We start from the raw sequence: 113,935 nt of genomic DNA, 5'->3' as shown, positions 1-113,935 counted from the left end.
ACTGGGCGCGGTCGGCGGCAACGGTTATTCCACCCCCGGAACCCGGGACCGGACCACCGGTGCGAGGTGGTCCGCTCCCGAACGGCCAGGTGAGGTTGCCGGGACGGCCTTCCGGACCGGTTCCGGACCGGAACGGCCGGTGCTCACCGCCCTCGTGGCGCCCGGGTTCCGCTGTGCCCGTGTGACAATTCCGGTGCAGTGAGGTGTTCGATCCGGAGTATCACCCACCGGTGGTGTGGCCGGCGCCCGCCAACAGGGCCAGTTCGAGCTCGAGACGTCCCGTCGACTCGGACATCCGTGTCCCGTAGAGGCGCTGAAGCTGACGCACTCGGTAGCGCACGGTCTGCGGGTGGATCGCCAGCCGCACGGCCATTTCGGGGACGTCACCGCGAAGGTCCAGCCAGGCGTGGAGGGTCTCGAGCTGACGGTGTACCTGGCGTTCGGTGAGGTTGCGCATCGGCCGGAGCAGCCGGGTCCGCAAGTAGGCCCCGAGCGCTTGGTCGGCGCGGACGACCAGACCGGGGAGGTGCTCGTCGGCCACGACCACGGGCTCGTCGCGCAGTTCGAGTGCGTGGTAGGTCCAGCGCATCGCGGAACCGAGCAGGTCGAGCGGCACCGCGGGACCGATCGCCAGCCGCGTCCCGGGCAGGGCGGCGAGAATGGTCCGGATCCGTTCGGGGCCGGCTTCGCCCGGGACGACCAGGCGTGGCCGGACGATGTCGAGTTCCGCGAGGATGTCGGACGGTGGCGGAGGTGTGGCAAAGGAGACGTCACCCGTGATCGCGATGGGGGTGGCCACGTCGGGAACGGGCCACGCCGCGCGCGCGGCGAACACGGCGATGATCTCCGGTGGCGTGGACGGCTCGTCGAGCAGCACGCGGAGCAGCCGCCGCCGACGGCTTTCCGGGGACTCACTGGCTTCGCGGTACCCGCCGACGGCCGAGGTCACCAGCTCGTCGGACAGGCTCAGGGTCAGGTCGGCCAGGTGTGCGAACACGGTCGCCGGGAACTCCGCTTGGCGGCCGGCCCGCATGACCCACCGCCAGGCGAAGCGAGTGCCGACCCGGTAAGCGGCCTGCAGGGAGTCGAGCCCGTGCCCGGCCTCGCGCTCGTGGCGACCGATCCGCAGGTGCAGTTCGCAGGCGCGATGGCCGGACACGTCCGGTTCGGTGATGCGGTCGAGGAAGAGCTGGACGGCTTCCTCGGCCGCGTGCCGGATCGCTCGCCCCGTCGGTCCGTCTGCCGGCCCCGAGTAGGCGGGGACGTGGGCGCGGACAGCGTCGGCCAGCTGCCGTGCCAGTTCGGACGCTCCCGGCCGGAGGCGTTCGGCGACGGCCGGCGGGAGCGGCGGTGTTCCGGAGCCCGCCGTGCCGACGGGACCCTGGTCCCGGCCGGGATGGTCGGGTTGCACTTCGGAATGGTCTGGTTCCACCAAGCAATCGTCGTCGCGGGGCGGGCCGCACGGCGACTGGACAGTTTCCAGAATGCGAGCCGGAGAACCGTTGTCGGCCACTAGACCCGTGCCCGGGAAACCGAGGTGAAATGTGCCGCAGCACCGGTTCGGGGTCGACGCCCTGGGACCGCGGGCCGAACGCGCCCGGCCGGGCCGGGCTCCACATCCGCCAGCCGAGGTTCGGAGGGCCGTGTCCTGCTGGGATCCAGGCGCCGACGCGTCACGAACTCGGCAGCCTGATCTTTCCGCGGGCTCGGTCCTCGTGTCGAGACCAACGCCAGAGTGCACTCATCGCCAGAAACGCCCTCGGCGGGTGGCCCAGAGCGTGCGGTCGGGCCGTCCTGGGTCGTAGCGGACGTGAAGCTGGTCTCCGTTGCGCAGCTCAGGATCCCGGGGAAGGTCGGAGAGAAGCGCGCCGGCTTCCTGTCCGGCAGCCGTGATGAACCGGACTTTCACGTTGTAGCCACCGCGGAGCTTGACGACCTCCGTGACTGTGGTCAGCACCAACGGCCGCTGCGCCCAGGCATGCCGGAGTCTGCGTCAGCTCTGCCAGACCGCTCGGCGACGCTTAGTGTTACCTCCGGAACCCGGGCTTCGGTGCCCACGCATGCTCGACCACCCGCGACGCTGAGCGCATCGAACCGAAGGAGCACCACATGGACGAGAACCTGCTTGACGAGCGGGACGCCACGCGGCGGGTGGACGACGTCACCACCGCGCTGGAGCGGCTGGCCGGCACCTTCGAGGAAGAGGCGGAGGAACTGTCCGCGGTGCTGCAGCGCGTGTGCCAGCAGGTCGTGCACGCCGTGCCGGACGCGGAAATGGCCAGCATCACCCTGCTGCGCGACGGCGACCCCTACACGGCCACAGCCACCGGGGACAGCGCGCACCGCATCGACCAAGCCCAGTACAAGACCGGGCAGGGCCCCTGCCTGGACGCCGCCCGGACCGGCGAGCTCCAGCGGGTCGAAGTGGCCGAGGCGGCGCGGCAGTGGCCCGAGTTCGCTGCCGCCGCGGCCGAGTCCGAGGTGCTCGGCTACCTGTCCGCGCCGTTGTTCGTCGACCGCGAGTACCACGGTTCGCTCAACCTCTACGACACCGGCGGCAACAGCTTCAGCGCGCTCGACGCGGCACTGCTGGAGCTGTACACCACTGCCGCCGAAGCCGCGCTGCGCAGCGCCCGACGGCACCAGACCGCCCGCGAGACCACCGCGCAGCTGTCCGAGGCGCTGACCTCCCGGGCCGTGATCGACCAGGCGAAGGGCATTCTGATGGCTCTGCACCGCATCCCGGCCGACGACGCCTTCGCCCTGCTCGTCAAGACATCGCAGGAGCAGAACGTGAAGCTCCGCGAGGTCGCCCAGGACTTCGTCACCACGGCGCTGGCCGCTCCGAGCCGCACCTGAGCGGACTGGTCGCGCGACGACGGCATTCCGCCACACGACAGGACGATCGCCACTGCGTTTCGACCGAAGAGTCCACTGTGGACACGACTCGGCTCGGGTTTCGCACCGGTCGGGCGCGACAGTACTTCTGGAAGTCGGTGCACCGCCGCCGTGTCCCGCGCAGCAGGGCCACTCTCCGAAACCGGTAGGTCACAATCGGGTGCGGTCCGGCGACGAGCCGGGACTCGATCACGGAAACGTCGGTAAAGGCGCGTAGGGTCCGTCGTGGAGAGGTTCAACAGCCAGCTTCTCAGTCCGCCGTATGCGGCGCCGGCCTTGACTCACGGGTCGCCTGCACGGAAATGGCCTGTCCTTCTGGAGCTGACTGCCGTCATGACCTTTTCGTCTTCACCGCCTGCCCCCGGGAACCCCGCGTTCAGCATCGACACCATCGACCGCGGTGAGGTGGTGGTCATCCACGCGCGCGGCGAGCTGGACCTGGCCGCCGACCCGCTGCTCGGCGCGACCCTGGCCTTGGCCGACGCCGCGGCCAAACCCGTGGTGGTCGACCTGACCGAGGTGACGTTCTGCGGTTCGTGCGTGCTCGGGCAACTGCTGGCCGCCGGGCGGCGGATCACCGGCGACGGCCGGCAGATGCTGGTGGCCACCAGCCAGTACATGGTCCTGCGACCGTTGACCCTGCTGCAGCTGGACCGCGACATCACGATCGTGCCGGACGTCGAGACCGCCCTGCGCCGGCTCACCCGGTCACCGATCGCCGCGGTTGATCCGGCAACGGATACGACGGCCTCAGCCGGCTAGGCGGTGGTCTCGGCAGGAGAAGTCTCATGAGACGTGACGATGGCGCCGGCTCGCTGCTGAACCGGCGCCATCACCGAATCTCCGCCAAGCACGGCGGGGGACTCAGAACCGCGAATACCCCGCTCACGCGATCTTGAACACGGATCAACGGTCCGCGCGATTCGCTCTAGGCCATGGGGGTCCAGCGGACGATCACCACACCGATGTCGTCGGGCAGCGCTGAACCGTGGTGGTCCGCGACCGCGTCGGTGATCTTGCGCGCGATCTCCGGGGCCGGTGCGTCCGCATGGCGATCCACCAGCCGCTGGACACCTTCGGTGCCGAACGGGGTCCCGGATGGGTCCTGCGTTTCCAGCGTGCCCCGGCAGCACACGGCGAACAGCTCGCCGGGCCGGAGCCGCACCTGTCCGGTTTCCTGGCCCGCTCTCGGCCTGGGCAGCACACCGCGGTGGACGACGACGGGCGCCCGGCTCCCGGCGGCGAGCCACCGCAGGTCTCCGGTGTGCAGGTCGAGCTCGGCCACGAGCTCATTGACCGCCGGCGTGTCCGGGTGCTCGCCGAGGATCCCGGCGATCGCCGTGTGCTGCGCGGCCAGCGAGGCACCGTCGCGCCGCGCGGAGCGGTACGCGGAGAGCGCGGTGACGACGGCGAGGCTCGGAGCCCCGCCTCGCGCCCCGGTGTCGAACAGGGCCAGTTGCGCCCGGTGCTCGGCCAGGGAGTAGTCGAAGGCCGTGCCGGACAGCTCGTAGGCGGGCCGCATGCTGGCGCCGACGACGACGGCGTCGGTCGCCCCGGTCAACGGCGGCAGGGCGTGCCAGAGCAGCTCGGCCGGCGAACCGCGGTGGTGCCGGCGGCGCTGGACGTCCAGCCCGTCGCCGTACTGCGTCACGCTGGTCACGAGGTGACCGATGAGCGTCGCCAGCCACTGGCACTGCTGGCGCAGCACCGGGTCGTCCGGATCGGTGCCGTCGGTGGACGTGACCTCGAGGACGCCGAGCCGTTCGACGCCGTCGAGCAGAACCGTCCACAGCACAGGCGCGCCTTCGCCGCGAGTCACGGCCGAGCCCGCCCGCCGGAAGACGTCGCCGGCGGTGGTGGTCTCGATGTCGAGGCCGGGCGAGGTGGCCGGCAGGAGCGGGACCAGCACGTTCTGGTCGTAGTCGGCCAGGTGGACCTCGACCCGGAGGTTGAGCGCGCCGGCGGCGGCGGTCACCGCGGCCGGCAGCCGCTCCGGCGGCGCCCGGTGGGCCCCTTCGAGCAGGTCGACAAGAGCCCGAAGCGGACCACGCAGGGGCTTCGCGGGCTGCGTCGGGCGGCTGTAGGGGGCTCGTTTCGGTCCGCTGAGCTCGTCGAGGCGTTCGTTGACGGCGTGCGCCAGCATGTCGCGATCGATGCGGGGCAGCGGCGCCAGACCGTGGAGGTAGGCGTCCACCTCCAGCATGTTCTGGCCGCCACCCAGCGCGAAGTACCGTGCCCACAGCTGCTCGAGCGTCAGCTCGCACCGCCGGAAACAGGCCGTGAGCAGCTCCTGCTGTTCCTGTTCGGGGAGCGGGGTCATCGGCGGAGCTCCTGCGGCTCCGAGCTTGCGGAGAGGATGCCGACGGCGGTGTCGGCCGGCGTCCGCCCCTCGGTCCGCGCGAGCGACAGCAGCCGTTCGGCGGCGGCTTGCTCGCTGAGTGCTTCACGCGCCATGAGGAACCCGCGGGCCATCGTGACGGTGTCCCGTTCGCGCAGCACCCGCTTGAATTCCTCGCTGGAATCGCCGGCTCGGTCGTAGACGCGGGCCTGGGCCACGAGGGCTTCGGCCTTGGTGGCGAGCGTCGTCAGAGCGTGTTCGTCGGACGGGCCGAAGGCGCTGGGCTCGGCGGCGTAGACCTTGACGGCGCCGAGGCAGCCGTCTCCGGTCAGCAGCGGGACAGTGAGCACGGAGTGCAACCCCGCTTCGGCGGCCGCGGCGCACCAGCGGGGCCAGCGCCGGTCGGTGGCGGTGTCGTCGATCCGGACCGGGGCGCCCTCGGCCAACGCCGTGAGGCAGGGGCCCTCCCCGAAGGCGTATTGCCGTTCGTCGGCCTCGTGCACACCGGCGCCGGACGCGGCCGTCGTGGCCGGAGTGCCGTCCTCGGCGAGCAGCGTCACCCCGGCACCCGCCGCCCGCGGGAGGGACGTGCCGGCCAGCGTGACGATCAAGTCGAGCACGGAGTTCACGGTCTCGCGCGAAAGCAGCAGCCCGGACAGACGCGCGGCGACTCCGGCGACTTCGCGGTCGAGCGGCAACGGGGCCGGCACGGTCATTCCCGACATGATCCCGGAATACCACCGATGCGCCTGGGCAAACGTGCCCGGACCTTTGGGTTCGGCGGAAGTGGGTACCCGTGGGTGCTCGCTGGTCATGATCATTGGGGAGGGCCCATGGAACGACCGGACCCGACCCGGACGGTCGCACCGCTGCTGGACGACGTCACCGGGGCGCTGGAGTCGCTGACCGCCATCCTGAGCCGGGAAGACGACTTTCGCGTGGTGCTGAGGCACGTGTGCCTGCAGGTGGTGCACGCGGTCCCGGGCGTCGACGAGGCGAGCGTCACACTTTCGCACGGCACCCGGCCGTACACGTCGGCCTCCACGAGCGAGCGCGTCACGGCCCTTGACGAGGACCAGTACCGGATCGGCACGGGTCCGTGCCTGGACGCGATGCGCAGCGGGAAACTGGTCCGCACGACGGTGTCCGGCGCGGCCGAACGCTGGCCGGACTTCACCCGGGGCGCCTTGGCCGCCGGTTTCGGCAGTTTTCTCGCTGCCCCGCTCGTGGCCGACGAGCAGTTCTCGGGCGCCATCAACTGCTACGGGCAGCAGGACGACGGGTTCGCCGACATCGACGCGCAGCTGCTGGAGCTCTACACCGCGGCGGTGGAGGCGGTGCTGCGCGTCTACCACCGCTACCTGGATGCCCGGGAGACGGCCGGGCACCTGCAGCTGGCCCTCACTTCCCGATCGGTCATCGACCAGGCCAAGGGCATGCTGATGGCGATCCAGAAGGTCGACGCCGAAGCCGCGTTCACCGTGCTCGTCGAGGAGTCGCAGCGGCAGAACGTGAAGCTGCGGGAAGTGGCCGAACAGGTGGTGAAGCGCGTCCTGGGATCGTGACGTTCGTGACCAGTCGTCCGTGAAGTCCACTGTGGACTCGGACGGGCCTGATCGGCGCGGGTCACGAGGACGGCTTCCTGCCGCGTGTAGCCGAGTTCGGCGGCCGCGGCGAAGATCTTTGCTGCTCTTCGGCCAGGATGTCCTCGGCGCGGGCCAGGAAGTCGTCGATCGCGCGTAACCGGGCCGCGGTGCGCCGTTCCGCCTCGGCGGCCCGCTCCCGCACGGCCGCTAAGCCCTCCGATGGCACCACTGTGGAGTGGGGTGGCTCGAGGAACAAGCTCTCGTAGCGATCATCCTGCGCCGTGGGGCGAAGCTGGGGCCGGAATTGCCGGGCGAGAGGATGGCTGAACAGTGAACTGTCCACGTGTGAGCAGCAATGGTCGACAAGACTGCCGCCACGCACCGAGAAGTGCCGGACTCCGATCGGTGTCAGGCAGGCGGAAGACTTGGCCGGCGCCGGGCCTGGAGCGCGCACAGGCAGGTGTCACGACGCGGTCCGGCACCGGCTGCGTGCTGCGTGCCGAGTCGGTCGAACGCCGGGGTTCAGTCCCCGGTGCGGAGTTCGGTGTTGCGGCGCTGGGCTTCGTGGAGCTGGTCTTCGAGGGTGACGATGCGGCACGCGGCGTCGATGGCGGTGCCCTGATCGACCAGTTCCCGCACCCGGGCGGCCAGGCGCAGCTGGCGCTGGGAGTAGCGGCGGTGCCCGCCGGTGGAGCGTTGCGGGGTGATCAGCCCGGCTTCGCCCAGGCTGCGCAGGAAGCCTTGGGTGGTGCCGAGGATGTCGGCGGCCCGGCCCATGGTGTAGGCGGGGTAGTGCTCGTCGTCGAACTTGGCGGCCTCGCTGGGCGTGGCCGGTCCTTCTTGATCAGGAATCATTCCACCTCCACATCACTGCCTCCACATCACAAAGGACCCCGGGTGCCGCGAACGGCACCCGGGGTCCTCAAGGGTTGGTTTCACCATTGTCAACCGGCGCGACCGCCGGCTTCCTGCACCCGCGTCCGGCGGAAAGCCGGATCGTGCGGGGATCGCTTACTCGTGACCGAGCACCACCTCCGAACTCGATGGGACTGCGGCACCCGCGCGGCGCTACACAGCCGCTGCGGGCGATCCAATGATGGTTCCGTTCCCTTCTTTCCTGAGTGTTTCTCTTGCTGGGTACTGCGCCTGCTGCGGACGTCAACGACGGGAACCCTTTCACTGATCGGTCCCGGCACGCTTGACTCCGCTGGTCACTGCCCGGAGCCCCGTTCACCGATCGGCTCCGGCCACCTGACCGGTCCTGCACTTGCTCCAACGACTACTACTGCCGATCTTCGCGAGCGCTACGTCTGCCCGCTGGTCACCAGTCGGAACCTGTCCGTTGATCGGCTCCGTCCTGCCTGACCGTCTTGTCTCACTTCGCGGGTAGTTGCGTCATCTCCCGCGCCTGCTTGACGTTGTCTCTCTCGGTATGAGCAGAACACTACGCACGCCTGCCGTTGAATGTCTACTCCGTCCGGCATAGATTTTCTGGGTGCAGTCGGACGGGTGACGAGAGAAGGGACAGGTGACCGTGAGTGACGAGGTCACGCCGAAGCCTTGACGCGGTTGCTGGAGCGGGGACGGCGGGAGCGGTGTGCGTCGCTCGCCGGCCGGCTCTACGGTCGTCTCGGCGCCTGAGCACCTGACCCGCGCGGATCACACCGACAAAGAATTCGTCACCGCGGCGGAACGTTGCCGTCGGCGTCCCGCGGGTGCCGAGCGCCCGCTCGGTACCTGATCGCTCAGGCGTTCCCGAAACACGGAAGGGATCAAAACGCGTCACGGTCATGGTCCGGTCCCATTCCGGCCGGACCGCCCCGCCGGGAGCGCCCGATCCGAACCGATTTCGCGTTGGTGCTCACCGCTCGCGTACGTCCGGCAGGAGGAAATTTCCGGGGCCTTGTAGACCCGGCAGAACGGATGCCGCGGGCGTAAGGTGCGCAACACCAGGTCGGTGCCGGGGAGGCCGGAAATGACGCCTGAGGGCGATGCGGTCTCCCGGGGCCAGGAAGCCAGAACGGACAGCTGGTGGCGTGCCCAGCTGTCGAATCTTTACGGCATCTTCGCGATTTCGATGATGATGTTCGACGGCCGCGAAGCGGCGGACATCATGCGGCTCGCCGCGACCTCGGTGCCGTCGCTGAGCGGCTGCACGACCGATGCGGCGTACCTCGTCGACGAGGACGGCGCGGTCACTCCGCAGGACGGTGCGGAGGAGGCTCATCCCGACCTCGCCGCGGAAGTCGGCAAGCTCGACGGGCAGAGCGGGCGGATCGAGCTGGCCGACGGCCACTGGCGCTGGTGCTACGCGCTGCGCGGGCTGCGCGGCCTGGCGGGCAACCTCGTGGTCCGGGCCGAGCAACCCCCCTCGCGTGACGAATTCTTCCTGCTCAGCTCGCTCTGCCAGCAGACCGCCGCGGCGCTGACCAACTCCGCGTCGTTCATGCGGGAGCGGCGGCAGGCGGTGGTGCAGCGGGAGCTCAACGACCAGCTGTCCACGTCGGTGGAGCAGCTCAAGCAGCAGACGCTGGTGCACGACGTGCTGTCCACCATCTCGGCTTCCGGGGCCGGTGAGTCGGGCATCGCGCACGCGTTGCACCAGCTGACCGCGCTGCCGGTGGCGATCGAGGACGGGTTCGGCAACCTGCGCGCGTGGGCCGGTCCCGGCCGGCCGGATCCGTACCCGAAGGTCGGCGTGCGCCGGCGTGACGAGCTGATCCGGCACCTCTCGACCCTGCCCGAAGCGGTCCGTGTGAAGGACCGGCTCATCTCGCTGGTGCGGCCACGGCATGACGTGCTCGGCGTGCTCGCCCTGATCGACCCCGCGCGGACCGCCGGCGCGTACGAGGTGTTCGCTCTCGAGTACGGCTCGACCGTGCTGGCGCTGGAACTCTCGCACCAGCGCAGCCTGGCGGAGGCCGAGCTGCGTTTGCGCCGCGACCTCGTGGACGACCTCATCGCCGGAACCGAAGACGGGAGCGTGTACGCCCGCGCCGAGGCGATCGGGCACGATCTGCGCCGACCGCACCACCTGGTCGTGCTGCGGTGGTCCGGCGACTTCGCCGAGGACGTGGTCGTCGAGGCGACGGGACGCGCCGTGACGACGCTCGGGCTCGCCTCGCTCGTGTCGCGCCACTCGGGCGCGGTCGTGCTGCTGGTCGCCGGGCAACTGGACGGTGCGGCGCTGTACGCCTCGCTCTCGGAAAAGCTCGGGGCCGAGGGGGCGATCGGCATCGGCAGCCGCTGCGACACCCCGGGGCGGTTGCCCAAGTCCTACGCGGAAGCGGTGCGTGCGCTCGAGATCCGGCGCAGCTCGCAGACCTCGAGCGGATTCACCAGGTTCGAGCAACTGGGGATCTACCGCATCCTCGACACCGGGCAGAACCACGGCGAAGTCGTCGAGTTCGTCCGGGAGTGGCTCGGGAAACTGCTCGACCACGACACCCAGCGCAACGCCGAGCTGGTCGCCACGCTCGCGCAGTACCTCGAGTGCGGCGGCAACTACGACGACACGGCCGCCGCGCTCACGATCCACCGGAGCACGCTGCGCTACCGGCTCGGCCGGATCCGCGAGATCACGGAGCTCGACCTCAACGATGTGGACAGCAGGCTGAACCTGCACCTCGCCACCCGGATGTGGCAGGTGCTGCGCGGATCGCAGTGACCGGAGGTGGACGATGGACGAGAAGGATCGGACCGATCGCGAGGTGACCCTCGGCGGAGCCGCGCTTGTGCCGGGTGACCACCTCTGCGTCTTCCACCGGGGGAGAGCCGAGCGGGACCGCCTCCTGATCCCGTTCCTCGCCGAGGGCCTGCGAGCGGGGGACGCCGTGCTCTACCTGGCCGCCGAGGGTGAGCGGGAGATCTTCCGCGAACGGCTGGGCCACGCCGGCGACCTCGTGTTGACCGAGCCGGACAGCGGCCACCTCCGAGACGGTGAGTTCGCGCCGGATGCGCTCTTCGCGATGCTGGACGGCTGGTCTCGGCGCAAGCTCGTCACCGGTGACCACCCTTTCGGGCGCATCGTCGGCGACATGAGCTGGGCCGCGCCCCGGCTGAGTTCCGCGCTGATCGACGTGCTCCTCGCCGAAGAGGTCGCGGTCACCGCATGGGGGGAGGACTTCCCGCAGGTGATTCTGTGCTTCTACGATCTGGATTTGTTCGGCGGTGACTTGATCATCCCGATGATCAAGTCGCACCCGAAGGTCTGGATGGCCGGGACGCTCGTCGAAAACCCCTACTACCTCTCAACGACGGAGAACGGGCAGCACCCCGACTCCGAACGGAGGATCCCGTCATGACCGGTTCCCGGAAGTTCGGCACCCCCGGCGTCGTCATCGAGCCGGGGCAGCACATCTGCGCGGTGTACGTGGGCGAGGAAGATCGGGACCGCATCCTCCTGCCCTTCCTGAGCGAAGGCTTGCGTGCCGGCGAAAAGTGCCTGTTCGGCGTGCACGAGGACGAGGTCGCCGGTTTTGTCGACCTGCTCGGCGAGGACGTCGACGACGTCGAGGCGCGCGTCGACTCGGCGCAGCTGGACATCCGGGCCGCGGGGGACGCGCTGCTGTCGCCGGACGACTTCAGCGTGGACCGGATCATCGCGTTCTGGGACGAGGCCGTGTCCGCCGCGATGGCCGCGGGCTACCGGTTCGTCCGGCTCGGCGCGGAGGCGCGCTGGTGGCACCCGCAGCTGCCCGGGTTGACCGAGCTGTTCCGGTACGAGGCCGCGTTGAACGACTTCACCAGCCGCTACCCGCAGGCGATCCTGTGCATGTACGACATTTCGCGGTACCGCGAGAACATCGTGCTCGACCTGCTCAAGACGCACCCGCAGGTGCTGATGTGCGGAGTGCTGTTGGAGAACCCGTACTACTCGCCCCCGGCGACCCTTGTGTAGCCCTCCTTCCGTTGTGTCTCCTGTGAAAGGCGAATCACGATCGGCTTGCTCGGAGTGTAGGCAGGACAGCTCAGGACCGGCACGGCCCGCGTATCCGCCGATCGAGCGGGCCTGCCGTGGCACGCCGGAAGTCCGGCCGTTGCGCGGTATCACCGGCGGTCCGCCGTGGCTACGGTCGGTTCGTGAAGTCATCTGGCAGGTCGCGTCATCGCGGTACCCGTGCTCCGCCGGTTGCGCGTCGAAGACGGTTGTGACGGGTCGTTGTGCCTGTCGGGATCACGATCGAGCTGACCCATCGGCTCGCGAGCACCCTTGTCACCGTGACCGGGGAGCTCGACCTTTCCGGATACGCCTTCCTCCGCGACGGGCTGCTGAAGGTCGCCGCGGACACCCCGCCGTGCCTGATCGCCGACATCAACGGCCTCGTGTTGAGCGAGTACTCGCCGGCGGCGGTGTTCCCGCTGGTCGCGCGGCGCATCGGGGACTGGCCGGGTATCCCGTTCCTCCTGGTCACCCATCAGGGTGTTCAGGTGCGGGCGCTGCACGATCACGGTGTCGACCGGTTCGTGCCGGTCCACCCGGACGTCGAGGCCGCGGAGCGGCAACCCGTGCCGATCCGGCAGTTCGCCCAGCGTGTCCTGTCCCGCTCCGAGGACGCCCCGGTCGTCGCTCGAGCGTTCGTCCGGGAACGAGCGGAGCGGTGGGGAGTACCCGAGCTGGTCTACGACGGCACGCTCGTCGCGACCGAGCTGGTCACCAACGTCATCCAGCACACCACGTTCTGTCCGGAGATCCACCTCGAACTGCGTTCGGGGATGCTGACGATCGCCGTCTCCGACGACAGCCCGCGGCCCGCGGTGCTGCTGGAACGCGCCGGAAGTACCTCGCCAGGGCTCGGTCTGCGCATCGTGGCCGACGCGGCGCGGGTGTGGGGCAGCAGCCCACGCTGGTCCGGAGGCAAGATCGTCTGGGCGGTGCTGGCCACCGGCCGTCGCGACCGGCATGACGGGTAGCTCTCCGGCAGGTTCTCGGGCGCGGCGAGCTGGTGCTTGACCCGGACTTGGTGACCCTGGCCCGCACGGTCGAGATCCGGCAGTGCAACCGTGACTGCTTGCGTGATCACCGGTTGCGCGCGGCGGATTCGCTCCGCACGGGACTCCGAGCCGGGCGGCGGGGGAGGTAGGGCGACAAGGCGAGCATCTCGTGTCGGCTTGCCCCGTCGTGAATGGGCGGACTTGCTCGAAATCCACCTTTCCGTACTGTCGACATCGGCGGTAGGAGGCAGGCGGTGGCTTTCGTGATGAACGTTCGCAGGCACAGCCGCGCGACCACCGAGCTGGACCTGGTGGGCGAGGTACTGGAGGCAGCGTCCGGCCCGCTGCGATCGCAGCTGTCCGACTTGATCGTCGTCGAGGGCGCCGAGGTGCTGCTGATCAGCCTGGCGCAGGTAACCGCGATGAGCAGTGCCGGAGTACATGCGCTGATGTTCGGCTACACCACCGCTGTCGACCACGGCACGTCCTACCGGGTTCGCCACGCTTGTGGCGGAGTCCGTCGCGTGTTGCGGCTTGCCGGCGTACTCGACGTGCTGGCGGACAGCGACGATCTCGGCGCGCTTCTCCTGGCGACGATGGCGCCGCGACCGCGTATCGAGTACTGACGGCGAGACCGCCGGAGCGGTGCAGGGCGGATGCGAGGCGGTGCTCGCGGCTTCCTGCGGACGCGGCTGTCGGCGACCGGTGAGGTGACGGGCGAAGCATGCGTGGCCGGCGAGCGGGACCGGCACGCGGGTGACCGCGCGGTCGCGGACTGGGCGCGGGCGATCCTCGAGGAAGTCCGCGCGGCATGGTCGGCGGCCACGAGGACGTGATCATCGAACCTTGCCGCCGTCGTCCGCTCGGTGCTGGTTTCGTTCTTGGCGTTCCCGTTCACGACGGCTGTAGGTCGCCTTGCGGACGGTCTCCTCGTCCTCGAGGCTCGACCCGAGCGCACCGGCGACGATGCCGACCGAACTGCACAGCCACACCAGGTTCAGGTACGAGCCCATACCGACCGGGTGCCCCAGGGTCTGCGCGAAATAGCCGCTGTCGATCACGACGGCCGCCGCGAGCAGTGCGACCACGTACAGGATCGCGTACATGCACGCCACCCCGATCGCCAGCGTGGCCGCCGTGGACACGTTGTACAGCACGGCCTTGCGTCGCTCGACGCCCACGGAAGGCCGGTCCCACAAGTGGTTGTACACCATCAACCACACCGCCATGATCACCACGGTGACCACCGTGATCCCCGCCAGCCGCAGCGGGGACAGCGCGTCCGCGAGCTTCCAGAACGAACTGGTGATGACGCCGTAGGCGGCGGTGCCGGCCGCCGCCGCGGTGGCGCCCGCCAAGTGCGGGACGAGCTGCCACGGACGGTTGTCCCGCACCATCCCGGCCAGCAGCCGCAGCCGGCCGCGCAGCCCGACCAGAGCCAGGTGGGTCGCGGCGGACTGGTGTTCGCCGGACATCCGCTGCGTCGGGGCCAGCGCCTCACGCAACCGTGCCATCGTCCCTTGGCCGCGCTGGTCCCCGTCGAGCCCGAGCCGCCGCGACACCAGTTGCCGCACCACGCGGACCAGCAACGCCCGGACCCGGCGCCGCACCAGGACGGCGCCGAGCGCGGGCAGCGAGATCATCGCGACGCCGTGCTCCACGTCGACGCCCGCGACGACGGGTTTCGTCCCCGCCCGCCGGGGCAGATCGGTGACCAGGACCAGCACGTCCCAGCCCTGGTCCTGCCGGTGGCGCTCCGACAGCGTGCGCATCGGGATGTCACCGTCTTCGTCCAGCGGCAGCTGGTCCACCTCGTGGTCCACCTGCCACCGCGTCTGTCCGCTGACCCGGGTGGCGAAGATCCCGGGCAGGTCATCGGCGATCGACGCGATCACCTGCGCCGGCAGACCTTCGTCGGCCAGCACTCCTACGACCACCTGGGGTGGGGCGTTCATCTGGCTCACCTCGCTCGTCGAATCTCGTCGGGTTCCCGGGGGGATACCGGCCAAACCACCGGATGGCGTCGAGGGTCAGAGCGGAAGAGCCGGATGCCGGGACGTCGCCACGCGGTAAGCCCGTGCCGGTGGCGTTTCCCGCCGTTCGCGGCGCGCCCGCGCGACCAGCACCAGCAGCCACACCACCCCGATCGCCGCGATCAGGCCCTGGCCCACCCAGGTCAGCGTCGTGTACAGCCCGACCTGGGCGCCGGTCGGCGCGGCCGGCAGGCCACGCACCAGGAGCTCGTACTGCCACGGCTGAGCGGTCAGCAGCAGCGTGAGGTACAGGGAAATCACGGACATCGAGTCCCACAGCGCGTGCAGCAGCGATACGCCCAGGTAGGCGAGTGCGAGCCGGGTGGTGAGGAGGAAGTGGTCGCGGGTGCTCCACGCGAACAGCAGCCCGCCGAGCACGGCGGTCCACAGCCCGTGGCCGACCGGGGCGAGGAGCCCGCGCAGCAGCTCGGTGGTCACCAGGTCCGTCAGGGACAGCCCCTGGGGGGTGAACAGCGCGGTCAGCGCGTACCCGGCCGACTCGAAGGCGGCGAACCCGAACCCGACCGCGGCACCCAGGATCAACCCGTCGCGCAGGGACTTCACGGCCAGGTGCCGGGTCAGCAGGGCGAGCGCGGCCAGCTTGACCGCTTCCTCGATGAGCCCGACGCCGACGTACAGCCACGGCGACGGGTGCAGCAGGTACGTCTCCAGCACCGACGCCCCGAGCACGCCGAGCACCCCGCCGACGACGAACGTGCGGAACACGAGTTCGGTGGTGAGCTCGCCGGAGTCCCGGCGCTCGAACGCCCACGCCACGAACGTCACCGGTACCAGGAAGCTGCCGAGCAGCACCAAGGTGGGGATGAGGTTGGGGTTGCCGGTCAGGTAGGTGACGACCGCGGACAGGATCCACAAGACCAGACCGGCTCCGAACATCCGGAGCCACGTCCGTCGTTTCGGTCGTTCGGTGACCGCCCTCACCGGCGCTTCCCCCATCGCTCGCCGCGGCCGTGGGCGGCCGTGTCGATGAAAGTCCGGTACCGGTCCGCGGACCCGGGCTCCGCGACGTCCTCGAGCCCGTGCGGGCAGCGCAGTGCCGACCACAGCGCGGCCCGCGGTTCCGGGTCGGCGGCGACGGCCCGGTACCACGAAAAGACCTCGGCCAGCAGGGCGTCGTCCATCGCGTACAGCACGGGTGGCGCGAGCCCGGTCAGCTCGAACAGGCCGCCCAGCGCCGTCAGCCGGTCCTCCACCCGGTGCATCAGTGCGAAGAGGCTGTCGTCCACCTGCTCGACCCGGGACAGGTCGACCACCAGGTGCCGCGTGCCGGCGTGGAGCAGTCCGGCGAAGTGCGCGGCCAGGAGGCGGAGTGCCCGCGCGTCGATCGATCCGCCGACCGTGACGACGGTGTGGTGGTCGTCGCGCAAGGTCGAGGTGACCGTGAGATCTGTCGTGGCGCCGGATACACCGCGCGGCTGCCCGGTGAGGCGGTGCAGCTCGGCGAACGCGGCCGCGTACGCCGGCTGATCGAGGTTGAGTGCGAGTCCGTTGACCATGCCTGACGTCCTTCAGAGGAGCAGTTCGAACATCCGGAAGACCTGGTCCCACTCGGCGGAGCCGGGGTTCTCGACGCGCGGGTCGATGATCTTGAACGCGTGGGCGAGCGCCACGCTGAGACCGCCGGCGACGGCGGGGAGCCGGGCCTCGGTTTCTTCGGAGAGGGCGATCCCGAGCGGGGGACGCGCCAGGAGCTGCTCCAGCAGCGGCACCACTTCCAGGTCCTCGTCCAGCTTGCGGAACTCGCGCATGCGCTCCTGCAGCCCCTTGGTGATCGGCAGGTCCCCCGGCTCGATGACGTCCCGCCCGCCGGCCTTGGCCGTGGCCTTGGCGACCACGAAGAAGTCATAGATCTTGCGGTCGAGGAACTCGTCGTACCGTTTCAGGTCGCTCTTGTCGACGTCCAGGCTCGCGGCCGTCCGGAAGAACCGTTCGAACCTCGCCGCACCCATGACCGGCATCAGGCCTCCTGTGAGAGGTGTTCGTGGACGAACCGGACGGCCATGGCGCCTTCCCCGACCGCCGAGGCCACCCGTTTGACCGAGCCGTGGCGTACGTCCCCCACCGCGAACAGACCCGGCCTGCTCGTCTCCAGCACCAGTGGCGGGCGCTGTACCCCGCGCCACACATCGGCGTCCCGGAACCCCTCGGCGTCCGCCCCGGTCAGCACGAACCCGTCCTCGTCGAGGGCGACCATCCCCGAAAGCCAGGCGGTGTGCGGGGAAGCCCCGATGAAGACGAACAGCGCGCGGGCGTCGAGGACGCGGCGCTCGCCGGTGCGGTTGTTCTCGACGAGCAGGGATTCGAGCCGGTCCCCGCCGGCGAGCTCGCGAACTTCGGTGTGCCCGAGCACGGTGATCCGCGGGTGCTGTTCGACCTGCTCGACCAGGTAGCGGGACATGTTCGCGGCGAGATCGCCGCCGCGCACCAGCAGGTGGACCACCGGCGAACCCTCCGCGAGGAACACCGCCGCCTGGCCGGCCGAGTTGCCGCCCCCGACCACGGCCACGGGGGACGCCAGGCAGCGACGCGCTTCGTGCAGCGTCGCCGCGTAGTAGACGCTGGACGCTTCGAACTTCTCGATGCCGGGTACGGCGAGCCGGCGGTAGCGGGCGCCGGTGGCGATCACGACGGTGCGGGAAACGATCTCGATGCCGTCGTCGAAGCCGACGGCGTAGCGGCCGTCGCGTGCTTCGAGGGTGCGCGCCTCGGCCGGGACGGCGACCCGGGCCCCGAACTTGGCCGCCTGGATCACCGATCGCTCGGCCAGCTCCGCCCCGGAGATCCCCGGCGGGAAGCCGAGGTAGTTCTCGATGCGGGACGTCGTCCCGGCCTGGCCGCCCGGGGCCATGGCGTCGAACGCCGACAGCCGCAACCCGTCGGAAGCGCCGTAGACCACCGTGGCCAGGCCGCCGGGCCCGGCGCCGACCACGAGCAGGTCCCGCACCCCGCGTTCCGGTTCCGGCGGCCGCAGCCCGATCCTCCCGGCCAGCTCGGCGGTGCTCGGGTTCCGCAGCACCTCGGTGCCGTTCAGCACGACCACCGGGGTGTCCGCGACGGCGACGCCGAAGCGCTCCAGGAGCGCTTCGGCCTGCTGGTCCTTGTCGACGTCGACCAGCCGGTACGGGAGCCGGTTGCGCGCCGCGAACTCCAGCAGCCGCCTGGTGCCGGGGGAGTAGCAGGAGCCGACGATCCGCAGCCCGTTGCCGGCGCCGATGAGGAGCGTCCGCCGCACGAGGTAGGCCCGCAGGATCAGGTCGCCGAGCACCGGATCGCCGAGCACCAGGTGCCGCACCGTGCTCATCGGGACGGCGAGCACCTCGCCGGGTTCGGCGGCCACGGCGCCGACGAACGCGGGCTGCCCTTCGAGCAGGCCGAGCTCACCCAGGAACCGGTGCGGCCCGTGCACCCGGACGACCTTCGCGTCGTCCCCGGTTCCTTCGGTGACGGCGACCTTGCCGCGCAGGATCACGAAGAACTCGGACGGGCGGCCGCCCTCCGTGTACAGCACCTCACCCGGCTGGACCGGACGGCGTTCACCGCCGCCGCCGAGGGTGCGGATCTGCTCGTCGGTGAGCCGGGGGAACGCTCCGTGCGGGTCCGGGGTCTCGGTCAGCGGCCCGCTGAGGTCGATCCCCGCCAGGGCGGTCATACGAATGTCTGATCGACGTAGCACCAGCGCCAGGTCTCCCCGGGCTCGAACGAGCGCACGATCGGGTGCCCGATGGCGTGCGCGTGCTTGCCGGCGTGCTTCATCGGCGACGAGTCGCAGCAGCCGACGTGCCCGCACGTCAAGCACAGCCGCAGGTGCAGCCACGGCGTGCCGGCGACCAGGCACTCCTCACAACCCTGCGGGGTTCGCGGCACCACGTCTCGCACGAGCGCGAGATGCCGGTCGACGACACTGGTCATCGCACGTCACCTTCCTTGGTCTCGGGGGTGTTCTCCGATCGCGCCAGCGCCTGGTCGAGCCAGTCGCGCAGCACGGGCACGGGCGCGGCGCCCGCTTGCCGCGCGACGACCTCGGCGCCGCGCAGCACCATGAGCGTCGGCACGGCTTTCACGTCGAACCGCCGGGACAGCCCGGGCGCCTTGTCGACGTCGACCTTCACGAGCTTGACCTTCCCGGCCCGCTCCCGGGCCAGCTGGGCCAGCGCGGGGCTGACCTGGCGGCAGGGTCCGCACCAGGTGGCCCAGAGGTCGACCAGCACCGGCATCGTGGCCCGCTCCGCGACTTCCGCGAAGTCGGGGTCGCCGGCGTCGACGATCCAGGGCAGCGGCTCGTGGCAGTTCCCGCACTTCGGCTTGCCCGCGGCGGCCGCCGGGACGCGGTTCTTGTGCCCGCAGTGTTCGCAGACGACCGTGGTGGTGGTTCCGGTGCCGGTGCTCATGCCGCGGACCGCCCTTCGCCCCCGCTGTAGGTGACGACGAGCTCGCCGTCCTTGGCGTCCACGGTGATCACCAGTCCCTCGGTCGGTTCACCGCGCAGGAGCGTGCGGCCGATCTTGGTCTCGACCTCGTGGGAGATGTACCGGCGCAGCGGCCGGGCGCCGTACACCGGGTCGAACCCGTGCCGGGCGATGAGTTTCCGCGCCTCCGCGGTGAGCTCGATCGCGATGCCCTGCTCGGCCAGCCGGTGGCGCAGCTCGTCGAACTGCAGGTCGACGATCCGCTCGATCTCGGCGTGCCCGAGCGGGGTGAACAGCACGATGTCGTCGACGCGGTTGAGGAACTCCGGCCGGAAGTGGTGCCGCAGCTCGGCCAGCACGGCGTCGCGGGCGTCCGGCTTGATTTCGCCGGCGGCGGTGACCCCGTCGAGCAGGTGCTGCGAGCCGATGTTGGAGGTCATGATGATCACCGTGTTGCGGAAGTCGACGGTCCGGCCCTGCGCGTCGGTGATCCGGCCGTCGTCCAGGACCTGGAGCAGGGTGTTGAACACGTCCGGGTGCGCCTTCTCGATCTCGTCGAACAGCACGACCGAGTAGGGCTTGCGCCGCACGGCTTCGGTGAGCTGCCCGCCCTCGTCGTAGCCGACGTAACCCGGGGGAGCGCCCAGCAGCCTCGAGACGGTGTGCCGCTCCTGGTACTCGCTCATGTCGAGCCGGACCATGCTCTCCTCGCTGTCGAACAGGGCCGCCGCCAGGGTCTTGGCGAGTTCGGTCTTCCCGACCCCGGTCGGGCCGAGGAAGATGAACGACCCGATCGGCTTGCGTGGATCGCGGATCCCCGAGCGCGCCCGGATGACCGCGTCGGCGACCAGCCGGACGGCCTCGTCCTGACCGATCACCCGCTCGTGCAGGATTTCGTCGAGCCGCAGCAGCTTTTCCCGTTCGCCTTCCTGCAGCCGGGAAACCGGGATCCCGGTCCACGCGGCGACGATCTCGGCGATCTCGTCCTCGGTGACGACCTCGTGCAGCAGCCGCTTCCGGCCCTGCTTGCCCGCCAGCTGTTCTTCCTCCGCGGCGAGCCGGCGCTCGGCTTCGGTGATCTCGCCGTAGCGCAGCTCGGCCGCGCGGTTCAGGTCGTAGTTCCGTTCCGCTTCCTCGGCTTCGTGGCGCAGCCGTTCCAGTTCGGACCGCAGCTGCTGGACCCGCCGGATGGCCTGACGTTCGGCTTCCCACTGCGCTTTCTTCGAGTCCGCTTCGGCGCGAAGATCGGCGAGTTCCCGGTCGAGGTCGGTCAACCGCGCCTTGCTGGCCGGGTCGGATTCCTTGGACAGTGCGGCTTGCTCGATCTCCAGGCGGGTGACGCGCCGGGTGAGCTCGTCGAGTTCGGCGGGCATGGAGTCGATTTCGGTGCGCAGCCGCGCGCACGCCTCGTCGACCAGGTCGATCGCCTTGTCCGGGAGGAACCGGTCGGTGATGTAGCGGTGGGACAGGGTCGCGGCGGCGACGAGCGCGCCGTCCTGGATCTTGACCCCGTGGAACACCTCGAGCCGCTCCCGCAGCCCGCGCAGGATCGAGACGCTGTCCTCGAGGGTGGGTTCGTCGACGACGATCGTCTGGAACCGGCGCTCCAGCGCGGCGTCCTTCTCGATGTGCTTGCGGTACTCGTCGAGCGTCGTCGCGCCGATCATGTGCAGTTCACCGCGGGCCAGCATCGGCTTGAGCATGTTGCCCGCGTCCATCGCGCCTTCGGCGGCGCCGGCTCCGACGACCGTGTGCAGCTCGTCGACGAAGAGCAGGACGCGTCCCTCTTCGGCTTTGACCTCGGCCAGCACGGCCTTGAGGCGTTCCTCGAACTCGCCGCGGTACTTCGCCCCGGCGACGAGCGCGCCCATGTCGAGCGAGAAGATCGTCTTGTCCCGCAGGCCTTCCGGCACGTCGCCGCGTACGATCCGCTGGGCGAGGCCCTCGACGATCGCCGTCTTGCCGACGCCGGGGTCGCCGATCAGCACGGGGTTGTTCTTCGTCTTCCGCGACAGGATCTGGATCACCCGGCGGATCTCGGCGTCGCGGCCGATGACCGGGTCGAGCTTGCCCGACCGCGCGTCGGTGACCAGGTCCCGGCCGTACTTCTCCAGCGCTTCGTAGGCGCCTTCGGGGGTCGCCGAGGTGACCCGCTGGTTGCCGCGGACCTTGGTCAGCGCCGTCAGGAACGACTCGCGCGTCACGCCGTACCGGGTCAGCAGCCGCCCCGCGGCCGACTTCGCCCCCTCGTCGGCGAGGGCCAGCACGAGGTGTTCGACGGAGACGTATTCGTCCTTGAGCCGCTTGGCTTCCCGTTCGGCGGCGTCCAGCAGGCCGGCGAGGCGCCGGGTGACGTACACCTGCCCGGGGGTGGTGCCGGGGCCGGTCACCTTCGGCCGCCGCGAGAGCTCCGCTTCGACGGCTTCGCGGAGGTCGTCGACGTCCGCGCCCGCCTGGGCGAGCAGCCGGGGCGCGAGGCCGTCGGCCTGGTCGAGCAGGGCGAGCAGCAGGTGCTCACCGTCGGTTTCGGTGTGGCCGTGGCGTTGCGCCACGCTCTGGGCCTCCTGCAGCGCTTCCTGCGACTTCTGGGTCAGCTTGCTCATGTCCATCGCCGGTGGCTCCTGACTTGGGCTTCGAGGACGTCGATGCGGTCCAGCAGGTCGAGCACGAGCCCGATGGCCGCGTAGTTGAGGGAAAGGCCCGCGCGCAGGCGCTGGATGCGCGCGAGGGTGGCGACCGCGGACGGTGCGAGCCACACCCGCCCGCTCGGGTCGGTCGTGCCGTCCACCAGGCTCAGCGCGACGAACCGGCGGATCAGCTCCGGGTGCAGTCCGCTTCGCGCGGCTGCCGTGTCGAGGCTGAGCCGGACGGGACGGGCGAGCAGGTACTGCGCCATCAGGTCCTCCTCGGGTCGAAATCGGACACCGCGGCGAGCTCTTCGAAGAGCTCGCGCTCCCGTTTGCCGAGCTTCTTCGGCACCAGCACGCGGACCTCGGCGTAGAGATCGCCCGGCTTGCCCCTGGGGTTGGGCAGGCCCTCGCCGCGCAGCCGCAGCCGTCGTCCGCTCGACGAGCCGGGCACGACCCGCACCTTCACCTCGCCACCGGGGGTCAGCACGGGAACCGTGGCGCCGAGCGCCGCCTCCCAGGGCGACACCGGCAGCTCGACCGTGAGGTCGCGCCCGGACAGGCGGTAGCGGGGGTGCGGCTTGATCCGGACCACGAGGTAGAGGTCACCGGACGCGGCGTTGCCGGACGCCCGCCCGCCCTGACCGGCGAGCCGGATGCGCTGCCCGTCGAGCACCCCGGCCGGGATGTCGACGTCGTAGCCGCGCTCGCCCGCGCCGGCGATGCTCAAGTGCCGTCGCCCGCCCTGGTAGGCCTCCTCGACCGTCAGCTCGAGCTCGGCCTCCTGGTCGGCGCCCGCGATCGGCCCACCGGCACCCCGGCTCCGGAAGAGGCCGCCCAGCAGGTCCTCGATGTCGACGCCTTCGAAGCCCTCGAAGCCCTCGGACGCGCCGCCGAATCCCGGGCCTGCCCGGCTGTAGCGGACGCGGCCGCCGCCCCGCCCACCGGCACCGGCGTACGCCCGCTCGTCGAAGTCGTCGGGGACCCGGCGGAAGTCCGCGCCGAACCGGTCGTACTTCTTGCGCTGCTCCGGGTCGGACAGCACTTGGTAGGCCTCGCTGACCTCCTTGAAGCGCTCTTCGGCGCCCGGGTCGGAGTTCACGTCGGGGTGGAGCTGCCGCGCCAGTTTCCGGTACGCCCGCTGGATTTCGTCGGTGCTCGCCGTTTTGGCGACCCCGAGCGCCTCGTAGAAGTCGGTGGCCACCCGCGATCACCCCTGGGACTTGGACACCGCGACGGCCGTCGGCCGCAGCTGGTGCCGGTCGGTGCCGTAGCCGGGGCGCACGACGTGGGTCACCGTGTTCGGTTCGGTGGCCGGGTCCTCGACGACGGCGACCACCTCGTGCCGGTTCGGGTCGAACCGGACGCCGGTTTCGTCGTCACGCGGGTACCCCAGCCCGGCGAGCAGCCGGACGGCCTGCTCCCGGGTCGCGCGGACGCCCTGCACGATGGCCGACGGGTCCGCCTCGGCGTGCGCGAGCGCCAGTTCGAGGTTGTCGAGCACCGGGAGCCAGGCCGCCGCGACCCTCGACCGCTCGGCTTCGACTTCCCGTCGCAGTTCGGTGGCCTGGCGCTTGCGCACGTTGTCGAGGTCGGCCACGGCGCGGCGCCACCGGTCCTCGAGCTCGGCGAGCTTCTCTTCCGCCCCGGTCGCCGGGGCCGGCACTTCCCGGGGGCGGGAATCCGTGCCCGCCCCGGCGACCTCCGCGGAGGGTTCTCCCTGCTCCGCGGCCCTTCCTGTGGTGGCCATCGCGCTGCCTCACGCCCGGTCGAAGTCGGCGTCGATCACGTCGTCCTCGTCGGCGGCGTGCCGGGGGCCGCCGCCGTCGCCGTTGCTACCGCCGTCGCTGTTGCCGCCGCTCGCCCGGGGCGCGTTGAGCCCGGCCAGCACCTGCTGCAGCTCCGAGGTCAGCGACCGCACCCGGTCCATCGGAGCGGCGTCCGCCACGGCCTCGCGAGCGTCTTGGACGAGCATTTCCGCCCGCGCCTTCTCGTGCGGTGGAGTGGTGTCCGTGATGGCCCGCTCGACCTGGTAGGCGGCCGAATCGAGCAGGTTGCGCGCATCGATCTTCTCGCGCAGCCGCTGGTCCTCGGACCGGTTGCGTTCGGCTTCGGTGACCATGCGGTCGATCTCCGCCTGGTCGAGGTTCGAGCTCTCGCTGATCGTGATGCCCTGCTCGGTGCCGGTGTCCTTGTCGCGCGCGGTGACGTTGACGATGCCGTTGGCGTCGACGTCGAACGTCACCTCGACCTGGGGTTCGCCCCGCGGCGCCGGCCGGATGTCGGTGAGCTGGAAGCGCCCGAGCACCCGGTTGTCGGCGGCCCGTTCCCGCTCACCCTGGAGCACCACGACGTCGACCGCGGGCTGGTTGTCCTCCGCGGTGGAGAACACCTCGGTCCGCCGCGCCGGGATCGTCGTGTTGCGCTCGACGATCTTCGTCATCACGCCGCCGCGGGTTTCCACGCCGAGCGAGAGGGGGGTGACGTCGAGCAGCAGGACGTCCTTGACCTCGCCCTTGAGCACCCCGGCCTGGACCGCCGCGCCGAGCGCGACGACCTCGTCCGGGTTGACGCTCATGTTCGGGTCCTTGCCCCCGGTGAGCTTGCGGACCAGGTTCTGCACGGCCGGGATCCGGGTCGATCCGCCGACCAGGATGACCTCGTCGATGTCGTTCGCGCTCACCTTCGCGTCGGCCATCGCCTGCTTGACCGGGCCGAGGCACCGGTCGACCAGGTCGGCGGTGATCTGCTCGAACACCGAGCGCATCACGGTCGTCGTGAGGTGCTTCGGGCCGTCCTGGCCCGCGGTGATGAACGGCAGGTTCACGCTCGTCTGGCTGACCGAGCTGAGCTCGACCTTCGCCTTCTCCGCGGCTTCGAAGAGCCGCTGCAGCGCCTGCGGATCCGACCGCAGGTCGATGCCGTTGTCCTGCTTGAACCGATCGGCGAGGTGGTCCACGATCCGGCGGTCGAAGTCGTCTCCGCCGAGGTGGGTGTCCCCGGCGGTCGACCGGACCTCGACCACGCCGTCGCCGACGTCGAGCAGGCTCACGTCGAAGGTGCCGCCGCCGAGGTCGAACACGAGGACCGTCTCGTGGCCCTTCGAGCCGAGCCCGTAGGCCAGCGCGGCGGCGGTCGGCTCGTTGATGATCCGCAGGACCTCGAGGCCGGCGATCCTGCCGGCGTCCTTGGTGGCCTGCCGCTGGGCGTCGTTGAAGTACGCGGGCACGGTGATGACGGCCTCGGTCACCCGCTCGCCGAGGAACTTGCCCGCGTCGTCGGCGAGCTTGCGCAGGATCTGCGCGCTGATCTCCTCCGGCGAGTGGAGCCTGTCGCGGACCTTGAACCGGACGACACCGCCCGCACCCTCGACGACGTCGAATCCGACCGCCTTGGCCTCGTCGTCCACCTCGCCGTACTTCCGGCCGATGAACCTCTTCGCCGAATAGATCGTGCCCTTCGGGTTGAGGATCGTCTGCCGGCGGGCGAGCTGGCCGACCAGCCGCTCACCGCTTTCGGTGAACGCGACCACCGACGGGGTGGTCCGCGCGCCTTCGGAGTTGGCGATGACCGTGGGCTCGCCGCCTTCCCAGACGGCGATCACCGAGTTGGTCGTGCCCAGGTCGATGCCGACTGCCTTGGCCATCACACACCTCCGGTCAGCTTGGCGAGCAGGGTCTTGGCTTCGTCGGCCACCGCGTCGTCGGCGACGACCTCGTAGCGGGTCGGCGTCATCACCCGGACCGAGGCGAAGTCGCGGCGTCCGCGCTGGAGCGCGTGCGCGGCGAGGCCGAAGATCGCGCCGATCACCGCGCCGAACACGAGTCCGTAAACGGCGATGGTGAAGGCCGCCAGCAACGGCGTGAACCAGTTGAAGATCCCGAACAGCCAGCCGATCAGCAGCCCGGTGACGGCGCCCGAGCCGGCCCCCCGCAGTGCGGCGCCGCCGTGGTCGAGGCGCCCGACGACCTGCTCGACCAGCTTGACGTCCGAGCCGATGATGGCGACCCGCTCGACGGGGAAGCCGTTGTCCGACAGGTAGTCGACGGCACGCTCGGCTTCGCTGTAGTTTTCGTAGGTTCCGATCGGACGGCGTTGTTCCGAAGAGTGATGCGGTGATGGCGCCGTGGCGCCCGGCTGCGCGGTCATCGTCCGGCTCCTAGACGTTGGCGGGTTCTTCGCGGGCGGCTTTCGCGGCGATCCGGGGTTTCTCGTCGGTCGTGGTGGCACCGCCGCCGATTTCGACCTTGCGCGGCTTGCTGGCCTCGGCGACCGGGATGCCGAGCATGAGCACCCCGCGGTCGAACTCCGCGGACAGCCGGGTGCTGTCCAGGTTGTCGCCGAGGAAGAACTGGCGGCTGAACTCACCCTGCGGCCGCTCGTCGACCAGCAGCTCGTCCCCCTCCTGGCGCAGCGGGGCGCGGCGGGTGCGCACGGTCACCACATTGCGTTCCACGGTCACGTCGACGTCGCCGGGGTCCACACCCGGCAGGTCCAGCGCGACGACGAACCGGTCGCCGCGGCGAAAGGCCTCCATCGGCATCGCCCGCGGGCCGCGGGTGCCGGCCACGGCCTGCTCGGTCAAGCGTTCGAGATCGCGGAACGGGTCGAAACGCATCAAGGTCATGACTCTCCTCATTCTTCGCCCGGGTACGTGCCGCAAAGAGACCTACCGCGTCAAATCGACTCTGCGACGCGGTTTCCGGGCGGACACGAGTTCTGCGAATACCGGCAGAATCGGGCTGTCGCAGTGACCTTTCGGGACCAGCACACAGTGGCAAGGACGGCCGTCCCGGCGCGTGCGCCTGGCAGGTCGAAATTCGCGCGAACGATCAACCCGGCAGAGCAGGATCAAGCGTGTAGGGTTTTGCCCAATCGGCGGTCGGAGGTCCGGATGACACCCGCGGCGATGGGCGAAACGCACCAATATCCACCAAGGTCGGACAGCTGGTGGCGAGACCAGTTGTCGAATCTGCACGGGGTGTTCGCCGTCTCGTCGATGATGTTCGACGGCCGGGAAGCCGACGACATCGTCCGGCTGGCCGGCACCTCGGTACCGTCGTTGAGCGGCTGCGGTGTCAAGGCGTTGTACCTGATCATCGACGGTGCGCTCAGCCGTCGTGACGGCGCGGAGCCGGACGCGGAACTCGACCGGCAGGTCCGTCTCCTCGGCGGAGACAGCGGCCCGCTGGTCCTGACCGGCGGCGGCTGGTGCTGGGGCTTCGCGCTGGGTGGGCTGAGCGGGCCGAGGGGCTACCTGGTGGTGCACGCGGCGGTGGAGCCGCCGAAGGACGAGTTCTTCCTGCTCGAAGCGCTGGGCCGGCAGACGGCGGGTGCACTGGCGAACGCCTCGCTCCACCTGCGCGAGCGCGAACAGGCGGTCGAACTGCAGGAGGTCAACGGCAGGCTGTCCGCCTCGGTGGCCCGGCTCGAGCAGCAGACCCACGTGCACGAGGTGCTCAGCGACATCTCCGTGTCCGGTGCGGGTGAGCCGGGCATCGCCTATGCGGTGCACCAGCTGACATCGTTGCCGGTCGCGATCGAAGACCGGTTCGGCAACCTGCGGGCGTGGGCCGGCCCCGGCAAGCCCGACCCGTACCCGAAGGCCCAAGCCCACCGGCGCGAGGAGCTGCTCAGGCGCGCCGCGGCGGTTCCCCACCCGGTCCGGGAGAAGGACCGGCTGATCTCGCTGGTCAAGCCGCGGTACGAGGTCCTCGGCGTGGTGGCGCTCGTGGACCCGCGCAAGACCGTGGGAAGCCACGAGATGTTCGCGCTCGAATACGGGACGACGGTGCTGGCACTGGAGCTGTCGCACCTGCGCAACCTCGCCGAGGTCGAGCTGCGCCTGCACCGTGACCTGGTCGACGACCTGATCACCGGCACCGACGACGAGAGCGCCTACGCTCGCGCCGACGCGGTCGGGCACGACCTGCGTGGTCCTCATCGCGTGATCGTCGTGCGGTGGGGCGGGAGGCAGGCCGACGACGCCGTCGCCGAGGCCGCGAGCCGGGCCGTCGCCTCCCTTCAGCTGAGCTCGATGATCTCGCGGCGCTCGGGAGCGGTGGTGCTCCTCGTCGGCGGCCGCCTGGACGGAGACACGCTGTACCACCTGCTTTCGGAGAACCTCGGAAGCGGCGGTGCGCTCGGCGTCGGCGGGCGCTGCGACCGCCCCGGCGACTTTCCGAAATCCTATGCGGAAGCGATGCGGGCTTTGGACATCCGCCGGAAATCAAGGTCGCCGGATGGCGCGACAATCTTCGACCACCTGGGCCTTTATCGTATTTTGGACACCGGAGTGAATCGCGGCGAAATCGTTGCGTTCGTGCGGGAATGGCTGGGCCCGATTCTCGACTACGACGAACACAAGAACACGGACCTGGTCCGGACGCTGTCGCAGTACCTCGAATGCGGCGGGCACTACGACGAAACCGCTTCCGCGCTGGTGATCCACCGCAGCACCCTGCGCTACCGGCTGGGCCGGATCCGGGAGATCACCGACCTCGACCTCAACGACGTGGAAAGCCGGCTCAACCTGCACGTGGCCACCCGGGCCTGGAAGGTGCTGGGGGGCTCGATGTGAGCGTGAGGGGACGGACGAACCGCGGCCAGACCCCTCGTCAGTGTCCTGGCGTCACGGTCGGGACGGGGCTACCGTCATCTGTGCTCGCGTCCAAACAGGACGAAATCCGGCACGCAGGACGACAGCTGAGAAGGAAACTCATGACTGAGGCACCGACTGTAGGGCTGCTCGTGACGATGGAGGCCAAGCCGGGCCGGGAGGGTGACGTCGAGAAGTTCCTCGAGTCGGGCCGGGCGCTCGTCGACGAGGAGCCGGCGACCACCGCCTGGTTCGCGTTCCGTCTCGGTGACACGACGTTCGGGATCTACGACGTGTTCCCCGACGAGCCGGGACGCGAGGCACACCTGAACGGCAAGGTGGCCGAGGCCCTGATGGCCCAGGCGCCCGATCTCTTCGCCGGCACCCCCGACATCCGGAGGGTCGACGTCGTGGCCTCGAAACTGCCCTGAGCGTCACTCGCCGGGCGCCCGGGCGGCACGCGTCGCGCCCATCACATGAGACGGCGCCGGCAGCGGCCCGGCGGCGTCGTCCACGACCGCGGCGTGGCCGTGCCGGTCCGCGACCCGGGTTTGCCGCTCGGCTCCGGTCGCTCCGGCGCGGCAGCGCCGGACCAGCGCATCCGCCATCCTGTCGTCGGCCGCCTCGGCGAGAGCCGGACGTACGTGGCGGACGAGGTCGTCCAGCAGCGTCACGGCCGGGACCCGACGTCCGGCAAGGGGGCGATGCCCGGGCCGTGGATTCAGTAACGGATCTCCGGCGCTCGTGGCACGGGTCGCCGTGTGTGGGCGTCGCCGGCGAGGAACTCCTCCTCGACGCTGACGGTCAGCGGCGAGATCCGTTCAGCGGACGGCGAGGTCATCGATCCCGGCCACGGCTTCGGCGCGTTGTACCAATTCGGGATCCCCACCTTGAAACCCTTCGGCGCCGGCATTCACCAGGCGCAGGGACGTCCGGCCTGCTTCCCAGTGGGCAAGCAACGTCCGGCCGAACTCGGCCTCCACGGCCAGTCCGCACGCCGCGCCGAACAGGACATCGCCCGCGGCGGCCGGGTTCTCCCGGGCGAAGGAGCCGCACAGGTCGTGCGCGGCGATCTGCTCGTGGACCGCGTCGGCCTCGACGTGCTCGTCGTAGAACCGGGTCGCCGTCGGGTCCCCGCCGAGGCGGCGCAACCCGTTGCCGTAGCGGCGGTTCGGCAGCGACGACGTCATCTCGAACGCCGCCAGGTGCCCGAGGGTGGCGCCGAGCCAGCGGCGGTGGAACCCGAACAGGGACATCAGGTTGCTCACCGCGAGGGTCACGGCGGGTACGCGGTCGACGTAGGTGCCGTAGCCGTCGTCCAGGCCGAGGGCCCGCATCGTGGCGCGGAAGAGCTCGGAGTGCATCCGTTCGAGGCGGCCTTGGCCGTACTCGTCGGCCTGGATCTCGATCAGCGCGGCCTTCGCGGCACCGGAAAGCCGGGGGATGGCCCAGCTGTGGGGGTCGGCTTCCTTGAGGTGGTACACCGATCGGTGGGTGACGAATTCGCGGAACTGCGCGTCGGAAGCGCGGCGCTGCAGGAATTTCGCCAGTGGCGGCCCTTCGTCGGCGCGCACCAGATCGGCCAGTGCCCGCGGCACGGCGTCACGCCCACCGCGGTGGGCGTGACGAGGTCGCGGAGGCCGTTGACCCAGCGGTGTTCCAGCTGCCGGCGCAGTCCGGTGATCATCGGTGCGTGCTCCCAGCCGGCGTCGACGTCGTCGAAGCCGCGGTAGCTCAGTTCGTAGCAGATCCACAGGGTCAGCTGGAGGTCTTCGTCGTGCAGCACCGGAAGGCCGGTGGCGGCCGGGACCGGGCCGGCGGTCACGTCATCGGGCGCACAGCGGAGCCGGGCGGTGGCCGCGGAACTCATCGGCCCGCGGGGGCAGGGCAAGCGCATGAATCCTCCTGGAGTGCGGGAATCTCCGGGTACCCACCCGAACTGGCTTCACTCCACAGTCGACGCTCGAGGGTGAGAAACACGTGTTCGGCCCGGATCGGCGCGGCGGACGCCTACGCGGACGCGCAGACCTTGGTTCGCGGCATGGCGGGGCTGCCCGTGGAAGCGTATTCGCTCAGGGACTGACAGATCGGCGGTCCGGATCGAGTTCGTGCGCGCACCAGCGGCAAGGTGTGGCCGGCGCGGAGCCGGTCGACGGCGAGGCCGTCCTCGCTTGAGATCAGGTGGACGTCTGGGCTCCGAGGGCTTCGCCGACCGTGCTGTGCAGGGTGAACAGGGAGCGCACGCCGGCCACGGTCAAGGGTGAGCCGACGGTCTGTTCCGAGCCGACCAGCCGCAGCCCGACGTCGACGCGGTGGAGCTCCGTCGCGATCTGCACGACGATCTGGAGGGCCACCGGGCCGAAGGTGGTCAGGTGGGTCAGGTCGAGGATCAGCAGGTCGAGGGCGTGTGCTCGCTGTCCGTCGATGACGGCCATCAGCTCGATCCCGGTCCGCGCGTGGAAAGGACCGCGTGGACGCAGCAGACGGGCTCCCGGCCTCAGGTGGTCCAGCGGCTCGACCTGCACGGACTCCGTCATCGACGGGCCCGGATCCATCACCTGCACGTTTCTCCCCGCGGTAGTTCTCCCAGCCGCTCCAGTGAAGTGCCCGGCACTGCTCCGGCACAGCCGATTCACGCGGCACACTGTCCGTTACCCGCGTTGGCGTGAGCGTGACGAGACGATTACTGTTCGGCTCGTGACGGGCTTGCCTCAAACGGAGCTGCTGCCCGGGCATCCGGTCGCTCGCGCGATGGACGTCGACGAAGCGCACGAAGCGGTGGCCCGGACGTACCTGCCTCATCGGATCGAAGTCCTGGACGGTGCGATCGACCTGGACATGCGGCTCAACGCGGTCCGGTTGGGCGCGGTGACCGCGGGCTACCTGCGCTACGGGAGCGCCGTCCGGCTCGGCACGGTCGACGCCGGCAACTACCACGTCAACATCCCGGTCACCGGCCGTAGCGAACAGCGCTGCGGTACGGGGGAACCGGTGTTCGCCGGACCCGGGCGGGCCGCCGTGTTCGTGCCGGGTTACCCGGCCGACCTGCGGTGGGGAGCCGCGTGCGCCCAGCTCTGCCTCATGATCGACCGGCACGAGCTGGAACTGGAGCTGGAGCGCCAGCTCGGGCGGCCACCGGGCGAGCGGCTGCGCTTCGCCACCGCGATGGACCTGGACGCCCCGGCGGCGCGGTCGTGGCTCGAGGTGCTGGCTCTGCTGGAGCGTGAGGCGGACCGGCCGGGCGGGATCACGCACCACCCCGCGGCCGCCGCGCACCTGCAGAGCCTGGTGATCGCCGGTCTGCTCCTGGCCCAGCCGAACAACTACAGCGACCACCTGCACGCGTCGGCGGCCCCGGTCCCGCCCCGGGCGTTACGCCGGGCCGTCGAGCTGATCGAAGACGAGCCGGGGCTGCCGTGGACTTCGAGCACCTTGGCCCGTGAAGTCTCGGTCAGCGTCCGCGCACTGCAGGAAGGGTTCCAGCGCTGGTTCGAGCTGCCGCCGATGGCCTACCTGCGGGATGTCCGCCTGACCCGGGTGCACGACGAGCTCACGACGGCCGACCCCGACGGCACGACGATCGCCGCGGTCGCCGCGCGTTGGGGTTTCCTGCACGCCGGCCGGTTCTCGGCCGCCTACCGCCGCAAGTTCGGCGTCCTGCCCTCGGAGACCTTGCACGGCCGTCACCCGGCGAGGGGGACGAACGGGGGCCTGTGAACGGCCGGAGTCGGCGAATCAAGGGCCCGCGGCGTGGACAATCAGCCGAGCACCGTGGATTCGTCGGCGGCCGCGGCGAACTCGGGCCACCGCTGGACCGCCTCGCCTGGTCGATGCGGTGCGCGCTGTCACCGGTCGCCGTCGAGCATCAGCCGGCCGCGTTCACCGAGTGCGCCCGGGGCGGCGGGGTCAGGAACGTAGATCTCGGGCTCGACCAGGCGGCCGGCCGCTGTGCCGACTCTCGGTGGGAGTTCGAGGTGACGCAGCGGACCGGACGCCGGGAACACCGCCGTACTCCTGGCCTGGGATGGGCTCCCGCACGCGGCGCTGGTCGTGGCCGGCACGGTCAAGCCGACGGAGACAAGCAGCGGAGTGACCGATCAGAGCTTGTAGAGCTGCTCCGCGTTGAGGTGCGCGATCTTCTCCCGGTCGGTCGGGCTCAGCGGTGCGGCAGCGAGAAACTCGGCCGTTTCCACGCAGTCGGACCACGGGTAGCAGCGACAGCAGGAGGATGGCGGCGAACACGCGGGTCGTGTCGAGCTGGTTGAGGTCGTCGAGGATCAGCCGGCCGAGGCCGGCGCCCGCCCCCACCCATTCGCTGGTCGTGGCACCGATGACCGACAGCGGGACGGCGACCTTCATCCCGGTGAGCAGGTGCGGGAGCGCCGCGGGCAGGTCGAGTTCGGTGAACCGGCTCCAGCCGCTCCCGCCGAGCACCCGGAACAGCTGCTTGCGGCCGGGGTCCACCGACAGCAGCCCGTCGGCGGTGTCGACGGTGATCGGGAAGAAGCGGTGAGCAGCGCGAGGCGGTAGCCGCCGACGACCTCGACGGCGGTGGTCTGCACGTTGCCGAGCAGGAGGGGAGCGCTCTCGCCGAGCGAAGCGAGAACGGCCGACGGTGCGGGCAGCAGGTAGTCCGGGACCTTCGCGAGGTCGACCACCAGCTTCCACAGCGCCAGCGCGACCACGGCGAGTGCCAGTGGCGCCAGCACACCCGTGCTCCGCAGGAGCACGCGGCGTCCGGTCCTCATCGGACCTCCGTCGCGACCGGGTCGGCGAGGTCGGCCCAGAGCGGCCTCAGCACTTCACCGAATACCTGAAGGTGCTGGCCAAGCGGATGGCGAGGTGCGCTCGCGCGCTCGCCGAAGCCAGGAAGTCCTCGACGAACGACCGATCCGATGTCGAAGCGCGTGGTTCCCTGCTGACCGTGCACGGCGGGTAAAGCCACGCTGGCGGTCGACGGACTGCGGGTCTTCTGCGCGGATGTCACCGAAGCCATGGCGCAGTGGGAGATCGCGCTGCGGCAGGACAAGCGACTGGTGACGGGATTGCTCGAGCGGATCGCCCTGACGCTCGTGGACGACGACCCCGAGGATCTTCTGGGCAAACGAGCCGCCGACGACGCCTTCTGGATCGAGATGGACCAGTTCATGGACGATCTCACGAAGCTCTTGGCGGGGAACGTCCCGGAGTAGGATCTGTGAATATCCGGACGCGCGGCGGAGCGGCTCCCGGTGTAGATCTGAACTCCGGCGACGGGTAACGACGTCGGCGACCGACAATCAGATCGGTGTACCGGCGATGGTGACTACTACGATGCAGGTCACCGGCAACCGGTTCTGGCACAAATAGCGCCCCCGGTGCCCGCTGGCGGCGCCGCCCACGCGTCGAGGTCGTCCCAGGCGGTCAGTCGCCGGCCGCTGGTGAAACGGCGGTGCGCGCCCGTCAGCGGGTCGTCGAAGTCGAGCACCTTCGCCAGCAGCTGCAACGGCTTGGTGAAGTCGTCGAGCGGGGTTTCGACCAGGTCGGGGTAGAAGTCGTCGCCGAGGATCGGGATGCCCAGGCCGCTCAGGTGCACCCGCAGCTGGTGCGTCCGGCCGGTCGACGGCGCGAGCCGGTAGCGGCCCAGGCCGTCGCGGTGCTCGAGCAGCTCGACGTACGTCTCGGCGTTCGGCTCGCCCGGCACCTCCCGCGCGGCGAGCACCCCGCGTTCCTTGAGGATCCGGCTCCGCACGGTCCGCGGCAGCTCCAGCGCGGGATCGTACGGCGCGATCGCCTCGTACTCCTTGTGCACCTTGCGATCCCGGAAGAGCGTCTGGTACTTGCCGCGCATTTCCGGGGTGATCACGAACATCACGAGCCCGGCGGTGACGCGGTCCAGCCGGTGCGCGGGGGACAGCTGCGGCAGGTCGAGGTCGCGGCGCAGGCGTACGAGCGTCGTCTCGAGGACGTGCTTGCCGCGCGGGATGGTGGCCAGGAAGTGCGGCTTGTCGACGACCAGCAGGTGCTCGTCGCGGTGCACGACGTCGATGGTGAACGGCACCGGCACCTCGTCCGGCAGGTCGCGGTGGAACCAGATGAACGAGCCGGGCTCGAACGGCGTGTCGACGCCCAGCGGGCCGTCGAGGCCGTGGATGCGTTCTTCGCGCAGCATCTGCTCGATGCGGTCCGGCGTCTCCCGCGGCAGCCGGTCGACGAGGTGGGCCAGCAGCGTCGGCCACTCGCCCTCGGCGGGCAGTTTCAGCCGGGCGGGGTCGAGCCCGTGGCGGGGCGGGATCGGCGGCCGGAGCTTGCGTCTCATCGTGCCCCGACTGTAGCTAACCGTCCGTCGGGGTCCGGTAGCGCGCGATGTAGCGGGCGGTGGCCTCGGCGTTGGCGGCCGCGGCCGCCTCGGCGCGGGTGCGGCGGCCGGTGTCGTGCGGGAAGCCGTGCCGGCCGAGCCGGTGCTCGATGCTCTCCTCCATGTACGCGCAGGAGTAGAAGTACGCGACCAGCGCCGCCATCAGGACCAGCGAGAGCCGGAGCCCGAGCGGGCCGGGCAGCAGCAGCCAGACGAGGCACAGCGGCACGATGCCGATCGACCGTTGGAGCACGAACCGGGCCCGCCAGTGCTTCGACGTCGCGTCGTGCAGGACCCATTCGCCGTAGCGGTCCGGTAACCGGACGCCGACCGCGTAACCGAACCAGCGGAGCACACCAGGTCGTTCCATGAGACTCAGAGTACACTAATCGTTAGTGCACTAATCATTAGTGCGACCAGCGACACGGTAGGATCGGGGCATGATCGACCTGGGCGAGGACCCGCTGAAGCTCGACCGGCAGGTGTGTTTCGCGCTGTCGGTGGCTTCGCGCAGCGTGATCGCGATCTACCGCCCGCTGCTGGAGCCGCACGGCCTGACCCACCCGCAGTACCTGGTGCTGCTCGCGCTGTGGGAGCGGTCGCCGCGGTCGGTGAAGGACCTCGGCGCGTCGCTCCGCCACGAGCCGGCGACGCTGTCGCCGCTGCTCAAGCGCCTGGAGGCGCTCGGGTACGTCACGCGCGCCCGGAGCCGGTCCGACGAGCGCCGGCTGACGGTCGAGCTGACGGACCAGGGGCGCGCGCTGCGGGCCGAAGCGGAGAAGATCCCGTACCGCGTCGTCGAAAAGCTGGGCATGGACCTCGGTGAGCTGGAGGCGCTGCACGCCGCGCTGGGCCGGGTCATCGCCGCCACGGCCTGAGTTCCGGCGGAATGCCCCCGGCGTCCCGGAGCGTTGTCTTCTTCAGTCGAGCTAGGGGGCAGTCGTGCTGAAGATCAGGCTGGGCGTCGCACCGGCGCAGGGGTCCGGGCCCGCGGAGTTCGCCGGGCTGGCGGAGCGGCTGGAGGCGGCGGGCGTCGACTCGCTGTGGCTGTCGGAGCTGGTCTACTCACCGGAAGTCGACCCGATGGTCGGCATGGCGCACGCGCTGGCGCGGACGTCGAAGCTGAAGGTCGGCACGGGCGTCGCGATCCTGCCTGGTCGCCACCCGGTCCTGGTCGCCAAGCAGCTGCTCACGCTGGCCGGCCTGGCGCCGAAGCGGGTGCTCCCGGTGTTCGGCCTGCGCCCGGCCCGCAAGGCCGAGCACGACCTGTTCCCGGTCCCGGAGGGCCGCCGCGCGGCGGTGTTCGACGAGTCCCTGACGCTGTTGCGACGGCTGCTCGACGAAGACGACGTGACGTTCGAGGGCGAGTTCTTCCAGGTCTCGGGCGTCACCCTCGGCCCGCGCCCGGCGAAGCCCCTGGACGTCTGGCTGGGCGGAACCGCCCCGGCGGCCCTGGCCCGGGCGGGCCGCCTCGCCGACGGCTGGCTGGGCAGCTTCCACACGCCGGCGGAGTCCCTCGCGGCCCGGCTGGCCATCCAGCGGGCGGCATCCGAAGCCGGGCGGGAGATCGAAGAGGACCACTTCGGGTTGAGCTTGGCGGTGGCGGACCGCGGGCTCTCCCCGGAGCTGACCGCGGTGGCGGCGCGCCGTCGTCCGGGAGTACCGGTGACGGACCTGATCGCGACCAGCTGGCCGGAGGCGCGACGGCTGGTGGAGCAGCACATCGAGTCGGGCCTGAGCAAGTTCGTGATCCGGCCGGGGCACGGTGATTTCGACGGGTTCCTGGAGAAGTTCCAGTCCGAACTGGTGCCGCTGCAGAACTAGAACTCCAGCTGCTCCGTCTTCCGCGGCATCAGCAGCAGGGCCACCACCGAAAGCGCCGCCACCACCAGCAGCCCGATGAACACGTAGTGCGTGGCGTCCGCCAGCGCTCCGCGGACGAACCGCGTCACCGGCGTGTCCTCGTGGCTTCCCAGCACCAGGCTCGTCGCGTCCACCGACGGCGGCAGCTTGCCCGCCACGTCCGCCGGCGGGTTCGCGAACCGCGAAGCCAATGTCGCGTTGGCGATTGCGCCGAACACCGCCGCGCCCACCGCGCTGCCCAGCGAGCGGCTGAACAGGTTCGTGCCCGTCACCACCCCGCGCCGGTCCCAGCCGACCACCGACTGGACCGCCACCAGCGTCGGGCTCGACGACAACCCCAGGCCGATGCCCAGGACGAACGCCGCGAACGCCGCCGCCCAGATCGACGACGACGCGTTCAGCATCGCCACCAGGACGCCGCCCGCGATGACGAACACGCTGCCGATCAACGCCGTGTCGCGGAAGCCGATCTTCAGGTAGATCTTGCCCGCCAGGGACGCCGACAGGGGCCAGCCGACCGTCAGCGCCGCCACCGCGAAGCCCGCCACCAGCGCGCCCGCGCCCAGGACGCCCTGGGCGTACGTCGGCAGGTACGACGTCAGGCCCATCAGGACCGCGCCGACGACCACCGCGACCAGGTTGCCGCCCACCAGGACCCGCCGGGTGAACACCCACAGCGGCAGCACCGGCTCGGCGACGCGCTTCTCCACCAGCACGAACGCCACCAGCAGCAGCGCGCCGACCACGAAGATCGCCACGCTCGGCAGCGAGCCCCAGCCCCAGGCGACGCCGCCTTCGAGCAGGCCGAGGATCACCAGCGAACAGCCGACCGTGAGCAGCGCCGCGCCCGTGTAGTCGACCTTGTGCGCCTTGCGCTCGACCCGCTCGGCGAAGTTCCGGTGCAGCATCAGCGCGGCGATCGCGCCGAGCGGCAGGTTGATGAAGAAGATCCAGCGCCAGTCCAGGTACTCCGCGAAGACGCCGCCGAGCGTCGGCCCGACGACCGAGGCGACGCCCCACACGCTGGCGACGTAGCCCTGCACGCGCGCGCGCTCCTCCACCGTGTAGAGGTCGCCGATGACCGTCATCGACATCGGCTGGATCGCGCCGGCGCCGATGCCCTGCACCGCGCGGGCGGTGATCAGCACCGGCATGCTCCACGCGGCCCCGCACAGCACCGAGCCGACGAGGAACGCCGCAATCCCGAAGAACATCACCGGACGGCGGCCGAGCACGTCGGCGAACTTGCCGTAGAGCGGGACGGTGACCGCCTGGGTCAGCAGGTAGACCGAGAACAGCCACGGGAACTGCGAGAACCCGCCCAGGTCGCGCACCACCGAGGGCACCGCGGTCGCGATGATCGTGCTGTCCAGCGCGACCAGCGCCGTGCTGAGCATGACGGCGATCAGCACCGGGCCGCGTTCGGACCGGAAGCCGACCCCTTTCACGCTGGTGGGGGCCGGGGTCGTCATCGGTGGCGTGCTCCTCGGGGTGGCCATGACCGGAGTCAACTGCTTTGCAGTCCTAAGCATTCCATCGCGGTGGTCCGCACCCCAGCGAATTTCCGTCACAGTCCCCGGCGCGGAAGATGGGAGGATGAGCGACTGGATCCGGCCGATCGAGCAGGGATGGGTGGTCCGCGACGCGGTCCCCGGCCCCGACGTCGACGAGTTCGCCGAGCCCGACCAAGTGATCGCCGCGCTGGCCGCTCCCGGCGCCGCGGACACCTTGCTGGCCGTGCAGCACCCGGCCCGCACGCCCGCGGCGCTGGCCCACGGGCTCGACCAGACCGCGGCCGTCCCGATCGCCCGGGCCATGCTCGAACGGCTCCGCAAGCGCTACTACCGGCCGATGCGGCGGTTCGTCGCGCCGTACCGGATCGAGGGCCCGGACGGCGTCGCGTCCGGCCTGCTCTGCCTGGTCGACCCGGCCGCGGTGACCGACGACGGCACCGCGCGGGTGCGCCACACCGAGGACGTCTACCCGGACGTCGTCGCCGAACGGGCCGCAGTGCTGGCCGGGCTGGGCTGCGCGACCAGCGCCGCGCTGCTCGTCCCGGCCGCCGACGGCGACCCGCTGACCGAGCAGGTCGAACGCGCCTGCGCCGGCCTCGGCCTGCCCGATCTGTCCACTTCGGACGCCGCGGGCCGCCGGCACGAGCTGTGGGCGGTGCCCGCCGGGCCGCTGCAGGACCGGCTGCTGGCCGCGGTCGCGGGCGCCGACCTGCTCGTCGCCGACGGCAACCACCGCGTGGCCGCGGCCGCGGCGGCCGGCCACGGCGCACTCCTCGCCCTGGTCACAGCGGGTCCGCAGCTGCGGATCGGCGCGATCAACCGGGTGCTGACGGGCACCGGTTTCGGCCCGGAGGAGCTGGTGTCGCGCTGGTGCGCGGCCGGCCTCGACGTCCGCTTCGACGACCACGCCGTCCCGGTGCCGGGCGAGGTCGTGGTCCACGCGGGTTCGGCGGTGCTGCGGGTCCCGCTGCCGAAGCAGGCCTGGCCGGACCCGGTGATCGACCACGAGATCGTCGAGCGCGTCCTGTTCGCCGACGCGCTCGGCGTCGACCCGGACGGCCCCCACGTCCACCCGCTCCCGGCCGGCCGCCCGGCACCGCACGACGCGGACGCGGTGGTCCTGCTCGCCCCGGTGGCCTACGCCGACGTCCTGGCGGTGCACGCGGCGGGCCGCCAGATGCCCCGCAAGGCCACGTACTTCACACCGAAGCCCCGCAGCGGCCTGGTCCTGGCGGCGCTCTGACGCCGGGGGTCGTGAGTGGTTGGGGCGGTTCTAACCGCCCTAGCCACTCACGACCCGTCCCACCAGGCCAGGACGCGGGTCGCCGACAGGGTCAGCCACTTCGACGGCTCGCCCTCCGGGACGTCGGTCTCGAACCACACCCGGCCCGGGAGGCGGCGGCCCTGGAGCCACGTGCCGTCCGGCTGCCGGGCCGTGCGGATCAGCTCGATCGCCTCCGCCATGCGCGGGTCCGGGCGCGTGCCGTCCAGCCGGGACGCGAGGCGGAAGTACTCGGCCGCGTTGAGCACGTCGTAGTGCCAGCGGAACGGGTACGAAAAGCCGTTCACCCCAGGCAGCACCGGTTCGCCGGTCGACAGGCGGCGGAAGAGGCCGCGCTCCAGGAGGTATTCCTCGCCGCCGCGGCGGGCGGCGTGGGTCGTCGGTGAGCCGCCCGTCGCCGTTTCCCAGGCCAGCAGGCCCTTGAGCGAGTTGAGTGTCGAATGGACGGACGAGCGCGTCGACCCTTCGACCCACTCGCAGTTCCAGCCGCCGTCCGGTAGCCGGTGCTCGACGAACCAGCCGGCGATCCCGGCGACGTCCGCGCCGAGCCAGAGGCCGTTCATGAGAGTCCACGCGTTGATGCAGCAGTCGACCTCGCCGCCCCAGTACGGCAGGTTCTCGTACTCCCACCGGGAGTTCTCCGCGAGCAGCTCGGCCGTCCCGCTCAGGGCCGCGGCGTCCACGCCCCACTCCCGCAGGTCGTTGAGGACCCACGTCGTCGCCGTCCAGGGCTGGCCGTCCGTCTTCATGCTCGCGAAATCGAAGTCCGCCGGGAAGAACGCGCCGCCGGCCCACTGGCCGTCCGGGTCCTGTTTCGCCAGCAGCCGTGCGCCGAAACCTTCGGTCGTCACGCGGGCGCGGGTGGCCTCCCAGACCGTCGGCGGCTCGCCCAGCAGGTCGCGCTCGACCTGCCAGCGCAGGGCCGGATCGGCGTCGCACAGCCAGGCGAGCACGTCCATCAGACGCCCGTGACGCCGTCGATGGCCTCCCGGAGGAAGTCCGCGTGGCCGTTGTGCCGGGCGTACTCGTGCATCATGTGGAGCATCACCAGGCGCAGCGAGACGTCCTCGCCCCAGCGCACCTGGTATCCGGTGACGTCGAGGGACTCGGCGGCCTCTTCGATCTTGCGCGACTGCTCGACCTCGGCCTGCCAGGCTTCGAACGCCTCCGCGCGTGTGGAGGAGCTCGCGTCGTAGGCGGCCTGGAAGTCGCCGTCGGCCGAGTACCGCAGCGGGACGTCCTCGGCGTTGATCACCCGCCGGAACCAGGTGCGCTCGACCTCGGCCATGTGCTGGACGAGACCGAGCAGGGAAAGCGTCGAGGGTGGGCTCGCGGCGCGGCGAAGGTCCTCGTCGGACAGTCCGTCGCACTTCATGGCGAGGGTGGCGCGGTGGAAGTCGAGGAACGTGCGCAGCATTTCGCGCTCGCCCCCGATCGAGGGCGGTTCTGGGCGTTCGGTGGTCACGAGGACGTGTGTATCACGCCCGGCTGTGTCGTTTTCAAAAGAAGTGTCGTACCCGTGATTTAAGCTCGCGCGGTGGACTTGCCCGTGATGCCGCCCGTGCGGCCGATGCTCGCGAAAGCCGTGCACGACGTGCCGCGCACGCCGGGCCTGCTCTACGAGCCCAAGTGGGACGGTTTCCGCTGCATCGTGTTCCGCGACGGCGACGAGATCGAGCTCGGCTCCCGCAACGACCGCCCGCTCACCCGGTACTTCCCGGAGCTGGTGGAGCTGCTGGCCGCCGCGCTGCCGCCGAGGTGCGTGGTCGACGGCGAGATCGTCCTCGTCACCCCGGCCGGCCTGGACTTCGAGGTGCTGCAGCTGCGGTTGCACCCGGCGGCCTCGCGCGTGCGGAAGCTCGCGGAGGAGACGCCGGCCAGCTTCGTCGCCTTCGACCTGCTCGCGCTGGGGGACGCAGACCTCACCGGTTCGCCGTTCCGCGAGCGGCGCCGGCAGCTTGAGAGCGTCCTGCGGACCGACGCCGAAGGGCTGCAGCGCGTCCACCTGACCCCGCTGAGCGAGGACCCGGAACAGGCCGAGGACTGGTTCACCCGGTTCGAGGGCGCGGGCTTCGACGGCGTGATGGCCAAGCCCGCCGACGAGCCGTACGAGCAGGACAAGCGCGTCATGTGGAAGGTCAAGCACGAGCGCACGGCCGACTGCGTGGTGACCGGCTTCCGCTGGCACAAGGACGGCGCCGGCGTCGGCTCGCTGCTACTCGGCCTGTTCGACGACGAAGGCGTGCTGCACCACGTCGGGGTGGCGAGCAGCTTCACGAAGGCGCGGCGGGCCGAGCTGGTCGAGGAGCTGGCGCCGCTGCGGGAAAACGCGCTGGAGGGCCATCCTTGGCGTTCCTGGGCCGAGTACGAGCCCCAGCCGGGCCGGCAACCGGGCGCGAACAGCCGCTGGGCGCCCGGCAAGGATCTCGCTTGGGAGCCGCTGCGCACCGAGTGGGTGGCCGAGGTCCGCTACGAGCACCTGCAGGGCGGCCGCTTCCGCCACGGCGGGCGGCTGGTCCGGTTCCGGCCCGACCGCACCCCGGAGTCCTGCACGTACGCCCAGCTCGACGAGGCACCGCCCGCGGAGCTCGCCAAGCTGTTTGGGGAGGCCAGATGAGCGGCGCGGTGCTGCTGGACGTCGACGGCGTCGAGGTCAGGATCAGCAGCCCGGACAAGGTCTACTTCCCCGAGCGCGGCGAGACGAAGCTCGACCTCGTCGAGTACTACCGCGCGGTCGCCGGGCCGCTGCTGGCCCGGCTCGGCGGGCGCCCGCTGCTGCTGGAGCGCTACCCGGACGGCGCGGGCGGCAAGAACTGGTTCCAGAAACGCGTGCCCCAGGGCGCGCCGCCGTGGTTGTCGACCACGGTGGTGTCGACGCCGAACGGCACCACGAGTGACGCGCTGGTCGCGAAGGACCTGGCGCACATCCTCTGGGCGGTGAACCTCGGCTGCCTCGGCTTCCACGTGTGGCCGTACCGCGCGGACACGCCCGAGGTCGCCGACGAGCTGCGCGTCGACCTCGACCCGTCACCGGGCATCGGCTTCGGCGACCTGTGCGAGGCCGCGCTGCTGACCAGGGAGTTCCTGGGGGAGCACGGCATCGAAGGCCACCTCAAGACGTCCGGCTCGCGGGGCCTGCACCTGTACGTGCTCCTGGAGCCGCGATGGGACAGCTTCCAGGTGCGGGCCGCGGCGGTCGCGCTGGCGCGGGCGCTCGAACGGCGTCACCCGGAGAAGATCACGGCGCAGTGGTGGAAGGAGGAGCGCGGCTCGCGCGTGTTCGTCGACTTCAACCAGAACGCACCGCACAAGACCGTGTTCGGCACGTGGTGCGTGCGCCCGCGCGTCGGCGGCCAGGTGTCCACGCCGATCGCGTGGGACGAGCTGGCCGGCGTCGAGCCCGACACGTTCACGCTGAGCACGGTGCCGGCCCGGCTGGCCGAGCTGGGTGACCCGTGGGCGGGCGCGGGGGAGCGGCCGCAGTCGATCGAGCCGCTGCTGGCGCTGTCGGAGGCCGACATGGCCGGTGGGCTGATGGACGCGCCGTGGCCGCCGGTCTACCCGAAGATGCCGAACGAGCCACCGCGCGTCGCGCCGAGCCGGGCGAAGAAGGCCTGACATTGACGACCGTCGCGGAGTGCGCGGCCGACGACGGACTGCTGATCGCGCTGGTCACGGCGATGACGGCGGAGCTGGTGGTGGTCTACAACCTGCCGGTCGACGCCCAGCCGTCACCCCTGCGGCCGGGAACCCGCTACCTGTTGGCATGGGACGGCGAGCGAGCGATCGGCTGCTGCGCGATCGAGCCGGTGGAGCCGGACGTGTACGAGCTGAAGCGGATGTTCGTGGCCCCGGACGCGCGGGGTTCAGGGGTGTCGGACGCGTTGGTGACCTCGTCCGAACGCCTGGCCCAGGAGGCGGGCGGGGCCCGCATCCGCTTGGAGACGGGCGCCCGCCAGCCCGCGGCGATGCGCCTGTACGAGCGCGCGGGCTTCCGCCGGGTGCCGAACTTCCCACCGCACGAGACCGACCCGGAGTCGGTCTGTTACGAGAAGCCGCTGGTCTAGCGGCCGACGATGGCTCAGCGGCATCCCTTGGTGCGCCCGCCGGGGCCGCGCGCGGAGGGGCTTGAGCGCTGCGGTGACGGCGCGTGTGCCTGATCGGGCCGCCCGGCCACGGGCTTCGCCCGGCGCGGGGCTTGAGTACCGCTGCGCTGACGTGTGTGCCTGGTCTGGCCGCTCGCCTTAGGGCTCTTCGCCCGGCGCAGGGCTTGAGTACCGCTGTGCCGACGTGTTGTGCTTGGCCCGGCCGCTCGCCATGAGGCTTCGCCCGGCGCGGGATCTGAGCGCCGCTATGTTGACGCGTGTACCCGGCCTGATCATTGCGGGGACCGGCGGCATCGGGTGCCGCGGCTGGGCGAGTGGCGGGACTCGGGCGCCGAGGTGCGTGCCTGGTCATCGCGGGTTGGCGGCGAGAACGGGCGCGGGCCGCAGCGACTCGATCACCGCATCTCGCCAGCGGCCGCACCGGCCACCTTCAGCGTGCGAAAGACCCCCGTGGGGCCACCGGTGTCACCGCCGGGCCGCCGCGATGCGGACGGCCTCGGACCTCGAGCGCAGCGACGACCCGCGAGCAACCGGTGCAGCTACATCTCCAGGTCGAGGCTGAGCTGGCCGCGGTTCTCGGTTCCCGGGGCGAGCCGCAAGCCCGCCGGGGGAGCGGGCAGGGTCGCCACGCACTCCGGGCACGGTGTGACCTCGGATGTCGTCAAGTCGACAGGCTTCCAGCTGCGCGACTCTCGCTCACCGCAGGCCGACCGCCGGTAGCGGAGGTCGCCCGAGCGGGTCATCAGGTGCGCTTGCGGGACTTCTTCGGGCAGCACGCCGACCAGGTACCAGCGTGGTGCGCTCACCTCGGTGGTCGTCATGGCCGACAGTCTCTGTCGCGGCCGGCGGGAACCCGCGGTTTTGCCGATCTTCGGCGTGGCGCGGGCTCAGGCTTCGTCGGGCAGGTAGCGGAGGATGTGCAGCATGCCGCGCTCGTCGACGACGTCCGGGTCTTCGGCGAGGCAGCCGCTCAGGTCGGCGCGGACGGAGTCCGTGTCCAGGCCGGCGCCGATCAGCACCAGCTCGGTGCGATGTGGGGCTCCGGGTGGCCAGGCCGAGCGGTCGACCTGCACGAACCCGCCGACCGTGTGCAGCCGGAAGCGCGTCCCCGCGCCGAAGTCGGCCTGGCCCTTCATGCGGTAGAGGCCCGCCGGGCGGCGCTCGAGGAACTCGACGAACGCGCGCGGCGCCAGCGGCGTCTCGGCGGTGAAGGTGACCGTCTCGTACTCGGCGTGCAGGTGCCGGGAATGGTCGTGGTCGTCCTCGCGCAGGTCGTCGAAGGACAGCTGGCCGGCCCGCTCGCCGCGGGGTTCCGGGTCGAAGAACAGCCTCGGGTCGACCCGGCCGTGGGCGGTGACCAGCACCGGGCGGCCCGGCGCCAGCTCCTCGACCGTCGCCGTGACCTTCGCCAGCGCGTCGGCGTCGACGCGGTCGGCCTTGTTCAGCACCACCAGGTCGGCCAGCCGCAGGTGATCGGCCAGTTCGGGGTGGCGTTCGCGGGCGGCCTCGAACTCGGCGGCGTCCACCACCTCGGCCAGCCCGCCGTAGCGGATGTCCGGGTTCTCGCTGGCGATCATCAGCCGGATCAGGTCGCGCGGCTCGGCGATGCCGCTGGCCTCGACGACGATGACGTCCATCCCCGCCTCGGCCGACGACAGCCGCCCCAGCATCGCGTCCAGCCCGCTCGCGTCGACCGCGCAGCACAGGCAGCCGTTGCCCAGCGAGACCATCGTGTCGACCTGCCCGGCCACGGCCAGCGCGTCGACGTTCACGCTGCCGAAGTCGTTGACCACGACGCCGACCCGGGCGCCCTCGCGGTTGGCGAGCAGGTGGTTGAGCAGCGTCGTCTTGCCCGCGCCGAGGAACCCGGCGACGAGGACCACGGGGATCCGGTTCACGCAACGTCCTCCTCTGCCGATCAGGCGACTCTAAACGACGCGCCCGCACGCGTGCTTACACGGGGGACCGGCGCCGGAAAAGGCCGTTCGGCGATTACCCACGAAAAGCCGAAGATCGGCGCACGGGAAAGAATCACGTGGCCTTCGCCGGTAAATGTGATCGATTGACGGGAAATGCGCTGCGACATGTCCGGATAACACGTGGTGACGACTATTTTTCCGACGTTTTCCCAGGCCGTGGCGATATTCCGGGAGACGCGGAACGTACTGGGCATTCGGGGACCGTGTCCCGCGAAACGTGGGGTATCCTGCCCCGCCTGGTCGGAAGCGCCCGTGCTGCAGGCGTTTCCGGCCGACAGTGTTGTCGGCGACCATCGGAGGAACGGTGAACCTTCCCGTCGGGATGCAGATCACGATTTCGGAGAGTGGGGTAGCGCGGTGACTGCTACGTCCGAGCGGGTGACGACCGCGCCGGTACTTTACCACCAACGGGTGTCGGGGGAACAGAACGTCAATTCCGCGGAGGCCGAGGAATTCCTCAACCTCATGTTCGAAGAAGGGGCCGCCGAACAGGGCACGTGGCTCGAGACGCGGCTCGCCGAGGTGCGCGCCGAAATCGCCGAAACCGGCACCTACCGGCACACGCCCGCCGAGCTGGCGTACGGCGCCCGCGTCGCCTGGCGCAACTCGGCCCGCTGCATCGGCCGGCTCTACTGGAACAGCCTCCGCGTCCGGGACCGGCGCCGGGTCACCGACCCCGCCGACATCGCCGGCGAATGCGTCGCCCACCTGCGCCAGGCCACCCGGTCCGGCCGGATCCGCCCGACCATCACCGTCTTCGCCCCGGACACGCCCGAGGGGCCGGGGCCGCGCATCCACAACGAGCAGCTCATCCGCTACGCCGGCTACCGGCTGGAGGACGGCTCGGTGCTCGGCGACCCGCGGTACGCCGGGTTCACCGAGCAGGTGCGGCGGCTCGGCTGGCGGCCACCGGAGCGGAGAGGCTCCTTCGACGTCCTCCCGCTGCTGGTCGAGTCGGATCCCGGCGATCCGCGGCTGTACACGCTGCCCGCGGACGCCGTGCTGGAGGTGCCGCTGAGCCACCCCGACCACCGCTGGTTCGCCGGGCTGGGGCTGCGCTGGCACGCCGTGCCGGCGATCAGCAACATGCCGCTGGAGATCGGGGGCGTCACGTACCCGGCCGCGCCGTTCAACGGCTGGTACCTCGGCACCGAGGTCGGTGCCCGCAACCTGGCCGACGAGGACCGCTACGACCTGCTGCCCGCCATCGCGGAGCTGATGGGCCTGGACACCGGCTCCGAGCGCACGCTGTGGCGCGACCGGGCGCTCGTCGAGCTGACGCTGGCCGTGCAGCACTCGTTCGACGCGGCGGGCGTGACCATGGCCGACCACCACACCGAGTCGCGGCGGTTCCTGACGCACCTGGAGAAGGAGGAACGCGCCGGACGCCGGTGCCCGGCCGACTGGAGCTGGATCGTGCCGCCCGTTTCCGGTGGTCAGACCGCCGTGTTCCGGCGTTACTACGACGAACCCGACCCCGCGACGCGCCCGGCGTTCCTGCCGCCCGGCTGAGGGGAAGCGCCCGTTCGGCGGATCGTGACCGGCCCGCGGCGCCGATTCGAGGACGAAGGCCGACAATGGACCCATGACCGCAGTCCTCGTCGCCCACTCCGGACGACACGGCGGTACCCGGCAGATCGCCGAGGTCATCGCCGCGGAGCTCCGCGAAATCGGCCTGTCCGTGGACGTACGCGACGCGGCCGACGTCGCCACCGTCGACGGGTACGCCGCGGTGGTCGTCGGCAGCGCCCTGTACTACCACCGCTGGCGGCCGGACGCCGTCCGGCTGCTGGAGCACCACGCCCGGGCGCTGGCCGAGCGTCCGGTGTGGCTGTTCCACAGCGGCCCGTGCGGCCCGGGTGCGGCCACCCACCAGGTCGGCCTGCCGGCGAACGTGGCGCTGCTCGCGGCGCGCATCGACGCCGAGCGCACGGCCACCTTCGGCGGCCGCCTCGACCCGTCGACCGTGCGCGGCCTGATCCCGCGGCTGATGGCGTCGGGCCAGCGCGCCGGCGACTTCCGCGACTGGGACCGGATCAAGGCCTGGGCCCGGGACGTCGGCCGCCGGGTGCGCATCGGCGTCCCGCACTGATCACGGCGTCCACTCTTGCCCGCACGGGGTCGTCGGTGCTAGACCAACCCTGAAGTCTTCCGGTGGGGAACCGACGGGACGGGGCAAACGTGACGGATCGGCAGGCGGAACCGGCCCAGGCCAAGAAAGCGCTTACATCGGACCAGCGCAACTCGTTCCTCGCGGCGCTGCTCGGCTGGAGCATGGACTCGTTCGACTACTTCCTCGTGGTCTTCGTGCTGGCGGACATCGCCAAGGACAAGTCGTTCGGCGCGACCGCGACGCAGCTGGCGTTCATCACCACGGCGACGCTGGTGATGCGGCCGGTCGGCGCGCTCCTGTTCGGTCTGTGGGCCGACCGCGTCGGGCGCCGGGTGCCGCTGATCGTGGACGTGCTGGTGTACTCGGTGGCCGGGCTGCTGTGCGCGTTCGCCCCGAACTTCACGGTGCTGCTGATCCTGCGGTTCGTCTACGGCGTCGGCATGGGCGGCGAATGGGGCCTGGGTGCGGCCCTGGCGATGGAGAAGATCCCGGTGGCGCGCCGCGGGTTCTTCTCGGGACTGTTGCAGGTGGGCTATTCGATCGGGTACCTGATGGCCGCGCTCGCGTACCTGCTGTTCCACTCGGCACTGAACCTCGAGTGGCGCTGGATCTTCGTGCTGAGCATCTTCCCGGCGCTGATCAGCCTGCTGATCCGCTCCCGGGTGCGGGAGTCCGAGGTCTGGGAGGCGACGCGGGAGAAGCTGCGCGTGACGCGGACGTCGGTCAAGGACGTGCTGCTCAACCCGAAGGTGATCCGCCGGTTCGGGTACCTGATCCTGCTGATGACGGCGTTCAACTGGATGAGCCACGGCACCCAGGACGTCTACCCGAGTTTCCTGAAGGCGCACGACAACGGCGGCGCCGGCCTGACCGCGACGACGAGCACGTGGATCGCCGTGCTGTACAACGTCGGCGCGATCATCGGCGGCCTGACGTTCGGCACGCTGTCCGAGAAGCTGGGCCGCCGCCGCACGATCGTCACCGCGGCGGTGCTCGGCCTGCCGGTGATCCCGATCTTCGCGTTCGACCACGGCGCGGGGATGCTCGCGCTGGGATCGTTCCTGATGCAGGTGATGGTCCAGGGCGCGTGGGGCGTGATCCCGGCGCACCTGACGGAGATGTCCCCGGACGCGATCCGCGGCTTCTACCCGGGCGTGACGTACCAGCTGGGCAACCTCCTGGCTGCGCTCAATCTCCCGATCCAGCAGGCGATAGCGGAGTCCCACGGGTATTCGTCGGCTCTCTTGTGGACGGTGGTCCCGGGCCTGGTGGCGGTCGCGGTCCTGACGGCGATCGGCAAGGAGGCCAAGGGCATCAAGTTCGGCGACTCGGCGGTGGCGACGGCTCCGGCGGGGACGACGGGCTGAGCCACCGGACGGCCCGGGCCGTGCACTACCGTGGGGGCACGCGGGAGTGAGGGGAAGGCCGTGCGGCGGTTCTGGTGGGTGGCGGTGGCCGGCGTCATCGTGGTCGCGGGTGCGGCGGTTTTGCTGTGGTGGCCCGGGGATGACGACCAGGGACTGCCGCCGGCGCGGGCGCGTGTCTACGCCGACTACTCGGCGTGCCTGCTGACCGGTCCGGCCGGGCTCGCGGCGCCCGGGGTCGCGCCGGTGTGGGCGGGCCTGCAGGACGCGTCGGGCGACACCGGCGCCAAGGTCTCCTACCTCGCCGCGGCGGGCCCGGCCACCGAGGCGAACTACCTGCCGTACCTGAACTCCCTGGCGCAGCGGCGGTGCGACGTCGTCCTGACGGTGGGCGAGCCGGGCACCGCCGTGGCGCTCGCCCAGGCGGGTACCCACCCCGCCATCCGCTTCGTGGCCGTCGGTGCGGCGGGCGGTGCGGCGGCCAACGTCTCCCCCGTGGGGGTGACCGAGCACCTCCGCGCGGACGTCGCCGAGGCGGTCCGCAGGGCCGCGCACGCCGCCGGCCACTGAGAGATTTGGCGCGGTTAGGGCAAATTACGTAGCACAAGTCCGGTTTGTCCTGTGCTCTTGATCTCCGTGATTGGTCGCTTTGCGGGCTGGTGAGACCACCTTCCGCCGTGGTGAACTTTCTCGCCGTTCGTCGGGGATGGTCATCGAGGGGGAGACTCGTGGGTCGTCGTGCTGTCAGGTTCTGTGCTGCCTGGATACTGCTGGCGCTGGCGTTTTCGCTCGGTTCCGGGCAGGCGGACGCCGCTCAGCTCGCGCCGGGTCACCTGCCGGTACCGGAGTTCACGTCGTGGCTCGGTTCGCTGTTCTCCGGTTCGCCGCACTGGGGCGCGACACCCCGGCAGGCCGGCGGCTCGGCCGACGGCGCGCGCCACGACGCGACCACCGCGGAGACCAGCGCGGACGGCGGCGCCGGGAACGCGCCGGGCCGCGCGCCCGGAGAGCTGGCCCCGGAAGCCGCGCACGACCGTAAGGTGACCCCCGGGCCGAGCGGCCCGGCGACGCGTGGCTTCGACGCCGTGACGAGCCACCGCGACGCGACGAAGTCCTCGGCGACGATGAACTTCTTCACCAATGCCGACGGCTCGGTCACCCGCGACTACACCCGGGAGCCGGTCAACTTCGCCGACGGCCCGTGGGGCTGGCGGCCGATCGACACCTCGGTCCGCAGTGGACAGGACGGCCGCTGGCACGAGGCCGCCAACTCCCGGGTCGTCGACTTCGCGGGCAACGCGGCCGACCCGGCGCTGGCCGCCCTCGCCGTCGACGGCGGGCACTCGCTCACGTACGGCCTGCAGGGCGCCGCCCCGGTCGCACCCCGCGTCGACGGCCGGTCCGCGACCTACCCCGGCGTGCTCCGCGACACCGATCTCGCCCTCGAACCGACGGCGACCGGCGTCAAGGAGTCCGTCGTGCTGCGCTCGGCGGCGGCCCCGAGCACCTGGGTGTTCCCGTTGTCCCTCAACGGTTTGACGCCGCGCGCCGAAGCCGACGGCTCGGTGAGCCTGGTCGACGGCGCCGGGGCGGTCCGCGAACGGATCCCGCGCGGCTACGCCTTCGACTCCCGGGTCGACCCGGTTTCCGGCGACCCGGCCACGACGTATGCGGTCGGCTACGCGCTGACGACGTCCGCCGGGGCGCCGGCGCTGAAGGTCACCCTGGACCCGGCGTGGCTGGCCGACCCGGCCCGGGTGTTCCCGGTGACCGTCGACCCGACCTTCACCGACACGCCGTCCTCGACCTACGCCGAGGCCGGCGCGCCCGGTGACCACTCGATGGAGAAGGTCGTCAAGATCGGGTCGTTCAACTCGGGCCCCGACTCGGCGAACACGTTCCTCAAGTTCCCCGCCGACCTCGACGGCTCCCAGGTCACGGTGAGCTCAGCGACGCTGAAGCTGTTCGACACCTGGGCCTCGACGTGCGTCGCCGAACGCTTCGACGTCGCCCCGGTGACGCAGACGTGGACGCCGTCCGGCGTGGCCGCCTACCCGGGGCCGTCCTACGGCGCGAGCATCGGCAACGCCACGCCGTCGGTGCCCACCGCGTGCGCCAACCGCGCGGCCGACCGGACGGTGGGCGATTGGGTGAGCGTGCCGTTGTCGGCGGCGACGTTCACCGGCTGGGCCAACGGGTCGGTGGCGGACAACGGCCTCGCCGTCTACGCGGCCACGAACGACACGCTGCACTGGAAGCAGTTCGACTCGTGGCAGATGAACGCCGGCTTCCAGCCGGTGCTGTCGCTGACCACGAGCGGGAACGTGCCGCCGGTCGTCGACTCCGCGTACCCGGGCGCGGGCGGCGTCACGACCAGCCTCGTCCCGTTCCTGTTCGCCACGGCCCACGACATCGACGCCGGCCCGGGTGCGCTGAAGTACCGCTACCAGGTCGCCGATCAGGCGGGTACGACCATCGCCGATTCCGGCCTGGTCGCCGAGGGGACCTGGCGGGTCCCGGCCGGGAAGCTGAAGTACAACCAGACCTACTACTGGGCCGTGCAGGCCTACGACGGCTCGTCCTACTCGGCCGACCCGCCGTGGAACCCGCTCACCGTCGGGGTGGACCAGCCGCTGGTGACGTCGTCGCTGTCGCAGAACACCGGCGTGCACGGCGTCGAACCGAGCATCGGCAACTACACGACGTCGGCCACCGACGCGGAGGTGCGCAGCGTCGGGCCCGCCCTGTCCGTGGTGCGCGACTACAACTCCCGTGATCCCCGCACGACCGGGGCCTTCGGCGCCGGCTGGTCGAGCGTGGTCGACGCGCGCGCCGCCGAGCAGTACGACTTCGACGGCACCGGCACGGTCGTCAGCGTGCTGGTGACCTACCCGGACGGCTCCGAAGTGGGCTACGGGAAGAACGCCGACGGCACGTTTTCCCCGCCGTCGGGGCGCTTCGCCACCTTCAAGGCGATCACCGGCGGCTACAGCCTCACCGACAAGAACGACACTGTCTACACCTTCACCCAGGCACTCGGTTCGGGCGTCTACCAGCTTTCCTCGATCACGGACGCCAACGGCCGCGCGACGGCCGTGACCACCGCCGGCGGCCGCGCCACCGCGTTGACGTCGGCGGTCTCCGGCCGCGCCCTGCACCTGGCCTGGACCACCCCGGCCGGGGCCACCAGCCCGCACGTCGCCACGGTCTCGACCGACGACCTCACCCCGGGCGCGCCGCTGACCTGGACCTACGGCTACACCGGCGACCAGCTCACCAGCGTCTGCCCGCCGGGCACGACAACCGCCTGCACGCGATACGGCTACCAGGCCGCGTCGCCCTACCGGACCAGCGCGCTCGACCTCGGCCCGCACTCGCTCTGGCCGCTGGCCGAAGCGTCCGGGACGACCGCCGCGAGCGCGGTGCTGACCAACGAAGGCGCCGACAGCGCGACCTACCACGACGTCACGCTCGGCCGGCCCGGCGCGCTGGCGGGCTCGGCGGCGACGTCGGCCGGGTTCAACGGCACCTCGTCGTACGTGCAGCTCCCGCGGGCCGACGCCGCGGCGCCGAACACGATGTCGGTGTCGATGTGGTTCAAGACCGCGGCCACCAACGGAGTCCTGTTCTCCTACAGCACCATGCCGCTGACCGAGGCGACGAGCCCGGCGTCGCAGTACACGCCCGCGCTCTACGTCGGCAACGACGGGAAGCTGATCGGCGAGTACTGGACCGGCGCGACGGACAAGACCGTCACGACCCCGGCTCCGGTCAACGACAACGCCTGGCACCACGTGGTGTTCACGCACTCCTCGACCAGCCAGGGCATGTACCTCGACGGCCAGTTCGTCGGGTCCACGATCGGCGCGGTCGTGCCGATGGGCCCGCAGAACCGCTACATCGGCGCGGGTTTCCTCGGCAACCAGTGGCCCGATCAGGCCAACGCCGGCAAGCCCGGCACCGCGACCTTCTTCAACGGCCAGATCGCCGACGTCGCCGTGTGGGACAAGCCCGTGCCCGGCCAGCGCGAACTGGCGCTCTACCAGAGCGGCAAGCAGCAGTCGAGCCTGCTCACGTCGATCACCCGGCCCTCCGGCGCGGTGCACACGACGGTGTCCTACGACCCGGTTTCCGACGCCGTCACGCAGATCGGTGACGAGAACGGCGGCACCTGGAAATACGCGCCGCTGACCGCGGCCGGCTCCAGCCAGGTCTACCGCGGCGCCGTCCTCGGCTCGCACCCCGAGCTGTACCAGCGATTCGCGGACGCACCGGGCACGGCGGTGCCGGCGGGCGAGGTGAACTACCGGCCGTCGGCCTACACGAACGCGACGCTCGGCGGGCCCGGCCCGTTCACCGACTCGACCGCGGCGAAGTTCCCGGGCACCGTCGCCGGGACGACGCTGCCCGACCACCTCGTCAGCGCGTCGAACACCGCGTCGGTCGAGCTGTGGTTCTCGACGACGTCCACCACGGCCGGCACGCTGTTCTCGACCGGCAACTCGCCGCTCGGCGCCGCGAACCCGTCGGGCGGTGCCATGCCGGTGCTCTACGTCGGCACCGACGGCAAGCTGCACGGGCACTTCTGGGACAACGAGGTCACCGGTATGGCCTCGGCGGGCAAGGTCAACGACGGCAAGTGGCACCACGTCGTGCTCACCGGCGCGAGCACCGCCCAAGTGCTTTACCTCGACGGTCAGCAGATCGGCACGCTGTCCGCCCAGATCTTCAACGTCGACCCGCTGAACTTCGTCGGCGCGGGCGTCTACAACACCGGGGGCTGGCCGGCCGCCCCGACCGGGAACACTTGGAACTACTTCACCGGCTCGATCGGCGAGGTCGCCTTCTACCGCTCGTCGCTCGGCGCCGGGGAGGTCGCCCAGCACTTCCTCGCCGCGGGCAACTCGCAGGGCCTCGCCCCGCTGACGACCGCGACGATCACCGACCCCGCGGGCAAGACGTCGACGCAGCAGTACGACCCGGCCGCCGGGAACCACAAGATCGCCGAGACGGACACGGCCGGGCACCGCACCACCTACGGCTACGACACGGCCGGCTTCCTGCACACCAGCACCGACCCCAACGGCAACGTGGTCACCGTCGGCCACGACGTGCGCGGCAACACCGTCTCCCAGACCACCTGCCAGGACCAGGCCGCCGAGAAGTGCTCGACGTCGTACTCGACGTACTTCCCGGACGACACCACGGCGCAGCTGACGACGGCCGACGCGCGCAACGACCTGATGCTCACCTCGCGGGACCCGCGTTCCTCGGGGGCGACCGACCCCGCGTACCTGACGTCGTTCGGCTACGACACCGCCGGCAACCGCACCTCGGTGACGACCCCGCCGGTGCCGGGCTTCGCGGGCGGGCGGACCACCGCGATCACCTACAGCGACGGCACCGCGGCCTTCCCCGCGACGGACTCGGGGAACGTGCCGGCCGGGCTGCCGGTGAAGACGACCTCGCCGGGCGGCGCCGTCAACCAGGTGGCCTACCTGCACAACGGGGACGTCGCGAGCACGACCAACGCCGACGGCCTGGTCACCCGCTTCACCTACGACCCGCTCGGCCGCCTCCTGTCGAAGACGGCCGTGTCCGACAGCTACCCGGCGGGCCTGGCCACCACCTACGCCTACGACGGCAGCGACCAGGTCGTCTCGCAGACCGACCCGGCGGTCACCGACCGGGTGACCGGCGCCGTCCACAACGCCGTCACCACCAGTGTCTACAACGCCGACGGCAGCCTCACCTCGCAGACCGTCGCCGACGGCACCGGCGGCGACGCCGCCCGGACGTCGGGCTCGACCTACAACGACAAGGACCAGGTCGCCTCCAGCACGGACGCGAACGGCAACATCACCACCTACACCTACGACGTCTACGGCAACAAGAAGAGCGAGACCGACGCCAACGGCACCGAGACCGGCTGGACCTACGACGGCGAAGGCCGGCTGCTCACCCAGGGCGTCTGGTACACCGGCAACCCCGCCGACCCGCGGCCCGCGACGTTCCTCGTCCAGAAGTCGAACGCCTACGACCCGGCCGGGCGCCTCGCGTCCGAAACGGACTCGATGGGCGACACCACGTACTACACCTACACCGACAACGGGCTGACCGCGACCGTCACGCGCAAGGACCCCGCCGGGCAGCAGGCGTTCGTCACCGAGTCGAACACCTACGACGCGGCCGGCAACCAGATCGGCACGGTCACCGGCAACGGCGCGAACACCTCGGCGTCCACAGTGGACGCCGCCGGGCGGGTCTCGCGGACCGTCGACGACCCGGCGGGCGCGGCCCGCACGACGTCGGTGTCCTACACCCCGGACGACCAGGTCGCGACCACCACGCAGGCCGACCCGTCGGGACGCAGCCGCACGGTCAGCACCACCTACGACCCGATGGGCGTGCTCACCTCCCGCTCGGTCGCCGCGGACGGCGCCGGGCACCCGGTGGGCTGGTGGAAGCTGAACCAGCCGTCGGGCACCACGGTCACCGACTCCTCCGGCACCGGGAACACCGCGGCCGCCTCGGCCGTCACCTGGTCCGACGGCGCCGCGAACCTCGACGGCACCAGCTCGCAGATCGCCACCAACGGCCCGGTGCTCGACACCACGGCGGCCTACACGGTGTCGGCCTGGGTCAAACCGGCGACGCTCGGCTCGGCGTTCCAGACCTTCGTCGTGCAGAAGGGGACCGTGATGAGCGGTCTCTACCTCGAGTACGACGGCAGCAGCCACAAGTGGTCCTTCTCCCGGTTCGGCACCGACGCCACCAACGCCACCGGCTACCGCGCGGAGTCCGCGGCCGACGCGCAGGCCGGGACGTGGACGCACCTGGCGGGTGTGTACAACCCGGGTACCGGCGCGATGACGCTGTACGTCAACGGCGCGCTGGCCGGCACCACCACCGACCCGACGCCGATGGCGAGCACCGGCCCGCTGGTGCTCGGGCACGGCTGGTACCTCGGCGCCAACGGCAACTACGCCACCGGCCAGGTGGCCGGCGTCCAGGCGTACACCCGCGCGCTGTCCGCGGCGGAGGTCACGACGATCTTCGGCGGCGGCCGCAACGGCGGCACGACGGCGTCTTCGGCGGCCGAGACGACGAGCTGGACCGTCGACCAGCGCGGCCTGCCGACGTCGATGACCGACGCGAACGGCAACGTCACGACCTACGCCGGCGACGAAGCCGGGAACCCGGCGGTGACCACCGCGCCGACCGTCACCACGGAGACGAACGGCGGTCCGGCCACCGCCGTGCACCCGGTCACCACGACCGGGTACAACACCTTCGGCGAGCCGGTCGAGGCCGTCGACCCCGACGGCAACCAGCTGACCACCGTCTACGACGCGGCCGGCCAGCCGGTGTCGGTCACCAACCCGGCGTACACCCCGCCCGGCGGCGGCGCCCCGATCACCGCGACCACCGTGCGCACCTACGACAAGATCGGGCAGGTCCTCACCGAGAAGGATCCGCTGAGCCACGTCACCACCATGAGCTACGACCAGCTCGGTGACGTCGCCCAGGTGACCCGGCCCTCCGGCGCCAAGACGACGTCGACCTACGACACCAACGGCGACCGGCTGTCGGTGACCGACGCGAACGGCGTCCGCACCGAGGCGACCTACGACTTCCTGTCACGGCCGCTGACCTCGACGGTGTTCGAGCGGTACCCGAGCACGCTCACCGCGACCACGACGAACTCCTACACCGCGTCGGCCGGCAACCCCGGCGGCGCGCGCCTGGCCTCGACCACGACCCCCGCCGGCGCCGTCACCTCCTACGGGTACGACGGTCTCGGGCAGACCACCGCGGTCACCGACGCGGCCGGGAACACCACCCGGTACGGGTACAGCTACCTCGGGGAGAAGACGTCGGTCACCGCCGCCGACAACACCGCGACGCTGACCGACTACGACCAGTCGAGCCGCCCGGTGCGCGTCACCGGCAAGGACGCGACCGGCGCGGTACTGCGGCAGACGTCGGCGGCCTACGACGCCGGCGGTCGTCTAACGTCCACTGTGGATGGCCGGGGGACCGCGCGGACCTTCACCTACGACAGCGGGAACCGCCTCACCGGGGAGATCCAGCCGGTGTCGGCGACGGCGTCCGTCACGACGTCGTTCGGTTACGACGCGGCGGGCAACCGGACGCGGTCCACCGACGGCCGGGGCAACGCGACGATCACCCGCTACAACGCGTGGAACCAGCCCGAAGCGGTCGTCGAGCCGGCCACCACGGCCTACACCTCGGCCGCGGACCGGACCTTCACCTCGGTCTACGACGCGGCGACCCGGCCGGTCACGCAGACCCAGCCGGGCGGGGTGACCGTCACGGCGGGCTACGACGACGACGGGAACCTGGTCAGCCAGAGCGGCGGCGGCGCCGAAGCCGCGACGGCCACCCGGACGTTCGGCTACGACCCCGGCGGCCGGATGACTTCGGTGGCCACGACCGAAGCCGGCGTCGCCGGGCACTCGGACCACCAGGCGGCGAGCAGCGAGACGTTCGGCTACAACGACCGCGGTGCGCTGCTCACGGCGAGCGGTTCGGCCGGGTCGTCGTCGTTCGCCTACAACACCGACGGCCTGATGACCTCGCGCACCGACGCGGCGGGCACGACGTCGTACGGCTACGACGGTGCCGACCGGCTCTCGACCGTCACCGACGCGGCGACCGGTGGCACGCAGACGCTGAGCTACAACGCGCTGAACCAGGTCAGCGGCGTGAAGTACGGGACAGGCAACGCGCGGACGTTCGGCTACGACGGCCTGCACCGGCTGACCGGCGACACGCTGAAGACCGCCGGGGGAGCGGCGATCGCGTCGGTCGGCTACGGCTACGACGCGAACGACGACCTCACGTCGAAGACGACCACCGGGTTCGCCGGGTCGGCGGCCAACACCTACACCTACGACCTGGCCGGCCGGCTCGCGTCGTGGAACAACGGCGTCAGCACGGTGGCCTACGGCTACGACGCGGCGGGCAACCGGACCCAGGTGGGCTCGTCGACCTACACCTACGACGCGCGCGACGAACTGACGTCGGACGGCTCGAACACCTACAGCTACAGCGCGCGCGGAACGCTGCGGGAGCGGGCGTCCTCGACCGGCACCCTGGTGTCCGCGTCGGACGCCTTCGGTCAGATGGCCGTGCAGGGCACGCAGGCCTTCGGGTACGACGGCCTGGGCCGGAACCTGACCGACACGACGATCGCGTCGGGCGCGGCGACGACGTTCGCCTTCTCCGGCCAGGGCAACACGATCGCCTCGGACGGCACGTCGACCTACAGCCGCGATCCGGGTGGCGGACTGGTCGGCGTCGCCTCCGGCGGCACCGGGGCGTTCGCGTTCGTGGACCAGCACACCGACGTCGTCGGGACGTTCACCGCCACCGGCGGCGCGCTGAGCGGGTCGAGCACTTACGACCCGTTCGGCAACGTGCTGGCGTCGGCGAACGCCAAGGGGCAGCTGGGGTACCAGTCGGGCTGGACGGACCGGTCGACGGGCAACGTCAACATGGCGGCGCGCTGGTACAACCCGGCGGTCGGGCAGTTCATGAACCGGGACTCGGTGTCGAACAGCCCGGTGCCCAACCCGATGGAGGCGAACAAGTTCGCCTACGTCGACGACAACCCGATGACCGGTACGGACCCGTCGGGGCACGGCTGGTTCAGCGACGCGTGGTCGTTCGTGAGCAACCACGTCGTGGCGCCGGCGGCGTCGTTCGTCTACCACCAGGTGATCCAGCCGGCGGCGCACTTCGTCAACACGTACGTGGTGCAGCCGATCGTGCACGTCGCGGTGGCGAGCTACCACGTCGTGCGGGACGCCTACCACGCGGCGGCGCGGGTGGTCCGCAACGCTTACCACGCGGTGGTCCGGTACGCGAAGAAGGTGTACCACGCGGCGGTGCACGTGGTGAAAACCGCGTACCACGCGGTCGCGAAAGTCGTGAAGACAGCCGCGCACGCGGTGGCCCACGCGGCGACGGCGGTGGTGCACGCGGCGGTGTCGGCGGCGAAGACGGTGGGCCACGCGGTGTCGACGGCGGCGACGGCCGTGGGCCACGCGGCAGCTTCGGCGGCATCGCACGTGGCGACATTCGTGAAGGACCACGCGTCGACGATCGCGGGCATCGCGGCGGGCGTGCTGGTCGGCGCGGCCTGCACGGCAGCGACGCTGGGCATCGGAGCGGTCGGCTGCGCGGCGATCGGTGGCGCGGTCGGTGGCGCGGTGTCCTACGGGATGGATTGCTCGAAGGCGCACAACTGCTCGGTCGGCGGAGCGGTGGAGGCGGTCGGCCTGGGCGCGCTGGGTGGTGCGCTGGGCGCGGGCCTGGCGGGCCCGCTGGGCGGCAAGCTGGTGGCGGAGGCCCTGGACGGGGTGCTGCCCCAGGCAGCGACGCAGGGCTTGATCGGCGCGGGTGCCGGAGCGGTCAGCGGCGGCGTGACGGCGTTGGCGGGTTACGGCATGAACTGCGGCCGCGACTGTTCGGTGGGCGGCGCGTTGTCGGCGGCGGGTTCGGGTGCGCTGGCCGGCGGTGTCGGCGGCGCGGCGTTCGGGGCGCTGGGCGGTTTGCGGGCTCGTGGTCGCAGTTCGGCGGAGGAGCCGTCGACGTGCGCGGTGCACAGTTTCCTCGCTTCCACCAAGGTGCTGCTGGCGGACGGTTCTGCGAAGCCGATCTCGTCGCTGAAGGTCGGTGATCGGGTCCGCAACTCTCAGCCGGGCACGGCGGGCGTGGAGTCACACGCGGTCGACCGGGTGATCAAGACGGAGACGGACCACGACTTCGTGGCGTTGAAGGTGAAGTCGTTGCGCCGGGTGGCAGGTCGCGTGGCGGCGGGCCTGGCACTGGCGGCCGGTGTCCTGGCCGGAGGAGCTGCGCCGGCGTCGGCTTCCGAACCGGCGACGATCACGACGACGTTCCACCACCCGTTCTACGACGTGACGCGAGGGGCGTTCGTCGAGGCGGTGGATCTGCAGGTCGGTGACCGGTTGCAGACCGCGGACGGCGACGAGGCGTCGGTCGAGGCGGTGACGCCGTACCACTCGACGGAGGTCACGTACGACCTGACGATCGACTCGCTGCACACGTACTACGTGTTCGCGGGCGCCACCCCGGTACTGGTCCACAACTGCGGTGTCAGTGGCGTTCCCAGCGCGCGTGGCCCGGCCGGCCGGGCTGCCTCTGTCGATATCGATAGCGCTCGGCCCGGCTGGTCGGTCGAGGGACAGCTCCAGCTCGCGCAGCAGCGAGTGCCGGCATATGCGCTGTTCAATCGGACAGCGGCGACCTCGAACCGCACCTACGTGGGCGGCGTCAACACGGACACCGGCGAGATTGCGCTGGCTTCGTCGGGAGGAGGACCTCAAGGATGCGCCGGGCACTGCGCCGAAGGGAACGCGTTGATGGCACTCGGCGGTGACCCAGCCAACGTGATGTTCACCGAAGCATTCACCGTCAACCGTGGGGCGGGCGGCAATCTTCAAGCGGTGCCGAAGCAAGTCTGCGCAGCGTGCCAGAGCGACTTCCCGGACCGGTCGGCGTTCGCTCCGGGGGTCACCGGAGCACCGGGGGGTGCGTGGGGCGATGGCGGATAGGATGCGACAGTGAAACTCGTGGAACTCGAAATTGCCCTGCACGACTGGTCGCGGGAACACTGTGCCTGTGGCCGTTCGGCCGAGCACGTAGCGGAAGATCTGAGGCGACTTGCCAGGGCCGACGAGTCGAGCGGTCTCGGCACCGAGGTCTTCGAGGGCCATGTCTTCGTCTCGTCGTTCGTCCATGAGCCGGCTGTTCCGGTCGTCTCAGTAGCGCTGGCCGCGTTGGCGGACGATATTTCGGACTACGCGCGGACCAGATTCCTCGAACTGCTTCTCTTTCTGGTCGGCGACGATGGCCAATCGGAGCGGGCCGCACAGGCTGGCCGGAATCTCGCCGCCGAGTGCGTAGTAGCGGCCGAACCGGGCATCTGGTTGCTGTACTCGGAGGTCTTCTCAGGGCGGCGGGTCGATTCCGCAGCTTACGCGTACGAGACGCTCTCTCTGGTCGAAAAAGACGAAGATCGACTCGAGCTCGCCCGGGCCGCTGCGGGCGAGCTGCTGCCGGGAGATCTGCGATAAGCTCCAAACAGCACGAAATATTTGCGGCGTCTAGGCTGGATGTTCGGTGCCATTGAACCTTGGAGCGTGTCTTAGCGGGGGTTCGTCGGGGCGTAATGGATTATTTGTCCCGGCGTCGGTGCCGGATGAGCTGTGGGCGCTGGTGACACCGCTGAATCCGGAGCATGGAGTCCGCCCGCGGGACTGGCTCCAGGGCTGTTGTCGCCTTTTGCTTCTGTCTTGGGTATCCGGACGGAATCTCGGCTGTCCTGTTTGCTGGTGACGGCGGTGGCGGAATCAACGCCTTCGCGCTCTGGGAAGGTGCGATGAGTATGATCAGCCGAGGGTGAATTTTCCTTCCGTGCCGATCCGTAGGGGGAGTAGATGAAGATTTACGTGTCATCCCTCCGGCAGTCGACCCTGGACCTCTGGTCGAGGTTGCTGCCCGCGTCGAAAATGATCGAGTTCGCCAACCGAGGTAGCCGGTCGCTTGGAGCTGACGTGCTCGTGATGTCCGGAGTTTGGGCGTTCGACCGCTACGGTGGTAGTCCGGGCAGGGAGGTGGCGCAGGTCTTGCCCAACTCCAGAGATGATGGCATGCCTGAGTGGATTGTCGTGCCGCCCTTCCGTCCGGTCGTCGAGAGCGATGGAAGAGTGTCGATCAGGGACGATTTCAAGCAAGTCAGCCTTGCTTACTATGCCGTTCTTCAGTCTCTCAGGGTGGTGAGAGCTGAATTCGGCGACTCGGTGACTGTGGCGCTGGATCTACCGTTGCTCGGAATGGATGATCCCGGCGACGAGTCGACTCCGGTGTCGGTGGCTCGGGCCATCGAGGCATTCGTGGGCGAGTGAGCAGGCGCTCCTCGCGGAGGAGTGAGTGTCGGCATTCGGTCGGTTTGTGCGAGGGTGACTACCTTACGGAAATTTATTGTTCAATCGGCTGACGGTCTCCAGGGAATGTTCGGGTATGTCGTGGTAGAAGGTCGAGATATCCATGAACTTCCTCCGGAGGAATGGGGTGATTGAGTCCAGGCCTGGTCGGATGTGTCGTTGAGGTCCAGATCGTATGCATCCACCCCTTTGGGGTCGGTGTTTATCTGGCGGCTCAAGATGCCTACGGGCACGTGAATGCTCCTCATGTGACGGCCGGCCGATTCACGGTCGAAGGGGTCTCGACGCGTATCGGCGAGGTTCGGAGGGCGTTGGTACTGGCGGCAGACCCCGGTCGCCAGCCCACCTTGACGGTGGCGGCCGAAGTGGGGGCCCCGAACGGTGCGCGTGGATTGGGCACCAGTATGGCCAGAACGCTTGGTATCATGACCCCGCGTGTGCGGGCAGCTGTCGAGGCGACCGGGCACCATGGCGGATGCGCCGAAATCGGGGCGCTTTGCCGGTTGGAAGAGCAGCAAGTTCCCATCGAAGGTGCAGAGGGTTTGGCTGTGCATGTCGCCGGCGGTTCGCAGGGATACGGGCCGGAAGTACACGGCATGGTAAAGCCGTTCTGTCCCGCGTGTGAAAAATTGTTCGACTACCTCGGCGGGGGGACAATGAAGTGACCATCGATCATAGTGCGGCGTTAACCGATCGTGCTCGGTCATTCTTGGGGGATGGCATCTTGTCGCCACGTTGGAGTCGGGGGGTTACGGCCTCCGAAGTGGTGATCGATAATTCCATAGGCGAAGAAATGAAGGAAATCGCTAAGCGATTCGGGGACGAGTTGATTGAATTCGACTCCAGCTTCGGTGGTCGGGTCGTTCTGATTTATGGTGGCGTCTTGGAAGGTGAGCTCGAATTGGGCTGTGGTGCAGGCGAGACTGTTCTGCGACGGAAGCCTGATGGGGGATTGTTTGCCCGGGTCGCACGCCATGATTCTGCCCAATGTTCCATAGTGATGGCGACGGACGGTCGACTGGGTTGCTCATGGTCGGACGAGTTTCATCCACTTTTCGACTCCGTGGCCGATTTCATCGAAGATTGCACCCGTTGGAACTTGGTTCGTACGTGGCGATATGTGGCGATTGTGGATGCGGATGTAGATTCACTCGGTGAAATTCCTGCTCTACTTGAGCTCGAAGAGTCTCTTTCGGGCAGTCTGTCTTCGTGGTGGTCAGGCGATGATGTTGCAGTTGTTTGTCACTGCTTCCTCAATCCCGGACGGGAACCGTCTCGGCAAGTGATGGTTCTGACTGCCGGCGATGCGCGAACCAGTTCATTGCGTCATGATCTGGCGCGGGCCGGGTGTGGGGAACGGCAATTTCTTCCGGCTGATATCCGAGGTCGAGTAAAGTAGGACCTACGAGGAGTTTGTGACACCTTCGTGCGGCTGGAGCTCTGCACTGTCGTTTCTTTGCGTGACGACCGGGTCATTGCGCGTCGGTCTTGGAGGTGGGCGGAGTATATCTGGCATCATTTCATATGATGCAGTCTATTTCCGAGTGGCTGCAGGCTGACCGTTATCAACGGCAAGCTCATCATTACCGGCACTGATGGGCCGGCCTCGGTTGATGGAGATGTCGGAGCGCTCGATGAGATTGGAATCCGGCGACAAAGAGATAGCGGTGAAATTCCAGGCAAGTACCATCGGTTCGAGGATATTCGAATACCCGCCATGGAGTGAACCGTGGGGCGGGCGGAGGCGTTGATGCCATACCGAAGCCGGTTTGTGCCGCGTGCCAGAGCGACTGCCCGAACCGATTCGCGTTCACTCCGGGCGTCACCGGTGCGCCGGGAGGTGTGTGGGATGATGACGCATGGGACACTGCCGTGAAACGTGGAACTCGAAATCGCGCGGCTCAACTGGTCGCGGGAACACTGCGCCCGCGGCCGATCGGCAAAATACGTCGCGGAAGAGCTGGGGGCGGTTCGCGCTTGCCGACGAGTCGGGCGACTTCGGCACTTCTGTAGTGCTGGCCGCGTTGGCGGACGATGTTTCGGACTATGCGCGCGCCAGATTCCACGACCTGCTTCTCCTGAAATCTGAACTGCTCCGCGTGTGTTGTCGGACATGATTCTTGCCGAATCACGGCGACTGTGTCGGAAAGTGACCTGTGCCTGGTTTGTCGCGCTTGACTGTTTCCGTTGAATTTTGTTACAGGGCAAGGGAACGCGGTGACCCCGCTTCCAGTAGCGTGTGCGATGCGTCCGGGGTCGTGGCGCGTTTCCGTTCTGGAGGAATTCCGTGGGTGCTCGTCAAGAAAGACGTCTGCTCGAGAACGCCGCTCCGTTCATGCGGGCCGGCGAGCAGGTGGAACTGGTCGCCATGGCCAAGGTGGGCTCGGTGGCGAAGTCGGTCGGGAAGTCCGTTGCCTTCGGGGTGGCCGTCGGGGTGCTCAGTGGCGGCACCATGATGGCGCTGCCGGTTCAGGCTGAGGCGTATGTCGTGCTCACGGACCGGCAGATCCTGTTCTTCCGGTCCTACAACGGGTCGCCGGGCAAGCACATCTTCGGCGCGCCGCGGCACCTCGTGGCGATCACCGAGCCGAAGTCGGGTTTTCTGCTGAAGTTCCAGTTGTACGTCCAGGGCTGGAACCAGGCCCTCGCCTTGACCATGCCGCCGCTGCCGCCGCGCGTGCGCAAGCGTGGGGTCGCCTTGACCGGGCTTCTGCCGCGGATCGTGCCGGTTTCGGTCTGACCGCCGACGACGCGCCGGCGCCGGTCAGGTCATGACCGGCGCCGGCCCAGGCGTGTTCGCGTCCGCTCAGCCGCAGTGTTCGAAATCGCTCGTGTACAACACTCCGCCCGCTGTGCCGCCCCACTTGACGCACTTGTTCGCCGCCGCGGCCTTTACCGGGCCCGCGAAGTAGGCGAACGCTCCCGAATCCGTCTGTCGCGCCGATCCCTGGACCTCCAGGAACGCCGACGTCGCCGTGGGCGTCCCGGCCGATGCGCTCTTCATCGTGCTGACGCAGTTCTGGCCGTTGGCCGCGTTGTACGACAGGTACGCCGTGCCCGCTGTGCCGAGCGGCTGCGAGTCGATGACGCCGTAACCGCCGCCGCAGGCCGGGGCGCCCAGGGCGGCTTCGGTGACCGTTGCGTAGCGGATCGTGTCGTTGGCGTGCAGTTCCGGGCCCGCCTCGAACAGCACGCCGGCCGATGTCTGGGACAGCTGCACCATGTCCGAGTACGCCGCGTCCTGGCCCCAGACGAGCAGGCTTGCGTCCGTGCCCGTCCAGTTGCCGCCCTCGTCGAACGACGAGTGCACCCGCAGCTGCTTGCGGCGGTCGCACGTGGACGGTGCGGCGAACAGGATCCGGTCGTACTTGCCGCCGGTGTCGGTGGCGCTCATCCGGGCCGTCGAACCCTCGACGACCGGGGTGACGAGGTCGGTGGCGAAGGTGAACTTCGTGCTGAAGGTCGCGCCGCCGTCGGAGCTGATCGCGTAGGCGCGGTTGTGCGTGCCGTCGGCCAGGCACTTGTCGTCGTCGTTCGCCTGGTTGCGGGCGGCGGCGTAGATCCGGCCGTCGGCCAGCTCGGTGACGCTGATCTCCTGCGGGTTCAGCGCGCTCGACGTCGGCTTGTCGGTGGCCCCGAGGTGCCAGGTGCTGCCCTGGTCGTCGCTGTACATCAGGGCGCCGATGTTCGAGTAGCCCAGGCCGGCGACGAGCCGGCCCTTGTGCGTGCCGCGGGTGAGCACGATCCCGTGCGACGGCCCGGTGGCCAGCCAGCTCGGCGCGCTCGCGAAGCCCAGTTCGGTGGTCAGCACCCGCGGCGCGCCCCACGTCTTCCCGTTGTCCTCACTGATCGAGACGCGCGGGATCCGGCCGCAGGCGGGGTTGGTGTAGCACTGCATCGTCGAGAGCAGCACGACGCGGTTGCTGCCCGGGATGACGATCGGCGCCGGGTTGCCCTTCGTGTCGCCGTTGGCCTTGATGACGACCTGCAGCGCGCTCCACGTCTTGCCGCCGTCGGCCGAGCGCTTCATGACGAGGTCGATCGCGCCGAGGTCGTTGCAGACGCTGGCGCCGTCGTTGCGGCCCTCGGCGAACGCGAGCAGCGCGCCGTCGTTGGCCTTCACGATGGTGGGAATGCGGTAGCAGTCATGGCCTTCGGTGTTCTTGGCGAAGACCAGGGTGCTCGCCACGTCGGCTTGCGCGGTGCCGATGGCGGCCGGGACGGCGACAACGGCGGCGCACCCCAGCAGCCCGGCCAGCAGGCCTCGGGCGATACGGGTGAACTTCACGGTGGGGACTCCCTACGGATTCGTTCTACGTCCTACGTCTCGGCGGTAGCCTCGACCCGGCCCGTACAAGACCCGTACAACCCGGCGTATAACGACCTATACGTGACGGGAGGGGGAACGTCAGGTGAACGCGGCCAGCGTCCCGAACCCGGTCGCGAACACGAGCAGCGTCGACAGGAGACCCAGCAGCAGCGCCCGGCCGCCGCCGCGCAGGAGCGGGCCGAGCCGGACGGCGCAGCCGAGGCCGAACAGCGCGCCCGCGAGCAGGAGTGTCGACGCGGTCTTCGCGACGTCGAGCGCGAACGCCGGGACCAGGCCGGTGCTGCGGACGGCGACCATCGCGAGGAAACCGAGGACGAACAGCGGCACGAGCGGCGCGTGGCCGCCGCGGCGGGTACGTTCGGTGGCGCCGACGATCGCGACCATCGGGGCGAGCAGCACGACCCGGCTCAGCTTCACCACGATCGCGATCGTCACGGCGCCGGCGCCCGCCGGCCCGGCCGCGGCGACGACCTGGGCGACCTCGTGCACCGAGATCCCGGCCCAGCTGCCGGTGCGGACCGCGTCCAGGCCGAGCCAGTGGGCGAGCAGCGGGAGCACGCCGAGGGCGAGGCTGCCGTAGCAGGTGACGAGCGCGACCGCCGTCGCGACGTCGGAGTCCTCGCGGTCGACGACGCCCTCCATGGCGGCGATCGCCGACGCGCCGCAGATCGAGAACCCCGTCGCGACCAGCAGGGCGAGCCCGCGCGGCACCCGCACCAGCTTGCCGAGGCCGAGGGTGCCGAGGAAGGTGACCGCGACCGTCACCACCACGGCGGCGAGGGTGCCGGGGCCGAGGCTGAGCACCGTCGGCAGCGCGAGCTGCAGCCCGAGCAGGACGACACCGGCGCGCAGCAGGCGCTTCGTGACGCGCGCGACGGCTTGGCGGTGCTCGTCGGCCAGCAGTGGCGTGCTCCCGACGGCGATGCCCAGCACGACGGCCACGGTGAGCGCGCCGGCCACCGGCCACGCCGAGCTCAGCGCGTACGCCGCCGCGACGCCCAGCCCGGTGATCACGAGGCCGGGCAGGAGCGGTTTCGCCGTCGTGAGTGCCATGTACCCAGCGTCGCCCGGTCGTGGTCGTCGCGGTAGCCGTCCGTGACGACGTAGGTCATAGACTGGGGCTATGACCGGACCGGATCTGGACTCGCTGCGCCTGCTGGTGCTCGTCGACGACCTCGGCAGCATCGGCCAGGCGGCCACGGCGCTGGGCATCGCGCAACCCTCGGCCAGCAAACGGTTGTCCACTTTGGAGCGTCAGCTGGGACTGTCCCTCGTGGACCGGACGCGGCGTGGTTCGGCGCTGACCCCGGACGGCCGGGTCATCGCGGGCTGGGCCCACCGCGTGCTGGCCGAAGTGGACGGCCTGCGGACCGGCGCGGCGGCGCTGCGCACCCAGCGCGGCGCGAAACTGCGCGTCGCGGCGAGCATGACGCTGGCCGAGCACTTCGTGCCCGCGTGGATCGGCGAGGTCAAACGGACCGAGCCGGACACCGACGTCGGGCTCGAGGTGGTCAACTCCGAGCACGTCGCGGACCTGGTCACGCACGGGCGGGTGGACCTCGGGTTCGTCGAGTCGCCGGGACCGTGGCCGGGCCTGAGCACGCGCCGGGTCGCGACGGACCGGCTCGTGGTCGTCGTCCCGCCCGGGCACCGCTGGGCGCGACGTCGTCGTCCGCTCACCGCCGCGGAGCTCGCCGCGACGCCGCTGGTGGTGCGCGAACCCGGGTCGGGCACCCGCGAGACCGTCGAGGCGGCACTGCGCCGCGCGGGCGCCGGGCCGGTGAAACCGTTGCTGGAGCTGGGATCGGCGTCGGCGGTGCGCAACGCCGTGATCTCCGGCGCGGGTCCCGCGGTGATCAGTGATCTCGACGTCGTGCGCGAGGTGGCCGGGCGCCGCTTGGTGCCGGTGGTGGTGGACGGTGTCGACCTCGGGCGGGTGTTGCGGGCGGTGTGGCCGGCGGGGCGGCGGCTGGCCGGGCCGGCCGCGGATCTGCTGGCGCTGGCGGTCAAGTCCCGGGCGTGAGGTGTGTTTCGAGGGTTTCGCAGGTGTCGGCGAGCAACCGGGTGCGGTCGCCGGTGCGGGTCGCCAGCACGACGTGGCATGGCTCGACTCCCTCCATCGGCACGGTGGTGACGTCCGGCCGGAGCCGGCTGCGGCGGACGACCGCCGGGGCGATCGCCACCAGCTGGCCGGCGGCGATCAGCTCGTACTTCTCCTCGTAGCTCTCGAGGAGCGGGCCGTCCGGCGCGGGGCGGCCGTCGGGGCGCGGGTCGACGCGCCAGAACGCGTTCCAGGCCGGGTCGGCCAGCCGGGGGAGCGGCTCGTCGGCGATGTCGTCGAGGGTGACCGACGCGCGGCCGGCGAGGCGGTGGTCGGCGGCGACCACCAGCACGCGCTCCTCGTCGTAGAGCGGCGTCACGTCGAGTCCTTCGGCCGGCAGCGGCAGCCGGGTGACCGCGACGTCGATGCGGTGCTCCAGCAGCGCGGCGGCCGTCTCGTTCCAGCCGAGGTGGCGCGTCACGAACTCGGCGTCCGGGTGGTGGCGGCGCAGGTCCCGCACGGCCGGGGTGACGAACAGGTTGGTCAGGTAGCCGATGGTGAGCCGGCCGGGTGTGGCCGCGGCGCGGGTGCTCGCCGCCGCCTGCGCGGCCGACCGCAGCAGCGCCTCGGCGCGGGGCAGGAAGACCTCGCCGGCCTCGGTGAGCCGGCTGCCCTGCGGCGTGCGGTCCAGCAGGCGCGCGCCGAGCTGCCCTTCGAGGCGGCGGATCTGCCGGCTCAGTGACGGCTGCGTCGTGTGCAGCGCGGCCGCCGCCCGGCCGAAGTGCCGGTGTTCGGCGACGGCGGTGAAGTACCGCACCAGCCGCAGGTCGAGGTCGGTCATGCCCCCAGTGTAGGCCGCTGAGCTGTGGTGATGCCTGAGGCGTATGGCTCGATGAAGGACAGGCGTTGGACGTTCCCGCTCGCCCGGCCGAACCATGGAAGCACAGTCGGTCCAGCACGAGGAGCTTGAAATGCGTGTGTTCGTCACCGGTGCGACGGGGTTCGTCGGGAGCGCGGTCGTCCGCGACCTGCTCGACGCGGGGCACGAGGTCGTGGGTCTCGCCCGCTCGGCGGAGAAGGCCGCGGCCCTCGCGGCCGCCGGCGCTTCGGTCCGCCACGGCGTCCTGGAGGACCTCGACGGTCTCCGCGAGGCGGCCGCCGCGTCGGACGCCGTCATCCACACCGCCTACGTCCACGACAACTTCGCCGACCTCACGGCCGCCGCCGCGACGGACGCGGCCGCCATCGCCGCCCTCGGCGCGGCCCTCGAAGGGACCGGGAAACCGCTGGTCGTCACCGCGGCGACCGGCCCGGTGGCGCCCGGCCGGCTCGCCACGGAGGACGACGTCGCCGACCCGGCGTTCCCGCGGGCCGGGTCCGAGGCCGCGGCACTCGGGTTCGCCGAGCGCGGGGTGCGCGCGTCGGTGCTGCGGCTGCCGCAGTCGGTGCACGCCGAAGGGGACCGTCACGGGTTCGTGCCGGCGCTGATCCGGCTGGCGCGCGAGAAGGGCGTCTCGGCGTACCCGGGCGACGGTTCCGGCCGGTGGGCCGCGGTGCACCGGCTCGACGCGGCGCGGGCGTACCGGCTGGCCGTCGAGACGGGGCAGTCGGGCGTCCGGCTGCACGCCGTCGGCGACGAGGGAGTGCAGCTGCGGGTCGTCGCCGAGCGGATCGGGCGTGGGCTGGACCTGCCGGTGGCGTCGGCGGCCGCGTCGCACTTCGGCTGGCTCGCGAAGTTCGCCGGGGAGGACTCGCCGGCGTCGAGCGTGCTGACGCAGAAGCGGCTCGGCTGGGTTCCGGAGCATCAGGGCCTGGTCGCGGACCTGGAAGCCGGGCACTACTTCGAGTGAGCTGACCTGGCGGGTTGCCGCCGATCCAACGGCGATATATCGTGTGAATGTCGGCGATACGATGAGCCTGAGGAGGCAACCATGGTGATGAACGCGGGAGCGGGACGGATGTTCGGCGGCTTCGGAGGCGACCCCTTCGGCGGTCACGGGCCGGCCGGGCACCGCGGCCACCCGGACCACGGCCACGGGATGCCGGGGCACGGGCACCGTGGGCACCCCGACCTCGGCGACGGGCTACCGGGGCTACCGGGGCTGCCGGATCATGGTCGCGGGGTGCCGGGGCACCCGGATCACGACGAGTGGGACGGCCCCGGCATGCCGGGGCACGAGGACTGGGACGGCGGCCCCGACCTGGCGCGCGGCGGGCCGCCGGGAGGGTTTCCGCCGCACCCACCCCACCCGCCGCAGCCGCCGGGAGTGCCCGGCGGTCCCGGTGGCTTCCCCGGTTTTCCGGGGTTCCCGGGCGGTCCGGGGTCGTTCGGCGGTCCGGGGGGCTGGGGTGGTGGCGCCTTCCAGCGGGTGCGGGACTTCCGCGGCGGTGGGCGGCCGGCGGCCCGGCCGGTGCGTCCGGCCGTGCTCGCGCTGCTGGCCGAGGAGCCGCGGCACGGCTACCAGCTGATGCAGGAGATCCGCCGTCGCACGCACGACCGGTGGCGGCCCAGCCCCGGCTCGGTGTACCCGATCCTGCAGCAGCTGGAGGACGAGGGCCTGGTCCGCACGTCCGACTCGGGCGGCCGTCGCGTCGCCGAGCTGACCGACGCGGGCCGGGAGCACGTCGCCGGTCGTGAAGAGGAGTTCGCCGCGCTGTGGGCCGACGGCGCCCCCGAGGACGAGCCGGGTGCCGACCGCTTCGCCGCCCTGTGGAACGCGCTGGGAGAACTCTCCGGTGCGGCCGCCCAGGTCGGCTACAGCGGCAACGAAGCCCAGGTGGCAGAGGTGAAGAAGATCCTCGCCGACGCGCGCCGCCGGGTCTACGCGGTCCTCGCCGACGCCGGCCTGGAGGACGAGGAAGACTGAGCGGTCGAGTCCGAAAGCCGTGAGGGGCACCTTCAGGGACGTACAAGCCCTGAAGGTGCCCCTCACGGCGACCGTCCACATCGGACAATGGGCCGGGCGGGTAAGGTCGGACCGTATGGAGGAACAGGACTTCGCGGCGCACCTGACCGCAACGATGACCGGCGGCGCGCTCACCATGCTCATCGGGCTCGGACACCGGACCGGGCTCTTCGAAGCCGCCGCTCGTGGGCCCGCGACCAGCGCGGGGCTCGCCGAACGGGCCGGATTGCAGGAGCGGTACGTCCGCGAGTGGCTGGGCGCGATGGTCACCGGCGGGATCTTCACCTTCGACGCGGGGGAGTACGCCTTCCCGCCCGAGCACGCGAAGTTCCTGCTCGGCGACACGGCGTCCAACCTCATGCCGTCGCTGCTGACGCTCACCGCGTTCACCGGCATCCTGCCCGACCTCGAGCGCAGCTTCGCCGAGGGCGGGGGCGTGCCGCGCTCGGCGTACGGGCCCTACCTCGAGACGCTCGGGGCGAAGACCGGCGACAGCTGGAAGCACATCTACCGAGAGCACCTGGTCGCCGGCTTCTTCGGCGCCGTCCCGGGTCTGACCGAGAAGCTGCGCAACGGCGCACGGGTGCTCGATCTTGGCTGTGGCACCGGGAACGCGATCGCCGTCGCCGCCCGGGCGTTCCCCGCGTCGCGGTTCACCGGGCTCGACATCAACCCCGGCGTCGTCGCGCAGGCGAACGAGACCAGCGCCGGCCTGGCCAACGCCGAGTTCGCCGTCGGGGACGCCGCCGAGCTGACGGCCGATCCGCCGTACGACCTGATCACCGCCTTCGACGCGATCCACGACCAGGACCGGCCGGACGTCGTGCTGCGGCGGGTCCGGGGCGCGCTCGCGCCCGACGGGCTGTTCTTCATGGTGGACACGTTCTTCTCCAGCGATGTGGCGAAGAACGTCGGCAACCCGCTCGCCGCGCTGTGCTACTCGATCAGCCTGATGTACTGCACCACGACGTCGCTCGCGGAGGGCGGGGCCGCGCTGGGTGCCATGTGGGGCACCGAAACGGCCCGGGACATGCTCGCGGACGCGGGGTTCCGGCACGTCGACGTGCTCGGGTCCCCGCGTCCGCAGAACTGCATCTACGTCTGTCGCGCTTGAGTCACTGCTGGTACGGCGCCGCCGCGGCCTTCGCGGCGGTGATCAGCGCGCCCTTGTTCTTCGGCCAGAACGTGCTGTCGACGCAGGTGTAGCGCGGCAGGAACCCGCCGCAGGTGCCGCTGGAGCCGCCGACCTCGAACGTCACGCTGGCGACGCCGAGCTCGCCGTAGGTGAAGTCGTCGGTGGTGCCGCTGGTGTCGTAGCCGACGGTCTCCTCGTTGGTGCCGACGAGGTAGCCGTTCGACGCGGCGTACTTCGCGCCCAGCTTGCGGTACTGCGCGTCGTTCGGCGAGGTGGCCTGCGTGAAGCCCCACGGGATGATGATGTCGTTGCCGTAGCTGTGCAACGTGATCATCGTGCCCTTGGCCGACGTCGGCGCCGGGTCGTTGTTGCCGGTGCCGCGCTGGTCCGGGAAGATCGAGCGGGCCAGGGTTTCGAGCGCCTTCACCTCGGGCTCGGAGCCGGCGCTCGCGCCCTGGTAGGTCTCGGCGCACGGGGAATTCGAGTCGCCGCCCCACTTGAACGTCGAGTTGCGGTTGAGGTCGATGCCGATGTTCGTGCCGGAGCAGCCGCCGCGGGTGTTGTTCGCGTTCTTGCGCTGCAGCTTCGGCGAGTTGCCGCCGGAGGCGACGATGTCGACGCCGTCCGGGTTCGAGATCGGCACCACCCACACCTCGGTGGTGTCCAAAATGGACTTCGCGGTGGCGTCGGTGGCGTAGCCGTCGGCGAGGTAGTCGATCCAGCGCCAGGCCAGCTCACCGGTCGACAGCTCACGCGCGTGGATCTGGGCCATCAGGAAGAACTTCGGCTTCTTCGACGTCGTCGACAGCGTGCAGTCGCCGGTCTGCTTCTTGGTCAGGCAGATCGCCTGGATGTCGTGCCCGCCCTGGCCCTGCTGCTTCTTCCACGACTGGCCGATCGCGAGTTTCGTGGCCAGGTCGGGGTGCGCGGCCGCGACGCTCGTGAGGTGGGCCTCGTGCGCGGTGACCGTGCGATATCCGCCGTAGAAGGTGTCCGCGGCCAGGGAATTCGCCTGCGCGGGCAGTTCCTTGTAGACGGTGTCGTAGAAGCTCGGCCGGTACCCGAGGCCCTGCAGCCGCGCGGCGACGGCCTTGCCGCCGACGACGTACACCGAGCCGGCGTCACCTTCTTCGACGTCGAAACCGGCGTTCGTCAGAGCGGCGGCCTGCGCGGCGGTCGCCGGGACGCGCCAGAAGACGGGCGTGTCGGCGGGCTGCGCGGTGGCGCTGCTCCCGAGCAGGGAAGCGAGCAGCGTGCCGGCCGCCACCAGGGCGAGCCGGGACAGGGACCTTGACGCCATCGGGGGATCTCCTCACGGCCGCACGGATGGGCGCCAGGCTCGGCAGCCCACGGTCACCGAACCGGCACGCACAGTGTGTCGGTGCGGGACAAACCCGCCATACCCCCGAAAGTCGCGAAACCGCCCAACGACGGCGCGCCCGGTCAGCCCAGCCCGGTGTGGGTCTCGTTCAGCAGGGTGACGATCGCCTGGGGCGTTCCCGAAGTCATCACGACAGTCCGGTCTCCGGCGGGGTAGGTCAGCACGCGGCCGCCGTCGGTGAGGTCGAGTGCGGTGAGCGGGCGGGAGCGGATCCGGCCGTCTCGAGTGCGCCGCGCGGTGTAGAGCTGGTGGACGGCGTCTCGAGGGGCCTGCTCCAGCCAGGCCGGCAGGGCGTGGTCCGGCAGCTGCTGGTCCGGCACGCTCGCGCCGTCGGCGTCGGGCAGGGTGTCGAGCAGGCTCGTCGCGAGCCAGGTGGGTCGCACGGGCTCGACGAGCACCGCCGCGTCGTCGGCGACGAGCCGCACCGCCTCCTCGCCGCGCGCGGCGATCAGGACCGCACCGCATCCGCCGTCCCGGTGCTCGCTCCACGAATAGAACTCGTGGTCGGCGTGCGCGAGGATGCGCAACGACCCGCGCCAGAGGTCGTTGAGGCGGTGGTTGCGAGCGAGCCCGAGCCGGGTGAGCGCGGCCATCGTGCGGTCTTCGAGCTCCCGCACCGCGTCTTCGCGGATCCAGTGGTGCCGATCGGTGCCCAGGACGGCGGGGGCGTCGCCGAGGTCCAGCATCCGCCAGGCGGTGAGGAACGCGAGCCGGGGCAGGACGACGGGCTCGTCGAGGACGGGCATGGGCGGTTCTCCGGTCGAGTGCTCAGGCGCCGATGGTGGGATCGACGGTGGTCAGGCCGGTTTCGGGGTCGACGCGGGCGTACCGCTCGTCGTCGGTGAACAGGGAGCCGTCGTCGAGGACGTACTTGCGTTCGTGCACCCGGTCGTCCTCGCGCCGGGACCGCGTGCCCGGCGCGGTCGAGCCGGGGGAGGATGGGCGCCCGCCGCCACGGGTCCCTTCGCGCACCCCGCTCGAGCCGCCGCGGGGCGCTCCCGCCGGTCCGCCGGGCAGGTTTCCGCGGAAGTTCCCACCGACCCCCGGGACGGTCGGGCCGGACGGCGAAGGAGCCGAAGCCGCCGAAGCCGCCAGGCCGCCACCGGGCCACTGCGGGGCCATCGGGGACGCCGGGGTGCCGGTCGCCACGTAACCGGTGGTCGAGGTCGTCCCGGAGGAGGACGCACCGGCGAGCGACGGGGGACCGGCCGCGATCCGGGAGTCTGCTCCGCTGGGCACCGGCGCGGCGCCGAGCTGCGGGCCGGCCGCGCCCGGCTGCGCGGCCTGTTCCGGCGCGCCGGGCGGATGGCCGATCGGCGTCCCGGCGGCGGCCGATGCCGAAGCCCCGCTGGTGCCCAGCGGACTTCGGACCTCTTGAGCCGAGGACGTCGTGGCGCCGCCGGGTTCCTCCGTGCCCCAGTCGTGCCGGAGAGCGCGAGCCTGGTCGTCCAGGTGGGTGGCGTAGGCGTGGTAACGCTCCAGGTACTGCGCCGCCTTCTCGTTGTAGGCCGTGATCGCCTTCTCGGTGTCGGTGTCCCAGAATGACAGGCTGTCGAACAGGTTCTTCTCCGGCCGCGGCCCCAAGCGAGCCAGCTGGGTCCTCAGGTTCTGGAACGCCAGGTCGGCTTCGGTGATGTTGAGGCAGTTGCGGGCGAACGTCGACTCGGTCGTCTCGACGGTCCGCCCGAACTTCCGGGCGCTGCCGGCGGCCGCGTCGGCCCCGCTGCCCTGCCAGGCCGAGTCGAGCTGCGCGAGCACGGAGTAGAGGATGTCGGCGGCTTCGCGGTGTGCGATCGCAGCCTCCTGTGTCGCTTTCGCGGCTCGGGCCCACTCACTTCCGCCGCCCCGCGTCACCATGCCCGTCAGGTCCTGGACGGAGACCACCCGGGCCTCGGTGCCCTGGCGCACGAGGTCGGCGGACCACGCGACGGCCTCCTCCGTCGTCCGCACGGACGCGGGGGCGCTCCGGTGGGCGATGGCCTGCACATGATGGTTCGACCAGGGGAACAACAAGAATGCCTCCGAATCCGGGCCTGCGCGGGTCAGCTGGGCCGGACCGGCGGGAACGCCCGGGCCGCGTCGGCGTCCTGCCCGCTCAGCCGCCGCAGCGCTTCGCCGGCCTTCGCGGCCAGCTCGTTCAGGTACGCGGTTTCCCGCTCGAGGTGCTCCTGTCCCGCGGCGAACAGCGGCGTGAGCCGTGCGGTGTACCCGAGACTGGCGGGATCGTCCGCGGGAGAGGCCACCGGGACGGCGTGCGCGGATCCCGCGCGGCGCAAGAGCTCGGCCGCGTCCGCGAGCCGGCCGGAGATCTCCCGCAGCCGTGCGGGATCCAGCGCGATGTCCGGGAATCGGGCGTCGGCGGGTGTCACGGCGGTTCGGTCCTCCCTCCGGTACGGCACAGTGTGCGTCGCAAGGGGACAGTCGTGCGGTTCGCCCGCGCCGTTACGCCGGAAACGGAACCGGGGCCGACCACCTCGGTGATCGGCCCCGGTTCGCGAAATCGGTTACTTCTTCAGGCCGTGCTCGATCGACTCGATGATGCGCGGCCGCAGCTCGGCCGCGCTGATGATCGCGTCCACCGAGCCGACCTCGACCGCTCGCTGGATGTTGTGCACGCGGTCGAACTCCGCGGCCACCTCGCCGACCTTCTCCGCGCGGACCGAGGACTGGACCTCGGCCAGCTGGGCGTTCAACGCCGCGCGCTCGGCGCCGCTCGTCTCCGAGACGCGGGTCTGCAGCTCGGTCACCCGCGGGTCGGTCGCCGTGCGGTTGTTCACGTCGCCGGAGAACACCACCGCCGCCGCCGGGGCGCCGCCCAGCACCGAGGCGAACGAGCCCTCCAGCGCCAGCACCGTCATGTTCGGGTTGAGCGCCTTGGAGAACACCACGAACGCGCCGCCGTGGTAGCGGGAGATCACGCAGAACACGATCGGGCCGGCGAAGTTGACGATCGCCCGGCCGATCTCCGCGCCGTACTCCAGCTGCAGCTTGCGCAGCGACTCCGGCGAGCCGTCGAACCCGGAGAGGTTCGCCAGCACCACCAGCGGTCGGTTGCCCGACGCCGCGTTGATCGCCCGCGCGGTCTTCTTCGACGACCGCGGGAACAGCGTGCCCGCGGTGTAGGCGTCCGGGCCGTCGGTGGGCGGGAAGCCGCGGCGGGGCACCGAACGCGACTCGATGCCGACCAGGCAGACCGGCCAGCCGCCGATGTGCACGTCCTGCACCGCCGAGGTGTCCGCGTCGGCCATGCCCGCCCAGCGCTCCAGCACCGGGTGGTCCTGGTCCGACAGCGCGCGCATCACCGTGCGGATGTCGAACGCCTTCTTGCGGTCCGGGTTGTGCTGGGCCGAGAAGATCTCGCCGACGGTCGTGAAGTCGCTGCCCACGACCGCGTGCGGGAACGGCGAGACGTCGCGGGTGACCGGGTCGTTCGTGCTCGCCCGCCGCGGCCCGGTTTCGCCCGGCACGACGTAGGTGTGGTCGTAGTGCGACATCAGCACGTCGCGGGCGGCCGGCAGGTTCGGCGCCCAGTACTGCGCCTGGCCGTTCGGGCCCATCACGCGGTCGTAACCGCCGATGCCGAAGTTGTCCTCGGCCGACACACCGCCGGAGAAGTCCAGCGCCTGCTTGCCGGTCAGCACCATCGCCGAGTCCGGCGTCATGATGAGGACGCCCTTGGTGTGCATGAGCATCGTCGCTTCGGCGTTCCAGTACGGCTGCGCGCCGACGTTGATGCCGACGACCACGACGTTGATCTCGCCGCCGTCCTGGGTGAACGTCACGATCCGCTTGAGCGCCGCGGCGACCCAGTCCATGTTCTCGGTGCCCGAGGTCATCGAGATCCGGGCGCCCGCGGACACCGCGAACCACTCCAGCGGCACCTGCATCCGCTCGGCCAGGTCCAGCGCCGCGATGACCCGCGAGCACTCCGGCTCCGACAGCGCGCCGAGCGCCTTCGTCGGGTCGCCGAGCAGCACGACGCGGGTGACGCCTTCGGGGTGGCGCTGGGTCGGCGTCGTGACGACGCCCGCGATGATCGCCGCGGAGTTCTTGCCCTTCGGGCGATCCACCGGGACCAGCGCGCCGGAGCCGTCGAAGTCGTGCTCGGTGAAGCTGCCGCCCGGCCCGGCGAGCAGGCCGGTCAGCTCGTACGGGTAGACGTTGCCGCGGCGGGCCGCGCGCAGCACCTTCTGGCGGTAGTCGTCGAGCGGCTGCACCGGCTCGTCGGTCGGCGCGCCGACGTGCAGGCGCGCGCCGTTGCCCGGGTCGAGGGTGATCCGGACGGCGATCTCGGTCAGCTCACCCGCGCCGTTGCGCTGGCGGGCCAGGAACTGGACCTCCTCCAGCCCGGCGCCCGCCGTGGTCGGCAGGATGCGCTGGACCAGCGTGTTCAGCTCTTCGGCGGTGATCTCGGTCGACGGCCAGACGTACATCATGATCCGGTTGGTGTCGAACCGCTTGTTCTGCGGCCGCTGCGCCTGGATGTTGCGGATCGCGTCGAGGCACGCGGTGATCGCGTCCTCGACCGCGGGCAGCGACACCAGCCGGCCGTCGGCTTCGCGCAGCGGCGTCAGGTCGCGGACCTGGCCCATCGCGATGAGCCGCTCGTCGGCCGGGTTGCTCTGGGCGACGGCCTTGAAGAGGTAGATCTCCTCGTCCGACGACGGCAGCCGGGTGAGGTCGAACTCGCGCAGCCGCTGCAGCTGCAGGCGCTGCGCGATCATCGGGTGCAGGCCGCGGATCAGCCGGTCCTCGGCGAAACCCGCGCCGTCGGGGCGGAACGTGAAGTGGTGGTGCATCACCGCGCCGCTGGTGCCGGCCACCGTGGTGGTGATCCGGCGGACCCCGGCGGGCAGCGACAGCCCGGCGAGCACCTCGCCGAGCCGCACGGCCATCGCGTCGGCGTCGGGCTGGTCCTCCCACGTGACGTACAGGTCGGCGACCAGGCCGTGGTCCGGGACGTCGACGGCGAAGGTGCCGATCGCGCCGATCGCGTCGGGCAGGGCGGCGATGTCGACGGCGGTGGTGACCACGCGCGTGACGCCGTTGCGCCCGGTGTGCTCGGCCGTGACGAACCGGCAGCCCGCGACGTCGTGCGCGGTGACGCCCGACAGGCCGCGGTTGCCGTAGTAGCGGCGGGTCAGGACCTCCAGCAGCGGCGCGTGGTCGCGGCCGGGGCGGCCGATCCGCTGGCCGATGAGCCGCACCAGGGGTTCGGCGCAGGCCACCATCGTCTGGATCCGCTCGGCGCGGTCCGGGGCGTCCGGGTGGTGGTCGAGGTGGCGCAGCTGGTCGCGCACCGAGGCGTAGGTGCGGGCGCGGCCGCGACGCAGCAGCGGCTGGGCGAACCAGCGGAACACCACGCCACGGGCCAGGTCGGACACCACGGGGAAACGCACCTGCGTCGCCTCGATGAGGTGCTCCAGGGTGAGCCCGGCGCGCTCGCTGTCGGCTTCCAGTGGCGGTGCGCCGGCCAGCCACTGCCGCAGCAGCTCGGTGACGACTCCTGAATCGCCCGGCATCCGTTGCTGCGCCAGGAAGATCCGGAAGACCGCGCCTTCCAGCTCCGGCGTGCGGTCGAGGTCGGTGACGCCGTAGTGGCCGAGCACCTTCGTCAGCTTGGCCTGGAAGCCGGGCGACACGGCCGCCCGCTCGATGTCGAGGCTCTGCAGGTAGCTGTGGAAGAACTCGCGCGGGCTGTGCACCGGGCTGTCCGGCTCGGTGTCCAGCTCGCCGCCCGGCTTGTTGCGGCTCAGCTCGGACAGGTCGGCGAACACGGTGAGCAGTTCCAGCTCGCCCTCGACCGGGCGGCCGCTCAGCTCGGCGCGGGCGGCCAGGTACCCCGCGAGGACGCGCTTGCGCTCGGCCGGGTCGACGTCGAAGCCCAGCAGCAGGCTGCGCAGGTCCTGCAGGCCACGCTCGACGCGGGCCTCGGCGGAGACGCCCGACGGCTCGGCGGGCAGCTCGATCTCGACCGTCTCGGCCTCGGTGGTGTCTTCTTCCTCGGCGCCTTCGGCCAGCGGCTCCAGCCGCATCAGGGGCGCGCCGGTCTCGACCTGGCTGCCGACGGACACCGGGCACTCGCGGACGCGGGCGCGGAACGGCGCGCGCAGCACCGTCTCCATCTTCATGCTCTCCAGCACCAGGATCGGCGCGTTCGCCTCGACCTCGTCGCCGACCGACAGCGGGGTCGCGACGACCAGCGCGGGCGCGGGGGAGCGGACGACGCCGCCCTCGTCGCGGCTGATCCGGTGGGTGACGCCGTCGACCTCGACGAGGTGGGTCGGGCCGTGCGTGGCGGCGGTGATCCGGAAGCGCTGCCCGTTGACGACGATCTGGCCGCTGTGCGCGTCGAACCGCTTGACCTCGACGTCGGCGTGGTGCACGTCCGAGCCGCCGGCCGAGATCCCGACGCGGAAGCGCTGCTGCCCGATGCGGGCGACGCCGACGCGGTAGCCGACGCCGCGCAGCTTGAGGTCCAGCGGGCGGCCGGACTCGTGCTGCACCTGCGGGCGGCCGCCGTGCGCGGTGTTCAGCAGCTGCTGGACGGTGAGCTCTTCCTCGTCCTCGTAGGCCTCGATGGCGGCCGTGGCCAGTGCGATCGCGGAGTGCCGGTGGGTGACCAGGCGGCCTTCGGCGCGGACGCGGTCGATCCAGCCGGTGTCGGCGCTGGCGTCGATCACCTCGGGCTGGTCGAGCAGGTCGAGCACGAAGCTCTTGTTGGTCGCGCCGCCCTCGATGATCACGGTGGTCTCGGCCATCGCGCGGCGCAGCCGGCCGAGGGCCTCGTCGCGGTTGCGGCCGTAGGCGATGATCTTGGCGATCATGGAGTCGAAGTCCGCCGGGATGGTGTCGCCTTCGCTGACGCCGGTGTCGACGCGGATGCCGGGGCCGGCGGGCAGCGCCAGCCGGGCGATGCGGCCGGGGGAGGGGGCGAAGTCGCGGTCGGGGTCCTCGGCGTTGAGCCGCGCCTCGACGGCGTGGCCGCTCTCGGCCGGCTGGTCGCCTTCGAGCTTGCCGCCGTCGGCGACGTGCAGCTGCAGCTTGACCAGGTCGGTGCCGGTGGTGATCTCGGTGATCGGGTGCTCGACCTGCAGCCGGGTGTTGACCTCGAGGAAGGCGAACAGCCGGTCGCCCGGGTGGTAGAGGAACTCGACGGTGCAGGCGCCGCGGTAGCCGACGGCGACGGCGAGCCGCTCGGCCGAGGCCTTCAGCTCGGCGGTCTGCTCGGGGCTCAGCACGGGGGAGGCGGACTCTTCGATGATCTTCTGGTTGCGGCGCTGCACCGAGCAGTCGCGCACGCCGAGCGCCCACGCCGTCCCGCCGTCGGAGATCACCTGGACCTCGACGTGGCGGGCGCCGGTGACCAGGCGCTCCAGGAACACGACACCGGAGCCGAACGCGCGCAGCGCTTCCTGGCTGGTGCGCTCGTAGGCGTCGGCGAGGTCCTCGCCGGAGGCGACCATGCGGATGCCGCGCCCGCCGCCGCCCGCGGTGGCCTTGAGCATCAGCGGGTAGCCGATCTCGTCGCCGGCACGCAGGGCGTCTTCGAGGGTGGCGACCGCGCCGCGGCTCCACGGCGCGACCGGGACCCCGACCTCTTCGGCGATCAGCTTCGCGCCGATCTTGTCGCCGAGCTTGCGCATCGCGTCCGCGCTCGGGCCGACGAACGTGACGCCGACCTTCTCGCACAGCTCCGCGAACGCGGGGTCCTCAGCGACGAAGCCCCAGCCGACCCACGCGGCGTCGGCCTTCGTGTCGACGAGCGCCTTCTCCAGCACCTCGAGGTCGAGGTACGGCCGGGCCGAAGCCGGGCCCAGGTTGTAGGCGATGTCGGCTTCGCGGACGAAGGTCGCGGTGCGGTCCGCGTCGGTGTAGAGGGCGACCGTCTCGATCCGCTCCCCGGTTTCCGCGGAGAGATCCCGGACGGCGTGGATCAGCCGCATCGCGGCCTCTCCGCGGTTGACGATGGCGACACGACTGAACACCGGCTGAGCCTCCCAAGTACCCACGCACAGAAGGCGACGTCCGGGTCCCGGAGCGTCGCCTGCACTTGCTTACACCCTGGTCGATCACCGACGGGTGGGCCAATGTCCGGCATGGCGCATGCCGGAGGCGATGCTTTGTGGGAACCCTACAAAAGGCGACCCGCGCCACACTGCGCGGTGCCGGATTCTCGCGAGGTCTGCCACAAAGCACACGGGAACCCTACGCCGAGGGTGACTAGGAAAACATCTTGTTGCGACCCCTATGTTCAGGAGGCCAGCAGCACGTCCGACTCCAGTACCTGCCCCAGTTCCCGCCGTTCGGCCGCCGACAACGGCACGGCGGCCACGCTGCACCGCCCGTCCGGCCCGGGCGCGGTGGTGATCGCGAGAACGGGCTTCCCGTCGACCTCCCGCAGGGTGACGCGGCCCCCGCACGACAGGTCCACGGAGACCCCGGGCCGGTCGTGCTGCCGGCCCAGCCAGCGGCTGACGAAGTCGAAGGTCATGGCGTCCTCCCTCGGTGCGGGCGTTCTCCCCGAGCACAGGTGTCGGGGTTTAATGCCCCGGATACACCCGGTTCACACCCCGGACGGCCGGAATTCCGGGTTTGCCGCCGGACAGGCCCACCGCCGATCCGCGCTCGCGGGCTCAGGGCAACGGGATGCTGTGGCGGTCCATCAGGTGCACGGCGACGGCCGAGGTGGCGTTGGAGAGCGGGTTGGGCCGGCCGCCGCCCCAGGCTTGCCGCCGGACAGGCCCATCGGTGTCTCCTCGTGGTCTTGACGCGGTGGCCGAGCGGGTTGCGGGAGGGCCTCCCGGCGCTCTCGGAATCCAGCCTTCATGCCGCGCGGCGGTGGCTGACTGCTCATACATCTCGCTCTTTCGCCCGAACGGCTGCCGCCACGAGCGGTGGCCGTCCTGCCTCGCTGGAGGCGTCAGGATTCCGCCGCGCATGAGACGCGGCGACCCGGGAACCGCGGGCAGGCTGGCCGGATGGAGTTCGCACAGCTGGCCTCGGCGGCGCGGGACCTCTTCTCCGCGAAGCTGGTCTACGGCGAGCCCGTCGAACAGGACGGCGTCGTCGTGATCCCCGCGGCCACCGTGTTCGGGGGTGGAGGTGGCGGCGCCGCGGAGACGCTGCCCCTGCGCGAAGGCGCCGGGTTCGGGGTGCTCGCGCGGCCCGCCGGGGCGTTCGTCCTGCGGGACGGCTCCGCGAAGTGGGTGCCGGCCGTCGACTTGACGCGGCTCGGGCTCGTCGCGGCCGTCGCCGTCGTCGCGGTGGCGAAAGTCTTCACCAAGCGCGCCGGCCGGTGAAGAGTTCACCGCCGGTTCTTGTCCGCGTTCGCGTTGGCGGCCTAGCGTCGGGCCGTCACCGATGCGGAGGTCGGCATGGATTTCAGCAGGCGCACGCTCCTGCGCGCGAGCGGACTGGCCGCGGCCGCGGGGCTGCTCCCCGGCGTCGCGTTCGCGGAGCAGCCGGGCGGTACCGGCACCCAGACCCGGACCGTCACCGGCACCTTCACCCCCGACATCCCGGACTGGTACTACCTGCCCGTCGACGTCCCGCGCGGCGTCAAGCAGATCGACGTCGTGTACTCCTACGACAAGCCCCCGGTGCCCGCCGGCACCCGCGGGAACGCCTGTGACATCGGCGTGTTCGGGCCCGAAGGCCACGAGCTGGGCAACGCCCGCGGCTTCCGCGGCTGGTCCGGCGGCTTCCGCGACCGGTTCTCGATCAGCGCCTCCGAGGCGACGCCCGGCTACCTCGCCGGGCCGGTCAAGCCCGGCCGCTGGCACGTGATCCTCGGCCCGTACACCGTTGCGCCGCAGGGCCTGAACTACCAGGTCGACATCACGCTCACTTTCGGACCGGACGGCACGCCGTTCAAGCCGAACCCGGCGCCCGAGACCGCGCCCGCCCGCGAGAAGGGCCGCGCCTGGTACCGCGGTGACAGCCACCTCCACACCGTCCACTCCGACGGCCGCCGCACGCCGGAGCAGCTGGTCGCCGACGCGCGCGCCGCGGGCCTCGACTTCATCGTCTCCACCGACCACAACACGTCCAGCGCGCAGCTGCAGTGGGGCGAGCACGCCGTCGACGACCTGCTGATCCTCAACGGCGAAGAGGTGACGACGCGGTCCGGGCACTGGCCGGCGATCGGCCTGCCCGCCGGCACCTGGATCGACTGGCGCTACCGCGCGGCCGATCCGCAGGACTTCCGCCGGTTCACCGACCAGGTGCACCGCGCGGGCGGCCTGGTCACCGCCGCGCACCCGTTCGCCAACTGCTTCGGCTGCACGTACGAGTTCGCCTACGAGATCGCCGACCTCGTCGAGGTGTGGAACGGCCCGTGGACCCAGGACGACGAGGCAAGCGTCATCCACTGGGACGGCCTGCTGCGCGGCGGCCGGTTCATCCCGGCGATCGGCGACTCGGACGCGCACAACCCGGACAACACCGTCGCGCTGCCGCACACCGTCGTGCTCGCCGATCGGCTGCGGCGCAGGGAACTGCTGGCCGGGCTGAAGGCCGGCCGGTCGTGGCTGGCCGAGTCGTCGGCGGTCCGGCTGGACTTCACGGCCGCCGGTGGTGGTCGATCGGCGGGTATCGGCGAGCGGCTCCCGGCCGGGATCGGCACGCCGGTGACCGTGCGCGCGGCCGTCGGCGGGGTGCCGGGCACCACGGTGACGTTCCTCGACCAGCTGGGCCCGGAGCACGTCGAGACCGTCGGCGACGCCGGGGTGGCGACCGTCACCTGGACCACCTACCCCCGCTACAGCCGCTGGGTGCGCGTCGAGGTGCGGCGGCCCTCGGGCGGGCCGAACACGACGTCGCCCAACGCCATGGTCGCGATGTCGAACCCGATCTTCCTCGGCGGCGAACACTGAAGCCCGAACACTGAAGCCCGAACACTGAAAGCCGGCCACTGAACCCCGGCCCGCGCCCCGCGTCCTCCGAGAGGGCAGACTGGTGCGAACGGGTGATGGGGAGGCAGTGTGCGTGGATGTGGCCTGAAGGTGGCCATCTTCCTGGGGGCGGTCGTCGTGCTGACGGCGGGGATCGTCGTGGTGGCGGTGCTCGTGCGCAGCCCGGTCCGGTCGCCCGGGTGCACGGTGACGCCACCGGGGGACGGCGGCGGGGCCTTCACGTTCACCCCGGAGCAGATGAACAGCGCCGCGACGATCTCGGCCGTCGGCACGAAGCTGGGCCTGCCCGCCCACGCGGCGACGGTCGCGCTGGCCACGGCGCTGCAGGAGTCGAAGCTGCAGAACCTCGAGGGCGGTGACCGCGACTCGGTCGGGCTGTTCCAGCAGCGGCCCAGCCAGGGCTGGGGCACGGTCGCGCAGCTGCGCGACCCGGTCTACGCGTCGACGGCGTTCTACGAGAAGCTCGAGAAGCTGCCGGGCTGGGAGACGATGCCGATCACCGAGGCGGCCCAGGCCATCCAGCGCTCCGGCGCCCCGGACGCGTACGCGCAGTGGGAGACGCAGGCCCGGGGCATGGCGGCGGCGTTCAACGGCCAGTGGCCGGCCGCCCTGACCTGCCGCAACCTGACCCTGGCGCCGCCCGCGGACGTGGCGGCAGCGGCGACGGCGGAGCTGGGCACCGCGAAGCTGAGCGGAGCGCACCCGGCGGCGCAGGGCTGGACGTACGCGACCTGGCTGGTCGGCCGCGCCGAGGCGCTGGGCGTCGACAGGGTGAGCTTCGCCGGCCAGACGTGGACGGCGGAGTCCGGTGCCTGGGCCCAGGACACCGCCGCGGGTCCGGATCTCGCACTGCACCAGGCCCCGGCGGCGCCGCCGAGCCAGTGACGAAAGCCGTGAAGGCCTCCTTCCCGGCTCTTATGGCCGGTAAGGAGGGGCGGATTCATGCGGTGGTTGCAACACCTGGTGTTTGTTGATCTGACAGTAGCTTCGTGAGGGCCTCGGTTGGTGTCCGCCAGCCGAGGGTCTCCCGAGGTCGCCCGTTCAGCTCCTCCGCCACCCGCACCAGCTCCGCCGTGCTGTGCTGGGACAGGTCGGTGCTTTTGGGGAAGTACTGCCGGAGCAGTCCGTTGGTGTTCTCGTTGCTGCCGCGCTGCCAGGGCGAATGCGGATCGCAGAAGTAGATCTGCAACCCGGTGTCGAGGGTGATCTTCCGGTGATGGGCCATTTCTTTGCCCTGATCCCAGGTCAGCGAGCCCAGCAGCAGCGGCGGCAACGTCTGGATCATCTCGGTCATCGACGCCGCGACCGTGGCTGCGTCTCGCCCGTGGGGCAGGTGCAGCAGCATCACGAACCGGGTCGACCGTTCCACCAGCGTCCCGATCGCGGACCGATTGTCCTGGCCCAGGATCAGGTCGCCTTCCCAATGCCCCGGCACCGCCCGGTCGGCGGCCTCGGCAGGCCGCTCGGAAATGTTGACCATGTCCTGGATCCCGCCCGACGGGCGCTCCCGCCGGGCCTGGGCCTGCCGCCGCGGCATCCGCAACGCCCGCCCGGTCCGCAGTGCTGCGGTCAGTTCCCGGCGCAGCGCGCCCCGGCCCTGCACATACAGCGACTGATAGATCGTCTCGTGCGACACCCGCATCTCCGGCCGGTCGGGAAAGTCCAGCACCAGTCTCTCGGAGATCTGCCGCGGCGACCACTTCCGGGTCAGCCCGTCCTGCACCGCCGCCCGCAACGCCGGATCGGCACGCAGCTTCGCGGTCTTGGGTCGTTTCGCGCGGTGTTCGGCCCGGTGCTGGGCGCTGCTGGCCCGGTAGTGGCCGGTCAGGCCGGTGTTGCGGGCCAGCTCCCGTGACACTGTCGAGGCCGGCCGGTCGATCGTTCTGCCGATGGCGCGTGGGCCGTGACCTGCGGCTTTCAGACAGGCGATCTCTTCCCGCTCGGCGATAGTCAGCCGGACCGGCCCGGGCTGGTGGGGTGCGTTGCTGATCACCCCGCCAGCTTGGCGGAACAGCCGCCCGCCTGTGGCGGGGGCGAAACCGGCCGCTTGCGCGGCCGGTTTCGCGGTCAGGCCTGCCCGGATCTGCTGCCAGAACAGCAGCTGCGCCGAGCGTGGTAGCCACCGATGGGTTCGTACCCGTGTCATCGCAGTTCCACCCTTCGCTGGGCGGTGTTGCAACGACTCCATGACTCCGAGAGGCCTTCACGGCTTTCGTGCCGTGCCGCTTCCGGACGGCGACGTTCAGGAAGCCTCCACTGTGGACTCCGGGTACCGGGTGCGGAGCAGGCCGCGGCAGAAGTGGGCGTTGCCCTCGATGGAGATCCGGACCGACCGCGCGAACCGCAGCCGCAGCGGGATCTCCGCACGCGGGAACGGCGTCCCGTGCTCGTCGACCAGCACCGGCGACGACGGCTCGCGCGACAGCCCGAGGGCCTCGCGACGTCGCAGCAGGGCGTGGGAGGCGGGCACCGGCGGCAGGTCCGCCAGTGTCACCGCGTGCAGGTCGACGTGCTCGTCGGCGCGCAGCAACACCGTCAAAGCGCGTTCCATCGCGGCCTGGTGGGCCTTGCGGCGGAACGTCTGCCGGAGCTCTTCGAGATCCTCCTCGGCCTCGTGGCCGAACGTGCCGCGGTAGCCGGCGTCCGCCGCGAGGCCGCGGTTGATCAGGTCCGAGTCGTGGTGGTCGTCGAGCATGACCACGACTTCGGTCGTCCACGGCAACGCGGTCAGCACGTCCTTCGCGTCCGACGCCATGAGGTAGGCGAAGTTCGGCGCGCAGAACGACGTCGGGAGTCGCAAGTGGACAGTGACGCGCCCGCCGTCGACGTCGACCGAGTGCACGAAACCGAGGTCGGTGATGGGCTCGTCGAGCTCCGGGTCGAGAACCGCGTCCAGCGCGGTGTAGGCGTCCACCTCAGGCCACCGACACGGCCTGCGTCTCGATGGGCGCGAGCCGCAGCTCCGACGGCACCGGGATGTCGTACATCTTCGCCGCGTTGAGCCCGAGGATCTTCTTCTTCTGGTCGACGGTCAGCGGCGCGTACTCGGGCAGGTCCTCCGGGATCTGGAAGTCGACGAACCGCTCGACCAACCAGCGAGGCGTCCAGATCGCGTAGTCGCTGGAGAACTGGATGCGGTCCTCGTCCAGCCAGTACAGCAGCTCGCCGATGATCTGCGCGAAGTACTTGGGCCGGGTGTGGATGAACGGCATCGCGACGGCGAGCCCCGCGTGCACGTTCGGCTCCTGCGTGGCGATCCAGCAGAAGTCCTCCAGCCGCGGCAGCCCGCAGTGCTCCACGACGAAGTTCAGGTCGGTGAAGTCGGTGGCCGCGTGGTCGACGTCGGCGACGTCGAAGGCGTCGCGGTCCAGCGGCCGGATCGTCGGTCCTTTGTGGACGTGGATGTTCTTGACGCCCAGTTCCTGGCAGGCTTCCAGGTACTTGTATGTCCACGGGTCGTTCAGCTTGTAACCGCGCGAGTCACCCTGCCACTCGGCGGTGTAGAGCTTGACGCCCTTGAGGCCGAAGCGTTCGGCGTCACGCCAGAACTGGTCGAGGCCCGCTTGTTCGAGCCGCGGGTCGAAGTTGTGGTTGTAGGTCAGCTTGCCCGGGTGCTTCTGCGTGAGCGCGAAAGCTTCTTCGGTCTGGCCGAAACCGTTGTGGTAGAACGCGCCCAGGTGAGCGGGCTGGAAGATCGCGTGGTCGACGTAGCCGTCTTCGAACAGGTCCTTCACCAGCCGGTCGCCGCCCTGGTAGAGGTAGTCCTCGTACGGCCACACCTCGGACTCCGGGCTGAGATTGCGGTGGTAGTCGTAGAAGCAGTCGATGAACTGCTTGCCGTGGATGTTGCGCTGGTTCTCCGGGCGCGCGTCCCAGAGCGCCACGTGGGCGTCCACGATGAAGTAGTTTTCGCCGTCCTTGCTGTACATGTGCGTCCTCCGCGTTCGTGACCGCCGTTGGCCCGTGCTGGCGACGGTAGGCACGTCGACCCTGGTCAGGGACCCACCCGGTGTCTCGATATGAGACAGGCGGGCGCGGCCGGCGGCCCTAGCCTGGGGGAGTCCGACGCAGCGGAGGTCGAGGTGGAGAACCCGCAGGTGCACGTCACGCGGTCGTTCGACGTGCGCGGGGCCGCCGCCATCGCGCCGCGGCTGCGGGCATCTTGGCAGCGCAGCGTGCGTTACGGCGTGCCCGAGGACGAGGTCCTGCCGGTGTTCTCGGGCGCGGTCGACACCGGTTCGCTGCTCTACGAATGCGGCACCGAGGTGCTGCGCGGCCTGCAGGCGACCCTGGCCAACGAGCCGATCAGCCTGATGATCACCGACAGCGAAGGCCTGGTGCTGAGCCGGCTGTGCACGGACGTCTCGATCAGCCGCTCGCTCGACAAGGTGCACCTGGCGCCCGGCTTCTACTACGCCGAGCGCAACGCGGGTACCAACGGGCTCGGCCTGGCGCTCGCCGACCGCGCGCCGTCACTGGTGCGCGGGGGCGAGCACTACTGCACCGACCTGCGTGGCTACACGTGCGCGGCGGTCCCGGTGCTGGACCCGATCACCGGCACGCTCGCCGGCAGCGTCAACCTGACGACGTGGTCGGAGCAGTCGTCCGAGCTGCTGCTGGCGCTGGCCCAGGCCGCGGCCGGGAACACCGCGGCGCTGATGCTGGCCCGCGCGTCCGGCCGGATCGCCCGCCCGACCCCGCGCGGCGAGGTGTTCCGCGTGTACGCCGACCGCGTCGACCCCGGTGACCTGCCGCGGCTCTCACCCGCCTGGACCACGGCGGTCGCCGAGACGCGGGTGGCGCTGGCCGGCGGCCGGGTCGTCGCCGTCGTCGGCGAGCCGGGCGCGGGCAAGACGGCGCTGGCGTCGCTCGCGCACCGGGAGGTGCGGCCCCGCGACCGCGTGCTCAACGCGCGCCCGCCCGCGCCCGACGACGTCGACACGTGGCTCACGCTCTGGACGCCCGAACTGACGAAGGACGACACGTGCGTCATCGTGTCGGGCGTGGACGCGCTGCCCGCCTGGGCGGCGGGGGAGCTGGCGCGGCTGTTCACCGAGGCGCGGCACGCGGGCGGCCTGGTCCCGTTCGTGCTGACCGCGGAGGACGCCGACGCGCTGCCCGCGGCGCTGAGCCCGCTGGTCGACCGGGTCGTCGAGGTGCCGGCGCTGCGGTTCCGGCCCGACGACGTCCTCCCGCTGGCGCACCACTTCGCCCGGCGGGACCGCGGCCGCGACGTCACCTTCACGTCGGCGGCGTCGCGTGCGCTGATGGCCTACGACTGGCCGGAGAACGCTAAGCAGCTTCGGCGCGTCATGCGCGAAGCCGCCGCGCGCTCGGACGTCGTCGACACCCCGCACCTGCCCGCGGAGGTCTTCAGCGGGACGGGGCACCGGCTGAGCCGGTTGCAGGCCCTGGAACGCGACGAGATCGTGCGGTGCCTGTCGGAGCCGGGGGCGACGGTGGTGCACGCGGCCGCGAAACTCGGCGTTGGCCGCGCGACGGTCTACCGCAAGATGGCGCAGTACGGGCTCAACGCGCGGCAGCTGAAGTCGTAGCGTTGTCGTGGGCCCACCGCACCGCCGGGCCCATCGCGAAGCCCGCGGCCAGGAAGATCGCGCCCATCAGCAGCCAGCCGGGCAGGCCCCAGCCGATGACGACCGTGCTCAGCAGCACCGGCCCGATCGCGCGCGCCACCGACACCCCGGTGCCGAAGAACCCCTGGTACTGGCCCTGTTTGTCGGCCGGCGCGAGCGCGAAGCCGATCTCCCAGGAGCCCGCCGACTGCAGCATCTCGCCGAGCACCTGCACCAGCGCGCCGACGACCAGCACCGCGAACGCGACCCACGGCGAGGTGCCCAGCGCCGAGAACGCGAAGGCGACGCAGGAGGCGAACAGCAGCACCCCGGACCGGCGGACCATCCGCGCCGCCGAGCCGATGCTCGCCAGCCGGCCGGCCACGCGGACCTGCAGCACCACCACGACGACCGTGTTGAGCACGAACAGCGCGGACACCGTCCAGCCCGGCGCGGCGGTGCGTTCCACGATCCACAGCGGGATCGCGACGCTCAGCAACGGCATGCGCAGCAACAGGATCGCGTTCAGCAGCGTCACCACGGCGTAGGGCCTGTCGCGCAGCACGGCCAGCTTCGGCTCGCCGGTTCCGGGGAGCGCTGACGGCGCCACGGTCGGGAGAGCGAAGAGCAGTGCCGCGGTGACCAGGAAACTCACGGCGTCGAGCGCGAAGACCGTGAGGTACGCCGACGCCGTGTCGGCCGACAGTGCGAGCCCGCCCAGCCCGGCGCCGACGGCGAGACCGGCGTTGCCCGCGGACTGCAGCTGCGCCCGGATGCGCGTGCGGTGCTCGGGATCGGCGAGCGCGGCCAGCAGCGCCTGGCGGGCGGCGGCGAGGCCGGTCTGGCAGCTGCCGTAGAGGCAGGCGGCCAGGACGAACAGCAGCGGCGAGCGGACGACCGTGAAGGCGAGGATCGACACGGTCGTCGCCAGGGCCAGCAGCACCGCGGAGCCGCGGGCGCCGTGGCGGTCGGCGAGGTGGCCGAGCGGGACGCCCGCGACCGAGCCGACGGCCCAGCCGAGCGTCAGGCCGAGGCCGACCTGGGCCGGGCTCAGGCCGACGATCCGGATGAAGAACAGGACCGAGCAGGTCAGGAACGCGCCGTCGCCGAGCGAGCCGGCCAGCTGGGCGGCCGCGAGCAGCCGTCCGGGCGCGGCCTTCGGGGCCTTCGCGGGGCGTTCCAGAGTCACCGTCATGAGAGTTACGTTAGGGCCCGGGTTGGCCCGATCCCAGATCCAATTATGGCCTTGTGCACTGGGCCAATGTAGGGTCGCCGGATGGACTTCCACGTCAGCCTGGCCGGGCGTGGCGACCTCAGCGTCCGGATCTACCGGCAGCTCCGCGACGCCATCCTCGACGGCCGGCTGCGCGAGGGCGAGCGGCTGCCGCCGACGCGCGAGCTGGCGCGGCGGCTGGCCGTCTCGCGCAACACCGTCGCGGTGGCCTACGACCGGCTGACCGCCGACGGGTTCCTCGCCGGGCGCGTCGGCGCCGGCACCTACGTCTGCGCGGAACTTCCCACGCGGACCAGGTCGCGCAAGGCGCCTTCGGGCGCCGGGCCGCAGCCCAAGGCGGTGTGGCGGTCGCTGCCGCCGCCGGTCGCCCCGGTGGCGCGGGCGCCGGAGTACGACTTCCGCGTCGGCATCCCCGACGCCGCGTTGTTCCCGCTCGAGACGTGGCGGCGGCTGCTCGCGAGCGAGCTGCGGGACGCCGTCGGCTTCGCGCACTACGTCGACCCCGGCGGGTACGAGGGCCTGCGCGCGGCGATCGCCCGGCACGCCGGTGTCGCGCGTTCGGTGCGCGCCGACGCGGACGACGTCCTCGTCACCCAAGGCGCCCAGCAGGCGCTCGACCTGCTGTGCCGGGTGCTGCTCGAGCCGGGGGACCGGGTGGCGATCGAGGAACCCGGCTACCGGCTGGCGAAGCACCTCTTCGCGTCCCACGGCGCCGACGTCGTCGGCGTGCCGGTGGACGGCGAAGGTCTCGACGTCGCCGCGCTGCCCCCGCGGACGCGGCTGGTGTACGTCACGCCGTCGCACCAGTTCCCGCTCGGCACGCCGATGTCGTTGTCGCGGCGGACGGCGCTGCTCGCGTGGGCCGAGCGCGCGGACGCCGTGATCGTCGAGGACGACTACGACAGCGAGTTCCGGTTCTCCGACCGGCCCCTGGAACCGTTGCAGAGCCTCGATCGCGACGGCCGCGTCGCCTACGTCGGCTCGTTCTCCAAGACGCTGCTTCCCATGCTGCGCCTAGGTTTCCTGGTCGCACCGGCGTCGCTGCGTGACGCGTTGTGCCACGCGCGTCAGCTGTCTGACTGGCACGGCGACCTGCCCGCGCAGGCCGCGCTGGCCCGGTTCATCGACGAAGGCCTGTTCGCCCGCCACATCCGCCGTGCGACGAAGGTGTACGCCGAGCGGCACGAGCGGATCACGTCGACGTTGGAAAGGGTGTTCGCGGGCCGCCTGCGGCTGATCCCGTCGGCGGCGGGCCTGCACCTGTGCGCCCTGTCCGACGACGACCTCGAGCCGGTCGCGGCCCGCGCTTCCCTTGCCGGAGCGGAAGTCCAGACCCTCTCCGACCTCTGCGGCGGCTACCCCGGGCAGGGCCTGGTGCTGGGCTACGGCGCGATCCCCGTGGAGCGGATCGACGACGGGCTCGCGGCGTTGGACCGTGCCTGGCTCTCGTGAGTGTTTAGGGCGGTTAGAACCGCCCTAAACACTCACGACAGGTGCGGCAGGGCTGGGTGGTTCGACGTGGTGGTCGGTCCGGCGCCGCGCCGCGATGAGGAGGCCGCCGGCTGACGTCGCCACCGCCGTGGCGAGGATCAGGAACCAGCCGTGGCGGAAGTCCGTCAGGTCCGGGGTGCCCGCGAAGATCGCGACCAGCACCGCCGTGCCCAGGACCGTGCCGATCTGGCGGGTCGTGTTGACCATCGACGACCCCGCGCCCCAGCGGGCCGCGGGCAGGACCGTGCCCACGACGCCGGACAGCGACGGCAGGATCAGGCCGACGCCGATGCCCGTCAGCAGCTGACCGGGCAGCATCGCGCTCGCGTAGTCGCGCGTGGAATCCATGCGCAGCAACCAGATCAGCACCCCCAGCCCGAACGAGACGCCGCCGAGCGCGACGATCGGGCCCGGCCCGAAGCGGTGCACGAACCGGCCGCCAAGGATCGACACCGGCACCACCATCAGCGGACCGGGCGCCAGCGACAGCCCGGCCAGCAGCACCGAGTCGTGCCAGATCGACGTCAGGAACAGCACGTTGCCGAACAGCATCGCGGCGAACCCGGCGGCGAACACCCCGGTCGTCACGCACGCCAGCCACAACGTCGGCACGCGCAGCGCGGGCAGGTCCAGCACCGGCACGGCGTGCCGCGCCGACCGCAGCGGCACCCACGCCAGCGCCACGACGGCCACGACGAACGCCGCCACGACGGCCGGAGAGCCCCAGCCGTGGTCGGGCGCTTCGACCAGCGCGTAGGCCAGCGCGCCGACGCCGACCAGGAGCCCGGCCGCGCCGAGCAGGTCCGGGACGCCGGTGCCCGTGTCGCGGGACTCGCGCAGCACGCGCGGGCCGGCCAGCAGCGTCAGCGCGCAGATCGGCAGGTTCACCAGGAAGACCCAGCGCCAGGACGCCTCGACGAGCAGGCCGCCGACCGGCGGTCCGAGTGCCGCGGCGGCCGCGCCCACCGACGCCCAGACGCCGACCGCCATCGGCCGCCGGTGCGGCGGGAACGCCGTCAGCAGCAGCGCCAGCGACGTCGGCATGACCAGGGCCGCGCCGATCGCCTGCACCGCGCGGAAGCCGATCAGCACGGGGATCGACGGCGCGATCGCGCACGCGGCCGAGGCGAGCGTGAAGACCGCGACGCCGATGAGGAACAGCCGCTTGCGGCCGTAGCGGTCGGCGAGCCGCCCGGCGGGCGCGAGGCAGGCGGCGAACAGGACCGTGTAGCCGTTGAGCACCCACGACAGCGTCGCGAGGTCGTCGCCCGGGAACGCGGCCCGGATGCCGGGGAAGGCGATGGTGACGATGAACGTGTCGAGGCTGGCCAGGAACGCCGCCGTCGAGACGACCAGCAGCACGAGTCCCGGCTTCGGCGCGATGTCCGTCATGACCCTCCTAGGTTTGAAAAAGCAACCTAGCCGGGACAGTGAGTTTCAACAAGAGACTGACCAGTTCGGAGCGACCTAGCTCACGCCGCCGCCCGCAGCTCCGCCCGCGCCTTCAGCGCCGCGAGGGTGTGTTCGATCGACTCGACGTTGTACCCGGGCCGGTCGACGCGGCCGGTGACCTTCGGCCCCATGAACTTCCGCACGACCCAGCTGCCGATCCGGTACCAGTTCTCGGTGACCACGCAGCCGGTCGCGGTCGGCGTCAGCACGTACTCCCACCGCGACACGCGCGAACCGAGCGGCGTCCGGACGTCGAAGGCGAACCGGCGGTCCGGCTCGCAGGCGACCACCAGCACCCGCGTCCACCAGCGCAGCTCGCCGTTGCGGTTGCGGCCGCGGAACCGCGCGCCCAGTGCCGGGCCGGTGCCGTCGAGCCAGCGGCCGCCGACGTTCTCCGGGCTCAGCTCGCCCATCCGCGGCAGGTCGGTGACCCACGACCACACCGTGGCCGCATCCACCGGAACGTCGATGCTGCGCGAAATCGTCGGCTCCACACCCGTGACGGTGACAGCGGCCGGCGCCACCCGGCAAGGGGATCCGGCGTTGTCCGCAGCGCAGGAGAGCCGGTTGTTCAGGGTGGTCAGGCGCGGTAGGCCGAGTTGGTGAAAAAGTTGCGGCCGAAAGCAGGGTGTAAACGCGGACTTTCTGGGTACTTCGCGCGCGGAGGAGTCCTTACACGGAGGGAGCGGTGGTCAGCGTGATCCCGATCGAGGTCGTGGGGATGGCCGTCCCGGTGCCGGGGGAAGCCCCGCTGATGCTGCTGCGCGAACCGGACGGGGCGCGCCGCTGGCTCGCGATCATGATCGGCTACGGCGAGGCCGAGGCCCTGGTGCGGGCGCGCGAGCAGATCGAACAGCCGCGGCCCGGCACGATCGAGCTGCTCGGCGACGTCCTCGCGGCGTTCGGCCAAGGCGTCGCGGCCGTCGAGCTGACCGAGGTCCGCGACGGCATCTTCTACGCCGACCTCGTGCTCGTCGACGGCACCCGCGTGTCGGCCCGGCCCAGCGACGCGGTCGCGCTCGGCCTGCGCCAGGGCGCGCCGATCCGGGTCGCCGAGGAGGTGCTCGACGTCGCGTCGGTGCAGCTCGAGGTGGAGCAGGAGGCCGAGGGCCCGGCGACCGACGCGCTCGACACCGAGGCCGAGGTCGCCCGCTTCCGCGCCGAGCTCGACGGGATCCGGCCCGAGGACTTCGACCTCTGACGCTCAGCTGCCGTCGCCGAAGTAGCCGACCAGGCTGTCCCAGGACCGCTCGTCCCGCCTGCGCGTCCACCACGACCGGAACGGGCCCGGCGCCATCGCGTGCCGGGTGTAGGACGTCATCGCCGCGCGGTAGACCTGCTCGGCCTGGTCCCACGTGACGCGTTCCTTGCGCCAGGCCAGCACCAGCCGCATCCGCATCGGGTCGCCGGCCAGCGGCCGGACGACCATGCCGGGCTGCTCGGGCGCGGTCGGCTCGACCAGTTGCACCGCCTGGCCGGCCGCGACCAGCTGACGGCCGCCGCCGTTCGGGCACTCGAAGCGGATCCGCGGGGTGAACCCGGCGCGGTGGGCCGCCGCGCGCAACGACGTCAGCGAACCGTCCTCGGGGCCCGGCGGGCCGATCCAGGCGTCGTCCGCGAGGTCGGCCAGCTCGACCTCGGTCCGCCCGGCCAGCCGGTGCCGCTCGGGCAGGCCGATGAAGACCGGGATCCAGGGGAGCAGGACCCGGTGCCCGAGGTGCTTGGCCAGCGGCACCTCCTGGTCGTCCGACATGGAGATGACGGCGACGTCGAGGGTCGCGCGCGCCAGCGAGTGGGCCAGCACCGCGCACGACGGTTCCAAGTGGACGGTCACCTCGACGCCGGGCAATGCGTCGTCCAGCCGCTCGACGAACGTCGGTAGACAGTCCATTTGGGACGATCCCAGCCGCAGTGGCCCGGTGCCGGTGGAGCCGAGCAGGTCGGCCTCGAACCGGTCGAAGTCCAGCAGCAGCACCAAAGCCCGGCGCAGCGTCTGCTCGCCGGCCGGGGTGGGCGTGACGCCGGTGTGGCTGCGGACGAACAACGGCGTCCCGATCTGCCGCTCGAAGCGCTGCAGCAGGGACGTCAGGGACGGCTGGGACACGCCCAGCGCGGCGGCCGCCTGCGACAGGCTGCCCGCCTCGGCGATCGCGCAGATCGCCCGCAGCTGCCGGATCTCCAGGGCCATAGCCGGAGTCTATCGCCGCGAGCCATTACCGCCCGGGCGTCCACGGTGTGAGGCTCGGTGCGAAAGCCTGTCCGCTATTACCTGGAAGGGGAGCCGATGACCGGCGACCGAACCCGGCCCGACCTGCGCGCGCTGCTGAACGCGAAGGGGTTCCGGAACTGGATCCGCGACAGCTGGGAGCCCGCCGCCGACGTCGTCGAGGTGCCGGCGGGCACCGCCGAGGCCGCCGCCGCGCACCGGGCCCGGCTGTCCGCGGCGCTGCCCGGGCACCGGATCGCGCTCGCGGCCGGCCGCGCCGTGGTGCGGTCCAACGACACCTTCCACGGCTTCCGCGCCGACAGCGACTTCGTCTGGCTGACCGGCTGCCGGCGTGAAGGCGCCATCCTGGTGCTGACCCCGGCCGGCGACGGCCACCACGCGACGCTCTACGTCCCGCGCCCGGCCGAGCCGGACGAGACCGACTTCATCGGCGACGCCGACACCAGCCCGCTGTGGGTCGGGTCCGCGGCCACGCCGGCCGCGTACGCCGAGGCGCTCGGCCTCGAGTGCCGTCCGCTGGAGGACCTGCCCCGCGGCCTGCGCGGCCGGCACCCGCAGGTGCTGGTCGCCGCCGGGGTCGACCCGGTGCTCGACGCGTACGGCCAGGGCCACAGCGAGCGGCTGCGCACGGTCCTCGCGGAGCTGCGGCGGCTCAAGGACGACTGGGAGGTGGGCCAGCTGCGGGCCGCCGTCGACGCCACCGCCCGCGGGTTCGCCGACGTGCTCGCCGCCCTCCCGGAGGCGGTGCGCGGCGGCGGGGAACGCTGGCTGCAGGGCACGTTCGACCGGCGCGCCCGCACCGAGGGCACCGGCCCCGGGTACACGTCGATCGTCGCGGCCGGGCGGAACGCGCCGGTGCTGCACTGGACGCGCTGCGACGGGCCGGTGGCCGAGGACAGCGTCGTGCTGCTCGACGCGGGCGTCGAGCTGGATTCGCTGTACACCGCCGACATCACCCGCACCTTCCCCGTTTCCGGGGAGTTCACCGCGGCCCAGCGCGACGTCTACGACCTGGTGCACACGGCCCACCGCGCCGCGCTCGCCGAGGTCCGCGCGGGCAACGACTTCGCCGCGTTCCAGACGACCGCGCTGGGGGTGCTCGCGAAGGGGCTGCACGACTGGGGCGTGCTCCCGGTGTCGGTGGACGAGGCGCTCTCGCCCGACGGGCAGCAGCACCGCCGGTACATCGTCTGCGGCACCGGCCACTTCCTCGGGCTGGACGTCCACGACTGCGCCGCCGCGAGCCCGGCCGCCTACCGGACGGGGCAGCTGGCCGAGGGGATGGCGCTGGCCGTCGAGCCCGGCCTGTACTTCCACGCCGGCGACCTCACGGTGCCGCCCGAGCTGCGCGGCCTGGGCGTGCGCATCGAGGACGACGTCGTGGTCACGTCGACCGGGTACGAGCTGCTGTCCTCGGCGTTCCCCTCCACGGCCGAGGAGGTCGAGGCCTGGGTCCGCGTGGCATGATGACGTCCGATCGGCAAAGCGAACGATTCGCTGGGCCGATCGTACGGTTTGCCGAACGAAAGGGAGCTGCGGTGGAGGACTCGACGCCGTCGATCCGGGACATGCTGGCGGTCAACCTGCGGGCCGCGCGGACGGCACGGGGGCTGTCGCTGTCCGAGCTGTCCCGCCGGTCGGGGATCGGGAAGGCCACGCTCTCGCAGCTGGAGTCGGGCGGCGGGAACCCGACGATCGAGACCGTGTTCAGCCTGTCGCGGGTGCTCGAGGTGGCCATCTCCGACCTGCTCGACCAGCGCGCGGGCGGCGCGCTCACGGTGGTGCGGGCGGCCGAGGTCGAAGTGCTCCGCGGCGAGGGCGTCGACCTGCGCCCGCTGCGCCGGATCGAGACCGGCGACGGCGTCTTCGAGGTCTACGACCAGGTCGTGCGCGGGGACGCGCCGCAGCGGTCGCAGGGGCACGTCGGGATCGAGCACACCATCGTGCAGACCGGCAGCCTGCGCGTGGAGGTGGCCGGCCGGACGGTGGACGCCGGCCCCGGCGACTACGTCGCGTTCGACGCCCGCGAGCCGCACTGCTACACCGCGCTGGCGGCGCCGGTGCACTCGGTGCTGCTGCTGCAGTACCGCGCGGACGAGCGGCTCGACGGCCGCCCGCACCCGGTGCTGCCGACCGGGCGTTGACACGGTCCGTTCGAGAACCTAGCGTTCGGTTTGACGAACGCGGAGGATCGATGAACGGAACGCGGGTGGTCGTGCTCGGGGCCGGGGTCGTCGGTGCCGCGTGCGCCCGGGAGCTGAGCCTGGCCGGCTTCGACGTCGTGGTCGTGGATCGGGGGCGCCCGGCCGGCGGGACCACGTCGCACGGCGAAGGCAACGTGCTCGTCTCCGACAAGGGGCCGGGTGCCGAGCTGGCGCTCGCGCGGCTGTCGGCCCGGCTGTGGCCACGCGTCGTCGCCGAGATCGCGGCCGGGGACCCGCGCGCCGCGGCCGCGACGGAGTTCGACGCCAAGGGCGGCATCGTCGTCGCCACCACGTCGGCCGGCGCCGCCGCGCTGACGGCGTTCGCCAAGACGCAGTCCGCCGCCGGAGTAGTCACGAAGTCGTTGACTGCTCTTGAAGTGGCTGCTCTCGAGCCCGCGTTGACCCGGTCGGTCGTCGCGGCCGTCCACTACCCGGAGGACGCGCAGGTGCAGCCGGCCGGCGCGACACTGGCGCTGCTGGGCTCGGCCCTCGCGCACGGCGCCCGGCTGCGGGCGGACACCGAGGTGATCGGCGCGGTCGTGACCGGCGGGCGGATCACCGGCGTCCGCGTCCCGGGCGAGGTGATCGACGCCGACGTCGTGGTGAACGCGACGGGCCCGTGGGCCGGGATCGTGTCCGCGCGGCTCGGTGCCCCGATCGCCGTCCGGCCGCGGCGGGGTGAGGTGCTGGTGACCACGCCGATGCCGGGAGTGGTGCGGCACAAGGTGTACGACGCGGACTACGTCGGCGCGGTCGGGGCGGACAGCGGCGAGCTGCAGACGTCCGCCGTCGTGGAGTCGACGTGGGGCGGCACGGTGCTGATCGGCTCGTCGCGGCGTCAGGTGGGGTTCGACGACACGCTCCGGCCGGACGTGCTGGGCGCGATCGCGGCGAAGGCGTTGCGCCTGTTCCCGGCGCTGGCGGACGCGGCGGTGATGCGCGCGTACGGCGGGTTCCGGCCGTACGTGGACGACCACCTGCCGGTGCTGGGCCCGGATCCGAGGGTCCCGAACCTGTGGCACGCGACGGGCCACGAGGGGGCGGGCATCGGCCTGAGCGTCGGGACGGCGCTGCTGCTGCGGGAGATGCTGACCGGAGTTGCCCCTTCCTGCCCGGTGGAGGAGTTCACGGTGGACCGTCCGGCGGTGCTGGCATGAGCCGCCCGATCCACATCACGGTGGACGGCGAGCCACTGCCGGGCATCGAAGGCCAGACGGTGGCGGGAATCCTGCTGGCGTCGGGCCGATTGTCGTGGCGTACGAACCGATCGGGCGCGCCACGCGGCGTGTTTTGCGGCATCGGCGCGTGTTTCGACTGCGTGCTGACGGTGAACGGAGTCCCGGACGTCCGAGCCTGCCGCCGCCGCGCGGCGGACGGTGACGAGATTCGCACCCAGACCCGCCAGGAGAAGTCATGACCCGCCAGGTGGTCATCATCGGCGCCGGTCCCGCGGGTCTGGCCGCGGCCGAACACGCACTGCGGGCTGGTGCGGAGGTCACGGTCCTGGACCAGTCCGATGTGCCGGGCGGCCAGTACCACCGAACCCTGCCGGAGGCTTACGAGGCCGGAAGGCCACATGACGGGGCCGATTTCGCGCGGCGGCGGCGGGTGCTGGAACACCCGAGGTGCCGGTGGTGGCCGAACAGCACGGTCTGGGCTCTCGTTCGTTTGGAAGCCGATCTCGCGCTTCGGGTTCACGTGCTTCGGGGTCCCGCCGACGGTTCCGCCCGAGAGCGGCATGTCCTCGCCCCCGATGCGCTTGTTCTGGCCACCGGTGCGCACGACCGGACTCTGCCCTTCCCCGGCTGGCAGCTTCCGGGTGTCTTCACCGCCGGTGCGGCGCAAGCCCTCGCCAAAGGTGAGCGTGTCGCCGTCGGGCGGCGGGTGCTTGTCGCCGGGAGTGGGCCGTTTCTGCTGCCCGTTGCCGAGTCGCTGCTGGGCGTCGGGGCTGAGGTCGTCGCGATCCTGGAGGCCAATCCCCATGCGACTGTCCGAAAAGGATGGTCCAGGCAGCCGTGGCGATTGGCTCGTCACATCTCCAAAGCGGCCGAACTCCTCCGCTATGCCGCCACGCTCGCCCGGCATCGCGTGCCGTACCGGATGGGCCGCGCCGTCATCGAAGCCCGCGGGGACGACCGGGTCCGTGAGGTCGTGACCGCTCGGCTCAACCCCGACTGGTCGGTCATCCCCGGCACCGAACGGATCTACCAGGTCGATGCGGTCTGCGTCGGGCACGGCTTCGTCCCGCAGCCCGAACTCGCCGTCGCCGCGGGTTGTGTGCTCGACGGCGGCTTCGTGCGGGTCGACGACGAGCAGCGCACCACCGTGGCAGGCGTCTTCGCCGCCGGGGAGATCACCGGGATCGGCGGGGCGGTCGCCGCCGCGGCCGAGGGGGCGGTCGCGGGGCACGCGGCTGCGGGAGGCGGGCCGGATCGGGGCCTGCGTCGCGCCCGGGATCGCGCCCGGGAGTTCGCCAGGAGGCTGGCAGCGGCCCATCCGATCGGCGACGGCTGGTCCGGGTGGTTGCGGGCCGACACGATCGTCTGCCGCTGTGAGGAGACCACGGTTGCCGATCTGCGCAAGGCCGCGAGTGATCCCGTTCGAGCCGGTTCGCATGCACTGAAGCTCGGCACCCGCGCCGGGCTCGGACCGTGTCAGGGCCGGATGTGCGGCCCGGCCGTCGCCGAACTCTGCGGGGGTACCGAACGCCATCACCGTCCGATCGCCCAGCCGATCCGGCTCGGCGAACTCGCCGAGCCCGAGCATGAACCCAAGGAGTCCCATGAGCACCCGTGACCTCGGAGGCGTCGTCGTCGCCACCGCGCTGCCCTACCGGCCGGACGACGCGGCCCCCGCCGGCCTCGCCGTCGACTACGACGCCTACGCCGAGCACTGCCGCTGGCTGGTGGCCAACGGCTGCCGCGGCGTCGGGCCCAACGGTTCCCTCGGCGAGTACTCCTCGCTCACCGACGTCGAACGCCGCCGCGTCGCCCGTACCGCGATCGAGGCCGTCGGCGACGACGGGATCGTGGTCGTCGGCGTCCACGGACCCGGTGCGCACCAAGCAAAACAGTGGGCCGAAGCCGCCGCCGAGGACGGCGCCGATGGTGTGCTCTGCCTGCCGCCGACGCTCTACCGCGCCAACCGCGGCGAAGTGCTGGCCCACTTCGAGGCCGTCGCCTCGGTCGGGCTGCCCGTGATGGTCTACAACAACCCCTTCGACACCAAGGTCGACCTCACGCCCGACCTGCTCGCCGAGATCGCGCGGATCGACAACGTCGTGGCCGTCAAGGAGTTCTCCGGTGACGTCCGGCGCGTGCTGGAGATCCGCGAACGCGCGCCGGAGCTGGCCGTGGTCAGCGGCGCCGACGACGTCGTGCTGGAGAGCCTGCTGATGGGCGCCACCGGCTGGTTCGCCGGCTTCCCGAACGTCTTCCCGGCCGAGTCGGCGCGCCTGTTCGACCTGGCGACGTCCGGCAAGCTCACCGAGGCGAAAGCGCTTTACGAGCCGCTGGTGGCCGCGTTCCGCTGGGATTCGCGCACCGAGTTCGTCCAGGCCATCAAGCTGGGCATGGACCTGGTCGGCCGGTACGGCGGCCCGTGCCGCCCGCCGCGCGGGCCGCTCACCGACGAGAACCGCGCGCAGGTCGAGGCAGACATGAACCGCGCGTTGAGTGCGCTGGGCGTGGCGTGATGCGGTCCTCGCGCGCGATCACCGCCGTCGACTCGCACACCGAGGGCATGCCGACGCGGGTCGTGACCGGTGGCGTCGCCGTCATCCCGGGCGACACGATGGCCGAACGCCGCCGGTACTTCCTGGAGCACCTCGACGACCTGCGGCTGTTCCTGATGAACGAACCCCGCGGCCATTCCGCGATGAGCGGCGCGATCCTGCAGCCGCCGTGCCACCCGGACGCCGACTGGGGTGTCGTCTACATCGAGGTCTCCGGCTGCCTGCCGATGTGCGGCCACGGCACGATCGGCGTCGCCACTGTGCTGGTCGAGACGGGCATGGTCGCGGTCACCGAGCCGACGACCGTCGTGCGCCTCGACACCCCCGCCGGGCTCGTGCACGCCGAGGTCACCGTGCGCGACGGCCATGCCGAGCGCGTCAAACTCCGCAACGTGCCGTCGTTCCTGGCCGAGCGGGACGCCGTCGTGGACGTGCCCGGGCTGGGAGAGGTGCGCTACGACCTGGCCTACGGCGGGAACTTCTACGCCATCCTCGACCTGTCCACACTGGACATTCCGTTCGAACGAGCGGAGAAGGAAAGGATCCTGAAGGCCGGGCTGTCCATCATGGACGCGATCAACGAGCAGCGGCCGCCGAAGCACCCGGCCGACCCGCTGATCGGCGGCTGCAAGCACGTCCAGTTCCTCGCCCCGGGGTCGGACGCCCGCGCGTCGCGCAACGCCATGGCCATCCACCCGGGCTGGTTCGACCGGTCGCCCTGCGGCACCGGCACGTCGGCCCGGATGGCGCAGCTGCACGCGCGCGGCGAGCTGCCGCTGCACACGCCGTTCGAGAACAGCTCGTTCATCGGCACGACGTTCACCGGTGAGCTGGTCGCCGAGACCACGGTCGGCGGCGTGCCCGCGGTGGTGCCGGAGTTCTCGGGCCGCGCGTGGATCACCGGCACCGCGACCTACCTGCTCGATCCGGCCGACCCGTTCCCGACCGGGTTCGTCCTGTGAGCTGACGTCCCGACCGTGAAGCTACACGGTGCTATAGTCAACTCTATAGCGTCTGTAGTGGAGGTGGGTACATGAGGAACTGGTTCATCACCGGCGGCACGCCGGGCGGGTTCGGCATGGCGTACGCCGACGCCGCGCTCGAAGCGGGCGATCGGGTCGTGCTGACGGCCCGGCGTCCCGAGGAACTGAAGGAATGGGTCGCCGAGCACGGTGATCGCGCCCACGCCGTGCGGCTGGACGTCACCGCGCCCGGCGAGGTCCGGCGGGCCGTCGCCGAGGCGCGCGAACGCTTCGGCGAGATCGACGTGCTGGTCAACAACGCCGGCCGCGGCTGGTACGGCTCGGTCGAGGGCACTGCCGACGACGTCGTGCGCGGCTCGTTCGAGCTGAACTTCTTCTCCGTGGTGACCGTGCTGCGCGAGGTGCTGCCGGGCATGCGCGCCCGCGGCTCCGGCTGGGTCGTCACGATGTCGTCGGCCGCGGGGATGGACGCCGTCCCGGGCTTCGGGTACTACAGCGCGGCGAAGTTCGCGGTCGAAGGCCTGTCCGACGCGCTGCGCCGGGAGGTCGAGCCGTTCGGGGTCAAGGTTCTCCTGGTCGAGCCCGGGGCCTTTCGGACGCACGCCTACGCCGGCTTCTCGGCCGAGCCGGTTCGCGAGACCGTCGACGCCTACGCGCCGTTGCTCGACGCCGTGCGCACCGCCTTCGTCGAGCAGGACGGCCGTCAGCCGGGCGATCCCGCCCGCGGCGTGCGCGCGGTGCTGGCGGCCATGGAACGGCCGGACCCGCCGCACCGGCTCGTCCTCGGCGGCCCGGCCTTCGACAAGGTCACGTCGAAGCTGCAAAAGACCCTCGACGCCGTCCGCGCGGACGAGGCCGTGTCCCGCGGTGCCGATTTCCCTGACGTCGCCTAGAAAGGAGAGACCGTGCTCGAAGACAGCCCGGACGCCGTCCGCGCCTACCTGGCCCTGACGATCGGCGGTGATCGCACCGCCGCGATCGTCGCGTTCGCCGACGACGCCCACATCACCGACGACGGTGCGAGCCACGACGGCGCCGCCGCCGTTCGCACCTGGCTCGATCGCCCCGCCGGCGACTACACCTTCACCACGACGCCGCTGTCGGCACAGTCCACATCGGACGGTACGACCGTCGTCACCTGCCGCGTCGAGGGGAACTTCCCCGGCGGGCTCGTCGACCTGGACCACCGGTTCTCCCTCGACGAGACCCGCCGCATCTCACGGCTGGTGATCGAACCTCACCGGTAGGCGACCGTCACCGGCGCGTGGACGCTCCGCGGCGGGAGCGTGACGGTCAGGGTGTGCGTCCCGGCGTCCCAGTGGTACGCGCTGGCCGGTAGCCGGTCACCGCCGGCCGTGACCGTCTTCGGTGCGGTGGCTCCGAGGAACGTCACCGTCCACCGGCGATCCCTTACCTGGCCGGGGAAAGAGCCGTCGGACGGGTCGAGCCGCACGGTGTGGCTGCCGGCGGTGTAGCGGACCTTGGTGGACGCGCTCCGGCCGCTGCTGCCGTTGTCGTCGTAGAGGGTGAACGTGCTCGACGCGCCCTCGGCGACGGTGAGCGTCAGCGCGTCGAGCGGGTTGCGGACGTCGTCGGTGACGTTCCTGGTCCGGCTCGGCACCATCCCGCCGGCCTTGACGAACACCGGCATCGTGCTCAGGTCGGTGGTGATCACCTGGGTCGTGCCGCCGGCGTAGGTCTTGCCGGTGAAGTAGTCCGTCCACTGACCCGGCGGGAACCAGACGTTCGTGGTCGCGGTCGTGCCCGGGGTGGTGACCGGCGCGACCAGCACGTCCGGCCCGTACAGGTATTCGCTGCCGGCCAGCTGGTAGGCGTTCGGCTCCTCGGGGTAGTCGAGGTAGAGCGGCCGGGTCACCGGGACGCCGGTCGTGGCCGCCTGCTGGGCGAGTGTGTAGGTGTAGGGCACGAGGTTCTCGCGCAGGTTGAGGAACTTCGTCGCCGACGCCTTCGCCTCGGGCCCGTACTGCCACGGCAGCCGGTCGCTGTGGTTGCTGTGCAGGCGATCGATGGGCTGGAACGTGCCGAGCTGCACCCAGCGCGCGTACAGGTCGTCCGGCAGCTTCTTGGTGCGCCCGCCGTCGTAGGTCTCGGAGCCGGGCAGGCCGGTGGTGTCGTTGTGCCCGCCGATGTCGTGGCTGACCGCGGACATCCCGGTCGCCGCCGCCTCGCCGGGGGTGTAGCCGACCTCCATGCGCAGCGTGCCCCAGGTGGATGACGTGTCGCCGGTGAAGTGGATCGCCGAGCGCTTGTCGGCCCACGGCCCGGTCGGCACGGCGGCCGGGTTGCCGTAGCCGCCCGACTGCAGCGAACCGTAGGCGCGGGAGATGACGAAGCCGCGGCCGATCGCGCGGTCCGCGTCGTCGGCGTACTGCTGGTTGATCCACGCGTCCGGCGTCACACCGTCCAAAGAGGACTGCGAGCCGTCGCAGCACCAGTCCAGCCACCAGAAGTCCACGCCCTGGCGGTCCATCGTCTTGTGCAGGTCCAGGTAGGCCTTGAGCTGGTTCGGGTCGCCCCAGTCGAAGGAGTAGCAGTCGCCGCCGCCCTCGCCGGACCCGCAGTTGGTCGTCTTGGTGAGCTTGCCCTTGGCCGTCGCCTGCGCCTGGGCGAACTGCGGGTCGGTGCTGCGGATGCTCGGGTGCGTGTTGAACGTGTTGTGCAGGCCCTGCGCCGCGGACCAGTCGAAGAACGCCTTCGGGTCGGGGAACTTCGCGGGATCGATCTCCCACCCGTTCCACGTGTCGGGCGCCTTGAAGTCGGTGTCGGTGACCAGGACGTCCAGCGGGACGCCCTCCGCGCGGAACCGCGGCAGGATGGTGTTCTCGTAGTCCGCCGCGGTGCGGTCGATGTACTCCGAGTACCAGACGCCGTAGGCCCAGCGGGGGAGCAGCTCCGGCGGCCCGGTGAGGGTGGCCAGGTCGCCCAGCGCCCGCTGGTAGTCGTGGCCGTACCCGAAGACGTAGCCGTCGCGGTACGGCTTGCCGCCGTGGTCACCGCGCGGGGTCGGTTTGCCGGCCCGCTGGTCGTAGACGGCCGAGACGGTGTCGTCGAGGAGGTACCAGCCGTCGCGGTACAGCAGCCCAGGGACCGTCTTCGGGTCGCCGTTGTCGCCGTTCACGCCGTCGAGGCCGCGGCGGTAGCCGCCGAGCGCGAGGTGTGGCGCCGGCGCGGGCGCCCCGGCGGGCGTCACCGCGAGGGTGTCGAGGTTGACGTGGCAGCTGGCGGGGTCGGGACAGCCGAGGGTGACGTCGTTCGTGCCGGCCTTGAGTGCGACCGGGACGGACGCGGTGCCCCAGGTGTCCCAGTTGTCCGTCGCGGGCAGGGAAAGCACCTGCGTGGTGCCGCCGGCCGAGACCGTCGCGGTGCGCGTCTGGTGCAGGCCGTCGCCGCCGACACCGTTGGCGTAACGCACCTGCAGCGAGTACGTGCCGTCGGCGGGCACGGCGACCACGCGCTGGGTCAGGCTCGAGCCCTGGTTCAGCTCCGCGAGGAAGCCCTGGCCGGCGTACCCGGCGTGGTCGGACGCGAGCTTCGCCGAACCCGCGGTGCGCGCGGACTCCGCCTCGCAGTCGACGCCGAAACGGCAGTCCAGCATCGCTTTCGCCGTCGACGGCGGGTAACTCGCGTCGGGGTTCAGGAGCGCGACGCTGTCGACGTTGACGTTGCCCGAATCCGCGGCCGCGCGCGTCAGGGTGACCGTGTGCCGGCCCGCCGCGAGCTGCAGCGGGACGGACGCCACGCTCCACGTGTCCCAGTCCGCGGTCACCGGCAAGGAGACTGTCCGGCTCACGCCGCCGTCGACCGAGAGGGACAGGGTGCGCGTGACGTGCTGGCCGTCCCCGGCGACGGCGTTGGCGTAGCGGGTGTCGAAGCGGTACGCGCCGGCGGTGGGGACGTCGACGTCGGCGGAGAGCGAGTTGCCGGTGCCTTCGAAGCCGGCCACGAACCCGCCGCCGGTGTAGCCGGTGTGGTCCGCGGCGACGGCGAGCCCGCTGTACTGCAGGTCTTCCGCCTCGCACAGCGCGCCGGCCGCGCACGTCAGGCGCTGCCACGGCGTCGAGGTGACCGGCGCCGGGCCGGCGTTCTCCTGCACGACGAGGTTCTGCGCGGTGAACGGCCCCGAACCGAGCTGGTACCGCAGGGTGACCGCGCTCGTCCGGATCGTCAGCCAGCCGCCGGAAGTGGTCGAGCTGAACGACGTCGGCCCGAACGCGTCACGGCCGATCGCGGTGAAGGTGGGGCGGTCGAGGAACTTGCCGTCGGCGGCGTACTCGGTCCGGATCAGGGTGGGGGAGAGCACTTGGAAGCGCGCGTCGCCCGCGGACACCGTCCGCGGCCGGGACACACCCGCCGCCGGTCCGGATCCGGCGACCGTCAAGGCCGCCACCGTGCTCAGGACCGCGACGACCGCGCAGGACCTCCGCCAACCGTTCGATGCCAACGGGCTGCTCCGTTCCCGGGACCGCTTACAACGTTGTAAATCTGGTGGTGGTGATCAGAGCACAGGCGTTCGACGGCTGTCCATAGGCAGGCCGGTTGTGTCCCGCGATCTGGCCGTACGCGGTGCTCCGAACGGCTCAGGGCCACCAGAGGTCGACGGCGATCTCGCGCAGCCGCTCGGTGAAGACGCCCGCCGGGTTGGCTTCGTGCAGGAGCTGCCGCAGGTCGGCCTCGAACGCTTCGCGACGGTCGCCGAACAGGTGCGGTGCCGCGCTGGACAACGAGAAGACCGCGGCGACGACGGCGTCGGCGTCCTTCGTGACGACCCGGCCCGGGACCGCGAACCGCCGTGGTCCGTGGAACCCGGCCGCGCGGTAGATCTCCGGCTCGCCCGCCGCCGTGCCGTCCGGGAGCACGCCCTGGCCCGCGCGGCGCACCGAGCCGAGGTACCGCCGCACCAGATCGGTGATCGCGTCGTGCGGCGGTGCTTGGTCGTCCGGATCGACGCCCTGGTGCGTCGTGGCGTGGACGTGGGCGCAGACGCCGCCGGCGGCCAGCATCCCGTGCACGGCCGCCGCGACCGCCGGCCGGTCCAGCCAGTGGAACGACTGGGCGAAGGTGACCAAACGGAATTCGCCCAGATCCGCGGGCAGCTCCTCGGCCCGCCGGTGCACCCACCGGCAGGTGCCGATCTCCGCGTCCGCCGCGCGCCGGGCCGCCTCGGCGAGCATGTCCGGATCGGCGTCCAGGCCGACGGTTTCGTCGAACTTGCCGGCCAACAGCAAGGTCAGCGACCCGGGCCCGCAGCCGACGTCGAGCAGCCGGCCGGTTCCGTCGAGGCCCAGCTCGGCCGTGAACGCCACCGCGAGGGCGTCCGGATAGGCGGCGCGGCCGCGCGCGTAGTACGCCGCGCTGCCGGAATACAGCGACGGATCCCAGTCCCAGCCACCAGCGATCACGGTGTGCAGCCTAGGGTGGTCAATCCCCACCCGGATAGCGCGTTTCCCGGCCGGAGGTTTGGGTATCAAGTTCCCGTCCTTGATCACTTCCCCGCGACGCCGGCCCGCCGGCGCGGAAGGCCTGCCGAACCCGTGTCCCCTCAGCCACCGATCCCCGTCTCCGGCCCGCGCCCCCTCGCGGCGCGCCGGACGGAGTACCGTCCCGGCCTGCTGATCCTGACCTTCGCCGGGGAGATCGACGCCCTGACCGTCCCGATCCTGGAGCGCGAGCTGCGCGACACCCCACCGGGCACGACGCTGGTGGACCTCACCCAGATCGCGTTCGTCGGCCTCGCCGGCGCCCGCGCCCTGGCGGCGGCCGCCGCCAGGGCCGGGGCCGAGGGGCGGCACTTCGGGCTGGTGGCGAGCAGCCGCACGCTCGCACGGCTGTTCCGCATCACCGGCCTGGCCGCGGGTGTCCCGATGTTCGCGTCGCTGTCCGACGCGCTGCGGGAACTGCTCGCCGCCGGGCTCCAGGACGCCGCCGGGTAACTGCTCGCGCTCCCGCCTCGCTGCGGTGGGACCACATTTGATTACGAACCAGTTTCGTTTCGTAAATGGGAGGTGGGTGTGCCCGGTGCTCGCGACGCGCGGCCCGCTCGGGGCAGACCGCGCGACACCGGCCTGGACCTGGCGATCCTCGACGCGACACTGAGACTGCTGGTCGAGGTCGGCTACGACCAGCTGTCCATCGAGTCGGTCGCGGCTGAAGCCGGCGTGGGCAAACCCACGATCTACCGGCGCTACGCCGGCAAGGCCGCGCTGGTGGCCGCGGCGGTCGAGCACCGCGCGGCGAGCGTGCCGCCCGCGACCGGGACCGGTGATCTGCGGCAGGACCTGGTGCGGACCGTGGGATGGCTGGCCGAGCAGATCGCCGAGCAGGAGGTCGGGCTGCTGGGTGCCCTGTTCGCCGGCATGCGCGGCGATCCGGACCTGGCGGCGAAGATGCGGCGGATCCTGCGGCGCGACGAAGTGGCGATGACCGAGCGGCCCTTCGGCGTCGCGCAGGGCGACCACCTCGTCCCCGGCGCGGACAAGCTGTTCGCCGAGATTGTCCCGGCGCTCATCGTGCACCGGCTCGTGGTCGTGGGGGAGCCCAGCGACCGGAGCTTCGTCGAGCACATCGTCGACGACATCCTGCTGCCGTTGCTCCAGCGCCGGTCCCATTCCCATGGGTGATCGGGAACATCAATGGGCGGCGGCCGGGAATTGAGACATCCATCCTGCTGCGCGATGCGGCATTTGATGGCCCGAGCGGGTTGCGTTTCCCCCTTTTAGCCCTGTGACCTGCGATGGGACACCTTTGATGGTGGAACGAGGTGAGCCCCCGTTGCGTGAACCGGAATTTCGTGTCTTCGGTGACAGGTCGATAGCTTCGAATTCATGGAATGGAGCTTTCAATCGGCCGAAGAACTCGTGGCCGCGTTGTGTGCCGGTGCGGTGACGTCGGTGGAACTGACCGACGAGGCCATCGCCCGCATCGAGCGTGACGACGAGGTGATCAACGCGATCTGCGTGCCGGACTTCGACCGTGCGCGGGCGGCCGCACGCCGGGCCGACCAAGCCCGCGCGCGGGGGGAGGACCGGCCGCTGCTCGGCGTTCCGGTGACGGTCAAGGAGTCGTACAACATCGCCGGGCTGCCCACGACCTGGGGCATGCCGCCGCACCGGGACCACGTGCCGGGCGAGGACGCGGTCCAGGTGTCGCGGCTCAAGGCCGCGGGCGCGGTGGTGCTCGGCAAGACCAACGTGCCGTTGGGGCTGCAGGACATCCAGAGCTTCAACGAGATCTACGGCACCACCACCAACCCGTGGGATCGCGGCCGCACGGCGGGCGGGTCCTCCGGCGGGTCGGCGGCGGCGCTGGCGTCCGGGTTCGGCGCGCTGTCCATCGGCTCCGACATCGCCGGCTCGCTGCGCACTCCCGCGCACTTCTGCGGCGTCTACGCGCACAAGCCGTCGCTCGGACTGGCGGCCTGTCGCGGGATGGTCCCGCCGGCCGAGCCGGCGTTGCCGGCCGACCTCGACCTCGCCGTCGTCGGTCCGATGGCGCGCACCGCCCGCGACCTCGCGCTCCTGCTCGACGTCATGGCCGGACCGGACCCGCTGACGTCCGGCGTGGCCCACCGGCTGGCCCTGCCGCCCGCCCGCCACGAGCGGCTCGGCGACTTCCGGGTCCTGGTCCTCGACGAGCACCCGCTCATCGCGACCGGGTCCGCCGTGCGGGCGGGCGTGGATCGGGTGGCGGCCGCGCTCGTCGACGGCGGCGCCCGCGTCGCCCGGCACAGCCCGCTGCTGCCCGATCTGACCGAAGCCGCGACGCTCTACATGCAGCTGCTGATTTCGGGTTCGCCCGCGCGGTTTCCCGTCGAAACGCTCGAGCAGCTGCGGACCCGCGTCGCCGGACTGAGCGCGGACGACCGGAGCCTCGACGCCGTCCGGTTGCGCGCCATGGTGCTCAGCCACGGCGACTGGCTGGCGGCGAGCAACCGCCGCGAGGTGCACCGCCACGGCTGGCGGCGGCTGTTCGCCGAGTTCGACGCCGTGGTGTGCCCGATCACGCCGACGCCCGCGTTCCCGCACGACCACCACCCGAATCCGCTGGACCGGCGCGTCGACGTCGACGGCGTCGAGTACCCGTACTTCGACCAGCTCGTCTGGGCGGGCCTGGCGACCATGCCCGGGCTGCCCGCCACCGCCGTCCCCGCGGGCCGGTCTCCCGAGGGCCTGCCGGTCGGGGTGCAGCTCATCGGCCCGATGTTCGAGGACCGCACCCCGCTGCGGCTGGCCGAACTGCTGGAGCGGGAGATCGGCGGCTTCCGGAAGCCGGAGTAGGGCGTCACCGGACGGCGCGGCTCTGGACGCGGCGGGCGGCGGCGAGCACGAGCGGCGCCGCGAGCCAGCACAGGTACGCGCCGGTGCCGGTGATCAGGAACGAGAGGGGAACGGACAGCCCGAAGACGGCGGCCAGGCAGATGCTGCGCACCAGGCTCTGGGCGAACTCCGGCGGCGCGACGTCCGTGCGGTACAGGCGTTCGCGCCGGATCTCCCGGATGATCAGCGCGAACGTCGCGGACGCGAAGACCTGGACGAGCGCGTAGAAGCTGAACCGGGGCGGGAAGGCGCCGTCGGCGGTGAGCACCCGGGTGGCGAACGGCATCACGACCTGCATGAACAGCCACACCAGGGTGAGGCTGGTCAGGCGGGGGCTCAGCGAGCCGACGTAGCGGAAGATCTCGTGGTGGGCGCGCCAGTGGGCGGCGATCACCGTGAAACTGAGCGCGAAGGCCAGGTACTCCTTGCCGTGGGCCAACGCCGAGCTCAGCATGGCGTCGGTGGTGTCGCCGGTGGGGACGGGCAGTTCCAGGGCGAGCAGGGTGAGCGCGATCGCGATCACCGCGTCGACGAACGTGGTGAGCCGGTCGGCGGCGGCCGTGCGCGCTTCGCCGGTCTTGCTGTCGCTGTGCTGGGTTCCCATGGTGGTCGGCTCCCGCGGGTTCAGGCGGCGACGGGGCCGGTCGGCGAGGGCGTGGCGGCCAGACGCCGGGACCGCACGGCGAGGACGATCATGACCGCCGGGATCAGCAGGTCGTTGACGAGGACGCCGCCGGTGTTGCCCGGAGCGTGGTCGCCGTTCGCGAACCACTGGTAGACGTGGCCGACGAGCGCGCCCCACAGGAACATGCCGGCGCCGAGCCCGATGGTGATGCGCTCGCGCGCCGACGCCGAAGCGGCGCGGAAGCCCATGACGGCCAGCCCGAGGTTGGCGAAGGCGATCTCGAACAGGAACGGCGTGCGGGGAAAGCCGATCGCGGTGGCCATCACGTCCGGGAAGACGAGGAACGCCACCGTCATCCACAGGCTGCCGATGCCGAAGGCGCCGATGGCCCACCAGCGCTGCCAGATCTCCAGCCGCTCCCGGGCGGAGGCGGCGTGGCGGCCGCGGACGTAGGCGCCGATGGCCGGGACCAGGATCCAGACCAGGGGAAAGGCTGACTGGGCGAGGTAATCGAAGTTGTCCATGCCGTGAATCTTGCATGGTTAACATTAACTAGTCAACACTCTGTTAGGCTGACCACGTGGACGAAGGACTCGCAGACTTGCTGCACCGAGTGGTCATGCTCCTGGGCGACGCGGCCCGGCGGCGTACAGATGGCCAGGACGGCCTGACCTACAGCCAGATCCGGCTGCTCGGCACCCTGGAGGACATCGAGCCGGCAACCCAGCACCGGCTGGCACAGGCGATGTCGGTCTCGGACCCGGCGATCAGCCGGGCGCTGCGGTCCCTGGAGGCTGACGGCCTGGTGCGGGTGGTCGTCGACCCCGCCCACGCGCGTCGGCGGCTGGTCACGCTCACCGAGACCGGGCGGAAGGCGTTCCAGGTCAACGGGAAGCCGCTTTACGACGAGTTCCGCGCCGGGCTTGTCGCCGCGGGGTTCCCTTACGAGCGCTACCTCGAAGACACGCTCCGGCTGGCGGAAATCCTCGAATCCGACTGACGGCATATCGGCGCGAAACCCCGCGCGACTCCGGCACGTGACGCGGCGGGCGTGGGGATCGATGGGCTCCGGCCGCGCGGGTGCGAGACTGTGCGGCAACTTGACGACGCGAAGGAGCTCGCTGTGGCCTCTGATGCCCTCGAAGGACCGGTCCCGGCGTCGAGCGGGCCGGGGCAACCGGTCCTTGCGCTGCTGGACAAGGCCATCGGCATGCAGACACCGCTGGTGCGCAAGAACATCGCCCGGGCCCGTCAGCGCAACCCGGAGGCGACGCCGGCGGAGGTCGTGCGCACCCTGGAGCGGATGTACGTCAGCACCCTGGCGGGCAGCGGGGCCGCGGTCGGGGCCACCGCGGCCGCACCCGCCGTCGGCAC

The 113,935-nt window shown here is 71.2% G+C and carries 106 protein-coding genes and 1 pseudogene (1 of these 107 only partly in view); 54 read left to right on the top strand and 53 right to left on the bottom strand.

Annotated features, from left to right (window positions below):
* Window positions 1-220: 220 nt before the first annotated feature.
* Window positions 221-1,411 (bottom strand): helix-turn-helix domain-containing protein, encoded by a 1,191-nt coding sequence (locus OHS58_RS17865; RefSeq protein WP_328649082.1) that lies wholly within the window; start codon window positions 1,409-1,411, stop codon window positions 221-223.
* A gap of 698 nt (window positions 1,412-2,109) precedes the next feature.
* On the opposite strand from OHS58_RS17865, the gene OHS58_RS17860 reads away from it, so the two are divergent.
* Both OHS58_RS17860 and OHS58_RS17855 read left to right on the top strand, forming a co-directional pair.
* Window positions 2,110-2,859: an ANTAR domain-containing response regulator gene (locus OHS58_RS17860; protein ID WP_328649081.1), complete on the top strand. Its 750-nt coding sequence runs from the start codon at window positions 2,110-2,112 to the stop codon at window positions 2,857-2,859.
* A gap of 372 nt (window positions 2,860-3,231) precedes the next feature.
* Window positions 3,232-3,660 carry an STAS domain-containing protein gene (locus tag OHS58_RS17855; protein ID WP_328649080.1) on the top strand — a complete coding sequence of 143 codons (429 nt, stop codon included), beginning with the start codon at window positions 3,232-3,234 and terminating at the stop codon, window positions 3,658-3,660.
* A gap of 166 nt (window positions 3,661-3,826) precedes the next feature.
* Here the strand turns inward: OHS58_RS17855 and OHS58_RS17850 are convergent, their stop codons facing one another.
* Both OHS58_RS17850 and OHS58_RS17845 read right to left on the bottom strand, forming a co-directional pair.
* The gene (locus OHS58_RS17850) at window positions 3,827-5,218 is read right to left on the bottom strand and encodes a PP2C family protein-serine/threonine phosphatase (RefSeq protein WP_328649079.1); all 1,392 of its coding nucleotides are present in this window, start codon (window positions 5,216-5,218) and stop codon (window positions 3,827-3,829) included.
* A complete protein-coding gene (locus tag OHS58_RS17845; RefSeq protein WP_328649078.1) occupies window positions 5,215-5,952 on the bottom strand; it encodes a GAF and ANTAR domain-containing protein in 738 nt (245 codons plus the stop codon). The genes OHS58_RS17850 and OHS58_RS17845 overlap by 4 nt, the downstream gene beginning before the upstream one ends.
* Window positions 5,953-6,069: 117 nt before the next feature.
* On the opposite strand from OHS58_RS17845, the gene OHS58_RS17840 reads away from it, so the two are divergent.
* The gene (locus tag OHS58_RS17840; RefSeq protein WP_326954052.1) at window positions 6,070-6,801 is read left to right on the top strand and encodes a GAF and ANTAR domain-containing protein; all 732 of its coding nucleotides are present in this window, start codon (window positions 6,070-6,072) and stop codon (window positions 6,799-6,801) included.
* Between the two features lie 61 nt (window positions 6,802-6,862).
* Here the strand turns inward: OHS58_RS17840 and OHS58_RS17835 are convergent, their stop codons facing one another.
* On the bottom strand, window positions 6,863-7,165 hold the full coding sequence (locus OHS58_RS17835; protein ID WP_328649077.1) for a hypothetical protein: 303 nt from the start codon (window positions 7,163-7,165) through the stop codon (window positions 6,863-6,865).
* A 179-nt stretch (window positions 7,166-7,344) separates the two neighbouring features.
* Complete coding sequence (locus tag OHS58_RS17830; protein ID WP_328649076.1) at window positions 7,345-7,677, bottom strand: MerR family transcriptional regulator; 333 nt, start codon at window positions 7,675-7,677, stop codon at window positions 7,345-7,347.
* A 1,120-nt stretch (window positions 7,678-8,797) separates the two neighbouring features.
* Here OHS58_RS17830 and OHS58_RS17825 point away from each other — a divergent pair.
* The 6 genes from OHS58_RS17825 to OHS58_RS17800 all read left to right on the top strand — a co-directional run bounded on the left by OHS58_RS17825 (window position 8,798) and on the right by OHS58_RS17800 (window position 13,592).
* Window positions 8,798-10,489, top strand: coding sequence for a PucR family transcriptional regulator (locus tag OHS58_RS17825; protein ID WP_328649075.1), 1,692 nt, complete (start codon window positions 8,798-8,800; stop codon window positions 10,487-10,489).
* Window positions 10,490-10,502: 13 nt separating this feature from the next.
* On the top strand, window positions 10,503-11,126 hold the full coding sequence (locus OHS58_RS17820) for an MEDS domain-containing protein (protein WP_328649074.1): 624 nt from the start codon (window positions 10,503-10,505) through the stop codon (window positions 11,124-11,126).
* On the top strand, window positions 11,123-11,722 hold the full coding sequence (locus OHS58_RS17815; protein ID WP_328649073.1) for an MEDS domain-containing protein: 600 nt from the start codon (window positions 11,123-11,125) through the stop codon (window positions 11,720-11,722). Before OHS58_RS17820 ends, OHS58_RS17815 begins: the two co-directional genes overlap by 4 nt.
* 320 nt (window positions 11,723-12,042) lie before the next feature.
* Window positions 12,043-12,735, top strand: coding sequence for an ATP-binding protein (locus OHS58_RS17810; protein ID WP_328649072.1), 693 nt, complete (start codon window positions 12,043-12,045; stop codon window positions 12,733-12,735).
* Window positions 12,736-13,010: 275 nt separating this feature from the next.
* Window positions 13,011-13,382 carry an STAS domain-containing protein gene (locus OHS58_RS17805; RefSeq protein ID WP_328649071.1) on the top strand — a complete coding sequence of 124 codons (372 nt, stop codon included), beginning with the start codon at window positions 13,011-13,013 and terminating at the stop codon, window positions 13,380-13,382.
* Between the two features lie 30 nt (window positions 13,383-13,412).
* Window positions 13,413-13,592, top strand: coding sequence for a hypothetical protein (locus OHS58_RS17800; RefSeq protein ID WP_328649070.1), 180 nt, complete (start codon window positions 13,413-13,415; stop codon window positions 13,590-13,592).
* Here the strand turns inward: OHS58_RS17800 and OHS58_RS17795 are convergent, their stop codons facing one another.
* From OHS58_RS17795 to OHS58_RS17730, 14 genes are all read right to left on the bottom strand, one after another.
* The gene (locus OHS58_RS17795) at window positions 13,593-14,711 is read right to left on the bottom strand and encodes a hypothetical protein (RefSeq protein WP_328649069.1); all 1,119 of its coding nucleotides are present in this window, start codon (window positions 14,709-14,711) and stop codon (window positions 13,593-13,595) included.
* A 75-nt stretch (window positions 14,712-14,786) separates the two neighbouring features.
* On the bottom strand, window positions 14,787-15,686 hold the full coding sequence (locus OHS58_RS17790; protein WP_328649068.1) for a PrsW family glutamic-type intramembrane protease: 900 nt from the start codon (window positions 15,684-15,686) through the stop codon (window positions 14,787-14,789).
* Between the two features lie 41 nt (window positions 15,687-15,727).
* Window positions 15,728-16,306 (bottom strand): STAS domain-containing protein, encoded by a 579-nt coding sequence (locus OHS58_RS17785; RefSeq protein ID WP_328649067.1) that lies wholly within the window; start codon window positions 16,304-16,306, stop codon window positions 15,728-15,730.
* Between the two features lie 12 nt (window positions 16,307-16,318).
* Window positions 16,319-16,768 carry a DUF1931 family protein gene (locus OHS58_RS17780; RefSeq protein ID WP_328649066.1) on the bottom strand — a complete coding sequence of 150 codons (450 nt, stop codon included), beginning with the start codon at window positions 16,766-16,768 and terminating at the stop codon, window positions 16,319-16,321.
* Window positions 16,768-18,459: an FAD-dependent oxidoreductase gene (locus OHS58_RS17775; RefSeq protein WP_328649065.1), complete on the bottom strand. Its 1,692-nt coding sequence runs from the start codon at window positions 18,457-18,459 to the stop codon at window positions 16,768-16,770. The genes OHS58_RS17780 and OHS58_RS17775 overlap by 1 nt, the downstream gene beginning before the upstream one ends.
* The gene (locus OHS58_RS17770; RefSeq protein WP_326948671.1) at window positions 18,456-18,719 is read right to left on the bottom strand and encodes a ubiquitin carboxyl-terminal hydrolase 14; all 264 of its coding nucleotides are present in this window, start codon (window positions 18,717-18,719) and stop codon (window positions 18,456-18,458) included. Before OHS58_RS17770 ends, OHS58_RS17775 begins: the two co-directional genes overlap by 4 nt.
* Window positions 18,716-19,198 carry a thioredoxin family protein gene (locus OHS58_RS17765; protein WP_328649064.1) on the bottom strand — a complete coding sequence of 161 codons (483 nt, stop codon included), beginning with the start codon at window positions 19,196-19,198 and terminating at the stop codon, window positions 18,716-18,718. The genes OHS58_RS17770 and OHS58_RS17765 overlap by 4 nt, the downstream gene beginning before the upstream one ends.
* Window positions 19,195-21,825: an ATP-dependent chaperone ClpB gene (clpB, locus tag OHS58_RS17760; RefSeq protein ID WP_328649063.1), complete on the bottom strand. Its 2,631-nt coding sequence runs from the start codon at window positions 21,823-21,825 to the stop codon at window positions 19,195-19,197. The genes OHS58_RS17765 and clpB overlap by 4 nt, the downstream gene beginning before the upstream one ends.
* Window positions 21,816-22,112, bottom strand: coding sequence for a chaperone modulator CbpM (locus tag OHS58_RS17755; RefSeq protein ID WP_326954036.1), 297 nt, complete (start codon window positions 22,110-22,112; stop codon window positions 21,816-21,818). The genes clpB and OHS58_RS17755 overlap by 10 nt, the downstream gene beginning before the upstream one ends.
* Entirely contained in the window at window positions 22,112-23,047 is a 936-nt protein-coding gene (locus OHS58_RS17750; protein WP_328649062.1) for a J domain-containing protein, read from the bottom strand. Before OHS58_RS17750 ends, OHS58_RS17755 begins: the two co-directional genes overlap by 1 nt.
* Window positions 23,048-23,053: 6 nt before the next feature.
* On the bottom strand, window positions 23,054-23,593 hold the full coding sequence (locus OHS58_RS17745) for a nucleotide exchange factor GrpE (protein WP_328649061.1): 540 nt from the start codon (window positions 23,591-23,593) through the stop codon (window positions 23,054-23,056).
* A 9-nt stretch (window positions 23,594-23,602) separates the two neighbouring features.
* Window positions 23,603-25,489, bottom strand: a complete 1,887-nt coding sequence (gene dnaK, locus OHS58_RS17740; protein WP_328649060.1) for a molecular chaperone DnaK — start codon at window positions 25,487-25,489, stop codon at window positions 23,603-23,605.
* Window positions 25,489-25,992: a general stress protein gene (locus tag OHS58_RS17735; protein WP_328649059.1), complete on the bottom strand. Its 504-nt coding sequence runs from the start codon at window positions 25,990-25,992 to the stop codon at window positions 25,489-25,491. Before OHS58_RS17735 ends, dnaK begins: the two co-directional genes overlap by 1 nt.
* 10 nt (window positions 25,993-26,002) lie before the next feature.
* Window positions 26,003-26,470, bottom strand: coding sequence for an Hsp20/alpha crystallin family protein (locus OHS58_RS17730; RefSeq protein ID WP_328649058.1), 468 nt, complete (start codon window positions 26,468-26,470; stop codon window positions 26,003-26,005).
* 267 nt (window positions 26,471-26,737) lie between these two features.
* On the opposite strand from OHS58_RS17730, the gene OHS58_RS17725 reads away from it, so the two are divergent.
* Together OHS58_RS17725 and OHS58_RS17720 are read left to right on the top strand one after the other, a co-directional pair.
* Window positions 26,738-28,423, top strand: a complete 1,686-nt coding sequence (locus OHS58_RS17725) for a PucR family transcriptional regulator (protein ID WP_328649057.1) — start codon at window positions 26,738-26,740, stop codon at window positions 28,421-28,423.
* Window positions 28,424-28,563: 140 nt separating this feature from the next.
* Window positions 28,564-28,872, top strand: coding sequence for a putative quinol monooxygenase (locus tag OHS58_RS17720; RefSeq protein ID WP_326948681.1), 309 nt, complete (start codon window positions 28,564-28,566; stop codon window positions 28,870-28,872).
* Window positions 28,873-28,875: 3 nt separating this feature from the next.
* On the opposite strand, the gene OHS58_RS17715 is transcribed toward OHS58_RS17720, so the two are convergent.
* The 3 genes from OHS58_RS17715 to OHS58_RS17705 all read right to left on the bottom strand — a co-directional run bounded on the left by OHS58_RS17715 (window position 28,876) and on the right by OHS58_RS17705 (window position 30,996).
* On the bottom strand, window positions 28,876-29,115 hold the full coding sequence (locus OHS58_RS17715; protein ID WP_328649056.1) for a hypothetical protein: 240 nt from the start codon (window positions 29,113-29,115) through the stop codon (window positions 28,876-28,878).
* Between the two features lie 147 nt (window positions 29,116-29,262).
* Window positions 29,263-30,039 (bottom strand): iron-containing redox enzyme family protein, encoded by a 777-nt coding sequence (locus tag OHS58_RS17710; protein ID WP_328649055.1) that lies wholly within the window; start codon window positions 30,037-30,039, stop codon window positions 29,263-29,265.
* 579 nt (window positions 30,040-30,618) lie between these two features.
* A complete protein-coding gene (locus OHS58_RS17705) occupies window positions 30,619-30,996 on the bottom strand; it encodes an STAS domain-containing protein (RefSeq protein WP_328649054.1) in 378 nt (125 codons plus the stop codon).
* 142 nt (window positions 30,997-31,138) lie between these two features.
* Here OHS58_RS17705 and OHS58_RS17700 point away from each other — a divergent pair, with 142 nt between their 5' ends.
* A complete protein-coding gene (locus tag OHS58_RS17700; protein ID WP_328649053.1) occupies window positions 31,139-32,158 on the top strand; it encodes an AraC family transcriptional regulator in 1,020 nt (339 codons plus the stop codon).
* A 189-nt stretch (window positions 32,159-32,347) separates the two neighbouring features.
* Here the strand turns inward: OHS58_RS17700 and OHS58_RS48760 are convergent, their stop codons facing one another.
* The 3 genes from OHS58_RS48760 to OHS58_RS17690 are packed head-to-tail and all read right to left on the bottom strand — an operon-like array spanning window position 32,348 to window position 33,437.
* The gene (locus tag OHS58_RS48760) at window positions 32,348-32,905 is read right to left on the bottom strand and encodes an ABC transporter permease (RefSeq protein ID WP_442875543.1); all 558 of its coding nucleotides are present in this window, start codon (window positions 32,903-32,905) and stop codon (window positions 32,348-32,350) included.
* Window positions 32,797-33,189: a hypothetical protein gene (locus OHS58_RS17695; RefSeq protein WP_328649052.1), complete on the bottom strand. Its 393-nt coding sequence runs from the start codon at window positions 33,187-33,189 to the stop codon at window positions 32,797-32,799. The genes OHS58_RS48760 and OHS58_RS17695 overlap by 109 nt, the downstream gene beginning before the upstream one ends.
* Window positions 33,186-33,437, bottom strand: a complete 252-nt coding sequence (locus OHS58_RS17690; protein ID WP_328649051.1) for a hypothetical protein — start codon at window positions 33,435-33,437, stop codon at window positions 33,186-33,188. The genes OHS58_RS17695 and OHS58_RS17690 overlap by 4 nt, the downstream gene beginning before the upstream one ends.
* Here OHS58_RS17690 and OHS58_RS17685 point away from each other — a divergent pair.
* On the top strand, window positions 33,436-33,633 hold the full coding sequence (locus tag OHS58_RS17685) for a hypothetical protein (protein ID WP_328649050.1): 198 nt from the start codon (window positions 33,436-33,438) through the stop codon (window positions 33,631-33,633). The genes OHS58_RS17690 and OHS58_RS17685 overlap by 2 nt on opposite strands.
* Window positions 33,634-33,761: 128 nt before the next feature.
* Here OHS58_RS17685 and OHS58_RS17680 read toward each other — a convergent pair whose 3' ends face one another.
* Window positions 33,762-34,739, bottom strand: coding sequence for an RluA family pseudouridine synthase (locus OHS58_RS17680; protein WP_328649049.1), 978 nt, complete (start codon window positions 34,737-34,739; stop codon window positions 33,762-33,764).
* A 16-nt stretch (window positions 34,740-34,755) separates the two neighbouring features.
* Complete coding sequence (locus OHS58_RS17675) at window positions 34,756-35,148, bottom strand: DUF5313 family protein (protein WP_326954025.1); 393 nt, start codon at window positions 35,146-35,148, stop codon at window positions 34,756-34,758.
* 70 nt (window positions 35,149-35,218) lie between these two features.
* On the opposite strand from OHS58_RS17675, the gene OHS58_RS17670 reads away from it, so the two are divergent.
* Together OHS58_RS17670 and OHS58_RS17665 are read left to right on the top strand one after the other, a co-directional pair.
* The gene (locus tag OHS58_RS17670; protein ID WP_326948768.1) at window positions 35,219-35,656 is read left to right on the top strand and encodes a MarR family winged helix-turn-helix transcriptional regulator; all 438 of its coding nucleotides are present in this window, start codon (window positions 35,219-35,221) and stop codon (window positions 35,654-35,656) included.
* A gap of 64 nt (window positions 35,657-35,720) precedes the next feature.
* Window positions 35,721-36,602: a TIGR03854 family LLM class F420-dependent oxidoreductase gene (locus OHS58_RS17665; RefSeq protein ID WP_328649048.1), complete on the top strand. Its 882-nt coding sequence runs from the start codon at window positions 35,721-35,723 to the stop codon at window positions 36,600-36,602.
* Here OHS58_RS17665 and OHS58_RS17660 read toward each other — a convergent pair.
* The gene (locus OHS58_RS17660; RefSeq protein WP_328649047.1) at window positions 36,599-38,113 is read right to left on the bottom strand and encodes an MDR family MFS transporter; all 1,515 of its coding nucleotides are present in this window, start codon (window positions 38,111-38,113) and stop codon (window positions 36,599-36,601) included. The two genes, OHS58_RS17665 and OHS58_RS17660, sit on opposite strands and share 4 nt — an antisense overlap.
* Window positions 38,114-38,237: 124 nt before the next feature.
* Between OHS58_RS17660 and OHS58_RS17655 the strand changes: the two genes are divergently transcribed.
* Window positions 38,238-39,398 (top strand): DUF1015 family protein, encoded by a 1,161-nt coding sequence (locus OHS58_RS17655; protein WP_328649046.1) that lies wholly within the window; start codon window positions 38,238-38,240, stop codon window positions 39,396-39,398.
* A 47-nt stretch (window positions 39,399-39,445) separates the two neighbouring features.
* Here OHS58_RS17655 and OHS58_RS17650 read toward each other — a convergent pair whose 3' ends face one another.
* Window positions 39,446-40,396 carry a squalene cyclase gene (locus tag OHS58_RS17650; RefSeq protein WP_328649045.1) on the bottom strand — a complete coding sequence of 317 codons (951 nt, stop codon included), beginning with the start codon at window positions 40,394-40,396 and terminating at the stop codon, window positions 39,446-39,448.
* A complete protein-coding gene (locus OHS58_RS17645) occupies window positions 40,396-40,902 on the bottom strand; it encodes a DinB family protein (RefSeq protein WP_328649044.1) in 507 nt (168 codons plus the stop codon). The genes OHS58_RS17650 and OHS58_RS17645 overlap by 1 nt, the downstream gene beginning before the upstream one ends.
* A 72-nt stretch (window positions 40,903-40,974) precedes the next feature.
* On the opposite strand from OHS58_RS17645, the gene OHS58_RS17640 reads away from it, so the two are divergent.
* From OHS58_RS17640 to OHS58_RS17630, 3 genes are read left to right on the top strand one after another with little or no spacing between them, the layout of a single operon-like run.
* On the top strand, window positions 40,975-42,054 hold the full coding sequence (locus tag OHS58_RS17640) for an ATP-dependent DNA ligase (RefSeq protein ID WP_328649043.1): 1,080 nt from the start codon (window positions 40,975-40,977) through the stop codon (window positions 42,052-42,054).
* On the top strand, window positions 42,051-43,055 hold the full coding sequence (gene ligD / locus OHS58_RS17635) for a non-homologous end-joining DNA ligase (RefSeq protein ID WP_328649042.1): 1,005 nt from the start codon (window positions 42,051-42,053) through the stop codon (window positions 43,053-43,055). Before OHS58_RS17640 ends, ligD begins: the two co-directional genes overlap by 4 nt.
* Window positions 43,056-43,057: 2 nt before the next feature.
* Window positions 43,058-43,504, top strand: a complete 447-nt coding sequence (locus tag OHS58_RS17630) for a GNAT family N-acetyltransferase (RefSeq protein WP_328649041.1) — start codon at window positions 43,058-43,060, stop codon at window positions 43,502-43,504.
* A 578-nt stretch (window positions 43,505-44,082) separates the two neighbouring features.
* Here the strand turns inward: OHS58_RS17630 and OHS58_RS17625 are convergent.
* From OHS58_RS17625 to OHS58_RS17615, 3 genes are all read right to left on the bottom strand, one after another.
* Window positions 44,083-44,364, bottom strand: a complete 282-nt coding sequence (locus tag OHS58_RS17625) for a hypothetical protein (RefSeq protein WP_326954020.1) — start codon at window positions 44,362-44,364, stop codon at window positions 44,083-44,085.
* A gap of 66 nt (window positions 44,365-44,430) precedes the next feature.
* Window positions 44,431-45,441, bottom strand: a complete 1,011-nt coding sequence (locus OHS58_RS17620) for a CobW family GTP-binding protein (protein WP_326948778.1) — start codon at window positions 45,439-45,441, stop codon at window positions 44,431-44,433.
* A gap of 20 nt (window positions 45,442-45,461) precedes the next feature.
* The gene (locus OHS58_RS17615) at window positions 45,462-45,716 is read right to left on the bottom strand and encodes a hypothetical protein (RefSeq protein ID WP_328649040.1); all 255 of its coding nucleotides are present in this window, start codon (window positions 45,714-45,716) and stop codon (window positions 45,462-45,464) included.
* 217 nt (window positions 45,717-45,933) lie between these two features.
* Here OHS58_RS17615 and OHS58_RS17610 point away from each other — a divergent pair, with 217 nt between their 5' ends.
* The 11 genes and pseudogenes from OHS58_RS17610 (at window position 45,934) to OHS58_RS17565 (ending at window position 64,737) form a co-directional block, all read left to right on the top strand.
* A complete protein-coding gene (locus OHS58_RS17610; protein ID WP_328649039.1) occupies window positions 45,934-47,034 on the top strand; it encodes a nitric oxide synthase oxygenase in 1,101 nt (366 codons plus the stop codon).
* Between the two features lie 73 nt (window positions 47,035-47,107).
* A complete protein-coding gene (locus OHS58_RS17605) occupies window positions 47,108-47,614 on the top strand; it encodes a flavodoxin domain-containing protein (protein WP_326948780.1) in 507 nt (168 codons plus the stop codon).
* A 182-nt stretch (window positions 47,615-47,796) separates the two neighbouring features.
* Window positions 47,797-49,002 (top strand): MFS transporter, encoded by a 1,206-nt coding sequence (locus OHS58_RS17600; protein ID WP_328649038.1) that lies wholly within the window; start codon window positions 47,797-47,799, stop codon window positions 49,000-49,002.
* Window positions 49,003-49,062: 60 nt separating this feature from the next.
* A complete protein-coding gene (locus OHS58_RS17595) occupies window positions 49,063-49,569 on the top strand; it encodes a hypothetical protein (RefSeq protein WP_328649037.1) in 507 nt (168 codons plus the stop codon).
* A 158-nt stretch (window positions 49,570-49,727) separates the two neighbouring features.
* Entirely contained in the window at window positions 49,728-60,605 is a 10,878-nt protein-coding gene (locus OHS58_RS17590) for a LamG-like jellyroll fold domain-containing protein (RefSeq protein ID WP_328649036.1), read from the top strand.
* A 9-nt stretch (window positions 60,606-60,614) separates the two neighbouring features.
* The gene (locus OHS58_RS17585) at window positions 60,615-61,127 is read left to right on the top strand and encodes a hypothetical protein (protein ID WP_326948784.1); all 513 of its coding nucleotides are present in this window, start codon (window positions 60,615-60,617) and stop codon (window positions 61,125-61,127) included.
* A 95-nt stretch (window positions 61,128-61,222) separates the two neighbouring features.
* Window positions 61,223-61,308: pseudogene (locus tag OHS58_RS48755) on the top strand (IS5/IS1182 family transposase); the annotation flags it as partial.
* Window positions 61,309-61,490: 182 nt separating this feature from the next.
* Window positions 61,491-61,958 (top strand): hypothetical protein, encoded by a 468-nt coding sequence (locus OHS58_RS17580; protein ID WP_326948785.1) that lies wholly within the window; start codon window positions 61,491-61,493, stop codon window positions 61,956-61,958.
* A gap of 464 nt (window positions 61,959-62,422) precedes the next feature.
* On the top strand, window positions 62,423-62,662 hold the full coding sequence (locus OHS58_RS17575; RefSeq protein WP_328649035.1) for a hypothetical protein: 240 nt from the start codon (window positions 62,423-62,425) through the stop codon (window positions 62,660-62,662).
* The gene (locus OHS58_RS17570) at window positions 62,659-63,396 is read left to right on the top strand and encodes a hypothetical protein (RefSeq protein WP_328649034.1); all 738 of its coding nucleotides are present in this window, start codon (window positions 62,659-62,661) and stop codon (window positions 63,394-63,396) included. Before OHS58_RS17575 ends, OHS58_RS17570 begins: the two co-directional genes overlap by 4 nt.
* 888 nt (window positions 63,397-64,284) lie before the next feature.
* Window positions 64,285-64,737 (top strand): hypothetical protein, encoded by a 453-nt coding sequence (locus OHS58_RS17565; RefSeq protein ID WP_328649033.1) that lies wholly within the window; start codon window positions 64,285-64,287, stop codon window positions 64,735-64,737.
* Between the two features lie 66 nt (window positions 64,738-64,803).
* On the opposite strand, the gene OHS58_RS17560 is transcribed toward OHS58_RS17565, so the two are convergent.
* A complete protein-coding gene (locus OHS58_RS17560; protein ID WP_328649032.1) occupies window positions 64,804-66,285 on the bottom strand; it encodes a sialidase family protein in 1,482 nt (493 codons plus the stop codon).
* Between the two features lie 120 nt (window positions 66,286-66,405).
* Window positions 66,406-67,380, bottom strand: coding sequence for a YeiH family protein (locus OHS58_RS17555; protein ID WP_326948790.1), 975 nt, complete (start codon window positions 67,378-67,380; stop codon window positions 66,406-66,408).
* Between the two features lie 70 nt (window positions 67,381-67,450).
* On the opposite strand from OHS58_RS17555, the gene OHS58_RS17550 reads away from it, so the two are divergent.
* Window positions 67,451-68,350, top strand: a complete 900-nt coding sequence (locus OHS58_RS17550) for a LysR family transcriptional regulator (protein ID WP_328649031.1) — start codon at window positions 67,451-67,453, stop codon at window positions 68,348-68,350.
* Here the strand turns inward: OHS58_RS17550 and OHS58_RS17545 are convergent.
* Window positions 68,334-69,209, bottom strand: coding sequence for a LysR family transcriptional regulator (locus OHS58_RS17545; RefSeq protein WP_328649030.1), 876 nt, complete (start codon window positions 69,207-69,209; stop codon window positions 68,334-68,336). The genes OHS58_RS17550 and OHS58_RS17545 overlap by 17 nt on opposite strands.
* 130 nt (window positions 69,210-69,339) lie before the next feature.
* Between OHS58_RS17545 and OHS58_RS17540 the strand changes: the two genes are divergently transcribed.
* The 3 genes from OHS58_RS17540 to OHS58_RS17530 all read left to right on the top strand — a co-directional run bounded on the left by OHS58_RS17540 (window position 69,340) and on the right by OHS58_RS17530 (window position 72,388).
* Window positions 69,340-70,218 (top strand): SDR family oxidoreductase, encoded by an 879-nt coding sequence (locus OHS58_RS17540; protein WP_328649029.1) that lies wholly within the window; start codon window positions 69,340-69,342, stop codon window positions 70,216-70,218.
* A gap of 81 nt (window positions 70,219-70,299) precedes the next feature.
* Complete coding sequence (locus OHS58_RS17535; protein WP_328649028.1) at window positions 70,300-71,235, top strand: PadR family transcriptional regulator; 936 nt, start codon at window positions 70,300-70,302, stop codon at window positions 71,233-71,235.
* A gap of 115 nt (window positions 71,236-71,350) precedes the next feature.
* On the top strand, window positions 71,351-72,388 hold the full coding sequence (locus OHS58_RS17530) for a class I SAM-dependent methyltransferase (protein WP_328649027.1): 1,038 nt from the start codon (window positions 71,351-71,353) through the stop codon (window positions 72,386-72,388).
* A gap of 1 nt (window position 72,389) precedes the next feature.
* Here OHS58_RS17530 and OHS58_RS17525 read toward each other — a convergent pair whose 3' ends face one another.
* The 6 genes from OHS58_RS17525 to OHS58_RS17500 all read right to left on the bottom strand — a co-directional run bounded on the left by OHS58_RS17525 (window position 72,390) and on the right by OHS58_RS17500 (window position 82,284).
* Complete coding sequence (locus OHS58_RS17525; RefSeq protein WP_328649026.1) at window positions 72,390-73,709, bottom strand: M14 family zinc carboxypeptidase; 1,320 nt, start codon at window positions 73,707-73,709, stop codon at window positions 72,390-72,392.
* A 143-nt stretch (window positions 73,710-73,852) separates the two neighbouring features.
* A complete protein-coding gene (locus OHS58_RS17520) occupies window positions 73,853-74,536 on the bottom strand; it encodes an ESX secretion-associated protein EspG (protein ID WP_328649025.1) in 684 nt (227 codons plus the stop codon).
* Between the two features lie 22 nt (window positions 74,537-74,558).
* Entirely contained in the window at window positions 74,559-75,740 is a 1,182-nt protein-coding gene (locus OHS58_RS17515; protein WP_328649024.1) for a hypothetical protein, read from the bottom strand.
* 92 nt (window positions 75,741-75,832) lie between these two features.
* Window positions 75,833-76,159: a hypothetical protein gene (locus tag OHS58_RS17510; RefSeq protein WP_326948799.1), complete on the bottom strand. Its 327-nt coding sequence runs from the start codon at window positions 76,157-76,159 to the stop codon at window positions 75,833-75,835.
* 135 nt (window positions 76,160-76,294) lie between these two features.
* Window positions 76,295-81,778 (bottom strand): ATP-binding protein, encoded by a 5,484-nt coding sequence (locus OHS58_RS17505; RefSeq protein WP_326954003.1) that lies wholly within the window; start codon window positions 81,776-81,778, stop codon window positions 76,295-76,297.
* A gap of 266 nt (window positions 81,779-82,044) precedes the next feature.
* Complete coding sequence (locus OHS58_RS17500; RefSeq protein ID WP_247050966.1) at window positions 82,045-82,284, bottom strand: hypothetical protein; 240 nt, start codon at window positions 82,282-82,284, stop codon at window positions 82,045-82,047.
* Between the two features lie 487 nt (window positions 82,285-82,771).
* On the opposite strand from OHS58_RS17500, the gene OHS58_RS17495 reads away from it, so the two are divergent.
* From OHS58_RS17495 to OHS58_RS17485, 3 genes are all read left to right on the top strand, one after another.
* Window positions 82,772-83,092, top strand: coding sequence for a hypothetical protein (locus OHS58_RS17495; protein WP_328649023.1), 321 nt, complete (start codon window positions 82,772-82,774; stop codon window positions 83,090-83,092).
* Between the two features lie 75 nt (window positions 83,093-83,167).
* Complete coding sequence (locus OHS58_RS17490; RefSeq protein ID WP_328649022.1) at window positions 83,168-84,667, top strand: CehA/McbA family metallohydrolase; 1,500 nt, start codon at window positions 83,168-83,170, stop codon at window positions 84,665-84,667.
* Between the two features lie 129 nt (window positions 84,668-84,796).
* Window positions 84,797-85,591 carry a hypothetical protein gene (locus tag OHS58_RS17485; protein ID WP_442792290.1) on the top strand — a complete coding sequence of 265 codons (795 nt, stop codon included), beginning with the start codon at window positions 84,797-84,799 and terminating at the stop codon, window positions 85,589-85,591.
* Between the two features lie 55 nt (window positions 85,592-85,646).
* Here OHS58_RS17485 and OHS58_RS17480 read toward each other — a convergent pair whose 3' ends face one another.
* The 3 genes from OHS58_RS17480 to OHS58_RS17470 all read right to left on the bottom strand — a co-directional run bounded on the left by OHS58_RS17480 (window position 85,647) and on the right by OHS58_RS17470 (window position 88,635).
* Window positions 85,647-86,852 (bottom strand): IS30 family transposase, encoded by a 1,206-nt coding sequence (locus OHS58_RS17480; RefSeq protein WP_328643947.1) that lies wholly within the window; start codon window positions 86,850-86,852, stop codon window positions 85,647-85,649.
* A 96-nt stretch (window positions 86,853-86,948) separates the two neighbouring features.
* A complete protein-coding gene (locus tag OHS58_RS17475; RefSeq protein WP_328649021.1) occupies window positions 86,949-87,620 on the bottom strand; it encodes an iron-sulfur cluster assembly protein in 672 nt (223 codons plus the stop codon).
* 1 nt (window position 87,621) lies between these two features.
* Window positions 87,622-88,635: an amidohydrolase family protein gene (locus OHS58_RS17470; RefSeq protein ID WP_328649020.1), complete on the bottom strand. Its 1,014-nt coding sequence runs from the start codon at window positions 88,633-88,635 to the stop codon at window positions 87,622-87,624.
* A gap of 153 nt (window positions 88,636-88,788) precedes the next feature.
* Here OHS58_RS17470 and OHS58_RS17465 point away from each other — a divergent pair, with 153 nt between their 5' ends.
* A complete protein-coding gene (locus OHS58_RS17465) occupies window positions 88,789-90,261 on the top strand; it encodes a helix-turn-helix domain-containing protein (RefSeq protein ID WP_328649019.1) in 1,473 nt (490 codons plus the stop codon).
* Here OHS58_RS17465 and OHS58_RS17460 read toward each other — a convergent pair.
* Entirely contained in the window at window positions 90,236-91,474 is a 1,239-nt protein-coding gene (locus tag OHS58_RS17460) for an MFS transporter (RefSeq protein ID WP_328649018.1), read from the bottom strand. The two genes, OHS58_RS17465 and OHS58_RS17460, sit on opposite strands and share 26 nt — an antisense overlap.
* An 81-nt stretch (window positions 91,475-91,555) precedes the next feature.
* On the opposite strand from OHS58_RS17460, the gene pdxR reads away from it, so the two are divergent.
* A complete protein-coding gene (pdxR, locus tag OHS58_RS17455; RefSeq protein WP_328649017.1) occupies window positions 91,556-92,965 on the top strand; it encodes a MocR-like pyridoxine biosynthesis transcription factor PdxR in 1,410 nt (469 codons plus the stop codon).
* Window positions 92,966-92,989: 24 nt separating this feature from the next.
* On the opposite strand, the gene OHS58_RS17450 is transcribed toward pdxR, so the two are convergent.
* Together OHS58_RS17450 and OHS58_RS17445 are read right to left on the bottom strand one after the other, a co-directional pair.
* Window positions 92,990-94,396: an MFS transporter gene (locus OHS58_RS17450; protein ID WP_328649016.1), complete on the bottom strand. Its 1,407-nt coding sequence runs from the start codon at window positions 94,394-94,396 to the stop codon at window positions 92,990-92,992.
* An 80-nt stretch (window positions 94,397-94,476) separates the two neighbouring features.
* Complete coding sequence (locus OHS58_RS17445; RefSeq protein WP_328649015.1) at window positions 94,477-94,980, bottom strand: SRPBCC family protein; 504 nt, start codon at window positions 94,978-94,980, stop codon at window positions 94,477-94,479.
* Between the two features lie 164 nt (window positions 94,981-95,144).
* Here OHS58_RS17445 and OHS58_RS17440 point away from each other — a divergent pair, with 164 nt between their 5' ends.
* Window positions 95,145-95,657, top strand: coding sequence for a bifunctional nuclease family protein (locus OHS58_RS17440; RefSeq protein WP_326948810.1), 513 nt, complete (start codon window positions 95,145-95,147; stop codon window positions 95,655-95,657).
* Between the two features lie 3 nt (window positions 95,658-95,660).
* On the opposite strand, the gene OHS58_RS17435 is transcribed toward OHS58_RS17440, so the two are convergent.
* The gene (locus tag OHS58_RS17435; RefSeq protein WP_328649014.1) at window positions 95,661-96,644 is read right to left on the bottom strand and encodes a LysR family transcriptional regulator; all 984 of its coding nucleotides are present in this window, start codon (window positions 96,642-96,644) and stop codon (window positions 95,661-95,663) included.
* 96 nt (window positions 96,645-96,740) lie between these two features.
* Between OHS58_RS17435 and OHS58_RS17430 the strand changes: the two genes are divergently transcribed.
* The 9 genes from OHS58_RS17430 to OHS58_RS17390 all read left to right on the top strand — a co-directional run bounded on the left by OHS58_RS17430 (window position 96,741) and on the right by OHS58_RS17390 (window position 104,850).
* Window positions 96,741-98,150 carry an aminopeptidase P family protein gene (locus tag OHS58_RS17430; protein WP_328649013.1) on the top strand — a complete coding sequence of 470 codons (1,410 nt, stop codon included), beginning with the start codon at window positions 96,741-96,743 and terminating at the stop codon, window positions 98,148-98,150.
* A gap of 71 nt (window positions 98,151-98,221) precedes the next feature.
* Complete coding sequence (locus OHS58_RS17425; protein ID WP_247050981.1) at window positions 98,222-98,827, top strand: XRE family transcriptional regulator; 606 nt, start codon at window positions 98,222-98,224, stop codon at window positions 98,825-98,827.
* A gap of 50 nt (window positions 98,828-98,877) precedes the next feature.
* Entirely contained in the window at window positions 98,878-100,044 is a 1,167-nt protein-coding gene (locus OHS58_RS17420) for an NAD(P)/FAD-dependent oxidoreductase (RefSeq protein ID WP_328649012.1), read from the top strand.
* On the top strand, window positions 100,041-100,304 hold the full coding sequence (locus tag OHS58_RS17415; RefSeq protein ID WP_328649011.1) for a (2Fe-2S)-binding protein: 264 nt from the start codon (window positions 100,041-100,043) through the stop codon (window positions 100,302-100,304). Before OHS58_RS17420 ends, OHS58_RS17415 begins: the two co-directional genes overlap by 4 nt.
* Window positions 100,301-101,683 (top strand): FAD/NAD(P)-dependent oxidoreductase, encoded by a 1,383-nt coding sequence (locus OHS58_RS17410; protein WP_328649010.1) that lies wholly within the window; start codon window positions 100,301-100,303, stop codon window positions 101,681-101,683. The genes OHS58_RS17415 and OHS58_RS17410 overlap by 4 nt, the downstream gene beginning before the upstream one ends.
* A complete protein-coding gene (locus tag OHS58_RS17405) occupies window positions 101,670-102,581 on the top strand; it encodes a dihydrodipicolinate synthase family protein (protein ID WP_326948816.1) in 912 nt (303 codons plus the stop codon). Before OHS58_RS17410 ends, OHS58_RS17405 begins: the two co-directional genes overlap by 14 nt.
* Window positions 102,581-103,582 carry a proline racemase family protein gene (locus OHS58_RS17400; protein WP_328649009.1) on the top strand — a complete coding sequence of 334 codons (1,002 nt, stop codon included), beginning with the start codon at window positions 102,581-102,583 and terminating at the stop codon, window positions 103,580-103,582. The genes OHS58_RS17405 and OHS58_RS17400 overlap by 1 nt, the downstream gene beginning before the upstream one ends.
* A gap of 71 nt (window positions 103,583-103,653) precedes the next feature.
* Window positions 103,654-104,496, top strand: a complete 843-nt coding sequence (locus tag OHS58_RS17395; protein WP_328649008.1) for an SDR family NAD(P)-dependent oxidoreductase — start codon at window positions 103,654-103,656, stop codon at window positions 104,494-104,496.
* A 12-nt stretch (window positions 104,497-104,508) separates the two neighbouring features.
* Window positions 104,509-104,850 (top strand): nuclear transport factor 2 family protein, encoded by a 342-nt coding sequence (locus tag OHS58_RS17390; protein ID WP_328649007.1) that lies wholly within the window; start codon window positions 104,509-104,511, stop codon window positions 104,848-104,850.
* Here the strand turns inward: OHS58_RS17390 and OHS58_RS17385 are convergent.
* The gene (locus tag OHS58_RS17385) at window positions 104,841-108,011 is read right to left on the bottom strand and encodes a TIM-barrel domain-containing protein (protein ID WP_328649828.1); all 3,171 of its coding nucleotides are present in this window, start codon (window positions 108,009-108,011) and stop codon (window positions 104,841-104,843) included. The two genes, OHS58_RS17390 and OHS58_RS17385, sit on opposite strands and share 10 nt — an antisense overlap.
* A gap of 190 nt (window positions 108,012-108,201) precedes the next feature.
* On the bottom strand, window positions 108,202-109,023 hold the full coding sequence (locus tag OHS58_RS17380; protein ID WP_328649006.1) for a class I SAM-dependent methyltransferase: 822 nt from the start codon (window positions 109,021-109,023) through the stop codon (window positions 108,202-108,204).
* 132 nt (window positions 109,024-109,155) lie between these two features.
* On the opposite strand from OHS58_RS17380, the gene OHS58_RS17375 reads away from it, so the two are divergent.
* From OHS58_RS17375 to OHS58_RS17365, 3 genes are all read left to right on the top strand, one after another.
* Entirely contained in the window at window positions 109,156-109,554 is a 399-nt protein-coding gene (locus OHS58_RS17375) for an STAS domain-containing protein (protein ID WP_328649005.1), read from the top strand.
* Window positions 109,555-109,632: 78 nt separating this feature from the next.
* Window positions 109,633-110,241, top strand: a complete 609-nt coding sequence (locus OHS58_RS17370) for a TetR/AcrR family transcriptional regulator (RefSeq protein WP_328649004.1) — start codon at window positions 109,633-109,635, stop codon at window positions 110,239-110,241.
* A gap of 204 nt (window positions 110,242-110,445) precedes the next feature.
* Complete coding sequence (locus OHS58_RS17365) at window positions 110,446-111,897, top strand: amidase (RefSeq protein ID WP_328649003.1); 1,452 nt, start codon at window positions 110,446-110,448, stop codon at window positions 111,895-111,897.
* Window positions 111,898-111,901: 4 nt separating this feature from the next.
* Here OHS58_RS17365 and OHS58_RS17360 read toward each other — a convergent pair whose 3' ends face one another.
* Both OHS58_RS17360 and OHS58_RS17355 read right to left on the bottom strand, forming a co-directional pair.
* Complete coding sequence (locus OHS58_RS17360) at window positions 111,902-112,540, bottom strand: TMEM175 family protein (RefSeq protein WP_328649002.1); 639 nt, start codon at window positions 112,538-112,540, stop codon at window positions 111,902-111,904.
* A gap of 20 nt (window positions 112,541-112,560) precedes the next feature.
* Complete coding sequence (locus tag OHS58_RS17355) at window positions 112,561-113,085, bottom strand: DUF6790 family protein (RefSeq protein ID WP_328649001.1); 525 nt, start codon at window positions 113,083-113,085, stop codon at window positions 112,561-112,563.
* Between the two features lie 56 nt (window positions 113,086-113,141).
* On the opposite strand from OHS58_RS17355, the gene OHS58_RS17350 reads away from it, so the two are divergent.
* Window positions 113,142-113,561 carry a MarR family winged helix-turn-helix transcriptional regulator gene (locus tag OHS58_RS17350; RefSeq protein ID WP_326953979.1) on the top strand — a complete coding sequence of 140 codons (420 nt, stop codon included), beginning with the start codon at window positions 113,142-113,144 and terminating at the stop codon, window positions 113,559-113,561.
* A gap of 123 nt (window positions 113,562-113,684) precedes the next feature.
* A protein-coding gene (locus tag OHS58_RS17345) for a hypothetical protein (protein WP_328649000.1) crosses the window boundary here: on the top strand, window positions 113,685-113,935 show its 5' portion. Its footprint extends 487 nt past the window's final position; 251 of the gene's 738 nt are visible here — the first part of the coding sequence; its start codon is at window positions 113,685-113,687; its stop codon lies off the right edge, out of view.

The sequence above is a fragment of the Amycolatopsis sp. NBC_00348 genome, from assembly GCF_036114655.1.
In the GTDB taxonomy this organism is placed as follows: Bacteria; Actinomycetota; Actinomycetes; order Mycobacteriales; family Pseudonocardiaceae; genus Amycolatopsis.
This window is presented reverse-complemented; position numbering and strand designations above follow the sequence as displayed.

Coding starts and splice junctions, on each gene's coding strand:
- OHS58_RS17860 (WP_328649081.1), top strand. CDS start 2,110: ATGGACGAGAACCTGCTTGACGAGCGGGACGCCACGCGGCGGGTGGAC.
- OHS58_RS17855 (WP_328649080.1), top strand. CDS start 3,232: ATGACCTTTTCGTCTTCACCGCCTGCCCCCGGGAACCCCGCGTTCAGC.
- OHS58_RS17850 (WP_328649079.1), bottom strand. CDS start 5,218: ATGACCCCGCTCCCCGAACAGGAACAGCAGGAGCTGCTCACGGCCTGT.
- OHS58_RS17845 (WP_328649078.1), bottom strand. CDS start 5,952: ATGACCGTGCCGGCCCCGTTGCCGCTCGACCGCGAAGTCGCCGGAGTC.
- OHS58_RS17840 (WP_326954052.1), top strand. CDS start 6,070: ATGGAACGACCGGACCCGACCCGGACGGTCGCACCGCTGCTGGACGAC.
- OHS58_RS17830 (WP_328649076.1), bottom strand. CDS start 7,677: ATGATTCCTGATCAAGAAGGACCGGCCACGCCCAGCGAGGCCGCCAAG.
- OHS58_RS17825 (WP_328649075.1), top strand. CDS start 8,798: ATGACGCCTGAGGGCGATGCGGTCTCCCGGGGCCAGGAAGCCAGAACG.
- OHS58_RS17820 (WP_328649074.1), top strand. CDS start 10,503: ATGGACGAGAAGGATCGGACCGATCGCGAGGTGACCCTCGGCGGAGCC.
- OHS58_RS17815 (WP_328649073.1), top strand. CDS start 11,123: ATGACCGGTTCCCGGAAGTTCGGCACCCCCGGCGTCGTCATCGAGCCG.
- OHS58_RS17800 (WP_328649070.1), top strand. CDS start 13,413: ATGCGAGGCGGTGCTCGCGGCTTCCTGCGGACGCGGCTGTCGGCGACC.
- OHS58_RS17795 (WP_328649069.1), bottom strand. CDS start 14,711: ATGAACGCCCCACCCCAGGTGGTCGTAGGAGTGCTGGCCGACGAAGGT.
- OHS58_RS17790 (WP_328649068.1), bottom strand. CDS start 15,686: ATGTTCGGAGCCGGTCTGGTCTTGTGGATCCTGTCCGCGGTCGTCACC.
- OHS58_RS17785 (WP_328649067.1), bottom strand. CDS start 16,306: ATGGTCAACGGACTCGCACTCAACCTCGATCAGCCGGCGTACGCGGCC.
- OHS58_RS17780 (WP_328649066.1), bottom strand. CDS start 16,768: ATGCCGGTCATGGGTGCGGCGAGGTTCGAACGGTTCTTCCGGACGGCC.
- OHS58_RS17775 (WP_328649065.1), bottom strand. CDS start 18,459: ATGACCGCCCTGGCGGGGATCGACCTCAGCGGGCCGCTGACCGAGACC.
- OHS58_RS17770 (WP_326948671.1), bottom strand. CDS start 18,719: ATGACCAGTGTCGTCGACCGGCATCTCGCGCTCGTGCGAGACGTGGTG.
- OHS58_RS17765 (WP_328649064.1), bottom strand. CDS start 19,198: ATGAGCACCGGCACCGGAACCACCACCACGGTCGTCTGCGAACACTGC.
- clpB (WP_328649063.1), bottom strand. CDS start 21,825: ATGGACATGAGCAAGCTGACCCAGAAGTCGCAGGAAGCGCTGCAGGAG.
- OHS58_RS17755 (WP_326954036.1), bottom strand. CDS start 22,112: ATGGCGCAGTACCTGCTCGCCCGTCCCGTCCGGCTCAGCCTCGACACG.
- OHS58_RS17745 (WP_328649061.1), bottom strand. CDS start 23,593: ATGGCCACCACAGGAAGGGCCGCGGAGCAGGGAGAACCCTCCGCGGAG.
- dnaK (WP_328649060.1), bottom strand. CDS start 25,489: ATGGCCAAGGCAGTCGGCATCGACCTGGGCACGACCAACTCGGTGATC.
- OHS58_RS17735 (WP_328649059.1), bottom strand. CDS start 25,992: ATGACCGCGCAGCCGGGCGCCACGGCGCCATCACCGCATCACTCTTCG.
- OHS58_RS17730 (WP_328649058.1), bottom strand. CDS start 26,470: ATGACCTTGATGCGTTTCGACCCGTTCCGCGATCTCGAACGCTTGACC.
- OHS58_RS17725 (WP_328649057.1), top strand. CDS start 26,738: ATGACACCCGCGGCGATGGGCGAAACGCACCAATATCCACCAAGGTCG.
- OHS58_RS17720 (WP_326948681.1), top strand. CDS start 28,564: ATGACTGAGGCACCGACTGTAGGGCTGCTCGTGACGATGGAGGCCAAG.
- OHS58_RS17705 (WP_328649054.1), bottom strand. CDS start 30,996: ATGGATCCGGGCCCGTCGATGACGGAGTCCGTGCAGGTCGAGCCGCTG.
- OHS58_RS17695 (WP_328649052.1), bottom strand. CDS start 33,189: ATGAGGACCGGACGCCGCGTGCTCCTGCGGAGCACGGGTGTGCTGGCG.
- OHS58_RS17685 (WP_328649050.1), top strand. CDS start 33,436: ATGGCGCAGTGGGAGATCGCGCTGCGGCAGGACAAGCGACTGGTGACG.
- OHS58_RS17690 (WP_328649051.1), bottom strand. CDS start 33,437: ATGGCTTCGGTGACATCCGCGCAGAAGACCCGCAGTCCGTCGACCGCC.
- OHS58_RS17680 (WP_328649049.1), bottom strand. CDS start 34,739: ATGAGACGCAAGCTCCGGCCGCCGATCCCGCCCCGCCACGGGCTCGAC.
- OHS58_RS17675 (WP_326954025.1), bottom strand. CDS start 35,148: ATGGAACGACCTGGTGTGCTCCGCTGGTTCGGTTACGCGGTCGGCGTC.
- OHS58_RS17670 (WP_326948768.1), top strand. CDS start 35,219: ATGATCGACCTGGGCGAGGACCCGCTGAAGCTCGACCGGCAGGTGTGT.
- OHS58_RS17660 (WP_328649047.1), bottom strand. CDS start 38,113: ATGACGACCCCGGCCCCCACCAGCGTGAAAGGGGTCGGCTTCCGGTCC.
- OHS58_RS17655 (WP_328649046.1), top strand. CDS start 38,238: ATGAGCGACTGGATCCGGCCGATCGAGCAGGGATGGGTGGTCCGCGAC.
- OHS58_RS17650 (WP_328649045.1), bottom strand. CDS start 40,396: ATGGACGTGCTCGCCTGGCTGTGCGACGCCGATCCGGCCCTGCGCTGG.
- ligD (WP_328649042.1), top strand. CDS start 42,051: ATGAGCGGCGCGGTGCTGCTGGACGTCGACGGCGTCGAGGTCAGGATC.
- OHS58_RS17625 (WP_326954020.1), bottom strand. CDS start 44,364: ATGACGACCACCGAGGTGAGCGCACCACGCTGGTACCTGGTCGGCGTG.
- OHS58_RS17615 (WP_328649040.1), bottom strand. CDS start 45,716: ATGCCCAGTACGTTCCGCGTCTCCCGGAATATCGCCACGGCCTGGGAA.
- OHS58_RS17605 (WP_326948780.1), top strand. CDS start 47,108: ATGACCGCAGTCCTCGTCGCCCACTCCGGACGACACGGCGGTACCCGG.
- OHS58_RS17600 (WP_328649038.1), top strand. CDS start 47,797: ATGGACTCGTTCGACTACTTCCTCGTGGTCTTCGTGCTGGCGGACATC.
- OHS58_RS17580 (WP_326948785.1), top strand. CDS start 61,491: ATGAAGATTTACGTGTCATCCCTCCGGCAGTCGACCCTGGACCTCTGG.
- OHS58_RS17575 (WP_328649035.1), top strand. CDS start 62,423: ATGACCCCGCGTGTGCGGGCAGCTGTCGAGGCGACCGGGCACCATGGC.
- OHS58_RS17555 (WP_326948790.1), bottom strand. CDS start 67,380: ATGGCACTCACGACGGCGAAACCGCTCCTGCCCGGCCTCGTGATCACC.
- OHS58_RS17550 (WP_328649031.1), top strand. CDS start 67,451: ATGACCGGACCGGATCTGGACTCGCTGCGCCTGCTGGTGCTCGTCGAC.
- OHS58_RS17545 (WP_328649030.1), bottom strand. CDS start 69,209: ATGACCGACCTCGACCTGCGGCTGGTGCGGTACTTCACCGCCGTCGCC.
- OHS58_RS17540 (WP_328649029.1), top strand. CDS start 69,340: ATGCGTGTGTTCGTCACCGGTGCGACGGGGTTCGTCGGGAGCGCGGTC.
- OHS58_RS17535 (WP_328649028.1), top strand. CDS start 70,300: ATGGTGATGAACGCGGGAGCGGGACGGATGTTCGGCGGCTTCGGAGGC.
- OHS58_RS17530 (WP_328649027.1), top strand. CDS start 71,351: ATGGAGGAACAGGACTTCGCGGCGCACCTGACCGCAACGATGACCGGC.
- OHS58_RS17525 (WP_328649026.1), bottom strand. CDS start 73,709: ATGGCGTCAAGGTCCCTGTCCCGGCTCGCCCTGGTGGCGGCCGGCACG.
- OHS58_RS17520 (WP_328649025.1), bottom strand. CDS start 74,536: ATGCCCGTCCTCGACGAGCCCGTCGTCCTGCCCCGGCTCGCGTTCCTC.
- OHS58_RS17500 (WP_247050966.1), bottom strand. CDS start 82,284: ATGACCTTCGACTTCGTCAGCCGCTGGCTGGGCCGGCAGCACGACCGG.
- OHS58_RS17495 (WP_328649023.1), top strand. CDS start 82,772: ATGGAGTTCGCACAGCTGGCCTCGGCGGCGCGGGACCTCTTCTCCGCG.
- OHS58_RS17490 (WP_328649022.1), top strand. CDS start 83,168: ATGGATTTCAGCAGGCGCACGCTCCTGCGCGCGAGCGGACTGGCCGCG.
- OHS58_RS17480 (WP_328643947.1), bottom strand. CDS start 86,852: ATGACACGGGTACGAACCCATCGGTGGCTACCACGCTCGGCGCAGCTG.
- OHS58_RS17470 (WP_328649020.1), bottom strand. CDS start 88,635: ATGTACAGCAAGGACGGCGAAAACTACTTCATCGTGGACGCCCACGTG.
- OHS58_RS17460 (WP_328649018.1), bottom strand. CDS start 91,474: ATGACGGTGACTCTGGAACGCCCCGCGAAGGCCCCGAAGGCCGCGCCC.
- pdxR (WP_328649017.1), top strand. CDS start 91,556: ATGGACTTCCACGTCAGCCTGGCCGGGCGTGGCGACCTCAGCGTCCGG.
- OHS58_RS17450 (WP_328649016.1), bottom strand. CDS start 94,396: ATGACGGACATCGCGCCGAAGCCGGGACTCGTGCTGCTGGTCGTCTCG.
- OHS58_RS17435 (WP_328649014.1), bottom strand. CDS start 96,644: ATGGCCCTGGAGATCCGGCAGCTGCGGGCGATCTGCGCGATCGCCGAG.
- OHS58_RS17430 (WP_328649013.1), top strand. CDS start 96,741: ATGACCGGCGACCGAACCCGGCCCGACCTGCGCGCGCTGCTGAACGCG.
- OHS58_RS17420 (WP_328649012.1), top strand. CDS start 98,878: ATGAACGGAACGCGGGTGGTCGTGCTCGGGGCCGGGGTCGTCGGTGCC.
- OHS58_RS17415 (WP_328649011.1), top strand. CDS start 100,041: ATGAGCCGCCCGATCCACATCACGGTGGACGGCGAGCCACTGCCGGGC.
- OHS58_RS17410 (WP_328649010.1), top strand. CDS start 100,301: ATGACCCGCCAGGTGGTCATCATCGGCGCCGGTCCCGCGGGTCTGGCC.
- OHS58_RS17405 (WP_326948816.1), top strand. CDS start 101,670: ATGAGCACCCGTGACCTCGGAGGCGTCGTCGTCGCCACCGCGCTGCCC.
- OHS58_RS17400 (WP_328649009.1), top strand. CDS start 102,581: ATGCGGTCCTCGCGCGCGATCACCGCCGTCGACTCGCACACCGAGGGC.
- OHS58_RS17395 (WP_328649008.1), top strand. CDS start 103,654: ATGAGGAACTGGTTCATCACCGGCGGCACGCCGGGCGGGTTCGGCATG.
- OHS58_RS17365 (WP_328649003.1), top strand. CDS start 110,446: ATGGAATGGAGCTTTCAATCGGCCGAAGAACTCGTGGCCGCGTTGTGT.
- OHS58_RS17360 (WP_328649002.1), bottom strand. CDS start 112,540: ATGGGAACCCAGCACAGCGACAGCAAGACCGGCGAAGCGCGCACGGCC.
- OHS58_RS17355 (WP_328649001.1), bottom strand. CDS start 113,085: ATGGACAACTTCGATTACCTCGCCCAGTCAGCCTTTCCCCTGGTCTGG.